Source organism: Acinetobacter sp. NEB149 (assembly GCF_012516415.1).
GTDB lineage: Bacteria > Pseudomonadota > Gammaproteobacteria > Pseudomonadales > Moraxellaceae > Acinetobacter > Acinetobacter lwoffii_V.
This window is the reverse complement of record NZ_CP051208.1, coordinates 922,740-1,038,082: the sequence shown is the minus strand read 5'-3', so window position 1 is coordinate 1,038,082 and position 115,343 is coordinate 922,740. Positions and strand designations below refer to the sequence as shown.

Annotated in this window: 100 protein-coding genes, 3 tRNA genes and 4 pseudogenes (1 of these 107 only partly in view); 49 read left to right on the top strand and 58 right to left on the bottom strand. The window is 42.9% G+C overall.

The features are described 5' to 3' along the window. Positions 1-24: 24 nt before the first annotated feature. The 4 genes from HGD77_RS04845 to HGD77_RS04830 all read right to left on the bottom strand — a co-directional run bounded on the left by HGD77_RS04845 (position 25) and on the right by HGD77_RS04830 (position 2,961). Positions 25-237 carry a hypothetical protein gene (locus HGD77_RS04845; RefSeq protein WP_138742672.1) on the bottom strand — a complete coding sequence of 71 codons (213 nt, stop codon included), beginning with the start codon at positions 235-237 and terminating at the stop codon, positions 25-27. Positions 238-325: 88 nt separating this feature from the next. Further along, positions 326-985, bottom strand: a complete 660-nt coding sequence (adk, locus tag HGD77_RS04840) for an adenylate kinase (protein WP_004279488.1) — start codon at positions 983-985, stop codon at positions 326-328. Positions 986-1,060: 75 nt separating this feature from the next. Beyond that, positions 1,061-2,377, bottom strand: a complete 1,317-nt coding sequence (locus HGD77_RS04835) for a membrane protein (RefSeq protein ID WP_004279487.1) — start codon at positions 2,375-2,377, stop codon at positions 1,061-1,063. Positions 2,378-2,442: 65 nt separating this feature from the next. Further along, positions 2,443-2,961 (bottom strand): hypothetical protein, encoded by a 519-nt coding sequence (locus tag HGD77_RS04830; protein WP_138742673.1) that lies wholly within the window; start codon positions 2,959-2,961, stop codon positions 2,443-2,445. A gap of 238 nt (positions 2,962-3,199) precedes the next feature. Here HGD77_RS04830 and mrdA point away from each other — a divergent pair, with 238 nt between their 5' ends. Continuing rightward, the gene (mrdA, locus tag HGD77_RS04825; RefSeq protein ID WP_138742674.1) at positions 3,200-5,251 is read left to right on the top strand and encodes a penicillin-binding protein 2; all 2,052 of its coding nucleotides are present in this window, start codon (positions 3,200-3,202) and stop codon (positions 5,249-5,251) included. A gap of 2 nt (positions 5,252-5,253) precedes the next feature. Then, positions 5,254-5,811, top strand: a complete 558-nt coding sequence (gene rsmD, locus HGD77_RS04820) for a 16S rRNA (guanine(966)-N(2))-methyltransferase RsmD (RefSeq protein ID WP_138742675.1) — start codon at positions 5,254-5,256, stop codon at positions 5,809-5,811. Positions 5,812-5,898: 87 nt separating this feature from the next. On the opposite strand, the gene HGD77_RS04815 is transcribed toward rsmD, so the two are convergent. Further along, complete coding sequence (locus tag HGD77_RS04815) at positions 5,899-6,111, bottom strand: hypothetical protein (protein ID WP_005104632.1); 213 nt, start codon at positions 6,109-6,111, stop codon at positions 5,899-5,901. 246 nt (positions 6,112-6,357) lie between these two features. Between HGD77_RS04815 and HGD77_RS04810 the strand changes: the two genes are divergently transcribed. The 3 genes from HGD77_RS04810 to HGD77_RS04800 all read left to right on the top strand — a co-directional run bounded on the left by HGD77_RS04810 (position 6,358) and on the right by HGD77_RS04800 (position 8,413). Then, a complete protein-coding gene (locus HGD77_RS04810) occupies positions 6,358-7,092 on the top strand; it encodes a sulfite exporter TauE/SafE family protein (protein WP_005262324.1) in 735 nt (244 codons plus the stop codon). Between the two features lie 98 nt (positions 7,093-7,190). Next, positions 7,191-7,952: a 3-oxoacyl-ACP reductase gene (locus HGD77_RS04805; RefSeq protein WP_005107495.1), complete on the top strand. Its 762-nt coding sequence runs from the start codon at positions 7,191-7,193 to the stop codon at positions 7,950-7,952. A gap of 134 nt (positions 7,953-8,086) precedes the next feature. Next, complete coding sequence (locus HGD77_RS04800; RefSeq protein WP_005262326.1) at positions 8,087-8,413, top strand: hypothetical protein; 327 nt, start codon at positions 8,087-8,089, stop codon at positions 8,411-8,413. 71 nt (positions 8,414-8,484) lie between these two features. Here the strand turns inward: HGD77_RS04800 and HGD77_RS04795 are convergent, their stop codons facing one another. Continuing rightward, positions 8,485-9,033, bottom strand: coding sequence for a 1-acyl-sn-glycerol-3-phosphate acyltransferase (locus tag HGD77_RS04795; RefSeq protein ID WP_171066337.1), 549 nt, complete (start codon positions 9,031-9,033; stop codon positions 8,485-8,487). A gap of 363 nt (positions 9,034-9,396) precedes the next feature. Between HGD77_RS04795 and HGD77_RS04790 the strand changes: the two genes are divergently transcribed. Beyond that, positions 9,397-10,563, top strand: a complete 1,167-nt coding sequence (locus HGD77_RS04790; RefSeq protein ID WP_168730722.1) for a hypothetical protein — start codon at positions 9,397-9,399, stop codon at positions 10,561-10,563. 38 nt (positions 10,564-10,601) lie between these two features. Here HGD77_RS04790 and HGD77_RS04785 read toward each other — a convergent pair whose 3' ends face one another. Then, entirely contained in the window at positions 10,602-11,756 is a 1,155-nt protein-coding gene (locus HGD77_RS04785; RefSeq protein WP_138743436.1) for a LuxR C-terminal-related transcriptional regulator, read from the bottom strand. A gap of 227 nt (positions 11,757-11,983) precedes the next feature. Between HGD77_RS04785 and HGD77_RS04780 the strand changes: the two genes are divergently transcribed. Next, positions 11,984-12,478: a copper resistance protein NlpE gene (locus HGD77_RS04780; RefSeq protein ID WP_005107501.1), complete on the top strand. Its 495-nt coding sequence runs from the start codon at positions 11,984-11,986 to the stop codon at positions 12,476-12,478. Between the two features lie 66 nt (positions 12,479-12,544). Here the strand turns inward: HGD77_RS04780 and groL are convergent, their stop codons facing one another. From groL to HGD77_RS04760, 4 genes are all read right to left on the bottom strand, one after another. Beyond that, positions 12,545-14,179, bottom strand: a complete 1,635-nt coding sequence (groL, locus tag HGD77_RS04775) for a chaperonin GroEL (RefSeq protein ID WP_004279474.1) — start codon at positions 14,177-14,179, stop codon at positions 12,545-12,547. 70 nt (positions 14,180-14,249) lie between these two features. After that, positions 14,250-14,540 carry a co-chaperone GroES gene (locus HGD77_RS04770; protein ID WP_004646315.1) on the bottom strand — a complete coding sequence of 97 codons (291 nt, stop codon included), beginning with the start codon at positions 14,538-14,540 and terminating at the stop codon, positions 14,250-14,252. Positions 14,541-14,708: 168 nt separating this feature from the next. Beyond that, entirely contained in the window at positions 14,709-15,485 is a 777-nt protein-coding gene (locus HGD77_RS04765) for a metallophosphoesterase family protein (RefSeq protein WP_005246941.1), read from the bottom strand. Continuing rightward, entirely contained in the window at positions 15,466-16,404 is a 939-nt protein-coding gene (locus tag HGD77_RS04760) for a diacylglycerol/lipid kinase family protein (protein WP_034438446.1), read from the bottom strand. Before HGD77_RS04760 ends, HGD77_RS04765 begins: the two co-directional genes overlap by 20 nt. Positions 16,405-16,821: 417 nt before the next feature. Here HGD77_RS04760 and HGD77_RS04755 point away from each other — a divergent pair, with 417 nt between their 5' ends. Continuing rightward, complete coding sequence (locus tag HGD77_RS04755) at positions 16,822-18,651, top strand: phosphoenolpyruvate carboxykinase (GTP) (protein ID WP_005246943.1); 1,830 nt, start codon at positions 16,822-16,824, stop codon at positions 18,649-18,651. A gap of 134 nt (positions 18,652-18,785) precedes the next feature. Beyond that, on the top strand, positions 18,786-19,208 hold the full coding sequence (locus HGD77_RS04750; protein WP_004646311.1) for a hypothetical protein: 423 nt from the start codon (positions 18,786-18,788) through the stop codon (positions 19,206-19,208). A 73-nt stretch (positions 19,209-19,281) separates the two neighbouring features. On the opposite strand, the gene HGD77_RS04745 is transcribed toward HGD77_RS04750, so the two are convergent. Next, positions 19,282-19,950 carry a class I SAM-dependent methyltransferase gene (locus tag HGD77_RS04745; protein ID WP_004279468.1) on the bottom strand — a complete coding sequence of 223 codons (669 nt, stop codon included), beginning with the start codon at positions 19,948-19,950 and terminating at the stop codon, positions 19,282-19,284. Between the two features lie 135 nt (positions 19,951-20,085). Next, positions 20,086-20,934 (bottom strand): bifunctional methylenetetrahydrofolate dehydrogenase/methenyltetrahydrofolate cyclohydrolase FolD, encoded by an 849-nt coding sequence (gene folD / locus HGD77_RS04740; protein WP_004646309.1) that lies wholly within the window; start codon positions 20,932-20,934, stop codon positions 20,086-20,088. A gap of 153 nt (positions 20,935-21,087) precedes the next feature. On the opposite strand from folD, the gene HGD77_RS04735 reads away from it, so the two are divergent. Both HGD77_RS04735 and HGD77_RS04730 read left to right on the top strand, forming a co-directional pair. After that, a tRNA-Cys gene (locus tag HGD77_RS04735) sits at positions 21,088-21,161 on the top strand. A 10-nt stretch (positions 21,162-21,171) separates the two neighbouring features. Then, a tRNA-Leu gene (locus HGD77_RS04730) sits at positions 21,172-21,257 on the top strand. A 151-nt stretch (positions 21,258-21,408) separates the two neighbouring features. On the opposite strand, the gene HGD77_RS04725 is transcribed toward HGD77_RS04730, so the two are convergent. From HGD77_RS04725 to HGD77_RS04715, 3 genes are all read right to left on the bottom strand, one after another. After that, positions 21,409-22,311 (bottom strand): helix-turn-helix transcriptional regulator, encoded by a 903-nt coding sequence (locus HGD77_RS04725; protein WP_138742902.1) that lies wholly within the window; start codon positions 22,309-22,311, stop codon positions 21,409-21,411. A gap of 152 nt (positions 22,312-22,463) precedes the next feature. Continuing rightward, the gene (locus HGD77_RS04720) at positions 22,464-22,667 is read right to left on the bottom strand and encodes a hypothetical protein (protein WP_004646307.1); all 204 of its coding nucleotides are present in this window, start codon (positions 22,665-22,667) and stop codon (positions 22,464-22,466) included. A gap of 213 nt (positions 22,668-22,880) precedes the next feature. Then, positions 22,881-23,873 carry an NAD(P)H-quinone oxidoreductase gene (locus HGD77_RS04715; RefSeq protein ID WP_138742903.1) on the bottom strand — a complete coding sequence of 331 codons (993 nt, stop codon included), beginning with the start codon at positions 23,871-23,873 and terminating at the stop codon, positions 22,881-22,883. 130 nt (positions 23,874-24,003) lie between these two features. On the opposite strand from HGD77_RS04715, the gene HGD77_RS04710 reads away from it, so the two are divergent. Then, the gene (locus HGD77_RS04710) at positions 24,004-24,348 is read left to right on the top strand and encodes a thioredoxin family protein (protein WP_138742904.1); all 345 of its coding nucleotides are present in this window, start codon (positions 24,004-24,006) and stop codon (positions 24,346-24,348) included. A 69-nt stretch (positions 24,349-24,417) separates the two neighbouring features. Here the strand turns inward: HGD77_RS04710 and HGD77_RS04705 are convergent, their stop codons facing one another. The 3 genes from HGD77_RS04705 to cysD form a co-directional block, all read right to left on the bottom strand. Beyond that, entirely contained in the window at positions 24,418-24,690 is a 273-nt protein-coding gene (locus HGD77_RS04705; RefSeq protein ID WP_138742905.1) for a hypothetical protein, read from the bottom strand. Between the two features lie 145 nt (positions 24,691-24,835). Next, the gene (gene cysN / locus HGD77_RS04700) at positions 24,836-26,452 is read right to left on the bottom strand and encodes a sulfate adenylyltransferase subunit CysN (protein WP_004279461.1); all 1,617 of its coding nucleotides are present in this window, start codon (positions 26,450-26,452) and stop codon (positions 24,836-24,838) included. A gap of 165 nt (positions 26,453-26,617) precedes the next feature. Beyond that, a complete protein-coding gene (gene cysD, locus HGD77_RS04695) occupies positions 26,618-27,532 on the bottom strand; it encodes a sulfate adenylyltransferase subunit CysD (protein ID WP_004730252.1) in 915 nt (304 codons plus the stop codon). Positions 27,533-27,854: 322 nt separating this feature from the next. On the opposite strand from cysD, the gene HGD77_RS04690 reads away from it, so the two are divergent. The 4 genes from HGD77_RS04690 (at position 27,855) to HGD77_RS04675 (ending at position 32,491) form a co-directional block, all read left to right on the top strand. Next, positions 27,855-28,397, top strand: coding sequence for a hypothetical protein (locus HGD77_RS04690; RefSeq protein ID WP_004279459.1), 543 nt, complete (start codon positions 27,855-27,857; stop codon positions 28,395-28,397). A gap of 303 nt (positions 28,398-28,700) precedes the next feature. Beyond that, a complete protein-coding gene (locus HGD77_RS04685) occupies positions 28,701-29,336 on the top strand; it encodes a YqiJ family protein (protein ID WP_005096292.1) in 636 nt (211 codons plus the stop codon). A gap of 37 nt (positions 29,337-29,373) precedes the next feature. After that, complete coding sequence (locus tag HGD77_RS04680; protein ID WP_005096291.1) at positions 29,374-31,080, top strand: flotillin family protein; 1,707 nt, start codon at positions 29,374-29,376, stop codon at positions 31,078-31,080. A 106-nt stretch (positions 31,081-31,186) separates the two neighbouring features. Continuing rightward, positions 31,187-32,491 carry an IS4 family transposase gene (locus HGD77_RS04675; protein ID WP_004282307.1) on the top strand — a complete coding sequence of 435 codons (1,305 nt, stop codon included), beginning with the start codon at positions 31,187-31,189 and terminating at the stop codon, positions 32,489-32,491. A 52-nt stretch (positions 32,492-32,543) separates the two neighbouring features. Here the strand turns inward: HGD77_RS04675 and sucD are convergent, their stop codons facing one another. The 9 genes from sucD to sdhC all read right to left on the bottom strand — a co-directional run bounded on the left by sucD (position 32,544) and on the right by sdhC (position 44,588). After that, on the bottom strand, positions 32,544-33,434 hold the full coding sequence (sucD, locus tag HGD77_RS04670; RefSeq protein WP_005096290.1) for a succinate--CoA ligase subunit alpha: 891 nt from the start codon (positions 33,432-33,434) through the stop codon (positions 32,544-32,546). 12 nt (positions 33,435-33,446) lie between these two features. After that, entirely contained in the window at positions 33,447-34,613 is a 1,167-nt protein-coding gene (sucC, locus tag HGD77_RS04665) for an ADP-forming succinate--CoA ligase subunit beta (RefSeq protein WP_138743058.1), read from the bottom strand. A 172-nt stretch (positions 34,614-34,785) separates the two neighbouring features. Then, positions 34,786-36,216 carry a dihydrolipoyl dehydrogenase gene (lpdA, locus tag HGD77_RS04660; protein ID WP_005096288.1) on the bottom strand — a complete coding sequence of 477 codons (1,431 nt, stop codon included), beginning with the start codon at positions 36,214-36,216 and terminating at the stop codon, positions 34,786-34,788. A 95-nt stretch (positions 36,217-36,311) separates the two neighbouring features. Next, a complete protein-coding gene (odhB, locus tag HGD77_RS04655; protein ID WP_005171964.1) occupies positions 36,312-37,526 on the bottom strand; it encodes a 2-oxoglutarate dehydrogenase complex dihydrolipoyllysine-residue succinyltransferase in 1,215 nt (404 codons plus the stop codon). A gap of 18 nt (positions 37,527-37,544) precedes the next feature. Further along, positions 37,545-40,367, bottom strand: coding sequence for a 2-oxoglutarate dehydrogenase E1 component (locus HGD77_RS04650; RefSeq protein ID WP_005096285.1), 2,823 nt, complete (start codon positions 40,365-40,367; stop codon positions 37,545-37,547). An 821-nt stretch (positions 40,368-41,188) separates the two neighbouring features. Further along, complete coding sequence (locus HGD77_RS04645) at positions 41,189-41,899, bottom strand: succinate dehydrogenase iron-sulfur subunit (RefSeq protein ID WP_004279433.1); 711 nt, start codon at positions 41,897-41,899, stop codon at positions 41,189-41,191. Positions 41,900-41,913: 14 nt separating this feature from the next. Continuing rightward, positions 41,914-43,812 carry an FAD-binding protein gene (locus HGD77_RS04640; protein ID WP_004279432.1) on the bottom strand — a complete coding sequence of 633 codons (1,899 nt, stop codon included), beginning with the start codon at positions 43,810-43,812 and terminating at the stop codon, positions 41,914-41,916. A gap of 12 nt (positions 43,813-43,824) precedes the next feature. Then, positions 43,825-44,190 carry a succinate dehydrogenase, hydrophobic membrane anchor protein gene (gene sdhD, locus HGD77_RS04635; protein WP_004279431.1) on the bottom strand — a complete coding sequence of 122 codons (366 nt, stop codon included), beginning with the start codon at positions 44,188-44,190 and terminating at the stop codon, positions 43,825-43,827. After that, positions 44,190-44,588, bottom strand: a complete 399-nt coding sequence (gene sdhC, locus HGD77_RS04630; protein ID WP_004279430.1) for a succinate dehydrogenase, cytochrome b556 subunit — start codon at positions 44,586-44,588, stop codon at positions 44,190-44,192. The genes sdhD and sdhC overlap by 1 nt, the downstream gene beginning before the upstream one ends. 1,005 nt (positions 44,589-45,593) lie before the next feature. On the opposite strand from sdhC, the gene gltA reads away from it, so the two are divergent. The 3 genes and pseudogenes from gltA (at position 45,594) to HGD77_RS04615 (ending at position 49,529) form a co-directional block, all read left to right on the top strand. After that, positions 45,594-46,868, top strand: a complete 1,275-nt coding sequence (gene gltA, locus HGD77_RS04625; protein ID WP_004279429.1) for a citrate synthase — start codon at positions 45,594-45,596, stop codon at positions 46,866-46,868. Between the two features lie 159 nt (positions 46,869-47,027). Then, a pseudogene (locus tag HGD77_RS04620) lies at positions 47,028-47,530 on the top strand (hypothetical protein). A 373-nt stretch (positions 47,531-47,903) separates the two neighbouring features. Continuing rightward, a complete protein-coding gene (locus HGD77_RS04615) occupies positions 47,904-49,529 on the top strand; it encodes an NAD+ synthase (RefSeq protein WP_005262357.1) in 1,626 nt (541 codons plus the stop codon). Between the two features lie 221 nt (positions 49,530-49,750). Here the strand turns inward: HGD77_RS04615 and HGD77_RS04610 are convergent. Next, positions 49,751-49,827: transfer RNA gene (locus tag HGD77_RS04610), tRNA-Met, on the bottom strand. Between the two features lie 175 nt (positions 49,828-50,002). Here HGD77_RS04610 and HGD77_RS04605 point away from each other — a divergent pair. Then, a complete protein-coding gene (locus HGD77_RS04605) occupies positions 50,003-50,407 on the top strand; it encodes a hypothetical protein (RefSeq protein ID WP_004279426.1) in 405 nt (134 codons plus the stop codon). Positions 50,408-50,647: 240 nt separating this feature from the next. Then, on the top strand, positions 50,648-51,088 hold the full coding sequence (locus HGD77_RS04600; protein ID WP_004279425.1) for a universal stress protein: 441 nt from the start codon (positions 50,648-50,650) through the stop codon (positions 51,086-51,088). Positions 51,089-51,128: 40 nt separating this feature from the next. Here HGD77_RS04600 and HGD77_RS04595 read toward each other — a convergent pair whose 3' ends face one another. Both HGD77_RS04595 and HGD77_RS04590 read right to left on the bottom strand, forming a co-directional pair. Next, a complete protein-coding gene (locus HGD77_RS04595) occupies positions 51,129-51,470 on the bottom strand; it encodes an MGMT family protein (RefSeq protein WP_004279424.1) in 342 nt (113 codons plus the stop codon). Positions 51,471-51,629: 159 nt separating this feature from the next. Then, the gene (locus tag HGD77_RS04590) at positions 51,630-53,129 is read right to left on the bottom strand and encodes a cation:proton antiporter (RefSeq protein WP_004279423.1); all 1,500 of its coding nucleotides are present in this window, start codon (positions 53,127-53,129) and stop codon (positions 51,630-51,632) included. A gap of 216 nt (positions 53,130-53,345) precedes the next feature. Here HGD77_RS04590 and HGD77_RS04585 point away from each other — a divergent pair, with 216 nt between their 5' ends. Beyond that, positions 53,346-53,900, top strand: coding sequence for a hypothetical protein (locus HGD77_RS04585; protein WP_004279422.1), 555 nt, complete (start codon positions 53,346-53,348; stop codon positions 53,898-53,900). Between the two features lie 38 nt (positions 53,901-53,938). Here the strand turns inward: HGD77_RS04585 and HGD77_RS04580 are convergent, their stop codons facing one another. From HGD77_RS04580 to HGD77_RS04570, 3 genes are all read right to left on the bottom strand, one after another. Further along, on the bottom strand, positions 53,939-55,090 hold the full coding sequence (locus HGD77_RS04580) for an IS4-like element ISAbe18 family transposase (RefSeq protein WP_168730720.1): 1,152 nt from the start codon (positions 55,088-55,090) through the stop codon (positions 53,939-53,941). 127 nt (positions 55,091-55,217) lie between these two features. Next, positions 55,218-56,123: a neutral zinc metallopeptidase gene (locus HGD77_RS04575; protein WP_004279421.1), complete on the bottom strand. Its 906-nt coding sequence runs from the start codon at positions 56,121-56,123 to the stop codon at positions 55,218-55,220. Between the two features lie 48 nt (positions 56,124-56,171). Then, on the bottom strand, positions 56,172-57,098 hold the full coding sequence (locus HGD77_RS04570; RefSeq protein ID WP_004279420.1) for a DUF808 domain-containing protein: 927 nt from the start codon (positions 57,096-57,098) through the stop codon (positions 56,172-56,174). Positions 57,099-57,287: 189 nt separating this feature from the next. Between HGD77_RS04570 and trpS the strand changes: the two genes are divergently transcribed. Continuing rightward, the gene (gene trpS, locus HGD77_RS04565; protein WP_004279419.1) at positions 57,288-58,301 is read left to right on the top strand and encodes a tryptophan--tRNA ligase; all 1,014 of its coding nucleotides are present in this window, start codon (positions 57,288-57,290) and stop codon (positions 58,299-58,301) included. Positions 58,302-58,654: 353 nt separating this feature from the next. Here the strand turns inward: trpS and lysS are convergent, their stop codons facing one another. Beyond that, positions 58,655-60,184, bottom strand: a complete 1,530-nt coding sequence (lysS, locus tag HGD77_RS04560; RefSeq protein WP_004279418.1) for a lysine--tRNA ligase — start codon at positions 60,182-60,184, stop codon at positions 58,655-58,657. A 388-nt stretch (positions 60,185-60,572) separates the two neighbouring features. Here lysS and HGD77_RS04555 point away from each other — a divergent pair, with 388 nt between their 5' ends. Next, entirely contained in the window at positions 60,573-61,067 is a 495-nt protein-coding gene (locus tag HGD77_RS04555) for a YqiA/YcfP family alpha/beta fold hydrolase (RefSeq protein WP_004279417.1), read from the top strand. A gap of 40 nt (positions 61,068-61,107) precedes the next feature. Here the strand turns inward: HGD77_RS04555 and HGD77_RS04550 are convergent, their stop codons facing one another. Further along, entirely contained in the window at positions 61,108-61,650 is a 543-nt protein-coding gene (locus tag HGD77_RS04550; RefSeq protein WP_004279416.1) for an adenine phosphoribosyltransferase, read from the bottom strand. Between the two features lie 487 nt (positions 61,651-62,137). Here HGD77_RS04550 and rubA point away from each other — a divergent pair, with 487 nt between their 5' ends. The 5 genes from rubA (at position 62,138) to HGD77_RS04525 (ending at position 66,284) form a co-directional block, all read left to right on the top strand. Continuing rightward, on the top strand, positions 62,138-62,302 hold the full coding sequence (gene rubA, locus HGD77_RS04545; protein ID WP_004279415.1) for a rubredoxin RubA: 165 nt from the start codon (positions 62,138-62,140) through the stop codon (positions 62,300-62,302). Positions 62,303-62,393: 91 nt separating this feature from the next. Then, positions 62,394-63,572 carry a rubredoxin reductase RubB gene (gene rubB / locus HGD77_RS04540; protein ID WP_138743263.1) on the top strand — a complete coding sequence of 393 codons (1,179 nt, stop codon included), beginning with the start codon at positions 62,394-62,396 and terminating at the stop codon, positions 63,570-63,572. A 57-nt stretch (positions 63,573-63,629) separates the two neighbouring features. After that, a complete protein-coding gene (estB, locus tag HGD77_RS04535) occupies positions 63,630-64,568 on the top strand; it encodes an esterase EstB (RefSeq protein WP_004279413.1) in 939 nt (312 codons plus the stop codon). A gap of 13 nt (positions 64,569-64,581) precedes the next feature. After that, positions 64,582-65,490: a LysR family transcriptional regulator OxyR gene (gene oxyR / locus HGD77_RS04530; RefSeq protein ID WP_004279412.1), complete on the top strand. Its 909-nt coding sequence runs from the start codon at positions 64,582-64,584 to the stop codon at positions 65,488-65,490. A 182-nt stretch (positions 65,491-65,672) separates the two neighbouring features. Further along, the gene (locus tag HGD77_RS04525; RefSeq protein WP_039902034.1) at positions 65,673-66,284 is read left to right on the top strand and encodes a response regulator transcription factor; all 612 of its coding nucleotides are present in this window, start codon (positions 65,673-65,675) and stop codon (positions 66,282-66,284) included. A 39-nt stretch (positions 66,285-66,323) separates the two neighbouring features. Here the strand turns inward: HGD77_RS04525 and ppk1 are convergent, their stop codons facing one another. Further along, positions 66,324-68,405: a polyphosphate kinase 1 gene (gene ppk1, locus HGD77_RS04520; protein ID WP_138743260.1), complete on the bottom strand. Its 2,082-nt coding sequence runs from the start codon at positions 68,403-68,405 to the stop codon at positions 66,324-66,326. A 111-nt stretch (positions 68,406-68,516) separates the two neighbouring features. Beyond that, positions 68,517-69,191 (bottom strand): monofunctional biosynthetic peptidoglycan transglycosylase, encoded by a 675-nt coding sequence (gene mtgA, locus HGD77_RS04515; RefSeq protein WP_004279409.1) that lies wholly within the window; start codon positions 69,189-69,191, stop codon positions 68,517-68,519. A gap of 77 nt (positions 69,192-69,268) precedes the next feature. Here mtgA and HGD77_RS04510 point away from each other — a divergent pair, with 77 nt between their 5' ends. Beyond that, positions 69,269-70,087 carry a rhomboid family intramembrane serine protease gene (locus tag HGD77_RS04510; RefSeq protein ID WP_138743259.1) on the top strand — a complete coding sequence of 273 codons (819 nt, stop codon included), beginning with the start codon at positions 69,269-69,271 and terminating at the stop codon, positions 70,085-70,087. A 34-nt stretch (positions 70,088-70,121) separates the two neighbouring features. Here the strand turns inward: HGD77_RS04510 and HGD77_RS04505 are convergent, their stop codons facing one another. Both HGD77_RS04505 and HGD77_RS04500 read right to left on the bottom strand, forming a co-directional pair. Further along, on the bottom strand, positions 70,122-72,614 hold the full coding sequence (locus tag HGD77_RS04505; RefSeq protein WP_138743258.1) for an ABC transporter permease: 2,493 nt from the start codon (positions 72,612-72,614) through the stop codon (positions 70,122-70,124). Between the two features lies 1 nt (position 72,615). Then, positions 72,616-73,341: an ABC transporter ATP-binding protein gene (locus tag HGD77_RS04500; RefSeq protein ID WP_138743257.1), complete on the bottom strand. Its 726-nt coding sequence runs from the start codon at positions 73,339-73,341 to the stop codon at positions 72,616-72,618. An 11-nt stretch (positions 73,342-73,352) separates the two neighbouring features. On the opposite strand from HGD77_RS04500, the gene HGD77_RS04495 reads away from it, so the two are divergent. Continuing rightward, positions 73,353-73,982, top strand: coding sequence for an arylesterase (locus tag HGD77_RS04495; protein ID WP_138743256.1), 630 nt, complete (start codon positions 73,353-73,355; stop codon positions 73,980-73,982). Between the two features lie 43 nt (positions 73,983-74,025). Here HGD77_RS04495 and HGD77_RS04490 read toward each other — a convergent pair whose 3' ends face one another. Continuing rightward, positions 74,026-74,640 carry a carbonic anhydrase gene (locus tag HGD77_RS04490; RefSeq protein ID WP_004646264.1) on the bottom strand — a complete coding sequence of 205 codons (615 nt, stop codon included), beginning with the start codon at positions 74,638-74,640 and terminating at the stop codon, positions 74,026-74,028. 315 nt (positions 74,641-74,955) lie between these two features. On the opposite strand from HGD77_RS04490, the gene HGD77_RS04485 reads away from it, so the two are divergent. Together HGD77_RS04485 and HGD77_RS04480 are read left to right on the top strand one after the other, a co-directional pair. Further along, complete coding sequence (locus HGD77_RS04485; protein WP_005262384.1) at positions 74,956-75,993, top strand: alpha/beta fold hydrolase; 1,038 nt, start codon at positions 74,956-74,958, stop codon at positions 75,991-75,993. A gap of 14 nt (positions 75,994-76,007) precedes the next feature. Beyond that, on the top strand, positions 76,008-77,009 hold the full coding sequence (locus HGD77_RS04480) for a hypothetical protein (protein ID WP_005104667.1): 1,002 nt from the start codon (positions 76,008-76,010) through the stop codon (positions 77,007-77,009). Between the two features lie 44 nt (positions 77,010-77,053). Here HGD77_RS04480 and HGD77_RS04475 read toward each other — a convergent pair whose 3' ends face one another. Together HGD77_RS04475 and nfuA are read right to left on the bottom strand one after the other, a co-directional pair. After that, positions 77,054-79,117: a TonB-dependent receptor domain-containing protein gene (locus tag HGD77_RS04475; RefSeq protein WP_138743255.1), complete on the bottom strand. Its 2,064-nt coding sequence runs from the start codon at positions 79,115-79,117 to the stop codon at positions 77,054-77,056. Between the two features lie 192 nt (positions 79,118-79,309). Continuing rightward, a complete protein-coding gene (gene nfuA, locus HGD77_RS04470) occupies positions 79,310-79,948 on the bottom strand; it encodes a Fe-S biogenesis protein NfuA (RefSeq protein ID WP_004279400.1) in 639 nt (212 codons plus the stop codon). A 158-nt stretch (positions 79,949-80,106) separates the two neighbouring features. Between nfuA and HGD77_RS04465 the strand changes: the two genes are divergently transcribed. The 3 genes from HGD77_RS04465 to HGD77_RS04455 all read left to right on the top strand — a co-directional run bounded on the left by HGD77_RS04465 (position 80,107) and on the right by HGD77_RS04455 (position 84,029). Next, entirely contained in the window at positions 80,107-80,724 is a 618-nt protein-coding gene (locus HGD77_RS04465; protein ID WP_138743254.1) for a rhomboid family intramembrane serine protease, read from the top strand. A 219-nt stretch (positions 80,725-80,943) separates the two neighbouring features. Then, entirely contained in the window at positions 80,944-82,485 is a 1,542-nt protein-coding gene (locus tag HGD77_RS04460; protein WP_085064782.1) for a hypothetical protein, read from the top strand. A gap of 311 nt (positions 82,486-82,796) precedes the next feature. Beyond that, complete coding sequence (locus HGD77_RS04455; RefSeq protein ID WP_168730719.1) at positions 82,797-84,029, top strand: transposase; 1,233 nt, start codon at positions 82,797-82,799, stop codon at positions 84,027-84,029. 267 nt (positions 84,030-84,296) lie between these two features. Here the strand turns inward: HGD77_RS04455 and HGD77_RS04450 are convergent, their stop codons facing one another. Then, positions 84,297-85,916 (bottom strand): inorganic phosphate transporter, encoded by a 1,620-nt coding sequence (locus tag HGD77_RS04450; protein ID WP_034439196.1) that lies wholly within the window; start codon positions 85,914-85,916, stop codon positions 84,297-84,299. A 536-nt stretch (positions 85,917-86,452) separates the two neighbouring features. Between HGD77_RS04450 and metH the strand changes: the two genes are divergently transcribed. The 3 genes and pseudogenes from metH to HGD77_RS04435 form a co-directional block, all read left to right on the top strand. Further along, a complete protein-coding gene (metH, locus tag HGD77_RS04445; protein WP_155861851.1) occupies positions 86,453-90,139 on the top strand; it encodes a methionine synthase in 3,687 nt (1,228 codons plus the stop codon). Between the two features lie 168 nt (positions 90,140-90,307). Continuing rightward, entirely contained in the window at positions 90,308-91,240 is a 933-nt protein-coding gene (locus tag HGD77_RS04440) for an IS5 family transposase (RefSeq protein WP_138742945.1), read from the top strand. 36 nt (positions 91,241-91,276) lie between these two features. Continuing rightward, positions 91,277-91,444: pseudogene (locus tag HGD77_RS04435) on the top strand (DAK2 domain-containing protein); the annotation flags it as partial. 114 nt (positions 91,445-91,558) lie between these two features. On the opposite strand, the gene HGD77_RS04430 reads toward HGD77_RS04435, so the two are convergent. Then, entirely contained in the window at positions 91,559-92,833 is a 1,275-nt protein-coding gene (locus tag HGD77_RS04430; protein ID WP_005104674.1) for a glutaminase, read from the bottom strand. 300 nt (positions 92,834-93,133) lie between these two features. Here HGD77_RS04430 and HGD77_RS04425 point away from each other — a divergent pair, with 300 nt between their 5' ends. Beyond that, entirely contained in the window at positions 93,134-94,285 is a 1,152-nt protein-coding gene (locus HGD77_RS04425) for an IS4-like element ISAbe18 family transposase (RefSeq protein ID WP_005261588.1), read from the top strand. A 49-nt stretch (positions 94,286-94,334) separates the two neighbouring features. On the opposite strand, the gene HGD77_RS04420 is transcribed toward HGD77_RS04425, so the two are convergent. Further along, positions 94,335-95,141, bottom strand: a complete 807-nt coding sequence (locus HGD77_RS04420) for an SDR family oxidoreductase (RefSeq protein ID WP_005104675.1) — start codon at positions 95,139-95,141, stop codon at positions 94,335-94,337. A 20-nt stretch (positions 95,142-95,161) separates the two neighbouring features. Continuing rightward, on the bottom strand, positions 95,162-95,833 hold the full coding sequence (locus tag HGD77_RS04415; protein WP_005104677.1) for a hypothetical protein: 672 nt from the start codon (positions 95,831-95,833) through the stop codon (positions 95,162-95,164). 175 nt (positions 95,834-96,008) lie between these two features. On the opposite strand from HGD77_RS04415, the gene HGD77_RS04410 reads away from it, so the two are divergent. Further along, positions 96,009-98,903 (top strand): valine--tRNA ligase, encoded by a 2,895-nt coding sequence (locus HGD77_RS04410; RefSeq protein WP_004279390.1) that lies wholly within the window; start codon positions 96,009-96,011, stop codon positions 98,901-98,903. A gap of 47 nt (positions 98,904-98,950) precedes the next feature. Here the strand turns inward: HGD77_RS04410 and HGD77_RS16945 are convergent, their stop codons facing one another. The 6 genes and pseudogenes from HGD77_RS16945 to HGD77_RS04380 form a co-directional block, all read right to left on the bottom strand. After that, positions 98,951-100,078 carry a hypothetical protein gene (locus HGD77_RS16945; protein WP_228747320.1) on the bottom strand — a complete coding sequence of 376 codons (1,128 nt, stop codon included), beginning with the start codon at positions 100,076-100,078 and terminating at the stop codon, positions 98,951-98,953. Between the two features lie 228 nt (positions 100,079-100,306). Then, positions 100,307-100,497 (bottom strand): annotated as a pseudogene (locus HGD77_RS04400) (endonuclease domain-containing protein); the annotation flags it as partial. Between the two features lie 55 nt (positions 100,498-100,552). Then, the gene (locus HGD77_RS04395) at positions 100,553-101,743 is read right to left on the bottom strand and encodes a molecular chaperone DnaJ (RefSeq protein ID WP_168730718.1); all 1,191 of its coding nucleotides are present in this window, start codon (positions 101,741-101,743) and stop codon (positions 100,553-100,555) included. A 95-nt stretch (positions 101,744-101,838) separates the two neighbouring features. Further along, a complete protein-coding gene (locus HGD77_RS04390; RefSeq protein WP_004279386.1) occupies positions 101,839-102,879 on the bottom strand; it encodes a hypothetical protein in 1,041 nt (346 codons plus the stop codon). Positions 102,880-102,922: 43 nt separating this feature from the next. Continuing rightward, positions 102,923-103,804 carry an IS982-like element ISAba9 family transposase gene (locus HGD77_RS04385; protein ID WP_004282326.1) on the bottom strand — a complete coding sequence of 294 codons (882 nt, stop codon included), beginning with the start codon at positions 103,802-103,804 and terminating at the stop codon, positions 102,923-102,925. 198 nt (positions 103,805-104,002) lie between these two features. Further along, positions 104,003-104,689: a carbonic anhydrase gene (locus tag HGD77_RS04380; protein WP_005104680.1), complete on the bottom strand. Its 687-nt coding sequence runs from the start codon at positions 104,687-104,689 to the stop codon at positions 104,003-104,005. A gap of 483 nt (positions 104,690-105,172) precedes the next feature. On the opposite strand from HGD77_RS04380, the gene HGD77_RS04375 reads away from it, so the two are divergent. Continuing rightward, positions 105,173-105,850 (top strand): DUF421 domain-containing protein, encoded by a 678-nt coding sequence (locus HGD77_RS04375; protein ID WP_005104681.1) that lies wholly within the window; start codon positions 105,173-105,175, stop codon positions 105,848-105,850. On the opposite strand, the gene HGD77_RS04370 is transcribed toward HGD77_RS04375, so the two are convergent. Then, positions 105,847-106,125 carry an HAD family hydrolase gene (locus HGD77_RS04370; protein ID WP_415877835.1) on the bottom strand — a complete coding sequence of 93 codons (279 nt, stop codon included), beginning with the start codon at positions 106,123-106,125 and terminating at the stop codon, positions 105,847-105,849. The two genes, HGD77_RS04375 and HGD77_RS04370, sit on opposite strands and share 4 nt — an antisense overlap. On the opposite strand from HGD77_RS04370, the gene HGD77_RS04365 reads away from it, so the two are divergent. Together HGD77_RS04365 and HGD77_RS04360 are read left to right on the top strand one after the other, a co-directional pair. Further along, positions 106,124-106,429 (top strand): IS630 transposase-related protein, encoded by a 306-nt coding sequence (locus HGD77_RS04365; RefSeq protein ID WP_000122230.1) that lies wholly within the window; start codon positions 106,124-106,126, stop codon positions 106,427-106,429. The genes HGD77_RS04370 and HGD77_RS04365 overlap by 2 nt on opposite strands. Positions 106,430-106,476: 47 nt before the next feature. Continuing rightward, positions 106,477-106,971 carry an IS630 family transposase gene (locus HGD77_RS04360; protein WP_004781677.1) on the top strand — a complete coding sequence of 165 codons (495 nt, stop codon included), beginning with the start codon at positions 106,477-106,479 and terminating at the stop codon, positions 106,969-106,971. 3 nt (positions 106,972-106,974) lie between these two features. Here the strand turns inward: HGD77_RS04360 and HGD77_RS04355 are convergent. From HGD77_RS04355 to HGD77_RS04345, 3 genes and pseudogenes are all read right to left on the bottom strand, one after another. Beyond that, a pseudogene (locus HGD77_RS04355) lies at positions 106,975-107,436 on the bottom strand (HAD family hydrolase); the annotation flags it as partial. A gap of 147 nt (positions 107,437-107,583) precedes the next feature. Then, on the bottom strand, positions 107,584-108,735 hold the full coding sequence (locus HGD77_RS04350; RefSeq protein WP_121980326.1) for a porin: 1,152 nt from the start codon (positions 108,733-108,735) through the stop codon (positions 107,584-107,586). A 136-nt stretch (positions 108,736-108,871) separates the two neighbouring features. After that, positions 108,872-110,110 carry an MFS transporter gene (locus tag HGD77_RS04345; RefSeq protein WP_005104684.1) on the bottom strand — a complete coding sequence of 413 codons (1,239 nt, stop codon included), beginning with the start codon at positions 110,108-110,110 and terminating at the stop codon, positions 108,872-108,874. A 136-nt stretch (positions 110,111-110,246) separates the two neighbouring features. Here HGD77_RS04345 and HGD77_RS04340 point away from each other — a divergent pair, with 136 nt between their 5' ends. The 5 genes from HGD77_RS04340 (at position 110,247) to putP (ending at position 115,004) form a co-directional block, all read left to right on the top strand. Further along, positions 110,247-110,876, top strand: a complete 630-nt coding sequence (locus HGD77_RS04340) for a 1-acyl-sn-glycerol-3-phosphate acyltransferase (RefSeq protein WP_005104685.1) — start codon at positions 110,247-110,249, stop codon at positions 110,874-110,876. A 63-nt stretch (positions 110,877-110,939) separates the two neighbouring features. After that, entirely contained in the window at positions 110,940-111,857 is a 918-nt protein-coding gene (locus HGD77_RS04335; RefSeq protein ID WP_005104687.1) for a patatin-like phospholipase family protein, read from the top strand. A gap of 102 nt (positions 111,858-111,959) precedes the next feature. Beyond that, complete coding sequence (locus HGD77_RS04330; RefSeq protein WP_005104688.1) at positions 111,960-112,433, top strand: NfeD family protein; 474 nt, start codon at positions 111,960-111,962, stop codon at positions 112,431-112,433. A gap of 12 nt (positions 112,434-112,445) precedes the next feature. Continuing rightward, positions 112,446-113,300, top strand: coding sequence for an SPFH domain-containing protein (locus tag HGD77_RS04325; RefSeq protein ID WP_004279377.1), 855 nt, complete (start codon positions 112,446-112,448; stop codon positions 113,298-113,300). A gap of 213 nt (positions 113,301-113,513) precedes the next feature. Beyond that, complete coding sequence (gene putP, locus HGD77_RS04320; protein WP_138742581.1) at positions 113,514-115,004, top strand: sodium/proline symporter PutP; 1,491 nt, start codon at positions 113,514-113,516, stop codon at positions 115,002-115,004. 82 nt (positions 115,005-115,086) lie between these two features. Here the strand turns inward: putP and HGD77_RS04315 are convergent, their stop codons facing one another. After that, positions 115,087-115,343, bottom strand: partial view of a polyprenyl synthetase family protein gene (locus tag HGD77_RS04315; protein ID WP_005104690.1) — the end only. Its footprint extends 652 nt past the window's final position; 257 of the gene's 909 nt are visible here — the last part of the coding sequence; the start codon falls outside the window, past its right edge — the gene reads right to left on this strand; the stop codon is at positions 115,087-115,089.

The following is a 115,343-nucleotide window of genomic DNA, read 5'->3' as shown; positions in this document are numbered from 1 at the left end:
TTAGTTGAGCTGAAGCATTATGGATTATTTATCCTGATCTTGTTCAGCCTGTTCCTGCTGCTTGCGCTGTTCAAGTTCAGCTTGTAATTTTGGATGGAGCTGGCGCTCAGGTCGCTTTGCTGCATTTTCCGCACGTTCTTCCTGACGTACTTTGTTGAGCATTTTAAAACTGAAATAGAACAGACCTACCAATACTGCCAGAAAGACTACCATCAACACCAATACGCCAAATTTCATAGCAACAAGTACCCTGTTCAAATACGCAATAAAAAAGAGCCCTAATATGACTTAGGGCTCTCCGATTGTCAAAATCATCGTCAGCCGATTATTTTGCCTGATCCAGAATCGCGAAAAGATCAGTTTGAACTTCATCGATTGGACGTAAACCATTTAGCTTGTCATAAGTTGGTGCATTTTCACCAGACGCTGCACGGCCTTGGTAGAAACCAACCAGTTGCTCGGTTTCAGTATGGTAAGAACCTAGACGCTTACGAATGGTTGCTTCCTGGTCATCAGGACGTTGAACCAGATCTTCACCCGTTTCGTCATCTTTACCTTCCACTTTTGGCGGGTTGTAAACGATGTGATAGACACGGCCAGATGCAGGATGCTGACGACGGCCAGAAAGACGTTGTACGATTTCTTCATCTGGTACATCAATTTCAATCACGTGATCAATTGCAATGCCTTCTTTTTCCAAGGCTTCTGCTTGAGGAATGGTACGCGGGAAACCATCAAAAATGCAGCCGTTTACACAGTCAGGTTGCGCAATGCGCTCTTTCACCAGACCAATGATCAACTCATCAGAAACCAAACCGCCATTGTCCATGACACTTTTAGCTTGTAGACCTAATTCAGTTCCTTCACGAATTGCAGCACGGAGCATATCACCGGTTGAAATTTGTGGGATATTGTAGCGCTTACAGATCAACTGAGCTTGTGTACCTTTACCTGCTCCAGGTGGTCCGAGTAAGATAATGCGCATATATAAACATCCTCATTTAAACAATATGTATGACGCCACGACCACAATCACCCGATTGTGTCCCCCGACATCTCATTATAAGAAAGCCACAAACAAATGGATTAAACCCGCGACAAAACCGGTTACCCCACCCAATAAAATCAGAATCCATTCATCTTCCTGAAATGCAGGACGTAAAAGATTCTGAAACTCCTTCGGAGTCAACTCACGTATGCGGTCTCTAAACATTTGATAGATTTTCTGTGCACGGCTCGCATTAAATGCTGGGTCGCATACAGGTACCATCGTAATTTCAATCGAGCGATCGATCAAGTCCGTCTTGAGTTTTGCATACTCTTTTGGTCCTAAAGACAGCTGTAAAGAGGTCCGAACCAGGGGTGTTTCCATAATTTCATTAATATGACGTTTGATAATGCGGCGGGTTTTGTCTTTTCTGCCGCCATACATCATCTCGGTCATGATCGATTTTAACGTAATCAGGTCTTCTGTGACTACACTTGCGAAGACGTCAGAGACTTCATCCTGACGTTTCATAAATGCGCCTTGTATGTTATAGGTGCCGATACGAGGAATCACCGGCTTAATCCACGGAAACTTGCGATTTGTGGTACGGGCAAAGAATTGCGGGTACTTTACTGGGTGTGGATAGAGTGGGTTGAATACCATCCAGATCGCGATCCAGTTGGTCAAAAAGCCCCAGATCGCAGCCCAGAACGGTACAGTCCAGTGCCACGGCACTACAAACCAGACAATCATCTGGAAAATCCCAAAGAACATCCCGATGAGGGCACTGATATGCCAGATAAAATTGATCTCTTTTTGACCCACCTTCAGGAACATACGCACCATCAAGCGACGGTCGCCTTCCATCTGGCTCACTACCATTTCACGCATATCTACAAGTGACTCGACGTTCATGGTCAGCTCAGTCACTAATTCACGCAAAATTGCCGGCATTTGTTTTTGTGCTTGTGCATAAATTCTGCGCTTAATAGCAAAAGGTAGGTTTTCCCAGAGCACCGCATTGCGATCCATCATCACTTCATCAATCAGGTGTTCCAGTTCGAAACCGACCTGCTCGCCAATGATGCGTGCCATATCATCCGGATCCATCGCCTGTAAAAATTCGCGGATAGAGCCTAATTTTGACAGTGTGTTATCGGTAATAATGCCTGAAATACGTCCAGCTTTGCGTGGCACAATCCCTTGCCAGCCCACAGGTAAAGGCCCGAGATGGAAACCCCAAAAATTAATCGGATAAAAGACCATTTTCAGCGCCATCCAGACGTGAGCCCAGGTTACAAATGCAGTCACTGGAATAATGCTGAGCACGGCCCAAAAATCCGGGCGGTTTACAAAGGTTTGCCACAACTCGTTGACGTACTCAAGCATGCATAACTTCCATATTTAATTTTTTGTTCACAGAATACACATATTAATAAGGTCGAATATTTTGTCTATAAACCGATACTTAAAGTATAGGAAAATTGTAGCCGGGGTTCTGTTTCAGCCACAGCACGACCATTTCGGTCTTCGAGTTTCTCTCCGGCACCGATCCCGATACTAAAACTGCTGATCCGTTCTGAACTAAGCAAAACATAGGCCAAATCAACACTAGCACCTAAACGGCCTTCATACTCGCCATCAACCTGTTTGCTGTCGATATGACCGGCATAAACCCCGACATAATAACCATTTTTATCTTTACCGGTGAGATGTGCAGGATAACGAAAGCCTGCCTGACCGCCAATCGTACGATCATCATCCAGAAAAACACCACCTTTCACATAAGCAATCCCATAAGGGTTCACCCATTCGGTATTTAAATGCAGTAATTTCTGGGTAAAACCAACACCCACATTAAAGGCTTTTGCCTGAGCAGGCTCTATTTTGGTTGCAGTATTATTAATCTGATCATGTGCATAAGCCCCGTTCGCCCACAATGCAAACGCTAACAAAGGGTAAACCTTGTTCATTCCTTCACCATCTTCCTTAATTATAGTTTTTGGTATAGTCCTATTTTTATTAGATTTTACTCTAGCAGAATTATCACAACTCTTATATACAGCACTTTACAATTTTAATGTCTGCAAAGTCAAAGCTTAAAGGAACTGATTGTAAGGGCAGTTTTTCATTATCAAATCAAGTGCAGTTGCGTTAGAATACTCCACTTTGATTCTTTTCTACCACTCTCAGGTCTTAAGTCGATCGCGTATGAAGCAGCACTTTCCTTTAAAAAATGCACAACAAGAAAAGCGCATCTATCGCAGTCGAGTCTTGATTTCCATGGGGATTGTCATTTTCTTTATGCTGCTGCTGGTCAGCCGCTATGCCTATTTGCAACTGTTCAACTTTGAAAGCTTTACTACAGCTTCTGATGAGAACCGGATTCGTCTACAACCTTTGCCGCCAGCGCGTGGTTATATTTATGACCGTAACGGCGTGTTGCTGGCCGATAACTATCCAGTATTTACTGCCACTTTAAGTCGTGCTGACGTACAGGATATCGACCAGACGCTCGAACGCCTCAAACCGATTCTGGAACTGACCGAAGAAGATCTTGAACGCTTTCAAACCCGGATTAAAACAGCGCGTAAAACCGAACGGGTTTCAATCAAGCTCAATCTGAACGAAAATGATATTGCCCGTTTTAGTGAAGTGAAATATCAGTTTCCGGGCGTGAATATTGAAACCCAGATGACCCGCTACTATCCGCATGGTGACCTGTTCGCACATGTGATTGGTTATGTCGGTCGGATTAATGACAAAGAACTGAAATCAATTGATAAGGATCTCTATGCTGGAACCAACCTGATCGGAAAAATCGGTGTGGAAAAATCCTATGAAGAGCTGCTGCATGGTGTGCCAGGAAATGAATCGGTAGAAGCAGATGCCTTTGGTAATGTGCTGCGTCATCTGGGTCGTAAAGACCCAGTGCGTGGTAATGATCTGTTCCTGTCACTGGATTACGGTTTGCAGGTGGTAGCTTCAGAACAACTGGCTGGGCGTCGTGGCGCGATTGTGGCGATGGATCCTAAAACTGGGGAAATTCTGGCGCTGGTATCTAGTCCAAGTTTTAACCCGAACCTGTTTGTGACCGGGATCAGCACCAAAGATTATTCATTCCTGCGTGATAACCTTGATCAACCTTTATATAACCGTGCGGTACAAGGAGTTTATCCACCTGGCTCTACTATCAAACCAATGTTTGCGCTCGGTGGTCTGCATCATGGGCTGGTAGACTGGGATACCACTATTTCTGATCCAGGCTATTTCAGTCTGCCGGGAGACAGTCACCGTTTCCGTGACCATAAAAAATCCGGGCATGGTGCAGTGAATATGCATAAGGCGCAGGTCGTCTCCTGTGATACCTATTTCTATGTCATGTCCTACCGCATGGGCATTGAAAAAATGAATACCTGGATGCGTCAGTTTGGCTTTGGCGAAAAAACCGGGGTGGATTTACCAAGTGAAAGCTCAGGACTGTATCCAAACCCGGAATGGAAAATGCGTACCCGCAAGGCCAAATGGTCACGTGGTGAAACCATTTCTGTCAGTATTGGTCAGGGTGCTTTTACTTCAACGCCATTACAGCTGGCTATGGCCACAGCCATTACTGCCAATCATGGCAATAAAGTCATTCCCCATGTTTTGCGTGAAAGTCGCGGTGCCAAACCGTTCAAGATGCATAATGGCACCCATGGCAAGATCGATTTTAATGGTCAGGAAGAAGACTGGATCAAGATGCGTGATGCAATGGTGGACGTAATTCAATCCGGTACAGGCCGAGGCATTAAAAGCGGCTTACAATATTCTATTGCCGGAAAAACCGGTACGGCACAGGTGAAAAGTATTGCTCAGGGCAAGCGCTATAATGAATCCTTATTGACCGATCGTCAGCTGGATCATGGTCTGTTTGTCGGTTTTGCGCCTGCTGAAAATCCTGAAATTGCGATTGCAGTTATTCTGGAAAATGGTCGCGGTGGTAGTGCCGCAACGGCTCTGGCCCGTCCAATTTTTGATTACTGGTTACTGCATAAAGATAAAAATCCGGTACGCCCACAAGGCCACCAATTAAGTGGTGGTCTGATGACGGCCGGAATCAAGCCAGCTGAATTGCCAAGTGGTGCAGGCATGTTGAGTCAGGATGCAGCATCTAGTGCCGTTCCAGCCAGTGACCAGCCCGACAATGCTGCTCCGACTTCTGCAAATACGGCTGCATCTCCCGCAGCAACACCTGCTCCGACACCGGTAGAGCGAGATTAAAGATGAAAAACCAGCTTCGAATTATTGGTGGTGACTGGAAACGCCGCCAACTGCCTTTTGCCAGCATTGAGGGTTTGCGCCCGACGCCTGACCGTGTTCGGGAAACACTGTTTAACTGGCTGATGTGGGATGTACAAAATGCACAGGTGTTGGATATTTGTGCCGGTTCTGGGGCATTAGCGTTTGAGGCATTATCGCGTGGTGCTGCATCAATGGTGATGATTGAGCCGGATCGTACTCAGGCACAATTTCTGACCCAAAATCTTGAACTGTTAAAAGTCACCAAAGCACGTGCACAATTAAAAGTGGCTACGGCGCAGCAAGCCTTGCCCGCTCTTCAGACACAGTTTGATCTGGTTTTTCTAGATCCGCCATATAGCTTAGATTTATGGGAAGAACTAGCGCTCAAGGCAGATCCTCTGATCAAGGACAATGCCTATATTTATGTAGAAGCAGATCGTGATTTACAATTGCTTAAATTGCCATCCTCATGGCGTTTAATTAAAAATACCAAAGCCGGTACAGTTCGTGCTGGGCTTTATCAAAAAAGTATTTCTTGATTTAAATTGTTTTGAAGAGACATTAAAAAAGGATTCCTCAGTGGAATCCTTTTTGTCATTGTAGTCAGTCAAATTTAAAGACTGTGATTAACGATCACGGCGCCAGTCGCGGTTATCTCGGTCACGTTTCCAATCCCGATGATCTTTATGGTCCTTATTTTTCCAGTCATGATCTCTGTGGTCTCGATCATAATGTCCATTACGATCTCTGTTGCCACGATAATCATCATCCCAAGGATCAACCACACAACCGGTTAATGACACGGCCAATACAGAAAGTAATATCACTTTTTTCATCATGTCCATCACCTCTTACTGCACTCTGTCAGTATCAGGCGAGTTCGTGGAGACTGAACGGAGCCATTGTTGCACTCTTGTAGAGATTTATGCATGTTTTATACATGACCATAAACGTCTTTTTTCCTATTTAGCTTTCATGCTTTTATAAAAATTCTAACTTTCATTTGCATAAATACAGCTAAATAGAAGCTTGGCTTTTGTTTAAATCTTGAGAATACTGCTGCCTTTGCTTATGACCTGATCTCTATGACTTGGCTGTTATTTATTCTTGGTGCAATGGTCGCAGGTTTCGTCCAGGGACTAACCGGTTTTGCCTTTGCCCTAATCGCCATGTCTTTCTGGGTTTGGGTACTACCTCCGCAACTGGCCGCGCCTTTGCTGGTATTTGCCTCGATCTGGAGTCATGTGATTTCACTCAGTCAGGAACAAAAGCAGCCGGTTTTATCCAGACAGTTGGTGCTGCCTTATCTGGTTGCTGGTCTAATTGGCGTGCCTCTTGGTACTTATCTGTTGCAGGTCATTCAAGCAGATACCTTTAAGATAATCTTGGGATTTTTTCTGGTGCTGTGGTGTCCGGTGATGCTATTCAATCCGCAATTCAAAACGATCCAGCATTCAGGAAAATTGATTGATAGCTGCATCGGTTTTATTGGTGGGATATTAGGAGGACTGGGCGGTTTTTGCGGTGCCATTCCTTCAGCCTGGGTGATGTTAAAACAATTATCCAAAGCCCAGCAGCGCTATATTTTGCGGCACTTTAATTTTGCAATTCAGCTTTTCACGATGGGTACGTATCTATGGCAAGGTCTGATCAATCAAAGTCATTTACCCTATCTGGCCTTGCTGATTGTTTTTGTGAGTATTCCGGCTATTTTAGGTGCAAAGCTATTTTATAAAATTTCAGAATTACTGTTTAAACGTGTGATCTTAAGTTTACTCTTTAGCGCAGGCTGTTTTCTATTAGCATCCCAATTCATTTAAACACAAGATCAAGCCGAGTCTGTCTTCCCTGCTAAAGCTTGAATCCGGTGAAATAACTGCTATGTTAAGGCCAATCTTTCGCAATATAGATCATCATTATGCAGATTCGTGATCAGATCGTTCTTGTTACTGGCGGTGCGCGTGGCCTGGGTTTAGCCATTACTCAGGCTTTACTGGCTGAGGGTGCGCGCGTGGTCGTGAACTATCATAGCAGTCAGCAGCAAGCCGAACAGCTTGCCCAGCAATATCCTGCGCAGGTATTTATTTATCAGGCAGATGTCACTCAAGCTGATCAGGTACGCGCTTTATTTGCCGCGGCAAAAAATCATTTCGGCGAAGCAATTCATGCTGTAGTCAATAATGCACTGATTGAATTTGAATTTAATGGCGATGCACGCCCTAAAGTAGAAACGCTGACTTGGGACATGTTGCAACGGCAATTCAGCGGTGCAGTACAGGCAGCTTTAAATACCACCCAAGCCGCACTGGATGACATGAAACAGGCAGGGTTCGGCCGGATCGTGAATATTGGTACAAACCTCGTGCAAAATCCGGTAGTTCCTTATCATGACTATACCGCCGCCAAAGCAGCATTATTGGCCTTTACCCGCACCACGGCGCAAGACTTGGGACAATATGGCATTAATGTAAATATGCTCTCTGGTGGCCTGTTACAAACTACGGATGCCAGTAAGGCCACACCTGACATTGTCTTTGACCTGATTGCTCAATCGACGCCTTTACGCCGCGTAATTACACCAGAAGAATTTGCTGCTGCAATCCTGATGTTTTTGTCACCTTATTCACGTGCTGTCACAGGACAAAACCTGATTGTAGATGGCGGCTTGGTCAAAGGTTAGTTGTTTAGAGAATGGACCTAGATTTTCAAACTCTGTTGTTCTATTTTTTAACCATTTGGTAGATTAAAAAGGTTTTGTGACCGGGTTTTACTTCTACAATAGTGCGCTCCCATAAAGCCTTTAGTCTACTTTCCATGAAATTTATCACGACATTGCTCAGTACCTTGCTGCTGGCAGGTTGTATGTCCAGCGATTTGAAAAAATCAGAACAATTACTGCAAAATTTCCATTGTGCCAAGGTAGATACCGCACAAATGCCACATAGCAGTATGACTGACTACTATCAGCAGATGTTGTATAGCAGCAAATCCAAAGTCGAGTCTTATATTAAGCAATATCGTCAGGGTGAAGAGCTGTTTGACCTGCCACTGCATGAAGTGGTGGAGCAACAATATGATCTTTATAAAGATGCCTGCCAAAATCTGGGTGGAATTTTACCCGCTTCTGAAAATGCATCTTAAGTCTGTCAATCTTCATGATGATTAGGCAATAAAAAAGCAGGAGAATTTTCCTGCTTTTTTTCAATTCAATTTTAACTCTGATAATAACGCTGATCTACGCTGAAGCATTCAGGGAATTTTGGCTGAATCTCTGCATAAAATGCCATGATTTCTGCCATGTCTTTTTCATAATCCCCTGTCGGATAAACAATTTTACCTACACCAGTTTTCTTCTTCTCATAATCCATATAGGCCAATGCAATCGGCACACCTGCATTAATCGCGACATGATAAAAACCTGTCTTCCACTGTTCCTGTTTAGCACGAGTCGCTTCTGGCGTGACCAGCATCACCAGTTTAGGATGGGTCTTGAATAATTCCGTCATCACCTGAACCATACTCGGACGAGGCTCCCCCGGCTGTTTAGGACGGCGATCAATCCCGATACCGCCCATAGCACGCACAAAAGGTCCAAATGGCAATTTCATATAACTGTCTTTAATGGTTAAGCGAACATTCACGCCTAATGCTTTTAAGGCCAGTCGCGCATACAGTGCATCCCAATTACTGGTATGAGGCGCAGCAATCATGACACATTGGTCTAAATCTAAGGGCCAATGGTTATCAATTTCCCAACCCATCAGCCTCAGGCTTTGTTCTGCTAACTTCTCAAACACGTCACGCACCAATTCTATTCAAAATTGCGCGAATTTTAGCAACCTCGGCAAATATAGATAGTGCTCTATGATCAATAAATAAACAGTTAATCTGTATTTGTATAATTAGAATTTTTAAATGAATAGTTGATTATTTTTGCCACCTTTCAACTTATCTCATACATCAATTTACGGATAGTTAAGATTGCTTCCCCATATAAATAGGAATTTCTTTCTAATTTAAAGGATTCATGCATTAAAAAGCTCTTAACCTCCTCATTTTGGGATATGGCAAATATAAGGGTCTTTTTATACTGAATCCACATTATAAATTTCAGGAAGATTCTAATGAAAAAGACTTTACTTTGTATTGCTTTAGCAGGGTTACTTAGTGCCTGTGGTGGTTCGGATGATAACTCAAGTACACCTCCAACAAACAATGTTGGCACTCAAACCGGCGTACTGACGGACGGAATCATTTCAGGGGTGACCTATATCACCAGTAGTGGTGCTACAGGTTTTACCAATGACGATGGTGAATTTAACTTCAATGAAGGAGAAACGGTTAAATTCTATATTGGTGATGTTCAACTCGGGGATGAAATTGAAGCCAAAGAACGTGTTACCCCTTTGGATTTAGCTGAGACTGAAAATGCTCGCCTTAACTTACTGGTATTTTTACAATCCTTAGATGGAAAAGGTGATCATAGCGATGGCATTCAGATTAGTGATGACACTAAAACAGCCTTCACTGCTGTAAAGCTTAATTTTAACCAAAGTACCATCGACTTCGTAAATGAAGTTGTCACCAAAACAGCCATCACACCAGATCAGTTGATAACACCAGAAAAAGCTTCAGAAAACTTCCAAGCGACCTTCTATAAAGATATTGCCGGTACTTGGGAGATTAACCGTACCGATAACACTGCTGTGTTGATTCACATTCTGGAAGATGGACGCTATGCATTAGGTGAAGCAGAAGCTAAAGATGAGAGTGGTCAAGCAGGCATTGAAATGGGCCGCTTAAAATGGAATGCAACAACAACCGTGATTGAACCGGAAATCCTGCATGACACCAATGGTGAATGGGGACTTTCACATCCTGCCGAGAATAAACCTTATTCTTTAAACTATACTGGAACTCAATTAATTCTTACTGAACCAGGCGTTAGTACTGAATACCGTTTAAATCGGGTTAAGCAGTCTAATAGTCTCGTCGGCACGTGGCGACTCAATGAAACGCACCTATTTGCTTTCTTTGATAACAACTATTATTTCTTCCTAGACACTGAAGGTGGAGATGACTGTGGTTGGCCAGGAATTGAATATGGCAAATATACATTGTCAGCAAATACTCTCACCACAACCGAGGTATTATTCGATACCAACGAGTGTGGTGGATTACAAGATAGTTCAAATGGCAGCAAGACAATTGCAAGCATCAATATATCTAACAACAATCTTATCTTACATCCGCAAGGTGAAGATCCTGTAACTTTACAACGTGTTAAATAACCCCTATAAACCGGCTTGAATATGAAATTCAGGCCGGTTTAATCAATATGTTCAAATTGAATGGTACAACCCATCAATAAATGCATCAGTTCGATTTGCGAACAACATTGGGTTTTTTCATAAATATTTTTAAAATACGTCCGTACCGAACTCAGCGTAATGCCACACTGTTCTGCAATATCTTCTATTTTATAACCATTAATTAACAACTCACATAAATCAAACTCTCGTTTGGAAAGCTGGTAACACTGTTGTAGGTAAGTTCTTGACAGGGAATAATGCTGGTTTTTATCCGTCATAAATAATGCAATCTGATGTTGAGCAGACTGTAAATGTTGCATATTTCTTAATTTTTTAAATGGCACCACCGTCAGCATGAATTGCGAGCCTGCCCCATCACTCAACGCCAGGACTCCACCCACTTCAGTCTGAATGGTCGTATCTTCCAGCAAAGCGCTTTCCAGAAGCTGATCAAAACGTATCTGCTGACTATAATTGGTTTTTAGACGGTTATGTATATCCAGATCCAGACATGAACTTTGATCAAGCATCTTTTGCGCAATGGGATTGGAATAACTTAAACACAGGTTTTGATCAAGCAGTACAATTCCGGTTTTTAAACTATCCAATACGGTATACAAGCTTAAATTATCTTGCTGAATCAAGTTGATTTGCCGGTGAATTTGCAAAGCCCGGCGTAAATGAATACTGATACTTCTTAGAAAATCCAGCTCAGGCTGTTCAAAAGGCTGTACTTCAGGTGCACGATGAATACCCAGTACCGCCCAACGATAATTCCCCCGATCCAGCAATACTCCCGCCAGATAAGATACACCGCCAGGCTTTAAACACTTCTCATAGAACACATAGTGATCCGTACCCGGCTGTTCTGCATAGTGCTGACAGTTATGACTTAAAGCATCGCCCATCTCGATCGCATTCCATAAGGGCATATGCAGTTTCATATCAATCACTCTGATACGCTCCTCTTGATAAGCGGCCAGACTTTCATTCGGGATATTGTGCGTATAGACAAAGTCATAGCCTGGATTAAGCTGATCCAGACCGGTAAAAATTGCACTCTTACTTTTAGTATAGCTCACGATATCTTTGATCACGTCCAGCCACAAAGATGGTAATACAGCAGCATCATAAATTTTTGCAATCAGATTATTTTCTTGTTCTAATTTCATTATCCCCTCCGCATTATCATTATTTTCTAATCATAGCGTTCAGAATTGGTTAACGAAACAGCATAAAGTGACTTTAAACTTGGCTAAAAATTCTTAAATCCTGCTCACTTATCAATAACTCTGGCCTCATTCACCTAATGAATCAAACTTTAACAAGATTGCCCTATTTATCTGTACTGACTACTTTTAATGTAATTCATAACAAATAATTTAATAGGGTTAAAACAATGAAAAAATTAACGCTTACTGCTGCGATAGCAGTCGTTCTTGCAGGAGCTTTAACCGCCTGTTCAAAGCCCAATGATAATGAGCCGATGAGTAATAATGCTCAATCCAGCCCAGCCATGATGGAGCAAAATAACGCGGATACTAGTGTGAACCGTGCTGATAGCGCAGAAACTTCGCTAGATTGGGCAGGTGAATACGAAGGTGTTTTTCCTTGTGCTGACTGTGAAGGGATTAAGGTCGAGTTAGATCTCAATCCGGATAAAACCTATGAGCTAAATGAGGAATATTTAGGTAAAGCTGGAAATAATGAGACGGAAACTAAAGGTAGTTTCAGTTTTGACCCTCAAGATCCTTCAATCATCACATTAGATAACAAAGCTGAAAACCGTAAATTCTTTGTTGGTGAAAATTTTGTTGAAGCACGCGAGATGAAATCAGGTAAAAAAATCGACAGTAATTTAAATTATAAATTAGTTAAAAAGTCCGCATCATAATTTTGTAAACGCATAAAAAAATCCCCGCTATTGCGGGGATTTTTTATGAAATGCTCGGATGATGAATTACATCATGCCGCCCATACCACCCATGCCACCCATATCAGGCATTGCAGGTTTGTCTTCTGGGATTTCAGTGATCATGCATTCAGTGGTCAGCATCAAGCCAGCAACAGAAGCGGCGTGCTCAAGTGCAGAACGCGTTACTTTAGCAGGGTCAAGAATACCCATTTCCAGCATATCGCCATATTCGCCAGTTGCAGCGTTATAACCGAAGTTACCTTCGCCATTCTTCACAGCGTTGATCACTACAGAAGGCTCATCACCTGCGTTAGATACGATTTGACGAAGCGGTGCTTCAATCGCACGACGAAGAATGTTGATACCTACGTTTTGGTCATCATTCGCGCCTGTTACGCCTTCAAGTGCAGATGCAGCACGTACTAGTGCAACACCACCACCCGCAACGACACCTTCTTCAACTGCAGCGCGAGTCGCATGAAGCGCGTCATCTACACGGTCTTTTTTCTCTTTCATTGCAACTTCAGTTGCAGCACCGATTTTGATGACAGCAACACCGCCAGCAAGTTTCGCTACACGCTCTTGAAGTTTTTCTTTGTCATATTCTGAAGTAGATTCTTCGATCTGTGCACGGATTTGCTGTACACGGTCAGCGATTTGGCCAGCATTACCAGCACCATCTACAATTACAGTATTTTCTTTAGATACAGTTACTTTATGTGCTGTACCCAAGTGATCAAGCGTCGTTTGATCCAGCTGCATGCCGATTTCTTCAGAAATCACAGTACCGCCAGTCAAGATCGCGATGTCTTGAAGCATAGCTTTACGACGATCACCAAAACCAGGTGCTTTTACCGCACATACTTTGATAATACCGCGCATGTTGTTGACAACAAGCGTCGCAAGCGCTTCGCCTTCAACATCTTCAGAAATGATTAAAAGCGGTTTGCCAGTTTTAGCAACAGCTTCAAGTACTGTAATCAATTCACGAATATTGCTGATTTTCTTATCAACAAGAAGAATGAATGGATTTTCAAGTTCAGCTGTTAAAGTATCTTGCTTGTTCGCGAAGTACGGAGAAATATAACCGCGGTCGAACTGCATGCCTTCAACTACGTCAAGCGAATCTTCGAAGCCTGAACCTTCTTCAACCGTGATCACGCCTTCTTTGCCCACTTTTTCCATTGCTTGCGCAATCAGCTGACCTACAGTCGTATCAGAGTTAGCAGAGATCGAACCTACTTGTTCAATCGCTTTAGAGTCTGATGCTGGTTTTGCAGTTGCCTTGATGTTTTCAACTACAGAACGTACCGCAATATCAATACCGCGTTTCAAGTCCATTGGGTTCATACCCGCTGTTACTGACTTGATGCCTTCATTCAAAATTGCTTGTGCCAATACAGTTGCAGTCGTTGTACCATCACCTGCGATGTCATTGGTTTTTGAAGAAACTTCACGAACCAGTTGAGCACCCATGTTCTCAAACTTGTCTTTCAGCGTAATTTCTTTGGCAACAGTGACACCATCTTTAGTGATGTGCGGTGCACCAAAAGAACGGTCGATAACAACGTTACGGCCCTTAGGACCCAAAGTAACCTTTACTGCATCTGCAAGGGTGTTTACACCAGCAATCATTTTTGAACGAGCTGAATCACCAAATTTTACGTCTTTAGCTGACATATTTGACTCCGAATATTGTTGTATCTTTACAAAATCTGATTTGGAATGAATAAAACTTTTTTAGCGCAGATTAAGCTTCTAATACCGCTAAAATGTCAGATTCTTTCATGATTAAAAGCTCTTCGCCGTTTACTTTTACAGTAGTGCCTGCATAAGTACCGAACAATACTTTGTCGCCAACTTTTACGTCTAACGCGCGTACGCCATTGTCAGTGATTTGACCATTACCAACTGCAATGATTTCACCTTGAGCAGGTTTTTCAGCAGCCGAACCTGGAAGTAAAATGCCCCCAGCTGTTTTAGTTTCTTCTTCAACACGACGAATAACAACGCGGTCATGTAATGGACGAATGTTGCTCATAAATAACTCCATCAGACTAAGTCTTTTTTAGGTCACTGATGACGACTTAATTATTCCATGGGTCATCATCAAAAATTTTTGATGTCACTTTTATGGAGATGGAATAAAACGCTTCAAGGGCAAAAATGAAAAAAAATTGGTTTTTTTTAACGAATCATAGGTTTTCGTCTATTTATTCGGCAGATCAGCCTTCAACATAAAGGCTTGTGCCACTTCATCGAATAAATATTGAGAAATTTTTCCTGTGGCATCAATCAGATTAAAGCTGTTCGGTTCATCTTTATGTAGACGATTTGACGCAGAAGTCCCTGCATGTACATCATATACAGGATGATCCATCCCCAATCCGAACATCTGATTCAAATCATAAATCGCCGGTTGATGCAGATGCCCATGTAACACCGCAAACAGACCATGCTCTGCCCAGGCCTCTAAAGCAATTTTGGCCATCAATGGGCTGTCCTTGAAACCGCGCTTATTTTGAAAAGGCACATAAAAAGGTTGATGGCTGACAATGATTTTTAATTTGGACGCAGGCGCCTGAGCCAGTTGCAAATCAATACGCTGAATCTGCTCAAGGGATAAATGCCCTTTGGTATGATATCGACGTCGGATCGAATTCACCCCAATCAGATAAAAATTTTCAGTTTCAAATATTGGCTCCAATTCACCAAAAAAAATCTGGTAACGGGTAAATGGATTGAAAAGCCGATTCCACAAATGATAGAGCGGAATATCATGATTCCCCGGGATCACCATATAAGGCGTATTGAGCTGATCTAAAAATTTTTTGCAGGCAAAGAATTGACCCAAACGTGCGCGCTGAGTCAGGTCACCACTGATGACGACGGCTTCAAGTGGATGGGTCTGACAGAAATGCCGAATCGCTTCTAAACACTCCGGCTTCTCTGTTCCAAAATGCAGATCAGACAGATGCAGGATCATGTGGCACCATTACGTTTAGGCTATCTTTTAATACAGAAATATTGAGTGGCGGGGCCATTTCCACAATTTCCCCATCAATCGCTACCATCAGTTTCTTGGCTCGGGATTCGATTCGAACTTGATCGGCTGCAAAACTATAAACATCCGATGCCTGGTCAATCTTGCCACGAATCAGCTGATACACTAGCTTAAATAAAGTAAGCTTATCACTTTTAGAAACTACAACTCCCGCCACTTTGCCTTTTTCAGCCGCTTCTGCAATGCGCATTTTCATATCCGCCAGTTGCAAGGGATTATTGCCAAAAAAAATCAGTGGTGTTTTTACCGGATATTTCTTTTGATCCACCCAGATTTTTAGTTTTAATTCTTTACGGTCGCGAATTAAAACATCCAGTGCAGAAGTATAGGCATGTAGCGGTAAGCGACCAAAAATACGATTATAGTCTTCACGTTTTTTAATAAATAAAGGATATAGACCTAAACTGGCATTATTCAGATAAATTTCCTGATTGATACGAGCAACATTCATACGTTGTGGCTGTCCTGTCGCAATCACTTTTGCCGCTTCAAGCAAATCCAGCGGAATCCCCAATAATCTCGCCACATAGTTAAAAGTCCCTAAAGGCAAAATACCGACAGGAATTTGCGTATTCAACACATGTTTGGCGACTGTATTTAAAGTGCCATCTCCGCCTGCCGCAACGATGATTCCTGACTCGCTAGATGCCAAATGCTGTTCAAGCACCTCAACCATAATTTTATCAAATTGCTGTGAATCATTGATTTCATAAGCTTTAGTTTGATAACCCTGCGCTGAAAATATATCGATCAGCTGTTCATAAATGCCTTCTGGCCCCTGTATGCGAAAACCAGCTTTATGATTAAAAATCAGCGATAAGGGTTTAGATTGATTAGACATTTTTCGCGCAATTTCATTGAAGCCTATTGGCATTTTGTCCAATTCATAGACAATTAACAGTGGCTTTATGTAAAATTCAAATGGCAACCATTTATTTAATCAATAATGAATATTAGAGGTCTTATAAAATTAAGATAATGATTTTAATATTAATTTTTAAAATAAATACTATCCATAATTTAAATAAATAATATTAACAATTCAAATATTTAGTTTTATCTTGTTGTTTTACTTATATTTATAAATAAAATAGCATTATATTCCAAAAAAAATCTAGCACTTCTTTGGTCTTATTTTTTTTATCATTTTATGCTTTAATACAGCCACTTTTTTTCATATTTCATCTGGGCGATATTTTTTATTGCTCGGATTGTACTTTGTACATCTAATTTGTACACATTTGAGATAGGCCTCACCATGACCCAAGTGAACGCACCAGAATTCGTTCGTCACCCTAAGCTTATTGCTTGGGTGGAAGAGATTGCTAAATTAACAAAACCAGCAAAAATTGAATGGTGTGACGGTAGCGCAGAAGAATATCAACGTTATATCGACTTGATGATCGCTAACGGCACAATGCAAGCGCTGAATCAAGAAACTCATCCTGGTTCTTATCTTGCAAATTCTGATCCTTCTGACGTAGCACGTGTTGAAGATCGTACTTACATCTGTTCTGAAAACAAAGACGATGCTGGCGCGACCAACAACTGGGAAGCACCTGCTGTCATGCGCGAAAAATTGAACGGTTTATTTGACGGTTCAATGGCAGGTCGTACACTTTATGTGGTTCCATTCTCAATGGGTCCATTGGGTTCTCATATCGCTCATATCGGTATCGAGTTAACTGACTCTCCTTACGTTGCAGTAAGCATGTCTAAAATGGCTCGTATGGGTAAAGCTGTTTATGACGTTCTTGGTACTGACGGTGAATACGTTCCTTGCGTACACACTGTAGGTGCTCCGCTTGCGAACGGCGAAAAAGATGTTGCATGGCCTTGCAACAAAGAAAAATACATCGTGCATTACCCAGAAACTCGTGAGATCTGGTCTTATGGTTCTGGTTATGGCGGTAACGCATTATTGGGTAAAAAATGCCTGGCATTACGTATTGCATCATTTATGGGTCGTCAACAAGGCTGGTTAGCTGAACACATGCTGATCCTTGGCGTGACCAATCCACAAGGCGAAAAACACTACATCGCAGCTGCATTCCCATCTGCATGTGGTAAAACAAACTTCGCTATGTTGATTCCACCAGCTGGCTATGAAGGCTGGAAGATTGAAACTGTAGGTGACGATATTGCCTGGATCAAACCAGGTGAAGACGGTCGCTTATATGCAATCAACCCTGAAGCTGGCTTCTTCGGTGTAGCGCCTGGTACCAATACTAAAACCAACCCGAACTGTATGGCAACCATGCACAAAGACGTGATTTATACCAACGTTGCTGTGACTGACAACGGTGAAGTTTGGTGGGAAGGTCTGACTAAAGAAGCGCCTGCTAACTTGACTAACTGGAAAGGTCAACCACACACTGGCGAAGAAAAAGCAGCGCATCCAAACGCACGTTTCACAGTATCTGCTGGCCAGTGCCCTTCTATTGATGCTGACTGGGAAAATCCAGCTGGCGTGCCAATTTCTGCGTTCATCTTCGGTGGTCGCCGTGCAGACACTGTGCCTCTAATTTCAGAAGCATTTGACTGGGTTGACGGTGTTTACAAAGCTGCAACGATGGGCTCTGAAACAACTGCTGCTGCTGTTGGTCAACAAGGTGTTGTTCGTCGTGACCCGTTCGCGATGCTGCCATTCGCTGGCTACAACATGGCAGATTACTTCACGCACTGGTTAGAAATGGGTGAGCAAGTAGGTGCGAAAGCTGCTGCTGCTGGCAACAAACTTCCAGGTATCTACAACGTGAACTGGTTCCGTCGTGATGCTGAAGGCAACTTCGTATGGCCTGGTTTCGGTCAAAACATGCGTGTTCTTGAGTGGATCATTGACCGTTGTGAAGGTCGTGCTGATGCTGTTGAAACACCAATCGGCCTAGTTCCTACTTACGAACAGCTGAACTGGACTGGTTCTGACTTCACTAAAGAACAGTTTGACCTAGTAACTTCTCAAGACAAAGATCAATGGATCAAAGAGCTTGAAAGCCATACTGAATTGTTCGATAAGCTAGGTGAGCGTTTACCGGAAGCGTTAAAAACTCGTCAAGCAGAACTTATTGCTGCGGTTAAATCTGCTTAATTGCTGATTTAATTAAAAAAGGTCGCGTAAGCGGCCTTTTTTATTGGCTGTTTAAACAATTGATCACAATTGACCAGAGCAGCAGTTTAAGCAAAATATGGCATACTTAAGCCAAGACTTCAGGAACTATAAATATGAAAAGAACAACAGTAATTTTGGCTATGGCTGCGAGCAGTTTCGTACTGAGTGCATGTCAGACCACACCCCATCAATTCAATGGACAAAGTGGCTATGAAATTCTGGAACGTTCAGGCAATACAGCAACCTTGAGCTACACCCTCTCAGGACGACCAAGCCAGGATGAAAATCGCTTGCAAGCCGCTTGCAGACACGTATTAGGAAATTCCAAAACTTACAACATCCAGATTTTAAGCACCAATGAAATTTCCAATCCAACTGCGGAACAGGAAAACTATGGCCGCCAACTGGGTAATAGCCGCACGCAAATCAGCTTGAGCAATACGCCTGATTTACATAATAGCGAGAACCCGGGTGCACGCGAAGCTTTAGAAGCCCGCCCTACGACCATGCGGGTTATTCGTTATACCTGTTCTTAATATCTGATACTTAGTTACTTAATCAGAGTAAGACAATCAAAAAGGGCCTAGTGCCCTTTTTAATTTTTTAAATTTAACGTGTTTTATAGAAACTGACATTACGAAATTCGGGCGATTCATCCAAATCCGGCCAGGTCGTCGCACTACGCTCATCCAGTTTTTCATATTGAGGATGACTAAAGTTTTTTACCCGACTGTCTGCAACCCACACCTCAGGTGCAAATTTTAAAAACTCATCCAGGAAGAAACGGTTACATTGATCATAGAGCACATCTGCGGCTAATAAAATATCCACCTTCTCTGCCTTATATAGGTCATCCAGATATTCAAGCTCGACATCATTTAGCTCTGCATTGGCACGACAGGCATCTAGACTAACTTGATCGATATCACAGCAGATCACACGTTTTGCACCTGCCATTTTCGCCGCAATGGCAACTACGCCCGATCCCGCCCCAAAATCCAAAACTACTTTGTCTTTAACATGATGCGGCTCTGCCAATAGCCACTGCGCCATCGCCAAGCCTGAGGCCCAGCAAAAGATCCAGTATGGTGTATCATTCCAAATGCGACGAATCACCTCATCATCCAGCTTATCTGTTGGGAATACTGGCGGAATCAGCCACAGGGAAATGGGTGTATCCGGCAATTGCTGTGCATGTAGCTCACAGTGTGGAATCACATCATGCAAGGCTTTTAGTAGATGTTCTGGGGCTTGAGGGAGTCGGAAGGTGCAGCTCATTAGATTTCTTTTAATTAGTATTAATGTCTTTGAAGAATCTCCCCTAGCCCCTCTTTAAAAAAGAGGGGGAAACTCCATCCAAAAATAGTGATCAGAGTCCCCTCCTTTGAAAAAGGAGGGTTAGGGAGGATTTGATTAACCTAAAGCTTTTTCAGCAGCTTCAACCGTTTGACGGATTAAAGTGGTAATCGTCATTGGACCTACACCACCCGGAACTGGTGTGTAAGCAGAAGCAATTTCTTCAATGCCAACAAGTTGGATATCACCAACACCACCGCCATCACGTGGATGGAAACCAGCATCAACAACCACTGCACCTTGTTTGATCCAGTCTTTTTGAATTAATTCTGCTTTACCTACCGCACCAACAATGATATCTGCTTGCTTAACGAAGCTAGCAAGATCTTGAGTACGTGAGTGGCAAATGGTTACGGTTGCATTCGCTTCTAGCAGCATCGCAGCCATTGGTTTACCCAAAATTGCAGAACGACCTACAACTACCGCATGTTTACCAGCGATTTCAATGTTGTTCTCTTTCAGGATAGTCATAATACCCGCAGGCGTCGCTGAACCATAGGCTGCCTCACCCATTGCCATACGACCATAGCCCAGGCAAGTGACACCATCTACGTCTTTTTCAAGCGAGATTGCATCGAAACAGGCACGCTCATCAATTTGCGCAGGAACCGGGTGCTGAAGCAGAATACCGTGCACATCAGGATTTGCATTTAATTTTTCAATTTCAGCCAATAATTCTTCAGTTGTGGTTTCTTTAGGAAGTTCCACTTTGAGTGAGTCCATACCAACACGGCGGCAGGCATTGCCTTTCATGCGAACATAAGTTGCAGATGCACCATCGTCACCTACCAAAATCGTCGCAAGAATTGGAGTACGACCTGATTTTGCTTTCAGCGCTTCTACGCGAGTAAACAAGTCAGCTTCAATTTGCTTCGCCAATGCACGACCGTCTAGAACTAATGCCACGGCACTTCTCCCAAGTGTTGATATGAATCAATTTTGCACATTCTACATGAATAATTTAAATATTTTCCGCCAGATGATGTTTTTATGCGCATACAGATGAATACACTATTGTTTTTTTTTCTGAGCTTGCTAATATACGCATCAACAAGACGCGGCGGGGTGGCAGAGTGGTCATGCAGCGGACTGCAACTCCGTGGACGCCGGTTCGATTCCGACCTCCGCCTCCATCTTGTTAAAGCCCGAGTGGTGAAATCGGTAGACACAGGGGATTTAAAATCCCCCGCCCACAAAGCGTGCCAGTTCGAGTCTGGCCTCGGGCACCATTCTTCTACTATAGAAAGATGGTGCAAATAAAGAACCCAGCGAAAGCTGGTTTTTTTATGTCTGTAATTTAGTTAGTCAAAAAATAAGTAAATTAAATTCCCATTTAAAGTGTCATCATTAATCAGGCCCTCCTGCTCTGCTTTCTCAATATCATCCAGCAGAACGTAAATATCCTTGCAAATCCTGTTCCAGTTTCTGCTGAAAATGAATCGGCTCAATAATTTTCACATAGGGCAACCAGTAACGCACCAAAGGCAACAACTGCATTTCGTGACGAATCTGGCAACTGATCACTAACTCTCCAGTCTCGGCTTCCTGCTCGATCCGCTGTTCTGGAAATAAACGGCGCTCTTCAAAAAAGACCGTGACTTCAGGTTGTACCCTGATTAAGACTTGCTGCTTTTGCTGCCCAAACCAGATGCTGTCTTCATCTGCCAGCATTTTCAATATTTCAGGATCATGCGCAAAGCTCTCCGCCTTAGAAACCAGCTTGAGCTGTTGCACCTGACTTAAGCGATAAGTGCGCAACTTGTCCTGATCTACGCCCACCAGATACCAGATACCATGATGGTGAATCAAGCGATAAGGCTTAATGATTCGCAATTGATCTGAATATTGCAACTCAACCTGCTGACGTTTATAGATTGCGCTTGCAAGCAACTTGAAATGTTTGGCAAACTGTTTGGCATCTTCAAAATAATAGCCTTTTGCCGAAAATACCTGATTTGCCCGCTCATCCAGCAGTTCACGCATAAAAGACATATCCAACGCCGGATACAACTCACTGATCCCCGAAAGCTGGGCAAAAGTCTGGATATCCTGCAATTTAAACCGCCCTAAATAAGAGGGTTCCAGATAATATCGTTTCTGTTCATCTTGAAGTAAGGGTAAATAAGAGCCCAGACGATCAAAATCACGCTCAATGGTGCGGATGCTGACCTGAAATTCTGCAACTAGCTCTGCAGCCCGGAGTTGATATCCGACGTTTAATTTGGTCAAAATTCTGGCTAAACGCTCTGCAAGACGCTCATGTGTTGAAGCTGGGCGCTTCATAAATCCCCACTTAATACATTCTCATGTACTTATTTATCGCTAGATGTTGAATGATTATACTGAATGCCGATCAATGAATAATATTAGGACAAAGTCTAAGATATTTTTTGCATCAGATCTTGACCCTTTATTCACCCTAAAAATACAAGATCTTATTTGGATTTTCTGGATGCTTTCTTGCTTGAATGACGATTTTGTATTGTTAATCTTTCTATATAACGCTCCAGATGCAGCATCGCCCGATACATTTTATGTAACTCTACCCAGCTGATGGTTCCGCGAATAATCATTTTATGAATACGTCGTAATGCTCTTAAACTATGTTTTGAACTATATGCTGTTGAAATAATTTTCATCTTATTTTCCCTCTCACATTCATGTGAATGTTTAACCATTTGGTCGGAATTATCTATACATGCAATTTACGTGTCATAATTGACAGGTTGTGTCGAACAGTTAACATTTTTTAATTTTTATTCAAAATTTTATATATTTATTTGTAATAAGATTTTACTCAAAATTAAAAAAGCCAGTAAAATTACTGGCTTTTTTAAACCACTTATCTCGTATTAAATAATTTCAACCACAACTTTACCCACATGTTCTCCCGTATCCATTGCAGCATGGGCATCCTGAATTTGATCAAATTTAAACGTTTTATAGATCATCGGCAGACATTCGCCTTTTGCCCATAACGGTGCAATCTGCTCTTTCAGGCCTTGTGCAATTTCCGCTTTTTCAGCCGTGCTACGTGCACGCATGGTCGAACCGGTAATGGTTAGACGTTTCATCATGATTTGTCCGAGTTTAACTTCTTTAGCTTTGGCCCCGCCCAAGAAAGCGATATAGACCAGACGTCCATCACGGCGCAACAAATTTAAATTACGCTCTAAATAAGGTGCACCAACCATATCTAAAATGACATCAACACCGCCATTGTCAGTGGCTTCATTAATCACTTGCTCAAAGTCCTGAGTTTTATAGTTAATAGCCGTGGTTAAATCAGAAATCGCTGCAACTTTTTCATCTGAACCGACGGTTGCAAAGGTTTTGATTCCAAGTGATTTACACAACATCAAAGCAGTCGTACCAATCCCGCTCGTTCCACCATGCACCAGTACAGTTTCCCCTACTTTGGCCTTACCCATCTGGAACACGTTCGCCCACACGGTAAAGAAGGTTTCAGGAATGGCGGCTGCCTGTACAAAACTTACGCCTTCAGGGATATTCAAAGTCTGGCTTTCTGGCACCACGCAATATTCTGCATAACCGCCGCCATTGGTTAGACCGCAGACTTGATCACCCACTTTAAATTTGGTGACATCGCTACCCACAGCTTCAACAATACCGGCAACTTCCAGACCAGGAACTGGGGTTACCCCTTTCGGCATCGGATATAAGCCTTGACGCTGCAAGATATCTGGACGGTTAATACCAAAGGCATGGACTTTCACCAGAACTTCATCTGCTTTAGGTTCAGGTACAGTCACCGTTTCATAAGCGAGTTTATCGTCACCACCCGGTTCTGTAATAATGACTTGCTGCATGGTTTGTTGCGACATGATTTCTTTCCCTAATCTATGCATTTTATATATCTTGGACTTATTTGAACATAGTTAGCATGAGGAATGAAGCTACATCGGACTTATGTATAATCGGGGGACTATTCAGGAAATTGATAATAGGCCAACCATGACCCAAGTGATCGAATATAACGAAAACAATTACAGTGATTTTGAGTGGTTTGAAGGTTTTGCCGTGATTCGCTTTTATGCAGAGTGGTGCAAGCCCTGTGTTCAGAATTTTCCGATCTTTGCCGAACTGGCGACATACTATGCTGAGGTAAATCCTGAAGTTAAATTTGGCAAGATCAATGTGGATCAGTCTCCGATTTTAACCTTGCGCTATAATGCCTATGGTTTGCCTTCTACGCTTATTTTTAGAAATGGAGAAATTATTAAAAGGATTGCAGGCGTGAAAAGTTTAACCGAAATGAAAGCAATTCTGGCCTTAGTCCTCAATGATTCTTATGAATAATTACCCATGTGAGGCCAAATCTAACAAAAATATTTCTTTTAGCTCACTATCTAAATACGGAGCCTTTAATTAACTACGCCCTTTATATTCCTTTACCATTCGATCACTCACATCTTCCGGATAACACAGCGGCGCATATCCGCCTGCACGATTATAAGCATTACGCTTACCACAACGACTACCATTACGTGCAGTATTGTAAGGACACGGACAATTTCCCGGATAATTCTCAATCGACTGCTGGATTATTTTTTGCTTGATTGCTTCAACGCTTTGGCTGCTCTGTTTGGCTTCAGCTCCAAAAGCCACACACAAGCCAGCCAGCAATATTAATTTTTTCATATATTCCCCAAATCTAGGGAGTATTGTATTAATTGACTAGTAAATTGAAAGATCACATTTTGACTAATCGAATGATTTTCATGCAATCAAAATTTAGGCAATAAAAAACCCGCTTTTCAGCGGGTTTCTTCAAATCAGTCCAGTCTTAAAGACGAACCAATTCCACAATCTTCTCAGCAAGTTCTTCAACTGTATCTACGGTTAAAGTCGTGTCTGTACCTTCAGCAGCATCGGTAATCACAACCACACCAGTTTCACGAACCAGTGCAACCTGCTCCGCATTCAAACCTGCTTTAGCAATAGCAACGATCCCTTGCTGAATCAGCAAGCTTTCTAGCGCCTGAGCATTTTCCAAAGCTTTACCAGATACAGTCACCGCAGCAGGTTTTTGACCCAAACGTGCCGCACGTGCTTCTGCAGTGACAGGCTCATCGTGTGCAGACCATTCAACTGATTCTTCCACCATACCAGCACCAATCGTCACGTTATTCAAACGATCGATGAAGATAAACGAACCGGTGAAACGGCTGTCTTGATAACGGTCAAAGACCACTGGTGCATCAAATTCAACAGTCACATTGGCGATTGCATTTAGCTCAAGTTTATCCACCTGAACTTTTTCCAATGTGTTAACGTTGGTACGGTAATGAATTGCCGTTACTTTTGCCGGAACGGTTTGCGTACCAATCTTGATGTTGTACAGCTTACCCAGTACAAGTGGTTGATCTGCCATCCACACAACAGTCGCTTGAACTGAACGGGAAATATTTGGAACAGCTTGATCCGCACGAATTAACACGTTACCACGTGAAATATCAATTTCATCGTTAAGCGTTAAAGTCACTGCCTGACCTGCAACTGCATGCTCAAGATTGCCATCAAAAGTGACAATTTCTTTGACAGTCGATGATTTACCAGAAGGTAATGCTGTTACGGTATCGCCAACATTGATATCGCCAAGTGCGATCGTACCGCAGAAACCACGGAAGTCGAGGTTTGGACGGTTCACGTATTGCACAGGGAAACGGAAATCCTGCTTCGCTGAACTACGGTTAATTTCCACCGATTCAAGTGTACCCATCAGCGTTTCACCAGTGTACCATGGCGTATTGGCTGACTTGTTCACCACGTTATCGCCATTCAATGCAGAAATAGGCGTAAAGATGATATTGCTTGGTTTACGGTCGCCCAATTGTGCAACGAATGCCGCATATTCAGCCTGGATTTCATTGAAACGCGTTTCAGAGAATTCCACCAAGTCCATCTTATTGATTGCAACAATGATGTTCTTGATCCCGAGCAAACTCGCAATAAAGGTATGACGACGCGTCTGGGTTTGCACGCCATAACGCGCATCAATCAAAATGATCGCAAGGTCACAAGTCGACGCACCGGTTGCCATGTTACGGGTGTACTGTTCGTGTCCCGGCGTGTCCGCGATGATGAATTTACGTTTTTCTGTCGAGAAATAACGATATGCCACATCAATGGTAATGCCTTGCTCACGCTCTGCTTGTAAACCATCGACCAGAAGTGCCAAGTCAGGTGCATCACCTGTCGTACCGACTTTTTTCGAGTCACGGGTCACAGCCTGTAATTGATCTTCATAAATCAATTTTGAATCGTACAGCAGACGACCAATTAACGTTGATTTACCATCGTCCACGTTACCGCAAGTCAGGAAACGCAACAGGTCTTTATTTTCATGTTGTTTTAAATAGCCCAAGATATCTTGGCTGATTAAATCAGATTGATGAGACATCGCTCAAAGCTCCACATATTCTTTAGAAATCGGTTGTTTTGAATCTCTTTTTAATCTCCCTAAATCCCTCTTTAATAAAGAGGGACTTTATCTCCGTTCTGATTTAGGAGTTCCCCCTCTTTTTAAAGAGGTGAGCAGCATTGCTGCGCAAGGGGGGAGATTAAATTAGAAGTAGCCTTCCTGCTTCTTCTTCTCCATCGAGCCTGCTTCATCATGGTCAATCATACGACCTTGACGCTCAGAACTGGTTGCCAGCAACATTTCCTGAATAATTTCCGGCAAGGTATTGGCTGTAGATTCCACAGCACCTGTTAATGGATAACAACCCAAAGTACGGAAACGTACCGATTTCATTTGTGGAACTTCACCTTCTTTTAAAGGCATACGTTCATCATCAACCATAATAAGTGTGCCACTACGTTCAACCACAGGACGTTCTGCAGCCAAATAAAGTGGTACTAATGGAATACTCTCTAAATAGATGTATTGCCAGATATCCAGCTCAGTCCAGTTAGATAATGGGAATACACGAATACTTTCGCCCTTGTTCACTTTACCGTTATAAAGATTCCAAAGTTCTGGACGTTGGTTTTTCGGATCCCAACGATGTTTCGAATCACGGAATGAATAAACACGTTCCTTGGCACGTGATTTTTCTTCATCACGGCGCGCGCCACCAAAAGCAGCATCAAAACCGTATTTATCCAGGGCCTGTTTTAAGCCCTGAGTTTTCATGATGTCGGTATATTTAGAACTACCGTGGTCGAACGGGTTAATACCTGCCTCAACCCCTTCTTTATTCTGATGCACGATCAAATCGAAACCATGGGTTTTCGCCATATTGTCCCGGAAAGTGATCATGTCTTTAAACTTCCAGCCTGTATCGACATGTAATAATGGAAATGGAAGTTTTGCTGGGTAAAACGCTTTTAGCGCAAGATGCAGCATGACCGCTGAATCTTTACCAATCGAATACAGCATGACCGGATTTTCAAACTCGGCAGCAACTTCGCGGATGATATGAATACTCTCAGCTTCAAGCTGTTTGAGATGAGTAAGTCTTTCCTCATTTAACGACATGGACAACACCAGCTTAGAAAAACGTGTACTTATGACACTTTTGAAAATTTATATTCATTATAATGATTTACTTATCCTATCCATTGCTTGTTTTATGATATTGATATATCAAAAGCTCATATAAAAATTCATCAATAATGAATATCAGTTTTTATGAATCAATGATTTGCACAATTCAAGCGAGGATATTGTATGGTAGAGGTATATATTAACCTGTCGCTAAGCCAATAAAATCCTAGAAAAATAATCTAAAGTAGTGGTTCTCAAATAGTTGAAAAATTACTAGAGTAAGTTCAATTCTCCCTTTATATATACTTTGCTTATGCCCTATAGTGCTTTTGATCTTGCCACTGTAAAAACCCGTCTGGAACAGGCCCAGCTTGCTGGTTATATTTATCAGCACCAGCAAAATATTTTGGTCTTGCAAGAACCTTTCAGTGACGATGGCAAGCCTTTAAATATCTATCTGCAACACGAGCTGACCGCGGATCAAATCGGATTACAGTTTGGTCTACGTTTGCAAGAAGGTCATTGGGAATTTCTAATCGGCGTTACTTATAGCAACCAGAACGCAGCTTACGAAATTGGTGCTGGCAACCTAAAAGGTGATCAAAAAGCCTTTAACTTATTATATGCCTTTTATAATTATCCTAAAGCGTTCTATCTAGTGGCATTACCTTTGACAACCAACAGTCAGATTTTGGAGCAAACCTTGCAACAACAGCTTTTCAAGCAGCCTGATCTCGACTTCCTGAATACTGCAGTCAAGGTCAATCCTATGGGCGAACAGGTCAAATGGATGCAACACTATATTCTGCAACAGACTCTAGATATGAAAGTCCGGATTCAGACTGCCCTACTTTAAACTTGAACAGAAAAATTTAGAGATACTCAGTTCGATGTATCTCTATCAAACTCTCAGACAAGCTTAGACAGAATGCCAAATTCCTATTGCCGTTATGACATTACTTGCTCAAACATCCAGTTAACTTATAGTTTATTATTAATTTTAATAGTTCAATAATTATTAAATAATCAATATATTCAATCCTTGTTTATAAGGTTTTTTGTTATTTTTTTGCATACAAAATCAGCAATTACTGTTATCGTTATATCAATAAAAACTTTCAGACACTTTTCCTAAAAACATAATTATAGAGATAAAAAAATGTGGGAACTGTTTACTCATCCGTCAAATATCGTATTTAGTATCAGCCTGAGTCTGATGCTGATGTTTGCTGCACTGGAATGCATATTACTGCTGCTCGGTGGCGGCTCGCAGAATATGTTAGAACAGTTTTTGCCTGAAGACCCCCTGCAACCAGAAATTAATCCAGATCAACATCCCGGCTTTTTCACCAAAGTATTTGACTGGTTATATCTGGGACGTCTGCCTTTATTTATCTGGCTCATCATTTTTCTGACCAGTTATGGCCTGAGTGGCTTATTGATTCAGGGAATATTTGAACGCCTGACCAGCCAGCTCTTCAATGTATGGCTAATTTCCCCAGCCTGTCTGTTTCTGTGTATGCCGATAGTGCGCTGGCTTGCCATGGCTGCCAGCAAGCTTATGCCTCAAGATGAAACTTCTGCCATTTATAGTGACGAGCTTATTGGGCGTACCGCAATCATTATTCTGGGTGATGCCAAAGTCAACTCTCCTGCACAAGCCAAAGTCCGGGATCAGCATGGCCAGACCCATTATGTTTTAGTCGAACCAGAAACCAATCAAATTTTAAATCAAGGTCAGAATGTCGTACTGACCCATAAAACCAAAAATGGCTTTCAAGCCACTGCACTCTAATTTTATTCAGCCAGAACCAAACTGAGACTTTATAACAATGTTAACTTTTGATTTATATAATATTTTAATTATTTCTGGAATTATTTTTGCAGCACTGGTGACCTTCGGTCTCATCATTGCGCGTCTATACCGCCGGTCCAGTAAAGAAATCTCCTTTGTGCGTACCGGTTGGGGTGGTGAAAAAGTGATTTTGGGCGGAGGCGCAATCGTGCTCCCAGTCTTGCATGAAATTATTCAAGTCAATATGAACACTCTGCGTCTTGAAGTGCGCCGTGCAGATGATCAGGCACTGATTACCCGTGACCGTATGCGCGTGGACGTCATGGCCGAATTCTATGTGCGGGTCAAACCTACTGCTGATTCAATTGCAACAGCCGCACAAACGCTCGGGCAAAAGACCATGTCACCGAATGAATTAAAAAATCTGGTCGAAGGCAAATTTGTCGATTCACTGCGTGCAGTAGCAGCAGAAATGGCCATGGAAGAACTGCATGAAAAACGGGTCGACTTTGTACAAAAAGTACAGCAAGTGGTTTCAGAAGATTTGCATAAAAATGGTCTGGAACTGGAAACCGTTTCCCTGACTGGCCTGGATCAAACTGGATTTAAATATTTCAATCCACAAAATGCCTTTGATGCTGAAGGCCTGACCAAGCTCACTGAAACCATTGAAGATCGTCGTCGCAAGCGAAATCATATCGAGCAGGATACCGACCTGGCGATCAAAACTAAAAATCTGGAAGCAGAACAGGCGCGCCTGCAAATCATTCGTGAAGAAGAATATGCCAAGCTGCAACAGGAACGCGAAATTGCCATTCGCCGTGCCGAGCAACTGGCTGAAATTTCTGCTCAGGAAGCCGGTAAAAAACGTGAAGCAGAAGAAGCACAAATTGCTGCTGAACGAGAAGTCGACCTCAAGCGTATTTTAGCGGCCCGTGATGTAGAAAATGAGAATATCCAAAAAGCGCAGCTGATTCAAAAAGCCCAAGTCGAACAAAAGAAAACTATTGAGCTGGCCGAACAGGATCGTGCCATTGCCATTGCAGAAAAATCTCGCGCCGAATCTGAAGCCAAAGCGCAAGCCGATCAGGCACGTGCTCAAGCGGTAAAAGCGGAAGAAGAAGTCATCACTGTACGCCAAATCCAGCAGGCAGAGCGTCAAAAAGCGGTTGAGCTGGTCGCAGCCAAAGAACACGCAGAAAAAGATGCAATTGCGATTACGGTTGCCGCTGAAGCCGGAAAACAAGCCGCAGCAGATGATGCCGAAGCAGTACGTATTGCTGCTGAAGCTGAAGCCGAAAAGGTTCGTCTTAAGGCCAAAGGTGAAGCGGACGCAAAAATTCTACTGGCTCAGGCGATGGAAAAACAGTATCAGGTCGATGCAGAAGGTACCCGTGCAGTCAACGAAGCCAATAATGTGCTGTCACCTGAACAGGTCGAAATGCAGATTCGCCTAGCCATGTTGAAATACTTGCCTGAAATTATCCGGGAAAGTGTTAAACCGATGGAAAATATTGATGACATCAAGATTCTTCAGGTCAATGGCCTGCATGGCAGTCATGCCGGTTCCTGTCAGACAGATGCACATCATGAAAATGGCAATGTTGCCCTGTCAGATCAGGTGGTAAATAGCGCCCTGCGTTATCGCAGCCAAGCACCCTTAATTGACAGCCTAATGAATGAACTTGGTATTCAGGGTGGTGATATTAATGGCATGACCCAGAGTCTGAAAGCTAAAACTTAAAAATAGAATGAGATATAAAAAAGCTCCCAACTGGGTAATGCCAGTCAGTTAAGCAAAAAAAGCTAAAATGCTGTAAAAAGAGCGTATGTAAATACGCTCTTTTTTTATGAATTTATCTCAGAATCTAGATTTAACATTAAAACAAACCCTACCTTCACTTTCACAATTCAGTGAATTGATTGATTTAAACTGGATTGAAGATTGCTTAGACCAAACAGGTAAAGCATCAATTCGAAAAAGAAAACTGCCTGCTGAACATGTTGTTTGGCTGGTAATCGGACTTGCTCTATTTCGAAATCAGCCGATTTGGTATGTGGTTCAACAATTGCAACTTGTTTTCGGTACGGCAGAATACTGTGTACCGAGTGCATCCGTACAAGCAAGACAGCGCTTAGGCTTAGAACCCATGAGTGCTTTATTTTCGACATTAAGTCAGGCATGGTTTAAAGACTCACAACAACAATATAGCAACTTTCACGGTCTATGCGTTTGTGCTGTAGATGGTGTGGTTTGGTCTATGCCTCATACAGAAGAAAACTTTAAGCACTTCGGTTCATCCAAAGGCAAAACAGCAGCTGCACCTTACCCACAAGTTAGAGCGACTTGCCTGGTGAATACCAATACCCATGAAATGATTGATGCCCAAATGGGCAGTATGGATCAAGGTGAATTAACCTTAGCCAGTCAATTAAAAGCACCAGTTCGCAGTATTACCCTATTTGATCGTGCTTACTTCTCTGCTGATTTTTTAGTGAGCTGGCAATCTCAGGCAGAAGAGAGTCATTGGTTGATGCGAGCAAAGGACAACCTGCGTTATGAAGTGATTCATCATAATGCGGCCCATGACTTTCAGATCAAAATGCCTGTTTCAGCAAGAGCAAAAAAGATAAATCCGTCATTGGGTGACTATTGGGAAGCACGTTTAATTGAAGTTGAATATGCAGGAAAAATAAGACGTTACATTACATCATTAACAGATTCTAAAGTTTATCCATTCAAAGACCTTGCAATGCTTTATATCCAGCGTTGGGAAATAGAAATGTGTTATCGGGAAATTAAAAGTGATTTACAGGATGCAAGGATTTTAAGAAGCAAACAACCTGATTTGGTCTATCAAGAATTGTGGGGGGTATTTATTGCATATAATATCTTAAGAAGACAGATGAGGTTTATCGCTGAACATGCAAAGGTGAGTCCTTTAAGGATCAGTTTCCATATTGCATCTATGAGTATTATCAATATCTTAAGGCACACACCTTTAGAATCAGCAGGAAACCTACCCAAACATTTAGCGCAATTATTTGAACAATCTAAAATATTTGTATTACCTGAAAAAAGGCAAAGGCAATGTCCGCGAGTAGTGAAAATTAAAGCACAAAAATATCCAAGAAAATGCCAGTCAATTTCTTAACTGACTGGCATTACCCAACTGGGAGCTTTTTAGTGCATGTTTAATCTATAAATCAAACCAAACCTTTATCTTTCAATACTTGCAACATGGTTGAACCAAGTTCCGCAGGACTGCGGGTATATGCCATACCCGCACGCTCAAAGGCAGCAAATTTTTCTTCAGCAGTTCCTTTACCACCTGAAATAATTGCACCCGCATGCCCCATACGCTTGCCTTTAGGTGCGGTAACACCTGCAATATAACCGACCACAGGCTTGGTGACATGAGCCTGAATATATTCCGCTGCCTCTTCTTCTGCGGTACCACCAATTTCACCAATCATAATAATGGCTTCAGTCTGAGGATCGTCCTGGAACAGTTTCAAGCAGTCAATCTGGTTCATGCCCGGAATCGGATCTCCCCCGATCCCGATACAAGTAGACTGACCCAGTCCAAGCTTGGTGGTCTGCGCTACGGCTTCATAGGTCAAAGTCCCTGAGCGCGAGATAATTCCAATTTTACCCGGCTGATGAATATGACCCGGCATGATCCCGATCTTACATTCACCCGGCGTAATAATGCCCGGACAGTTTGGCCCGATTAAACGCGTGCCATTACCATTGGTTTCCAGATAACGCTTGGCTTTAAGCATGTCGATGGTCGGTACACCTTCAGTGATCACCACAATTAACTCAATGCCCGAATCAACCGCTTCAACAATAGAATCCAGCACAAATGGTGCAGGAACATAAATCACCGAAGCATCTGCGCCAGTTTCTTTCACCGCTTCGCGCATGGTATTGAATACTGGTAATTCCAGATGGGTTTGACCACCCTTACCCGGTGTTACACCACCGACAACTTTGGTGCCGTAAGCCAAAGCCTGCTCAGAATGAAATGTACCGTTTTTTCCTGTAAAGCCCTGTACCAATACTTTGGTGTCTTTATTCACTAATACGCTCATGATTGATACTCCTTAAGCTTTTACAGCAGCAACGATTTTTTCTGCAGCGTCAGCAAGACCATTTGCAGAAATCAATTTCAAACCTGATTCATCCAGTAATTTTGCACCCAGTTCCGCATTGTTGCCTTCGAGGCGAACAACCACAGGAACGGTCACATTTACTTCCTGAACCGCCGCAATAATTGCTTCTGCAATCATGTCACAACGTACAATTCCACCAAAAATATTAATCAACACACCCTGCACAGAATGATCTGCCAGAATAATTTTAAAAGCTTCAATCACGCGCTCTTTGGTCGCACCACCACCGACATCAAGGAAGTTAGCAGGTTGACCACCATAAAGCTTGATAATATCCATGGTTGCCATCGCAAGACCGGCACCATTCACCATACAGCCAATGTTCCCTTCCAATGCCACATAGTTCAGATCGAATTCAGATGCTTTGAGTTCACGTTCATTTTCCTGAGACTTATCACGTAGCGCAGCCACTTCAGGCAAACGGTACAGTGCATTCGAATCAATCCCGATTTTGGCATCCACACACAGAATATCGCCATTTTCACGTACCGACAGCGGATTGATTTCAAAAAGTGCAAAATCATTGTCTACAAATGCCTGATAAGCAGCAGTCATGACTTTAACAAATTGATTAATTTGGCCATCTTTGAGTTTTAGGGCAAAAGCCACTTCGCGAGCCTGAAATGGCATGAGCCCCACTAAAGGATCAACTTCAACTTTAATAATTTTTTCAGGGGTTTCTTCGGCCACTTTCTCAATTTCAACACCGCCTTCAGTCGATGCCATAAAAGTAATGCGGCGGGTTGAACGATCGACCACCGCACCCAAATAAAGTTCGCGCTCAACAGGATAAACATCCTCAGAGACTAAAATGCTATTTACCGGCTGACCATTGGCATCGGTCTGATAAGTTACCAGGTTTGAACCGATGATCTGGTTGGCATATTCAGCAGCCTCGGTAGTCGATTTAACGACTTTTACACCACCGGCCTTCCCACGACCACCCGCATGCACCTGAGCTTTCAGTACTGCGAACTTTCCACCTAACTGCTCGAAAGCATGTACCGTTTCATCGGCATTGGTGGCAAGTATCCCTTCCTGTACCGGCATACCATATTTTTTTAATAGCGCTTTTGCTTGATACTCATGTAAATTCATTCAATAACCTTTTATTACTTCTTTGCCTTGTTATAAACCCACCAGTACCCAGACGTCCGTCAAAGCAGTACCAGCATTTCTTAAAATCGTTATCTTTATTTTTAGATGATTGTTCCCATAAAAACAACCATGAAATGTAAAAAGAGCGACCTAAGCCGCTCTTTTTTTAATTTTATTTACGTTTGCGTTGAATCGCATGAATCGCACGACCATCGACCGCAAGTGCAGCTTCGTGTACCACTTCAGAGAAAGTTGGATGACCAAAAGTCATCAACTGTAGATCTTCAACTGAAGATACAAACTCAAGTGCAATCATACCTTGGTGTACGATGTCAGACGCAGCAGGTCCAATCACGTGCATACCCAATAGACGATCTGTTTTCGCATCAGCAACAAACTTCACAAAACCAGCATTTTCGCCAGCAGCCATTGCACGGCCGTTTGCAGCAAAACCGAATTGACCGGTTTTCACTTCGTGACCTTTGTCTTTGGCTTGCTGTTCTGTTAAACCAACCCACGCCGCTTCCGGATGGGTATAGATGACAGAAATAATCGTGTCGTAGTTGACTTGAGCGGCATGACCGTGAATACGTTCAACGGCCATTACGCCTTCTTCCATGGCTTTATGCGCAAGCATAGGACCACGAACCAAGTCACCAATTGCGTATACGCCGTCCACAGACGTTGCACACCAATCGTTCACTTCAACCAGACCACGCTCAGTCAGTTTAATGCCGCAATCATCCGCCAATAAACCTTCAGCATAAGCACGACGGCCTACACATACGATTAACTTGTCGAAAGTTTGAGTCTTGTCTTCACCGCCCTGAGTGTACTTCACAGTCACTTCAGAACCGTTCACTTCAGTACCAGAAACTTTCGCACCAACGCGAATATCAAGACCTTGCTTAGTCAACAGTTTTTGGTAGTCTTTTGCCAAGGCTTTATCAGCCATTGGTAAGAATGCATCCATTGCTTCAAATACAACAACCTCAGCACCCAGACGACGCCAAACTGAACCTAATTCAAGACCGATAACGCCCGCACCAATTACGCCTAATCGTTTAGGTACTTCTTGGAATTCAAGTGCGCCAGTTGAGTCAACAATAATGTTTTGATCAACAGGTGCAGATGGGATATTGATTGGCACAGAACCAGTCGCAAGAATCACGTATTTTGGTTCTAAAATTTGAGTTTCGCCTTCATGAGAAACGAACTCAACTTTTTTACCGGCAAGTAATTTACCTGTACCTTTTAACCATTCGATGCCGTTGCCTTTCAGCAAGCCATCAATACCCATGGTCAATTGGTCAACGATTTTGTCTTTACGCGCTAAAAGTTTAGCAAGATCAAATTTCACTTCACCCGTGGTAATACCGTGATCATCTAGATGCTGCACTGTATCTTCGTAACGGTGAGAAGAATCAAGCAAAGCTTTAGACGGGATACAACCCACGTTTAAGCAGGTGCCACCTAAAGATGGCTTGCCTTTATGAATACGTTTTTCGATACACGCAACTTTGAAACCAAGTTGAGCTGCACGAATTGCTGCTTCGTAGCCGCCCGGGCCACCACCAATTACGACTAAATCGAATTGAGACATGTTTATCTCCAAATAATCCCCTTTAATCTCCCTTCAAAAGGGAGACCTAAGCCCTCTTTTTAAAAAGGGATTAGGGAAGATTCTTAATAAATAAATTACAGATCAAGGATAAGACGCGCTGGCTCTTCTAACAATTCTTTGATTGTTACAAGGAAACCGACTGCTTCTTTACCATCGATTAGACGGTGGTCATAAGACAATGCAAGGTACATCATAGGCAAGATTTCTACTTGACCATTCACTGCCATCGGACGTTCCTGGATTTTATGCATACCCAGAATCGCAGTTTGTGGCGTGTTCAAGATCGGAGTAGATAACAATGAACCGAAAGTACCACCATTGGTAATCGTGAATGTACCGCCAGTCATGTCTTCGATGCCTAATTTGCCATCACGCGCTTTCGCAGCGTATGCACGAATACCGTTTTCAACTTCGGCATAGTTCATGCGGTCTGTATCACGAAGTACAGGAACCACCAGACCACGCTCAGATGAAACTGCAACACCAATGTCATAGTAACCGTGATAAACAATGTCATCGCCATCGATTGATGCGTTCACTGCCGGATAGCGTTTTAGCGCTTCAGTTGCTGCTTTAACAAAGAATGACATGAAGCCAAGACGTGCACCATGACGTTTTTCAAACGCATCTTTGTATTGAGCACGCATTTCCATGATTGGTTTCATGTTCACTTCGTTGAACGTGGTCAACATTGCAGTTTCTTGAGTCGCTGCAAGTAAACGTTCAGCAACACGCTTACGAAGACGTGTCATTGGAACACGTTTTTCGATACGTTCGCCCACAGCAACGCTTAATGGCGCAGCAGCAGGAGCAGCTGGTTTCGCTTGGTGGTTTGCCACATCTTCTTTGGTGATGCGACCGCCACGACCTGTACCCGCAACATCAGCTGCTGCAACACCAGATTCAGTCAATGCTTTACGCACTGCTGGCGCTTGGTCTTGTACTTGCTGACGTTCAACGATTGGTGAATTACCTGCTTCAGTATTCGCCGCAGCTTGTTCAACTTTCTCTTCAGACTGAACTGCTTGAGTTTGAGCAGCGCCAGAAACAGCACCTTCTTCAAACTGTGCAATGACTTCAGCTGAAAGTACAGTGTCGCCTTCATTTTTAATGATAGAGGCAATTGTACCGTCTGCAGGAGCAACAACTTCTAAAACAACTTTATCAGTCTCAATATCACAGATCACTTCATCACGTGATACTGCTTCACCTGGTTGTTTGTGCCAAGTTGCGATCGTACCGTCCGCAACTGACTCTGGGAATACCGGTGCTTTAATTTCGGTTGCCATTACTTAGAATCTCCTGGATTATTCAGCGTCGATCGCAAGCGCGTCGTTGATGAGCTGAGCTTGTTGTTTTGCATGCAAATATGGTGAACCACAAGCCGGTGCAGCAGATGCTTCACGGCCAGCGTAGCTAATACGGACTTGTTTACCCGCTTTCATCACATCGTCATATAGACGCGGAGCGATGAACAACCAAGCACCTTGGTTTTTAGGCTCTTCTTGTGCCCAAACCAGTTCTTTCACATTTGGATATTGTGCAAGGACTTCTGTCAGGCGTTTTTCTGGGTATGGATATAATTGTTCAATACGCACAATCGCAGTATTGTTCAATTCTTTTTCACGACGTTTTTCAATCAGGTCGTAATACACCTTACCACCACACAGAACCAGACGGGTTACATCTGACTTGTTGATGTTGTCCACTTCATCAATCACGGTCTGGAAGCTGCCGTTTGCAAGTTCTTCTAGCGTAGACGTTGCAAGTTTGTGACGAAGAAGAGACTTCGGTGAAGTCACGATCAATGGCTTACGGATTGGACGAATCGCTTGACGACGTAAAGCATGGTAAATCTGTGCAGGTGTGGTCGGTGTGATCACTTGCATGTTGTCTTCAGCACATAGCTGTAAGAAACGCTCTAAACGTGCAGATGAATGTTCCGGACCCTGACCTTCAAAACCGTGTGGAAGAAGCATGGTCAAACCACAGACACGTTCCCATTTGGTTTCACCAGACGAGATGAACTGGTCAATCACAACCTGTGCACAGTTCGCGAAGTCACCGAATTGCGCTTCCCAAATGATCAAGCTCTTAGGAAGAGTCGTCGCATAACCATATTCAAATGCCAATACCGCCATTTCTGACAACAATGAGTCATAGATTGCAGTACGCGGCTGGTTTTCTTTCAGGTTACACAGCGGAAGATAAGTTGAACCATCGACCTGGTTATGCAGTTTTGCATGACGGTGCGAGAAGGTACCACGACCTACGTCTTCACCGGTTAAACGAAGCAAGTAACCATCATCTAGTACAGTTGCATACGCCAGAGTTTCAGCAGCACCCCAGTTCAGTGGCATTTCACCCGTTTGCATTTTCAGACGGTCATCGATCACTTTCGCAACCTGACGCTGCATCACGAAGCCTTCAGGAAGTTCGCGCATTTTCGCGCCAAGTTCTTTTAGACGCTCGATCGGGAAAGTCGTATCCCATTCGTCTGTGTAGTCATGACCCAAGTAAGGCGTCCAGTCCACAAACATTTTCTTGTTCGGTTCAAGTACCAGCGCATTGGCAACGTGATTACCCGCTTCCAGATCTGCACGGTAATTTTCAACCATTTGATCTGCATTTGCACGATCAAGAACACCCTGTTGTACCAGTTGATCCGCATAAAGCGTACGCGTGGTCGCTTTCTTGCTAATCACTTGATACATCATTGGTTGAGTTGCAGCCGGCTCATCCGCTTCGTTATGACCACGACGACGGTAGCAGAACATGTCAATCACAACGTCTTTACGGAAAGTATGACGGAAGTCATGAGCCAATTGTGAAATGAATACCACAGCCTCAGGATCATCACCATTGACATGGAAGATCGGTGCCTGGATCATTTTCGCGATATCAGTACAGTATTCTGTAGAACGCGCATCACGTGGATCAGAAGTGGTGAAACCCACCTGGTTATTAATCACAATGTGCACTGTACCACCCACGGTATAACCGCGAGTTTGTGACATCTGGAAAGTTTCCTGGTTGACGCCCTGACCTGCAAATGCAGCATCACCATGTACGATTAATGGCAATACGTCATCGCCGCCAATGTCTTTACGACGTACTTGACGTGCACGTACCGAACCCTCAACCACAGGGCCAACGATTTCCAAATGTGACGGGTTAAACGCCAATGCCAAGTGAACTTCGCCACCTTGGGTCATCACGTTTGAAGAGAAGCCTTGATGGTACTTAACGTCACCAGAACCTTTCTTGTGAATCGATTTACCTTCAAACTCACCAAACAGGTCAGCCGGGTTTTTACCCATGATGTTAACCAGAAGGTTTAAACGGCCACGGTGAGGCATACCGATTACAACTTCTTTACAGCCAACAGAACCTGCACGCTGAATAATTTCGTTAACCATCGGGATGAATGATTCACCCCCTTCAACGCCAAAACGTTTTGCACCAACAAACTTATTACCTAGATATTTTTCCAGGCCTTCAGCTGCGGTTAAACGTTCAAGGACATGTTTCTTTTGTTCAGCATTAAAACCATATTGACCGCGTGCACTTTCCAGACGTTGTTGAATCCAACGTTTCTCTTTGGTGTCCACGATGTGCATGTATTCAGCACCGATTGAACCACAGTAAGTGGCTTCCATTGCCTGAACCATCTCAGCCAAAGTCGCTTCTTCTTTACCGATCGCCAGGTTGCCAGTATTGAATACCGTATCTAGGTCCGACTGAGTTAAACCATGCGCAGCAAGATCTAGATCAGGCACAACTTCACGTTTCGCCAAACCTAATGGATCCAGTTTTGCTTTCTGGTGACCACGATTACGGTATGCAGCAATCAGCTGTAACACGCCAATTTGGCGACGTTCATGCTCTGAGCTGACAGTTGATTGAACAACAGGCTGAATACGGCTTGAATTACGACCTAAAAGTAGGAATTGCTCACGTACATTACTGTGTGGTTGATCACCTTTTGGGAATTTACCGAAGTATTCTTGCCAGTCAGCACCTACTGAATCCGGAGCCGTCAAATACTGCTCATAAAGTTCTTCAATATACGCTGCACTATCAGCGCTAAGTTCAGTGTCAAGACGCAGAGCGTCAGCAACTTCTTGCATTTGTGGACCCATTTCCTATTGCAAAAACATTTTCAGGATGCTTTTTAAGCAAAACCCAGGATTATTAGCGTCAGATTGGTAATATGACACTAGTCCCCCATAAGGCATAAGCCATGAGGCGTTATCACCACACCAAGAAAATCTTGATATGTTTAATGAACAATAACACCCCTCAGCGGTATCATTACTCATTGAATACCCGATCGAAACCGGGCAATTTTTTGCAAATCGACTTAGAAAAAAACAAGTAGGAACAAAGATTTTTTCTAAAGCGACTCAAGCCTACCTTTATATACCAGTCCCTGGTTATGCAATGTTTAAAAAATGTACCTGAAATGGCATTTTCTAAAGATAGTCATAGGCTAAATGCTAACATGTTCTCAAGTTTTCAATTGATTTTTTTGACACATACCTTTCATAAATTGGCTAAATACAGTTCAGATATTTTACTCTAACCTATGGTGCTTTATCTCAAAAATAGATTCAATGTAGACTTAAGTCCTAAGCATTTCCGATAAATAAAAAGAGAGCAAACCTTTCAATCCACTCCCTCCTTAAATTTCCGTTATATAATAACATCGTTCTTGCTATTTTTCAGGTCAGTTTTACATCTAAAAATCATAAATACCCAAAATAATCACATGTTCTTCTTATATGGCGCTCAAAGCCATTACCCTTTTCCTGACTGTTTCACTCAACTTTATATATTTTAAGTATAGTATCTTTATTTTTATCCTATGATTTTTTAATTTTTCCAATAGTTTGCATAAAAAAAGCACACCTGAAGGTGTGCTTTTTTCTAAACTGCGAAGAGCAGCCTATTAGCCTGCCATATCTAAAAGCATATTACGGATGTGACCGATTGCTTTAGTGGGGTTCAAGCCTTTAGGACATACAGATACACAGTTCATAATGCCTTTACAACGGAACAATGAGAACGGGTCGTCTAGACGAGCCAAACGCTCTTGTGTTCCCGTATCACGCGAGTCAATAATGAAGCGGTAAGCGTTCAACAATGCTGAAGGACCCAAGAACTTGTCCGGGTTCCACCAGAATGACGGGCATGAAGTTGAACAGCATGCACATAGAATACATTCATATAGACCATCAAGATGCTCACGCTCTTCAGGAGACTGTAAACGTTCCTTAGGAGGCGCAGGCTGGTTGTTGATTAAGAATGGATGGATCTTGTTGTACTGATCATAGAACTGGTTCATGTCAACCACCAGATCTTTCACTACAGGAAGACCAGGCAATGGACGAACAGTAATTTCATTTGGTAAATCGTTCAGGTTCCAAAGACACGCCAAACCGTTTTTACCATTGATGTTCACGCCATCAGAACCACAAATACCTTCACGACATGAACGACGGAACGTTAAAGTTTCGTCCTGTACTTTTAATGCGAGAAGTGCGTCAAGCAACATACGGTGCTTGTCAGTCAGTTCCAGCTTAAAAGTTTGCATGTACGGTGCTTTATCCTTGTCAGGATCGTAGCGGTAGATATGAAATGTACGAGTACCTCTACTCATCTGAATTCTCCTGATTAGAATGTACGTGGTTTAGGTGGAATCGCGTCAACCGACAATGGACGGTAACGAACTGGCTTATACTCTAGACGGTTGTCTGCAGAGAACCATAAAGTGTGCTTCATCCACTCATCATCACGACGACCATATGGGTATTCAGCATGGTCTGGAGACTCTTCAAAGTCTACAACCGTATGTGCACCACGGCATTCTTTACGAGCAGCAGCTGAAATAAGCGTTGCTTTCGCAACTTCATACAAGTTCTCAACTTCAAGTGCTTCAATACGTGCAGTGTTAAATACTTTAGATTTGTCTTTCAAGTGAATGTTGCGTACGCGCGGTTCAATTGCAAGAATCTGCTTCACACCTTCGTCCAGAAGCGCAGATGTACGGAATACACCAGCGTGATCTTGAACGATATCACGGATTGCATCAGCAACGTCTTGAGCATTCTCACCTGTAGTCGATTCGTCAAGTTTACGAATACGTTCAACAGTTTCTTGAAGCACAGTTGTTGGAAGTGGCTCATATTCACCATCGTGCTGTTTAGTAACATATTCAATGATATGTTGACCAGCCGCCTTACCAAATACAACCAAGTCAAGCAATGAGTTCGTACCTAGACGGTTTGCACCGTGTACAGATACACATGAACATTCACCGATTGCATAGAAACCTTTTACTGGCTTAGCAAAGTCACGACCTTCAGCATTGGTAGAGTAAACGTCGGTGTCTTTGTTGTAGTTAGCAACAAGCGCTTCTGTTTCAGGAGACTCAGGAACAACCACCTGACCATGAATATTCGTTGGAATACCACCCATTTGGTAATGGATTGTTGGTACTACAGGAATTGGCTCTTTAGTGATGTCAACGTTCGCGAATTTCTTGCCAATCTCGAATACAGATGGAAGACGTTTCATGATCGTATCCGCACCTAGGTGCGTCATATCAAGCAGGATGTAATCGCCTTTAGGACCACAACCACGACCTTCTTTGATCTCTTGATCCATAGAACGTGATACGAAGTCACGTGGCGCCAAGTCTTTCAAAGTTGGTGCATAACGTTCCATGAACGGTTCGCCGTCTTTGTTACGAAGGATTGCACCTTCACCACGACAACCTTCAGTCAACAATACGCCTGCGCCCGCAACACCCGTTGGGTGGAATTGCCAGAATTCCATATCTTGTAATGGAATACCTGCACGAGCAGCCATACCAAGACCGTCACCAGTGTTGATATAAGCGTTTGTAGATGCACGGTAAACACGACCAGCACCACCAGTAGCAAACAATGTAGCTTTTGCTTGGAATACTGCAATTTTACCAGTTTCCTGATCAATTGCTGTAACACCTAAAACGTCGCCTTTTTCGTTACGGATCAGGTCAAGCGCAATCCATTCTACGAAGAACTGAGTGCCCATTTTCACGTTGCTTTGATAAAGTGTGTGAAGAAGTGCGTGACCGGTACGGTCGGCAGCAGCACATGCACGTGGCACAGCTTTTTCACCGTAGTTTGCTGAGTGACCACCGAATGGACGTTGGTAAATTGTACCATCAGCATTACGGTCGAATGGCATACCCAGGTGTTCAAGTTCATAAACCACTTGAGGCGCTTCACGAGTCATGAACTCGATTGCATCTTGGTCACCTAACCAGTCCGAACCTTTTACAGTGTCGTAGAAGTGGTAGTGCCAGTTATCTTCTTGCATGTTACCAAGAGATGCACCAATACCACCCTGCGCTGCAACAGTGTGCGAACGAGTTGGGAATACTTTAGTCAGAACCGCAACTTTCAAACCAGCTTGAGCAAGTTGGTAAGACGCACGCATACCTGAACCACCACCACCAACGATGACAGCATCGAAAGTTTCGTGCGGAATATTTGTGTAATCTTCTTTAGGGTTTATAGCGCCCATGATTGTTTCCTATCAATTCGCCCAAAAAATCTGGATCGCCCAGATTGCATATGCAAGTACAGCAATGATTACTGCTGAAGTCAGTACAAGGCGTAAACCTGAAGCTGAAGGACCCATTTGACGAGTAGTCACATAATCCGTGAATACCTGCCACATGCCGATCCATGCGTGTGCAACAAGAGATAAGACCGCCAACAAAGACATGATCTTCATTGGAACTGTCATCATAAAGCCGTACCACTGTTCAAAGTTGAAACCACCATTCAGTAGAATCCAACCCAGTACAACAACGGTATAAACAGCTAGAACTACAGCACTGACACGTTGGAGAAACCAATCGCGAGAACCTGAACCTGTTAAACCAGTAGCGCTTTTCATTAGAGTACGATCCATACAAATGCTGCAACAATACCGATTGCAGACAAGATTAATGCGATAGTAGATGCAACACGGCCACTTTCTAGTTCTTCAGCAACGCCAATGTCAGCAAGTAAATGCTTAACACCCGCAATAAAGTGAAAAATCATGCCGGCGACAAATACCCATACAATAAAGCGAACAATGAAACCATTAAAGATTTCTTGAACTTGCGCAAAACCTTCAGGCGAAGACAATGACTTGTCTAAAATCCATAGAAGGACCGGTACGAGTAAGAATACGATAACACCTGAAAGACGGTGTAGAATTGATGCAATAGCCACGGGTGATTTTAAGTTTACTTCTAAAACTTGACCCATGGACAAATTGACAGGTCTGTTGCTTTTCACAGCGGGCATCCTGTAAGTAAAAACTCCATCCGGAGTTTGTTGGAATTAATTCGAAGGAAAGCTGGCATTCTCAGGCAAATACATGCCTAAAATCAAAACGACACTGAATTATAAAACGTGAACTATTAAAATACAAACGGCTGAATTTGGCTTTTTGGATAAAAAACCATTAAATAAGAATCATTAACAACAATAAGTCAGACTTTATATATTATTCCACCCTTTCAATTCCTATCTATATGATTGTTTTTAAATAATTAAGATGATTAATTTACTCGGTTTTCAGCCTACAGGATCATGTTTGAGTTTTAGACTAAAGATGCACAGTTCCATCACAAATATTATTTAAATCTCTTTTTAATTCAGATTTAAATCAAGTGTCTAGATTTAACAGACCAATTGCCCCAATTCATCAGCAGCGCAGTGATTCAGATAACCTGATGTTAAATAGCGACTTAGTACACCACACGATGGGTTTTTCAATCGATTTGAAGCATTTAGATTCAAAAAATCATTCATTTATTTTTATACTGCTTACCTTTGCTGCAAAACTGGCCATTTATTAAGCTACTTTTTAATCAATTGAACCATATTCAAAATTCAATTAATTGCTTTTATTTATAATTCTACCTGTTAAATTCAGCTTGGCAAAAACGATGTAAGTTATGAGATTTATATAGTTTTAAGCATGCTCACCTTAATCTTTCACTATTTTCGCCCGCATTTCTTGCTAGGAAAAAACGCTTACAAATGCCCCAAGCAGTCTATTTTTTTCTGCACCTCTGCATCAATTTGACTTATTATAGAGGTTTGATGCTGTGATTTTACTGAACTTTTTATACTGAGCGAATGTGACTAAACTGCTGTGCGGCCGTCATTTTTCATCCATAAGTATAATTGACAAAATTTCAGTACTCACTAATCTTATAGCAAATTTTTGATCCGTCCGTTTTGTGCATTAAAAGATTGATAGACAAAGCGGATATACATTCACCAGGACAGGAGATCTATTGAATGTCTGAAGCAACTGGCAAGAAAGCCGTTTTACAGCTTGATGGCAAAGAAATTGAACTACCAATTTACAGCGGCACATTGGGCCCAGATGTAATCGACGTTAAAGATGTGTTGGCTGCAGGTCACTTTACTTTTGATCCTGGTTTTATGGCGACAGCTGCGTGCGAGTCTAAAATCACGTTCATCGATGGCAACAAAGGTGTACTTTTACACCGTGGCTACCCAATCGATCAATTGGCGACTAAAGCTGATTACTTGGAAACTTGCTATTTATTGTTAAATGGCGAACTTCCAACTGCTGAGCAAAAAGAAGAATTTGACGCTAAAGTACGTAACCATACAATGGTTCACGATCAAGTTAGCCGTTTCTACAATGGTTTCCGTCGTGATGCGCATCCTATGGCGATCATGGTAGGTGTGGTTGGTGCGTTGTCTGCGTTCTATCACAACAACCTTGACATCGAAGATGTGAACCACCGTGAAATCACTGCAATTCGTTTAATCGCGAAGATTCCTACGCTGGCGGCTTGGAGCTACAAGTACACCATCGGTCAACCATTCGTTTACCCACGTAACGACCTTGGTTATGCAGAAAACTTCCTGCACATGATGTTTGCTACTCCTGCAGACCGTGATTATAAAGTTGATCCAATTCTTGCAAAAGCAATGGACCGTATCTTCACGCTTCATGCTGACCACGAACAAAATGCGTCTACGTCTACAGTACGTTTAGCTGGTTCTACCGGTGCGAATCCGTATGCATGTATCGCTGCTGGTATCTCTGCACTTTGGGGCCCTGCTCACGGCGGCGCGAACGAAGCTGTTCTTAAGATGCTTGACGAAATCGGCACTGTAGAAAACGTTGCTGGCTTCATGGAAAAAGTAAAAACTAAAGAAGTTAAACTAATGGGCTTCGGTCACCGAGTTTACAAAAACTTCGATCCACGTGCGAAAGTAATGAAAGAAACTTGTGACGAAGTTCTTGGTGCACTTGGCATCAATGATCCACAGCTTGCATTGGCTATGGAACTTGAACGTATCGCGCTTTCTGACGAATACTTCATCAAGCGTAACCTTTACCCGAACGTAGACTTCTACTCAGGTATCATCCTTAAAGCGATTGGTATCCCGACTGAAATGTTTACTGTAATCTTCGCGCTTGCACGTACTGTTGGCTGGATCAGCCACTGGTTAGAAATGCACAGCGGTCCTTACAAGATCGGTCGTCCTCGTCAGCTTTACACTGGCGAAGTTCAACGCGATATCGTTCGTTAATTCGAACCGCGTCGAAAGACTTAAAAAAAAACCATCCTCCCGGGTGGTTTTTTTTAGTGCTGACAAAAGCCTACAAAAAATTGACCTGAAACGTTTTAAAATTAGCATATCAAAATCATATTCACGAACTAAGTCACCTAAAAACAGGATGCATATTGAATGCTGTTGTATTTTCTGCCCTTTATTTTAAGACTGGTTCGTTTTGAACAGTTTAAGTGCCGCAGTCTAACGCCTGGTGAAATCAAAATTTCCCAACAGGTATTTGGCAACCTGATCGATTATTCTCGCGTTAAAATCATGAATCACCCCTACCTGCCCTGGCAATCCAAACATGTCATTATGGCCCCAGTGGCTACATCCATGTACGCAATTTAAATTATCGAGAAGATTATTCGCGCGAGAGTTTATCTTATCAAGCGCTCTTTATTCATGAGATGGCGCATATTTATCAACACCAATGTCAGATCAATGTGCTTTTAAAAGGGGCATTTTTACAAAGTGCTTATTTTCTCAGCTTGGGAAAATATAATCCGTACAAATATCAATTTAATCCCAACAAATCATTTTCAACCTACAATATTGAACAACAAGGCGATATTGCCCGGGATATTTTTCTAAAAAAAATTCCGAATATTATTTTAAATCCAAAAATAAACAGATGATATTTAATCAGTTTAATTCCAAACAATATAGCTAAGGCATATTTTAAAAGCCAAAATTTAGATTTCAGTCTTTAAATCTACATAAGCCTAGATGCATAAAAAATCAGCATATTTTCTAATTTTATATAATAACTTTTTTCACTCAATGCCTGTTCTGCTAAATCAACTCTAGCTTATCGATAGAATTTCGATAAAATAGGCCGGTATGATTATTTTGCATCGCAGATTAAGATTCAATGATCATGCGATAAAAAGTTTTTTTATTTAAGCCATTTGGCATTTTATGAATATCGAAGTGCACTCAACTGAATAATTAGAATTATAAAAATCAGTAATTTAGTGTATCAACCTATAGGAATAGGATTTACTTGGAATGAAAAGTTTTAAAATTGCGATTGCTCAATTCTCTCCACATGTGGGCAATCTGGATGCAAATACGCAAAAAATGATTGATCTGGCCAATCAGGCTAAAAAAGATAAAGCGGATCTGATTATCTTTCCTGAACTTTCAACGCTGGGCTACCCTGCAGAAGACTTATTAATTCGCCCGAGCCTGGTGAAACGCACCAAAGCGGCTTTTGAAAAACTGACTGAAGTAAAAGATATTGTCATGGTCTTTGGTTTTGTTAATCAAACTGAAGATGGTCAGCGTTATAACTCGGCTGCTGTCATGAAAGATGGCGAAGTACTGGGTGTTTATAACAAGCAAGTGTTGCCAAACTATGGCGTATTTGATGAAAAGCGTTATTTTGGCGAAGGTCATCAGCATCTGGTTTTTGAGTATCTTGGACATAAATTTGGCGTACTGATCTGTGAAGATGTCTGGTCTTTAGCCACTGTTCAGCAACTGGCAAAATTGAATATCGACACAGCTTTGGTACTGAATGCATCGCCATATGAAGTGGGTAAACCACAACATCGCATTGAAACCATGGCGGCCTTGGTCAAACAGCTAAATATCAATCTGGTGTACTGTAACCAGGTCGGTGGCCAGGATGATCTGATCTTTGACGGCACCAGCTTTGTGCTCAACAAATCTGGCGAGGTGGCTTTACAGGCACCAACTTTCCAGGAAAATCTGGCAATTGCAGAGTTTAATGCTGAACAGCTGCAATTCAGCAAAGGCGCAATTGCACCTGCTTTAGACACCATGGCTGAGATTTATCAAAGCCTGGTCATGGCCACACGTGATTATGTACAACGCTCTGGCTTCCCAGGTGTGATTCTGGGCCTGTCTGGCGGGATTGACTCTGCCCTGACCTTGGCGATTGCTGTAGATGCGCTTGGTGCAGATAAAGTTCAAGCCGTGATGATGCCGTATACTTATACTGCACAAATCAGTGTCGAAGATGCAGCGGCTCAAGCCAAAAATATGGGCGTGACTTTCGGTATTGCCGAAATCAATCCAGTAGTAAGCGGCTTTATGCAGGTGCTGTTCCCATTCTTTGGTAATGCTCCAGTCGATGCCACCGAGGAAAACCTGCAAGCACGTTCACGTGGCACCTTATTGATGGCCTTATCTAATAAATTCGGTAATCTGGTGCTGGCAACCGGTAATAAATCTGAACTAGCTGTTGGTTATTGCACCCTGTATGGCGACATGGTTGGTGGTTATGCGGTTCTGAAAGATGTGTATAAAACCATTGTGTTTGAACTGGCGAAATATCGTAACAGCATTTCAGAAACTCCGGTGATTCCGGAACGTGTAATTACCCGTCCGCCTTCAGCAGAACTGCGTCCAGATCAGGTCGATCAAGACTCTTTGCCGGCCTATGACATTCTGGATGCGATCTTGTACTCTTATATTGAAGAAGACATGAGCCAAGACGATATCATTACCAAAGGCTTTGATGCTGAAGTCGTGAAGAAAGTGATTCGTCTGGTTGATATCAATGAGTACAAGCGCCGCCAAGGTGCCATTGGGCCACGTATCAGTTCACGTTCTTATGGCCGTGAGCGTCGTTATCCAATCGTCAATGGCTGGAAAGCAGGTAGCTAAATTCTGTTTTCAGTGATGTAAATCAGAATCGTCCAAGTGAATGCTTGGGCGATTTTTTTTTATGCGGCAGTAAAATGAAGAATAGCCCCAACATTAAGAAGGAAAAATGATGTTTTGCTGAAACTGCAAAAATTAGTGGATGCTTCAAATATTTTTTATGGTTTTCAGTACTTTTTAAAAGACAAAAAAAGAGACCAAGCTGAGAGCTTGGTCTTTTAAAATGGTGGCTATGACGAGACTTGAACTTGTGACCCCCGCATTATGAGTGCGGTGCTCTAACCAACTGAGCTACATAGCCGTAAACTGTGTGCGCATTATCGTAATTTCAGCCTCTATCGTCAAGCATTTTAAAACACAAATGTTCAGTCTTTATGCAAATACAGAATAAACTTTTAAAGTTTAAACAAAAAAGCTTTTTTTAGTATGTAATTCACGCATTCCTAGCACCCTTTAATTCTTCGAGGATTCACCAAATGTATAAAATCAAAATACTTATTTTACTCATTAGCCTTTCAAGCCTGAGTGCCTGCCAGATCATCTCGCCTATTTTCGTAGATTATAATGGTGTCAGACGTGATGTGGCACAGTGGATTAATCAGCAACAACTGATGAGCATGCAGCAAAAACGGTCCTTGGCACAACTCAGCAGAGCACAGCAGAAAATCGAGCGCTATCCGGAATATGATCAGACCCAACGACTGGCGGTAACCCGGGAAAATCAGATTGCATTACATTGTGTGCGTTTACATGTGACAGAACATAAAATCCAGCAGCTACAGCAAAAAATTTATGCAGGTGAAACTCAAACAATTTTAAATCGCTATGAACAGCTGTCACCGCAAATAAAATTAGACCCGACCTCTATTCGATGTGATTAATCACTGTCTTAGGCTATCACATTAATTACATATAAATTATTAACTTAGGCTAAATAAATCACCCAGTTCAATAGCTCTAAACAGGTGCTTGATTCTTTAATCTATTAGACATTATACCTATGTATTTACTTGGTTTTATTTTTATACAATACAGGCTATGATCAAAGTATAAACAACTATTCGTACCCGGTTTAACGCGTCATAATTTTATAACTCTAAATTCCCCTTAGGAGAATTCTAATGCCTTTTGAACATATTTTAGTACCTGTTGACGGTTCAGAAACATCGTATGCTGCAGTGGATAAAGCTGTAGAAATTGCCAAAGCATTTAACAGTAAAGTCACAGTGGTTCAGGTGCTGGCGCTGGACCCTTATATCGCTGCGGAATATATCTCTGCGGCACAAACCAATGACCTGATTGAACGTGCCCGCACTTCCATCCTAAAAACGCTGGATGAAGCCAAAGCAAAATTCTCTGGTGCCGGTGTTGAAGTGGATACACAGCTCCTTGAGGGTCAGGTAATTTATAGCGAGATTGTCAAAGCAGCTAAAGATTTAAATTCTGACCTGATCGTGATTGGTTCTCATGGCCGTACTGGCTTCAAAAAACTGTTCCTTGGCAGCGTAGCGCAAAGCATTCTCGGCCAAGCGGATATTCCAGTAATGGTGATTCGCAACTAAATCATCTTTAAAATCCCCACTTTTCACCAAGTGGGGATTTTTATATCTCTACTCGACCATCCCATTGATAGCGTTTTAAATCCACTCGATCACCTCTAAAACAAATTCCTTCCTGCATGAGTTTTTGCTGCTGAATATTCTGGCCATGTTCGTCCAGTTGCTTCAGACTGATTTTCGCTTGGGCATTGATCACCCGATACCAGGGAATATTAGTGTCCGATTCTAGATGACTTAATACTCGCCCGACCAATCGCGCATGTTTGGGTAAACCTGCCAGTCTGGCAATCTGTCCGTAGGTGGCGACTTTGGCATATGGAATCTGATTGACCACAACCAAAATCATTTCTGTCATTTCCTGATTGGCTGAACTTGTCTGGGTCATTTTCATCTCATTAATAGCTCATTTAAATAAAAGATCACACCTCAACCTATCCACAAAAAGCTAGATGAAAATAATCAAGCCTGATGAAATACGCTAACCCAAGCGATCTCAGCTCACTAACAACAAATCCATAGCATATTGAGATTCTAAGTTTTAACTTTAGAAATTATCCGGATTTTCTAAGCGTTTTACTTCCTGAACCTTATCTGGATGATGCACCGTGGCGACGCCATCTGCATCTTTCTGATCAATCAGAATCTCTGGCTGAAAGATAGTGATGGTCTCATTTCCTTTGGCATCTTCCCCGACAATATAGCGAAAGCCCTTACGGTTCAACTTGTGGCACATACGTTGATACCAGCCTTTAAAGCCCTGCGTTTCTTCATTGGGATTATAATAAAATGCATTCATCACCGCAGGCAGACCCAAGCCACATACCACACCGGATAATAGCACCACAATAAAGGTATAGCCCACCAGAATACTGCTATAGGCTTCCAGCTGAGGAATATTGGCGACCGCCAGAATTAAGGCCAAAGAAATCCCGCCACGTACTCCGCCCCAAGACAGGATGGTCAAACTACCGTTATAGCTTTTCTTGCTGACTTTTGGGAACATGGCAAAGGCCAGATAGTTGGCTGCAAAACGAGCCAAATGCAGAATCACAAAGGCCACCATCCCGCCCAGAACCAGACTGGTGCTCAAGTCGAGAATAAACAATTCCAGACCGATTAGGGTAAACAGGAATGAATTGATAATTCCCTCAACCGTATGCCAGAAATGATTAACGTCACCAATTTCGGCATCTGCCAGAATTTCTTTCCATTTATTGCCAACAATCAAGCCACCAATCACACAGGCAATTGGCGCGGAAGCATGTGCCAGCAAAGCCACCAGATAGGAACCACAAGCCAGCAAGGCCGTGGTCAGAATCAGAGATTCCATTTCATGTTTGCCGCGCAAAATCCGCAAGATCGCAAAACCGAATCCGAGACCAATCAGCACCGCCACGACAATTTCATAAAGCAAGGTTTGCAGCACTGCCAGTACCGTAAAGTTTTCACCTTGCAGGACATTGAGCAAGGTCATAAATAAGGCAATACACATTGCATCATTAAACAGTGATTCGCCTTCAAGCTTGACGATCAAATGATGCGGTGCGCGAACCGAACTCAATACACCTTTGATGCCGATCGGATCTGTGGCGCCCAAGGCCGCCCCAAGTAACAGCAAAACCAGCAAGTCAACATGCTTACCAATCAGGAACTGATAACCATATAACACCACGCCAAAGAACACGGCACAGAATACTAAAGCCAGACCGGCCAGAATACTGATCGGCCGCCAGTGGTTACGCAAATCTGAGACCTTAAACTTCAGCGCAGATGAAGTCAGGATAAAACAGATCACACCATTGATCAGAAAATCATAGAAATCGACGTGACGAACAGCCTGCTCGATATTGTCAATATTGATGCTAAAGAATGGATTACCATGCAGTAAACTGGCGCCCCACTGCAAAATGAAAACAAAGATTGCAGAGACAATAGGGACACCGATCGCTTGCGGAAAGCCTAAAACGCGCTTATTAAACATGGTCGTGGCAATAGACAGAGCAAAGACCACCGTGAGTAGCTGAAGAAAAAAGAAATTTCCCATTCGGTTTCCTAAAATCGGGCGATATGGAGCACTATGCGCCGAGAGGCGTTGTTAAAATAGAGATTTGAATAGCAAGGTATTCTGGCAAAACAAGTTTAGTCCGCTTTTTTATCGAATTGAGTTAAGTTTCTTTTCAGTATTTTCGAATGATGATTTAACATACAGATCAGCACTCGGCTTTTGCTTTCCCATCATTCTATTTTGAATTTTTCTCCCATGCATCAAACTGTCAAAACCATTTTTCGTCTCTGTTTTGCCAGCGTGATTTTTCTGATCACGTTGTCCTTATGTTTTACCTGCTTTGCTAAAATTCAGGAAATTCTGCAAGCAGAACAGCATTATCAGCAAGCCACCAGCATTCCCTTAAAAAGTACAGCCGGCGAGCAGTATGTATTGGTGTCCAATAACCAGCGACCAGATAATGCCATTTTTATTCTGATTGCAGGAAATGGTTATGTGGCCAAAATCAATTGTGAGCATTACAGCGCTTTATGTAGCGATGAAGACAATCAATCGCATACCCGACAAATCCAGAGCGTTGACTTAATCAAAGCGGGAAATCTGTTCTATATTGAAAAAATCCAGTTCAGAGATAGCCGGACCGGCAAAGCAACTGCTTTAGAATATAACAAACAAGATATTCAGCAGTTTTATCAAAATGACATGAGCAACCTCAAATATACAGTCTTTGCAATTGCCCTGTTTGCTTTGGCTGCCTTATTTGTCAGTATAAAAATATTAAGAAACTTCCAGCGTTTTCTGAATAAATAAAAAAAGGAGCATCTGCTCCATTGCTGTCCCACAATTTTTCACAAGAGGAAGCTCATTTGAGCTTCCTCTTGTTTTATGGGTATTTTATCGGGTGAAAATAAAGCTTTTAAAGTTCTTCTTTCAAACAAATTCACTTGAATTATTCTGAGTAAACGTTGAACTGTCCAACCTGTTTTCCCTAAATGTTGAGCGAAACTCACCAATAAATAGGCGATCATCGCAATCCAGATTTGTGTCTGAATTGCGTTCCTGCTGCGGCCTAGAAACGCTTTTAATTTGAGATTCTGCTTAATCGCCTTAAAGAACAGCTCAACTTTCCAACGATCTTTATAAATCGCCGCAATGGTGGAGGCGGCTAAATGAAAGTTATTGCTGAGAAAGCTAAAGTGCTTGCCACTTTGCTGATCTCTATATTCAATTCTTCTTAACACTGGGGCTTTTCTTTTTAGGGCATGTGCGCTATTCAGCTGAATGGTTTCATCTTTTAGAATACCTTTGGATTCAAGCACTGGATGTTGCTGGATCACCTGATACACAGATTTAGGCCTAAAACGTGTGACAAATCCAATGTTTTGAGCAGTCAGATTTGCATACCATTGGTAATCGACATAGCCTTTATCAAAAACTACAATGCTGCCAGCAGGAAACTGGAATTTACGGCCTTGTACCATGTCATTTTCTTTGCCATTTTCAACTGCAACAAACTCAGGAATATCATTGCTGTGATTCAATCCTATGCTGAGTTTCATGCTGGCTTTTGAGTTGTGAACTTTGGCCCATTCACATAAGGAAAGCGACAGGTCAATATGACTGGCATCCAAGGAATACAAGGGATTCTTAAAGCGAAATTTATGAGCTACTTTTGAGTGTTCATAGTATTTAAGCAACTTGTGAAATAGCTGTTGATACAAGGCAGCAGGCTGCTGCTCATTGATTCGTGCCAGCGTGCTTCGGGGAATAGACTTTGCTCCGAGATGACTTAGCTTTTCCTGTTGGCACTCCAAATTGGATTGAATATCTCTCAGACTTTGTCTACAAGAGAATTGAGACATCAATATGGCAATAAACTGATCCCACCGGGAAGCCGCTCTAAATTTCTGTCCAACATGGTGTACTTTAGCAAGTTGTTCAAAATCCTGTCGCACCACAGGTTTAATTAGCTCATGAAATACGGTATTCTGATGTGACAAAACCTGAATCCTGGTCGTTAAAGTGTTTGTTTGCACTCATATTTTAACTGTTAGGACTCAGGTTTTTTTATTTAAAGCAAACTATGGGACAGCAGTGGCATCTGCTCCTTTTTTTTATCGAAGTCATTTAAATATTTTGATTGAAGGTATCACAATTCGCAACCTGACCGGATTTCAAGCCGGTATTAAACCATTGTACCCGCTGCGCGCTGCTGCCATGAGTAAAGCTGTCCGGCACCACCTGTCCGCGAGCACGTTTCTGTAAATAGTCATCGCCAATTTTATGGGCGGCATCCATCGCTTCCTGCACATCACCCTGTTCCAAAAATTGGGTACGTTCATGATTATGGTAAGCCCAGACACCGGCCAGACAGTCTGCCTGCAATTCCTGACGCACTGAAAGCTGATTACTTTGCACTTCGCTTGCTTGCTGACGTGCTTGCTGTACTTGAGAAGAAATACCTAAAATCGTCTGGATATGATGCCCCACTTCATGGGCCACGACATAGGCCAGCGCAAAATCCCCCGCCTGATCATTACGGGAAAGTTCGGTGGCATTCTGTTCTCCAGTAATGCCCATTTGAGTGCGCATATCTTTAAAGAATGCCGTATCGATATACACTTTCTGGTCTGTCGGGCAGTAGAAAGGCCCCATCGCCGCCTGAGCCGTACCACAACCAGAATTCACGATGCCGTTAAACAACACCAGTTTCGGTGGGACATACTGCTGATTTAACTGCTGCTGAAACACCTGATTCCAGGTATCTTCAGTATCTGCCAATACAGTTCCAACAAAATCAATCGACTCCTGCTGTTCTGGCGTGGGATTTTCCAGGCCACGTGTTTCTGCCGCACCCGATACCCCCTGAGTGACCTGCTTGGTGGTTTGATAAGCCTGTTGTGGATCGACACCGAAAAACTTCCAGGCCACAAAGGCCACAATCAATCCAACAATACTGATTCCGCCAGCTTTGGCACCACCACCGCGACGGTCTTCTACATTGCTACTGACACGACGACCTTTCCAACGCATAGTCTTTTCCTTTTCTTAATCTACTTAATATCCAGATATTTCCACACCTTAAGCTTTTGATGATTTAGGCCAGATTTTCTTAATCAGGCTGATGACCAGCATGACCAGCAGACCCGCTAAAATTCCTACAGCGAAATTAATCAAGGTCGGCGTAACAGCACCCACAATGTTGCCAATGCTGGGAATATCCTGCACATAAGCCACACTGTCTTCAGTAAAGTGATGAATAAAAGGAATAGCATGGTTAATAATTCCACCGCCCACCAGAAACATTGCAGCGGTTCCAACAATGGAGAGAATTTTCATCAGGACCGGAGCAAATGCCAACAAGCCACGTCCTATTTTTTGTTTAAAATCGGACTGCTGTTCAGTCAGATGCAGACCGATATCATCCAGTTTGACAATCAGCGCAACAAAACCATAAACACCAATGGTCATGACCACCGCGATCAGGCTTAAAACGGTCACTTTGGTCAGCATCGAAGCTGCGGCGACTGTTCCCAAGGTAATCACAATAATTTCAGCAGACAGGATAAAGTCAGTGCGGATGGCGCCTTTGACTTTTTCATTCTCAAACTGGTGCAAATCCATTTCCGTATGGATCAATTGCTCACGCGCCTGTTCAGCATCCTTGGCCTTCGGTGTATGCAAGGTATGAATAATTTTTTCCACGCCTTCATAACACAAAAACAAACCACCCAGTACCAACAAGGGATTAATCAGCCAGCCTGCAATAAAGCTGATTAATAATGCCAGCGGTACCAAAATCAGTTTATTGACAAAAGAACCTTTGGCAACTTTCCAGACCACCGGCAATTCACGATCAGCCCGCACACCTGTCACTTGCTGCGCATTTAAAGCCAGATCATCACCGAGAACGCCTGCCGTTTTTTTTGCTGCCATTTTGCTCATGACAGCGACATCATCCAGGACTGTAGCAATATCATCTAATAATAGTAATAAACTGCTCGCCATACTTATTATCCTTAGCTTCTTTCCATCTAGTTTAATCAAAATTGTTAAAAATATTGTATTCACTTGTTTAATTTATAAGATTTTTTTACGACAGCTTTTTTTCTGGCTGACAATCAAAAACAGAATGCCGTACAATGTTGCCATTCGCTAAAATACAGCTGTAGTACTGACTACCCTTTGGAATAGATAATGAGTAATCAAGATAATCGTCCAGTGATCTTGACGGGCGACCGTCCTACCGGACAACTCCACCTCGGCCACTTTGTGGGTTCATTACGCTCTCGTGTAGGTCTGCAAGATTCTCACCATCAACACCTGTTACTCGCTGATGCGCAAGCCTTAACTGACAATGCCGATAACTTTGAAAAAGTACGTCGTAACATTATTGAAGTGGCGACGGATTATCTGGCTGTCGGTATTGATCCAACTAAAACCACGATTTGTGTTCAGTCATGTTTACCTGCCTTAAACGAACTGACCATGCTATATCTCAATTTCGTGACTGTTTCACGTCTTGAGCGTAACCCGACCATTAAATCTGAAATCCAGATGCGTGGTTTTGAGCGTGATATTCCAGCCGGTTTCTTGTGCTACCCGGTGGCTCAAGCTGCTGACATTACAGCATTCAAGGCAACGGTTGTTCCTGTGGGTGAAGATCAGATTCCAATGATCGAACAGACCAACGAAATCGTGCGTCGTTTAAACCGTCAAATTGGTCATGACCTGCTACCAGAATGTAAGGCACTTCTTTCCAATGTTGGTCGCCTACCTGGTTTTGATGGTAAAGCAAAAATGTCGAAATCTTTGGGCAATACCATTGTGCTGGATGCGACAGATAAAGATATTAAGAAAGCCGTCAATGCAATGTATACCGATCCGAATCATCTGCGTATTGAAGATCCAGGTCAGGTCGAAGGCAATGTGGTATTTACTTATCTAGATGCCTTTGACCCAAATAAAGAAGAGCTGGAAGAGCTCAAAGCCCATTATCGTCGTGGTGGTTTAGGCGATGGTACAGTGAAAAAACGTCTGGAAAGTATTTTAAAAGAATTGATCGGCCCAATTCGTGAGCGTCGTATTGAACTGGCTAAAGATCCCGATTACATCATGGATATCCTGAAAACCGGTACGGATAAATGTCGCGATATTACCCAAGCGACACTGGATGAAGTTAAATCTGGCCTCGGTGTATTCCATTTTTAATTAGAAAAAATTGCTCTTAAAAGCTCTTCTGATGAAGAGCTTTTTTGTTTAAGCTAAAATTGCGCAAAAATGATGCAAATATCCCCACATAATCTTCATAGTTTTAACCTTATTTAACATGTATTAACATGAATACTGATGAGTCATATGAGAATGCATCCTATTATGATTGTATTCAGTAAGGAATCAGATTTAACTCTCTCCACAGTTAATTTTGAAGTAGTTTGAAAAAACGTTCCTTTTTCTACGCAATGACAACCCCAATCATTGCGTTTTTTTTGTCTTTAATTTTTGAATATATTTTATTTCAAGCATAAAAAAACCCGCCAGAGCGGGTTTTTCAAATTCAGCATTTAAGCATTTTTATGACGCATATGCGGGAACAAAATCACATCGCGGATACTTGCTGCATTTGCAAAGATCATCACCAGACGATCAATACCAATACCCTCACCTGCAGTTGGAGGAAGACCGTATTCCAATGCTTCTACAAAGTCTGCATCGTAGTGCATGGCTTCATCATCACCAGCATCTTTTTCAGCAACCTGTGCCTGGAAACGCTCAGCCTGATCGATTGGATCATTTAACTCCGAGAAGCCATTGGCCAACTCACGACCACCAATGAAGAATTCAAAACGGTCGGTAATGTGTGGATTATGATCATTACGGCGTGCCAATGGAGAGGTTTCCGCTGGATATTCTGTAATGAACGTCGGCTGACGCAATTTGGTTTCTACGGTTTCTTCAAATACCATGGTTTGCAGTTTGCCCAGACCAAAACCTGGCTTCACCTGCTCTTTCAATTCTTCCTGAAGGAATTTTGCCAGGAACTCACGGTCATTGACATTTTCAGGAGTAAATTGCGGGTTATTTTCCAGAATTGCATCAAACATTGAAATTTTCTTGAATGGACCTTTGAAGCTATACACTTCATCACCATAAGGCACATCAGTCGTACCCAAGATATCAATCGCCAGACGCTCCAGCATTTGCTCGGTCAATTCCATCAGATCTTTGTAATCTGCATACGCCTGGTAGAATTCAATCATGGTGAATTCAGGGTTATGACGCGTAGAAACACCTTCATTACGGAAGTTACGGTTAATTTCAAACACACGTTCAAAACCGCCGACCACCAAACGCTTTAAGTAAAGCTCTGGCGCAATACGCAAGAACAATGACATATCCAGTGCATTGTGATGTGTTTCGAAAGGACGTGCCGATGCACCACCTGGAATCACATGCATCATTGGCGTTTCAACTTCCATATAGCGCTTTTCAGTCAGGAAGGCACGGATACCCGCCACAACTTTGGCACGAATCTCAAAAGTTTTACGCGTTTCTTCGTTAACAATCAGATCAAGATAACGTTTACGATACTTCACTTCAGTATCGTTCAGACCATGGAACTTGTCTGGCAGTGGACGTAATGATTTGGTCAGTAATTCAAAATGTTCGATGTGTACATACAAATCGCCTTTACCCGAACGGCCGATATAACCTTCAACTGCGATGATATCGCCAAGGTCCAGACCTTTAATAGTGGCCAGTACATCTGCAGCGAGTTCTTTACGCGCCACATAAAGCTGGATACGACCTGTCATGTCCTGGATCACGATAAATGAACCGCGGTTCAACATCACACGACCGGCAACTTTGACGTAGACCTTTTCGCCTGCTTCAATTTCTTCTTTAGATTTATCAGCGAACTGGTCTTGTAAATCCTGGGCATAATGCTCACGCTTAAAGGTATTCGGCCATGGGCTCTTACCTGTTTCTTTTGCCTGAGCTTCGATTTGCTTTAACTTGGCATGACGCTGTGCAATTAAATCGTTTTCGGAAATGATTTGTTCAGAAGTCGATTGAGCGTTAGTTTGCGTCATCTCTGCCTCGAATAAGATTAGTTAAAAAATAGAAGTTGCATAGAATAGCAGAAATCCTTCTCAAATCGTAGCGTAAAGACTCTCAGGAACCGGCTTTTCTTTGGAAAAATCCACTATCCTGCTATTTACACCATTCGGTTGAGCCCTTCTGTCACTCTTTTAAATTCCCTTTCTTCAACCTTTTGCAGCACCCCGCTGCTCTCAGTTGGGATTAAAGTTTAAATCAGACAGGGGTTATACAAAATCATTGCACTGCAAAATTGTGGCTTAGACCAATAGCTAACTGCCTTGTACACCCAGACGTTCTACAATGACGCTCAGATTGAAGATGATGTGCCAATCAACAAATAACCAATATGGCATGTCCCATAAAAATGAGTAATGAACTATGTCTAAGATTTTGTTTTTACATGGCTTAGATTCCTCCAGAGAATCCACCAAGTTCCATGCCATTGATGTGGTACATAAATACTGTATCGATGTCGATTATCGAAATCTGAGTTATAGTTCGGTCACCGAGTTTTATCATGAGATGATTGAAACCATCAAACCGGATATTCTGGTCGGCCACAGTCTTGGCGGTTATTGGGCACTGAAAATGTCACAAGCGTATCAAATTCCATGTGTAGTGGCCAATCCCATTTTGCAGCCTAACTTCCGCGATGATTATCCGCCGATTGGGCATCACGATTTACAGCATGATATTCCTCAGTTTGCCTATCTGGAGCTGGGCGATGAAATTCTGGATATGCATGCGGTTCAGACACAACTTGAAGACTATATGCAAATTCAGGCAGTTGATGGCGGCCATCATCGTCTGGAACATCCTGAGCAAATTAATACACTGATTCAGGAAATTGAAGATCATTTTATCAGGCAATAAAAAAGCCCCACAATTTTGGGGCTTTTTTTAAATGTATAACTTAAGCAACTGCCGCTTCAGGCTGAGATTTGTCATCCAGCACTGACCAGATATCCAGGCCTAATTCAGCATGCAGGTCAGGAAGATCAAGGAAGATACTTGCACCAAGTACTTCATGTTGACATTTTTGAGCCAGTTCATTCACTGCTTTTAAGGTTCCGCCACTTGCCAGAACATCATCCACAATAATTACTTTCTGGGACTGAACTTCCGCAGACATTTCTAAACGATCCAGACCATATTCCAGGCTATAACCCACACCGACCACTGGAGGTGGCAATTTACCTGCTTTACGCACCAACAATAAGCCTTTGCCTGTACGTTGTGCCAACAAGCTTGCCAACACAAAACCACGCGCTTCAACCGCAATAAAGCTTTCTACTTCTGCCAGTTTGTCAGCAGGAATGCTGGCAATCAAAGCGTCAGTCAATGGACCAATATTGCTCATGAAAAGTGGGGTCAAATCAAAGAAGCAAATTCCTGGTTTTGGAAAATCTTGGACCGTACGAATGTGAGACCACAAAGAAGTAGACAAATTGCTCATGGGAGATCTTAAAAAAAGAAAAGGAATATGGGAATTTTAAACCTATTTGAGTAGAGCGGACAAGCCAAGCTGCCTAATAAAAACCCGACGTTTAATTACAAGATATTGATTTTATTATATTGATTTATTTTAAAAATATTTAATCCGGACTTTACTGATTTTAAATTACCTAAAAACTCAAGTTTTTACTGCACGACTTTGGTCTATCCCACAAGATAAACACTCATTTTTGCCATCGTCAGCTTTTTATCCTTTAACCGCCTACACCAGAAAAGCTGATTGGCGTGATTTTTAGATAAATGAGGAATGTGTCGTCTATTCTGCTGCTAATTTCGCTGATTAAGCTTTTATTCACTTTACTTTATGAATAGAACTGCGTAAAAATTTAGCCAAATATGTTCACTGTTAAAAAGTCATATTCTTTTAGAGTCTTGCCTTTTATGGATTTTAAGCTGACGCCTACAGTTGCTCAGTTTTGGAGAGTTACATGAGAAAGTTTCAATGCATCGTATGTGGATGGATTTATGACGAGGCAGAAGGTTGGCCTCAAGACGGGATCGTGGCAGGCACCAAATGGGAAGATATCCCGGATGACTGGACCTGTCCGGATTGCGGCGTATCTAAAGTCGATTTCGAAATGATCGAAGTCTAATCACGTCCAGTTAAAGGCCATATCCATATGGTCTTTTTTTATGCCCTTCTACCATTTATACAGCATGGAGCTCTACCATATGGAAACAACTATGCATCCTATCGTCATTATTGGTTCAGGTATGGCGGGTTATGCCGTAGCACGTGAATTTCGTAAACTTAATCCAGAACATGAATTGCTGATGATCTGTGCGGATGATGCGGTCAATTATGCCAAACCGACGCTTTCCAATGCTCTGGCCGGCAATAAAGCACCTGAACAAATTCCACTAGGCGATGCAGCTAAAATGTCGGCACAGCTGAATATGCGCATTGAACAGCATACCTGGGTTAAGGCGATTCATCCGGAAGATCATCAACTGGTTTTGGAAAAAGATGGTCAGGAAAGTACGCAACATTATAGCAAACTAGTATTAGCCATCGGTGCCAATCCAGTACGTCTGGCGATTGCCGGTGATGCCAGCGATGACATTCATGTCGTCAACAATTTGAGTGACTATAAAGCTTTCCGTAACAATCTGGCAGCACGTGAAGACAAACGTGTAGTAATTTTAGGTGCAGGCCTGATTGGCTGTGAATTTGCCAACGACCTACAAAATACCGATCATCAGGTTACAGTCATTGATTTAGCCCCTCAGCCACTTGGCCGCTTATTGCCAGAACATGTTGCTACTGCATTCCAGAAGAATCTTGAAGAAACCGGCATTCACTTTGTCTTGGGCACAACAGTCGAAAAAGTCTCTTGTGCGGACAATGGTGATTATCTGGTCACGCTGGCCAACGGTCAGTCTTTGGTCGCTGATGTGGTGTTGTCTGCGGTGGGCTTACAGCCAAATATTTCTTTGGCGAAACAGGCAGACGTACATACCAGTCGCGGAGTGTTAACCACTGCACAACTGGAAACCAACCAGGCTGATATCTATGCGGTGGGCGACTGTGCCGAGGTCAATGGCACCTTATTGCCTTATGTCATGCCGATCATGCAACAAGCCCGCGCTTTGGCAAAAACCTTAAATGGCGAACATACTGCTGTACATTATCCGGCTATGCCAGTGGCAGTTAAAACGCCTGCTGCACCTTTAACGGTATTGCCTGCTCCGGTTGATGTGGATGTCATCTGGGAAACTGAAGAATTTGATGATGGCATGCTGGCTAAAGCATTCGATGCTAACGGCACCTTACGCGGTTTCGTGCTTTTGGGCGCCACTGCAGCCAAACAGCGTCTGACCTTGACCAAGCAGGTTCCTGACTTGATTCCTGCTGCGGTTTAGAGGTTTAATAGCACGGATATTTTTTAAACGAAATATCCTTTAATTAGGACAGCGACTATGTACAGCGCAGCACAGTTTAATCTTTCCCCTTATACCTCGTTCATGCATGAAACCAAGGTTGATCTTGGCAATGGGATCCAGCTACATGTCGAGGTTGGTGGAAATCCGGAACATCCCACCATTTTGCTAATTATGGGTCTGGGTGGGCAAATGCTGTACTGGCCTGACTTTTTCTGCAAGTCACTGATTGACAATGACTATCACATCATCCGTTTTGATAACCGTGATATTGGCCTGTCTTCAAAAGTTCATCACAAAGGTCCGCGCCTGAATACCCTGAAAATGATGAGCCGGTTTGTGCTGGGTCTGGGTAATCAGGGTGCACCTTATGATCTGTATGATATGGCTGAAGATGTCAGTCTGCTGATTGAAAAAATGCAGCTGGAACAAGTCTATGTGCTGGGTGCTTCGATGGGCGGTATGATTGCCCAGATTCTGGCAGCGCGTTATCCGGACAAAGTCAAAAAACTGGGCTTACTGTTTACCAGTAATAACCAGCCGATGTTGCCACCGCCCTTTCCAAAGCAACTCTTTAGTTTGATTGACAAACCGGCTTCAACAGATGAAGATGGCATTGTTGATCATAGTTTGAAACTGTTCAAGATCATCGGCTCGCCAGGTTATGTGAATCATCTGGAAGCGGTGCAGACCGCCCGTAAATTATATAAGCGAAGTTACTATCCTGCTGGTGTACTTCAACAGTTTTTAGCAATATTATGTACAGGCTCATTGCTGCAACTGGACAAGCAAATCAAACAAGAAACCCTGGTGGTCCATGGTTCTCGAGATCGATTGCTGCCTCCTAGCCATGGCAAGGCCGTTGCGAAAGCAATTTCAGGGGCTAAATTTGAATTAATTGATGGAATGGGGCATGATATCCCACCGCATTTTATTCCATATCTTAGCGAATTATTTGCTGATCATTTTAAATCATAAACATTAGGACACTATGGCTGCATTACCATCCCTAAGACAGCTGTCATACCTCGTAACACTGTCAGAGACGCTACATTTTACAGAAGCTGCTCGCCGCTCCTTTGTCACCCAGTCTACCTTGTCTGGCGGCATCATGGAGCTGGAGCGTTTACTCGGTGGCGTACTTGTTGAACGCGACCGCCAGAATGTTCGTTTAACGCCTCTTGGTGAACAAGTGGTTGCACGCGCACGTGTTCTACTGGCCGATGCTCAGGACCTAATGCGTTTAAGTCGTGAGATGAGTGAACCCCTAACCGGTGATCTACATCTCGGCGTCATTCCAACAATTGCACCTTTCCTATTGTCCCAGCTTCTGGATGAAGTACATAAGCAATTACCAAAAATCCAGTTGCATCTGCATGAAGCGCAAAGTGAAAAGATTGTAGAAAAGCTGGAACATGGCAACCTGGATATGGTGGCTTTGGCATTGCCTTTCGATACCCGCGGTCTGAAAGTTGCTGAAATTGCCAAAGAAAATCTGTATCTGGTTTACCAAAAATCTGATCAGCATGCTGCACAAGCAAACTCTTTAGAAGATCTGGATCTGTCTCGCCTGATGTTACTTGAAGAAGGTCATTGCCTGCGTGATCATGCCTTGAGTGCCTGCCCGATTGGTGAGCGTAAAAATGATCACCGTTTAAAAGCCAGCTCACTGCCGACTTTAATCGAAATGGTGTCTGCAAATCTGGGCTTTACCCTGCTGCCTGAAATTGCGATCCATACCAATATGATTAAAGGCAATCCTGAGATTCAGGTAAAAGCGATCGATTCAGCCCCAAGTCGTACCCTGGCATTGGTAACCCGTAAAAGCACACCGCTGCAAAGCGAGTTTGATGTGCTATTACAGATTTTCCAGAAAATCACTCAGCACGATGCTGCCTGATCTATAGATAATAAAAAGGAGCACATGTTGCTCCTTTTTTATATCTTGAATTGAATGCATCCAGTCCGCCTAGAAACTTAGAATCTCTACATTTCAGCTAAATCACTATTCTTTGGGATAGGCATTTGCATCTGCCTGATTCACAGTATAGCTCTCTATCGCATCTACAGGATCGCGTTTTATTGGCTAGCCTTTTGCCTGCACCGGTTTTAGTGATTCGTTCACCGACTGGACTCGACCTGTCAAAAATCCAGACCGTGCTACAGCAACTCGGCTATCAGCCAGATATGCTGCTGTATGCGGACAATATGCTGTCCGCACAATCCATGATTACTGAACATCTGCCTAATCTGATTCTTTATCATGCAGCAACAACTTCAGAGATCAGTGTGATCCGTCCGCTGAAACAGCAAAGCCTAGATACGCCCGTTATTGCCATACTCAATACTCATTCCACAGCACTGATCTATTCAGCCTTGCTGTCCGGCGCAGATAGCTATATGCAGCATCATGATTCATTACCCCAGTTCGCTGATAGTCTAAAAACTGTCTTGCGCGGTGGAGCCTACATTCATACTGAATTGGCAGACTATCTCCTGCACCAGCCCAGCGTTAAAGCCTGTCTCAACTTCGCTGAATTACAGTTATTACAAGTAATGAGTCAGCATAAATCGCAAACCGAACGACAAAACCAGCTTCAGATGAAAGATTATCAGATGTATAGTCAGGTCAAACACATCTATCGAAAACTGATCAGACTCAGCTTAAACAGTTCAATTGTATGTTCGAAATAAAAAAGAGGCTGAATATTCAGCCTCTTTAAATACTTAAACTTATTTAAACAGCTCTAACAGAATACGTTGTGCATTATGTGGTTTTTCACCTTCTTTTGGCTGTGCCCGCAGCCAGGTACCATCACCTTGCAATAACCAGGATTGCTGGTTGTCTTTCAGGTAATTCAACAGACCTTGTTGATAGATGCGTTTTTTCAAGGCTTCATCTTCGACCGGGAAACAGGCCTCGACCCGATTAAACAGGTTACGATCCATCCAGTCTGCACTTGAACAATAAATACGTGAATTTCCATTATTGCTGAAATAATACACGCGGGTATGTTCCAGGAAACGTCCGACAATTGAACGCACCCGGATATTTTCCGACAGACCCGGCAAACCCGGACGCAAACTGCAAATCGACCGAATAATCAGGTCAATCTGTACTCCGGCCTGAGAGGCTTCATAGAGTTTGTTAATCAATTGCATTTCGGTCAGGGCATTGACTTTGACGATGATCTGCGCCGGCTTACCTGCCTGGGCAAAGGCAATTTCATTATCGATATAGTTCAGTAACTGGGCATGTAAGGTAAACGGCGCATGCAGCAACTTTTTCAGCTTGGCCATTTTCCCCATACCGGTCAGTTCCTGGAAAATACGATGCACATCTTCACACAGATCTTTATCCGTCGTTAACAGACCATAATCGGTATAGATTCGCGCATTGCCGGCATGATAATTACCGGTGCCCAGATGCACATAGCGCACCAATTTGTTATTTTCCCGGCGCACCACCAGAATCATCTTGGCGTGAGTCTTGTAACCGACAATGCCGTAGACCACGACCGCACCCGCTTCTTGCAGTACATTGGCGACTTCAATATTGGATTCCTCATCGAAACGCGCACGCAATTCAATCACTGCCGTGACTTCCTTACCATTACGGGCAGCTTCAGCCAGCACCTGCACAATTTCAGAATCTGGTCCACTACGGTACAAGGTTTGCTTGATCGCCAGCACTTGCGGATCGCGTGCCGCTTCACGTAATAATGAAATCACCGGCGCAAAAGATTCAAATGGATGATGCAGCAAAATATCCTGTTTCTGCATCGCACTAAAAATATTTTCAGATTTTTTCAGTACTTTGGGAATGATCGGCGTATGCGAGTCATAACGTAAATGTGGACGCTTAAAGTTAGATAGCAAACGTGCCAGATTGACCGGGCCGGCGACTTTATAAAGCTGCTCATCGTCCAGATCAAATTCATTCAGCAGATATTCATAAATATGCTGCGGACAATTTTCTGTCACTTCCAGACGTACCGCACGACCAAATCGGCGTGAGCTGAGTTCACCTTTGAGTGCCTTGGCCAGATCTTCCACATCTTCATTCAAGGCCAAATCGGCATTTCGGGTAACACGGAACTGATAACAGCCGGTTGCTGTCATCCCCGGGAACAGATCAGACACATGTTCATGAATAATCGCCGACAGCATCACATGATGTTCTTTGCCATCGGTCAGTTCATCCGGTAAACGTACCACGCGTGGCAGAGAACGCGGTGCAGGCACCACAGCCAGATCAATCTGACGACCAAAGGCATCTTTTCCTTCCAGCGTGACAATAAAGTTCAGTGATTTATTCACCAGCCGCGGGAATGGATGCGCTGGGTCTAGGCTGATCGGCGTGAGAACCGGCGCAACCTGCTCCTGAAAATATTTTTTCACCCAGGCAGATTGTGCCGGAGTCAGCTCACCACGGCGCAAGAAGCAAATATCTTCCTCACGCAGTTTTGGCAAAATTTCTTCATTTAAAATACGGTACTGGCGTTCAATGGCGGCATGTGCCGTTTTAGAAATCTGTTCTAAAACCTGCTTTGGGGTTAAGCCATCCGGACTCCGGCTTTCATTATCCAGATCCAGTTGCTCCATCATTCCTGCGACCCGGATTTCAAAAAACTCGTCCAGATTACGCGAGAAAATCAACAGGAAATTCATACGTTCAAGCAATGGATGTAAAGGATCGACAGCCTGTTCCAAGACGCGTAAATGGAAGTCAAGGATAGACAGTTCACGATTAATATAACGATCATTATATGTATATTCGGGCTGTGCTGAAGTTGTGCTGGCTGCCGTATTCATATCAAACCTATGCGGATTTAAAATTGTGCTTATCGCTCCAAGTATGCTTCAAATTGATGACAATTTCATAAAAAAAGCCCAAATAATTGGGCTTTCTCTTCAAATCATCAATTAAGGTAATTCTGCATAACGCATATAGCGCTGAATCATCCGCTTACGAGCATTTAATGCAGAGGAATTGCGATGATCCTGGAAATATTTCGGATTAGTTAAAATGGCAGCCAGAAAGATGGCTTGATCGCGGGTCAGGCTTTGTGCGGTTTTACCGAAATAATGTTTGGCCGCTGCTTCAACGCCGTAGATATTATCCCCGAACTCGATCGAGTTTAAATAGACTTCCAGAATTCGTTCTTTCGACCACATGCGTTCCATCATCCAGGTCGCGACTGCTTCCTGACCTTTACGTACAAAGGAACGCTTGTTGACGAGGAACAGGTTTTTCGCCAATTGCTGGGAGATTGTCGAACCACCGGCCACTACACGGCCCTGATTTCTGTTTTTATTCAGCGCAGTTTGAATTCCGTCCCAGTCAAAACCATGGTGATGAATAAATTTTCCATCTTCCGCAGTGACGATGGCACGTTTCAGATTCAGGCTGATTTCGTCATAGGGACGCCACTGATGCTGAATCGCTTTGGAAGGTTCTGTCCAGTAATCAATCCGCATCATCATGGTGGTGTTCACCGGATTGGTTCGCCACCAGGCCAAACTGGCAAAGATCCACAATTGAACCAGCAGAATCACACTGACGATGACGAGCATCGTGCGGATCAGAAAGGCTTTCATGTCAGTGCGTTACTCCTGAAAATTTAATTTTTCGTGTTAAGCTTATTCGAAATATACAATCACAGCAAAAAAATAGCATGTCTGAATACTCTCCCCCTGTCGAACATCGCAAACTTGAAATGCATCTCTGGTGGATCACCGCCATTTTAATCGGGATCAATGTTGGATTATTTGGCTGGCAAGCCATGCATGGCATGGATGTTAGCCAGCCGAGTACCCGAGACGCTATTCTCTGGGGTGCCGATTATGCACCTTTAACTTATATAGCGGAACCCATGCGCTTGTTTAGCAGCATGTTTTTTCATTTTGGCCTGATTCACCTGATGTTGAATATGTGGGCCTTGTATATTTTTGGTAGTGTTGCCGAACAGCTGTTTGGCCGGATGTATTTTATTGGCCTGTATGTGTGTGCCGGATTAATGGGCAGCCTGCTCAGTGGCTATATGAACATTCAGGACAGCTATCGCCTGATCGAAGGCGGTGTGGCCAATCCCGATTTATTGCCTGCGGTCAGTGCCGGCGCATCTGGTGCCGTGATGGGACTCGGGGCTTCACTCACGGTGCTGGCTTTATTGCCAATGCTGCCACAGCAACGTTTTATTCTGGATAAAAAAACCCTGGTGATGGTGATGGGTCTAAACCTCGCGCTGGGCTTTATGATCAGTGGAATCAACAATGCCGCACATATTGGCGGCATGCTGATGGGGGCTTTTCTCACCTTGCTCTGGTACATCGGGCAAAAAATGCAGCGTAGCCACCTGTTCAATCTGATTGCCTTGATTGTCGGGTTCGGCCTTTGTGTGCTGCTTTATCAACATAACTTGGCCTTACTCGAACCCATTCGCCCACTGTGGCAAGAGATTCTGGAAATGATGCAACAGCAACTAAAACTTTAACTCTCAGCCAGTTTAAAAATCACGGAGATGAATCTTATTGATTCATCTCACGCAAGCTTTGTAAGGGTGGAATCTCTGACAGATAACTCAGGCGATAACGGCCAATCAGCGCACATAAAGAGGTCATAAAGATCGGCAGGATAATCCAGATTTCCCAATGCGGCTGAATCATCAAATCCATTTTATAACTGGCAATCGCACTGATCACTTCGGCAAACAGGCAGGAAACTATTCCGGCAAACAGCCCAATAAAACCAATTTCCAGACTCATCATGGTTTTCAGTTTCTGCTTGGAACTACCGAATGATCGTAACAAAGCCACTTCACGTTTGCGTTCATCCATCAACAGGTTCAGACAGGCCATCAGCACCAGAAAACCGGAAATGCTGACCAGTACCGCCAGAATCGTCACGATTTGCACCAGCACATTCACAATGCGTTTGATCTCTTCCAGAATCAGGCTGACATCAATAAAGACCGTGTTGGAAAATTGCTGGATCACAGACACCAGCTTGCCTTTATCTGCCTCCGGGACATAAAAACTGCCCAGATAACTGCCGGCATTGGCATCCATGGTATTGGGGGCAAAGATAAAGAAGAAGTTGGGACTAAAACTTTCCCATTCGACTGTTCTCAAATTCAGCACTTTAGCTTCCAGTATGCCTTCAGGCAGACTGAAACTGAGTTTATCTCCGATCTTGATCCCTAGCTCTTCCGCAGTATTGGCTTCGACCGATACGGTGCCGACTTGTTTTAATACCGCGTCACCACTGACAATCACATTATCTTGTGGATAGCTGTTTGACTGAGTCAAATTCAGTTCACGTCTTAAGGTATTGCTGCTTTTCACCAGTTCCTCGGCAAAAGGCTGATCATTTTTGGCGACCAGACGCCCGCGAATATTCGGATACAGTGGTGTGCTTTTCCAGCCATTCTGCTCAAGTTGGGCTTTCAGGGCTGGCATCTCAAAAGGCGGTAAACCATAAACAAACTGGTTCGGCGTACCTTCCGGTAACTGTTGCTGCCAACGATCTAGCAGATCGGTACGCAATACTGCCAGTACCGTAATCAGGCTTAAGCCCAAGGCTAAAGCCGTAATCTGCAAGGCGGTCTGAGAAGGTGTACGTACATAGGCTGACAGATTCAGCTTCATATTACGCAGTAGTTTCAACACCCCCCATACTGTCAGATACAGCAATGCACATAACACGATAATCGCGCCAATCACCCAGGCGGTCAGCAGCAAGTTTTCAGTCAAAATCACACTAAAAATAATCAGGCTTAGCGTTCCGGTCAGCAGCATCCACAGCATGGATTGCATTGATTTTTCCTGCTGGCGAATGACCCGAATTGGCGGCGTATTTAGCAGTTGCAATAAGCTTGGCATGACAAAACCGAGTAGCACTACGGCACTGGTCAGCATCGCGACCGGCAATGGTCCAAGCAACATTGCGATAGCGGAAAATTCAATTTGTAAATTTGGAATCAGCTGCAACATCAATTGCAACAGTCCATAACCCAGACTGATCCCGACCACGGTACCAATTAGCATGGCAATCAACAGCACCATCCCGAGTAAAGCCAGATAAGCCGACAGAATCTGCTGCTTGGTGGCACCGATACAACGCATCAAGGCAATATGATCCTGATTCTGCTGCACATAACGCTGCGCGGTTAAAGCAATGGCAATCCCACATAATAGAATGGTCAGAATATTGGCCAGTTGCAGGAAAGTGTCCAGATTAGCAATCGGCTTCATCAAGCGGGTATTGCCTTCACTGGCATTGCGTAACCTGAGACTGCTTTGCTCCTCAAACTCCTGTCCTTGTACTTCCGCTGGCGTTTCAGCCGAGCCGTTTGCTGACTTGACCTGCTGCTTGAACAGGGCTTCATATTGTTGGGTGTCGTCTGGACGGCCAGCCATGAGTAGGCGATATTCAATCCGGCTACCCACCTGAATCGCATTGGTTCGTGCCACATCTGCCTGGGAGATAATCACCGTTGGTGAAAATCCGGAAAATCCAAGTTCCTGATTGGAGTCCTGTTCAATCTTGGCGGTGACTTTAAACGCCGCATCGGCGATATTGAGCTGATCCCCCAATTTGACTTTGAGCAGATCCATGGCTCGTGGACTGAGCCAGATTTCACCAGACTGAATCGACTTTTTTGCCGGTTGCACCCGCAGTTCGCCACGCAAAGGAAAAGCCTGATCAATGGCTTTGACATTGACCATGACAAACTGCGCATCGGTATAGGCCATACTGCTAAAAAAAGTGACTTCTGACTGCTTTAAATCCAGCTGCTTGGCCTGATCACGCCACTGCTCCGGCAAAGGCTCATTATCTGAAAGCACCAGATCACCGGCCAGCATTTCTGCTGCCTGCAAGGCGACTGCATTTTGGATCTGCTCATTACTAAACTTAAGTGCAGTGGTCGCGCTAATTGCCAGCGTTAAGGCAATAATCAGCAGATAAATCCCGGTCGTTTTAAAGCTTTGCGTCAGTAAAGGGCGAAATAACGGATTCATTTCATCCTCCACTCGGATATTCAATCAGCTCGCCATTCAGCAGTTCAAAATGCCGCTGACACTGCTGCGCCAGTTTGCGATCATGCGTGACCAGCACCAACGTCGTCCCCAGTTCCCGGTTCAGTTGAAACAGCAGTTGTTCAATTTCTCTGGCCGTTTCACCATCGAGATTGCCCGTAGGTTCATCGGCAAAAATGATTTTGGGTTCACTGACCAGTGCACGAGCGATGGCTACACGTTGCTGTTCTCCCCCGGACAAGACTTTTGGCGTTTGCTGCGCCTGTCGATCCAGACCGACCTTATGTAGTAATGCCAAGGCTTTTTGCTCAGCGTCTGCATATTTAAAGCCGGGCTGCAGGCGCAGTGGTAGCATCACATTTTCAAGTGCAGTCAGATGTGGCAAGAGCTGAAAAGACTGAAAGACAAACCCGATATTTCTTAAACGTACCAGTGCACGTTGTTCTTCATCCAAGCTAGAGACCGATTCGCCACAGACCATAAGCTGACCTGAACTCGCCTGATCCAGTGTCGCCAGAATACCCAGTAATGTGGATTTTCCGGAACCGGAACGACCGGTAATTGCCACTTGTTCTCCGGCCTGAATATCCAGATCAAGATCCTCAAAAATGGTGAGCTGTTTTTGTGAAAGTTGTATCTTTTGTGTCAATTTCTGGGCAGAAATAATAGCCTGTGGCATGATGGTCGAATCGTTGCTGCTTTGAATCATACGTGTCCTATATGAAAGATCTTAATCAGAAAACTCGGCTATTGCCTTACTTTTTTTTGGTCAGTCTGTGCCTGATACCACTCGGGGTCTCAGCAAAGACAATTATGATTTTAGGTGATAGTTTAAGTGCACGTTATGGTATCCAGCCCCAGCAGGGTTGGGTACATTTATTACAAAAGCGTTTAGAGCAACAGTATCCGAAACAGCATAAAGTGGTCAATGCAAGTGTCAGTGGCGAAACCACCAGCGGAGCACTGGCCAGACTACCTAAACTGTTACAGACGCATCGTCCAGACCTTGTGGTGATTGAGTTAGGTGGCAATGATGGCTTGCGTGGACAACCACCACAAATGATTCAAAAAAATTTAGCCAGTCTGATTCAGCAGAGCCAGAAAGCCAAGGCTAAGGTCATTGTATTTGGCATGAAAATGCCGCCTAATTACGGGCAGGCCTATAGCAAGGCTTTTGAAAATAATTATAAAGTGGTGAGTCAGCAATATAAGGTGAAGTTATTGCCTTTCTTTATGCAAGGTGTCGCCGGTAATAAAACCCTGATGCAAAAGGATCTGATTCACCCAAATGCCAAAGCACAGACGATCCTGTTAAATAATGCTTATCCATACATTAAAGGCGCTTTATAAAGCGCCTTTAACTTATTTTAGAATGTATTTAGATGAATCGTGATTAGAAATCAAAGAAGGTCACTTCACCAGTTTCCAGTGAATATTCAGCACCCACGACTTTTAATTTTCCTTGTCCAATCAGGTTTTCCAGAACGGCCGAACCATGACGCAACTGATTCACCGAAGCAAATACGTTGGAACGTACTGCATGCTTGGATAATTTTGCCAAGTCATTTTTCAGTTCAGTCTGCATTAAGGTTTCAACAGAAGGACGTACGCGGTTCACAATCGACATCAGGTTTGCCGATGGCGGGCAATCAGGGCACATTAAGGTATCAATGGTGGCTTTAATCGCACCACAATGACTGTGACCTAACACCACCACAATCGCGCAATCATAACGTGCCGCGGCAAACTCAACACTGCCGACCTGTGAGGGTGCAACAATATTACCTGCAACACGAATCACAAAAAGATCGCCGAGACCCTGATCAAAAACCATTTCGGCTGGAACGCGCGAATCTGAACATCCCAAAACAATCGCAAACGGATTCTGATCCTCTGCCATTTCTGCGCGCTGTTGGTGGCTAAGTTGTTTTGGATGCGTGGTATCGCCACTGACAAAACGTTGGTTACCCTGTCTAAGACGTTCTAAAGCTTCTTGAGCTGTGAGCATTCTTTTCTATCACCGATGGTTTTAGTTGCAATATCTTACTGCCAGTTTTTTTGAATGTCACTTGCAAAAAATCTTAGCTGATTAAATTTTTAGCATTTATCTAATTTCATTTCTGTAGGGAATTTATGCGTAATACATCACATTTTCCAGTCATTTAATGCAATCTAGCAAAAAACTAATGGGTGACAAGCGCAAAGATTGATTTAAAATAGAATGAAGAATAATGTTTTTATTTGAATGAAAATTGCAAATTTATAACATGGAAGTATTTTGATTGAGCAATTTGCTCACTGGGTTTGTTTTGGGGAATGGCCAATGAAGAAAATAATAAAATTGCGCTCGAAAATGATTTGTTCAGCCGTAGTTGCCTTAAGCATGGCATTACCGGGCCTGACACATGCTCAAATACTGTTTAGCCAGAAAAATGAAACATCTGCCAAAGTCTTGCAGCAGCATCTGTTGCAAGAACGCAGCCTTGCCGGTCTCAAATCCAAGACCCTCAAAATTGGCGAGGTCACCTGGAGCTATAGCGAAGGCGGTGCCAAGAACAAACCATCTATTCTACTGATTCATGGTCTGGCAGGCACGCGCGACAACTGGAACCGGGTTGCCCAGTTTCTGACGCCCTATTATCATGTCATTATTCCAGATCTGCCGAGCAACGGCGACACCAAAGTTCCGGACAATTTTGATGTTTCTGTGCCCAATGTGACCTCGCAGCTGCGTCTATTTATTGAAACCTTAAATGTGGATGAGAATTTACATATTGCCGGACATTCCTTGGGTGGCTCGATTGCCACAGTCTATGCCTCGCAATACCCTTTCGATACGCAAAGCCTGTTTTTAATTAATACCGCTGGCCTGTACAAAATGGGCAATACGCCCTATACCAAAGACCCACAGGCCTTAAAAGACCTGATCGTCAGCAAGCCCGGTGATCTTCAAGATGTTTCCAAACAGCTGATGCAGAACCCGCCGGTGATTCCTTATCAGTTGCGGCATGCACAGGAAAAACTGCTGATTTCACGCGCTGAACAAACCAGTAAGTCGATTGATCAGGTGGTGATGCTAAACCGGATTTATACACCGGAAACCTTCGCCCGCCTGACCCGCACGGTTGAAGCACCCACCTTGATTTTATGGGGCAGACAGGATCGGATCATTAATGTCGAAGTGGTCAAAGAACTACATGCCCTGCTGAAACGTGCAGAAAAACCGGTAATTTTGAATAACGTCGGGCATATGCCGATTCTAGAAGCAGAAAAACAGGTCGCACAACATTATTTGCCTTTTCTAGCCAAGACGCAGACCCTAAAAAACCCGCTTGCTGATAAACTCATTCCTTTAAATTAAGTTTCAGAGATGCTATGCAGAAACACCCGATGATTGAGCAGTTGATCGATGCTCAACTTGATTTTCTCGATCAGGCATTTTCTCAATCTGAAACGATTCAAAGCGAGTTTCATGCGTTTTATTTGTGGCTGCGTAAACAGACTCTAAAAGAGCTGTGGAGCTGTGAACTGATCAATCAGCTGTTGCAAAAACAGATTCTGGGTACTGCTGCCAGCAGCTTTCTGATTGAACAGATTGCCGAACATATCCGTTTTGCCCTGGTGCATCCGGCCAATGATTCCACCACAATTGCCGATCTGATCCCAGTCCTGACCGTAGACAAGATCGCCCAGTATGTGGCCAGCAAAAGTGGCCATCGGCAACGTCTGATTAAAACCGTAGTCAATAATCCGGCATTTTCAGCCATGATTACGCAATTGATCCAGCATTCTATTCAGGATTATCTGGATAACTCCATGATTGCCAAAAGCGTGCCCGGGGTTTCCCGCTTTATGAAAATGGGAAAATCCGTTCTGGAAAATGTCACCGATACCAACCTCGATAGCACCATTGCACGTTATCTGCAAAAGAACATTCTGAAGCTCAGCCAGATGAGTGAGCATGTGCTAAACCAGCATTTTGACGACGAGAAACTCTATCATTTTCAGGCCAATCTCTGGCATAAAATCAAGGATATGCCTGTATCGGTCTTGAAGAATTATATTGAGCTGCAGGACCTGAATCAGACGGTCGGCTTAGGTCATGACATCTGGGATCACATACGCCAGACGGACTATCTGCAGCAGCAAGTGCATGACGGAATTCATACCTGGTATGTACGCAATCAGGAACATACCTTTGATCAGTTATTACGTGATCTGAATATTGATGAATCTCTCATTCAGAATGAATTGCAGCATCTGCTCAGCCCGGTAATCCAGCAGATGGTTTCCCAGGGTCATTTACGTGAACGTGCACGAAAATATCTGGAACAATTTTATTATCATGAAGATACTTTAAAAATCCTTGAAATTTAAATAAAAAAGCCGCTATAAAGCGGCTTTTTTATATTGTCATTTGCTTAGAATTTTGCATTCAAACTGATACCGTAACGACGACCATCCAATAGTTGATCACCATCAATATCTTCAGCTTTTTCATCCAGTAGGTTATAGACACCAAATTTACCTGTTAGATTCGGACTGAACTTATAGTTAAAGCCGACATCTACAAATTGGTAACCTGGATTTGGCTGAGCTATAGAGGTACGGCTCAAGTAAGCAGAGGTTTCAGAACGATGGTGCAAGCGGCTCCATACATTGAGTGCATCATTTAGCTCATAATCCACACCAATATTAAACATGTGTTCCGGCATCTGGTTCAGTGGCTGGCCTTTAAAAGCACCCGATTTAAACTCTGAATCGGTATAAGTATAGTTTGCAGTCAATATCGTATAATCATTCAGACTGGCTTCTACCGTTGCTTCTACACCACGAATTTCTGCTTCATCCACGTTGATCCGTTCACTAATAAAGTAGAATGGAATATCTCCTTCGAAACATTTCCAATTCTGCCAGTTATTACGGTTTGTTGTGGTGCCATCAGTATCGGTTTCACAGGCACGAACTTCCGTAATACGATCTTCATATTTAGTGATAAAGCCAGTCAGCGATGTATTGATATAATCATTTTTCCAGTTGAAACCTAATTCAGTCGATACGCTTGATTCTGGTTCTAAGTCCGGATTGGCACGGATGATGCCACGGCCTGTTGCTAAGGGTGAACCACCGCCACCCGTGACGCTATAGAACCCTTCTGTGGCTGCACGAATATCAGGCTGTTTATAACCTGTGGCCACACCACCTTTTACTACAAAGTTATCATTTACCGCGTATACCCCATACAGTCGTGGTGATAAATGGCCACTATAGTTTTCATCATGGTCATAACGCAGGCCAGCTGTTAAATCGAAGCGATCCGTAATACTCCAGGTGTCTTCAAGGAAAGCGGCAGCAGACCAACGTGTTAATTCACTAAATTCAGGTGCATTGGGATTCCGGTTAGTCGCTTTATCGACCAGTTTTTCATCTTTAAGATATCCCCCGAATGATAGCGTATGATCACCTAAGGCTAAGTTCCATTGACTGTTCGCTGTCCATGTATCCAGGGTAATCCCTTTGGTGCCGAGTTCCGTATTTCCACGATCCGGATTTTTTGAATTTTCATACTGGATATAAGATGAACTGTCCAAGTTATCGCTATAACGGCCATTATGGGTTACTGAATAAACGTTACGGTAATTACGCGAGAATGAATCTGCAGCGCCTTGAACGGCTGCTACCGTCTTACCGACTGAAGTCGTGGATTCCTGCTGCACAAAATTGGCTTCAACCTGCACATCATGATCATCATTAATGGCATAGCTCAGACGTGAATTTAAGCTTTCACGTTCTGTGCCACGAAAACCGCCCACATAATGGTCTTCATTACGTTCCTGCTTATTGACTGCCAGCTGCAAGCCCAGCTTGTCTGCAATTAAAGGCCCGGCAAGATATGCAGAAGCATTTTTAATATCACCTGAACGGCTACTGTCCTGAAGCGTGGTTCCTAATTCGACATGACCAGACCATTCATCAGACACTTTTTTGGTAATGATATTGACTACCCCGCCCATGGCATCCGTACCATAGAGTGTAGAAGCTGGACCACGAATAATTTCAATACGTTCAATGGCGGCAAGCGATGGCAAAATATTTTTCTCAAAACCTCCATCGTCTCCATTCGGATTGACATCCTTGCCATATTGACGCTTACCATCTACAAGAAACAAGGTGTAGTTTGAACTCATACCACGAATACTGATGGTCTGTGCAGAACCTGCACCTGAAACCACTACCCCGGGCGTATTACGCAGTACATCAGTAATGTCGTTATATTCACGTTTATCTAATTCTTCACGATCAATCACGGTAATGGAAGCTGGTGCTTTAGCCAAATCTTGCTCATAACCTGTTGCGGTCACCACAATTGTTTGCAATTTAGTCGCTTCCGCCTGTGGAACAACAACTTCTACTGCAGATGTATTTCCCACCATGGCTGTGAGTACAGCAAATGCCAAAGTTGTTTTTAAGAATGGCTTATTCATACCTTGCGCGCCCCAATATTTATGAAGAGATCATGTTTATTCGGTTGCAAAGTGTAACAACTTTTCACTCAAATGCAATTAATATTGATAATTATTATCATTTATATTCACTATATTATAAGCCAGATATAAAAAAACCTCGAAAGTTCGAGGTTTTTAAAATGCGATAAATAAACTGTTATATAGAACAGCTTATTTCATATACGCACCTTCAGACTGACTATGATCCGTTTCATCAACGACATGCATTAACTCTGGTACATGTTGTTTTAATGTGGTTTCAACACCTTGCTTCAACGTGATATCAATCGCTGAACAGCCCTGGCAACCACCACCAAATTTAAGTACAGCGGTTAAACCTTTTTCAGGGTCTTCTTTAACTTCAACCAGTGCACAGTTACCACCATGACCTGCCAGGCCTGGGTTAATTTCAGACTGTAATACATAGGTAATACGCTCTTCTACCGATGCATCTGGACCCACGCGTGGCACTTTGGAGTTCGGTGCACGGAAAGTCAACTGACCACCAAAACGGTCTTTGTTGTAATCAATCACGGCATCGAGTAAATACGGAATAGATGGCGAGTCGATAAAAGCAGGGAAATCAGGATATTCCTGCTTATAATCTGTCGGTACAACTTCATCAGGTGCACTATAGGCCATGCAACATTCAGCGCGAGGAGTACCCGGATGCTCTACAAAAACACGCACACCAATACCCGGGGTGTTCTGTTTATCCAGTAGATCCTTTAAATACTCTTGTGCTGTTGGTGTAATCAATAAGTTGGGAATTTCACCAACAACTGGAGTGCTGCTGTTCTCAGTCGACATAACAATAATTTCCTCAAGCTCAAGCGGCCATTTTAACTGAAGATGCGGGGTAATTTTTAAAAATCAACTAAAATTGTCGGATTTATTATAAAAGTACAACTTTAGCTCAATTTTAATGGCATGATAATTGGCAAATAGGCACCATTAGAATCATTTATATGCTTGATTTACCTTTTAATCATACCGTGACCATTATTCTGATCACCTGTATTGTGTCATTTATTGCTTTTTCCAAAGAGACGGTGATGAATCGCCTGATTTTCTGGCCACCGGCACTGCAACGTGGACAATATGATCGCTTTATTACCCATGGCTTTATCCATGCGGATGGGGCACATCTGCTGTTCAACATGATTACCCTGTTCTTTTTTGGCAGCGTGATTGAAAGCTTTTATCGTCAATATCTGTACGACCTGGGTTTTATCCTGTTCTATCTGGGTGCTCTGGTTGCTGCGATTCTGCCAAGTTATCTGAAGCATAAAAATGATGCGCGCTGGGCCAGTTTAGGCGCTTCCGGTGCAGTGTCGGCTGTACTGTTTGCCTATATTCTGTTTGAACCTTGGAAGTTGATCTTTGTGTTCTTCATTCCGGTTCCTGCCATTATTTTTGCTGTGCTGTATGTAGCTTATAGCATCTGGTCAGGCAAAAAAGGCAATAGCAACATTAATCACAGCGCGCATTTATGGGGAGCGGCTTACGGGGTGGTCATGACGATTATTCTGGAGCCACGCCTGATTCCGCATTTCCTGAATAAACTGATGCAAGTTCCATTTTAATTAGGGTTATTTAATGATAAGAGAATGAGGCTATATATGAATTGAACCTCATATTTCTGCTAAAAATTGATAAGAGAGCTTCTGCTCTCTTATTTGTTTGAAACATCTCGTAATATATTAGAAAGTGATGATGTCACTTAATGCCAATCTTGGACTGAATTTTGCAGCGATAATGTATACACCTGTATATTAATTACTGTCATTCTCGAGATATTTTGCATGTCCACTACACCAGACGGTCTTCAATTTCCTCTTCAGTCTCAGCAACAAAAACCAAGTAGCTCTAAAGCAGGGCGCGCAATCATCGCGGCAGCGCTAGCCAATGTCGATTCACGCAGTTCTCAACAGGCACAATCAGAAAAAAACTGGCGCAAACAATATACTGTGCATTTTAAGCAGCTGGTCGAACAGGGACTGAGTTCTCCTGAAGCCAGCTTGAAAATTGCCGAAGATGGATTGACACAGGCCCATCAGACTTTTGAATTTTACCGTGATGGTCAAAAGTATGTATTGCAAGATGCTTTAACTCTGCCAGCTGAACAACTACATACGTTCAAACTCACAGGTCGCAGTAAAGCGGCACCAGAATGGTATGTGCCTTACCACGGTCAAAAGCTGCAAGGTGATGCCTTATTGGAGCAGATTGAGCGCTGGGAAAGCCAAGGCATTGTGGAAACCAGCCATGCCAATGCCCTGCGTGAATGTGTGGTGCATCCTGAATGGTTTGATCTTTCCGATCGGACCACGGTGCTGTTTGGTGCAGCATCTGAAGCCGGTCCTCTGACCTGGCTGGCGAAATGGAAAGCCAATATTGTAGCGATTGATCTGCCGAATACCCGTGTATGGGGCAAGATTGTTGATACCATCAACCAAGGCAATGCCACGCTGTATGCGCCATGTACTGAAGACCTGCCTGCTGATACTTCACTTGATATTTTAAAAGAAAAACTGGGGGCGAATTTGCTGACCCAGATTCCTGAAATTGCCAAATGGTTATTACAGTTCGAGCAGGATCTGGATCTGGCTGCAATTGCCTATCTGGATGGTGAAAAGCATGTTCGGGTCTCCATGGCGATGGATGCCATCATGCAGCATGTCAGCCAGCAAAAAGCTAATACCAGCCTGATGTACATGTGTACGCCGACCGATGTTTATGCGGTTCCGAGTGAAGTGATTGAAGCGTCAAAAGTAAAATATACTGAACGCTCCAAGACACAAGCAATCATCTCCAAAGGTGTTTCCACTTTAAGCCGCAAACACTTTTTCCAGAAAAATGCGCATGAACTGATTCAGTCTGGTGATCAGGCTTATGGTATCTGTGACTGCCTGGTGGTTGAACAAGGCCCGAACTATGCGCTGGCAAAACGTATCCAGCAATGGCGTGCCACCTTGGCTCGCGCTCAAGGGCAGCGGGTCAGTATCAATATTGCCCCTTCGACGACCACCTATTCTGTGACCAAGAATCCGCTGCTTAAAGCCGCGTTCAATGGCGCCAGCCTGTTTGATGTTGAAGCTTTCGCGCCTGAAACCACCAATGCGATTATGGCGGCACTATGGATTCATGACCTGCGTAATCCAGAATCAGTGGCCAATCCTGAAGTAAAACTCAACCATCCGCTTGAATTGATGATGCATGGCGCGAATCATGGTGGTTTGTGGCGAGTCGCTTATCTGGCGCGTACCGCACTGCCTTTTGCTGCGCTGTACGGTTTTGCAACAGAGAAGTTGCCGAAGGGATTGTTGAGTAAGTTGAAGAAGTAATTTATTTTCTTCTTTCGAGACTTCTTCTACGTTAGATAAACTTTTATTTAATAGACCTCTTGCGAAAGTATCGTTTTACCTAATTTTTGAATTGGCTAAAACCTTATAAAATGTAGCTTTGGGCTGTTTAAATTTTGACTAACGCAAGAAGTCTAATGTTTATCCCCTCACCCCAGCCCTCTCCCAAAGGGCATAGGTATCTACACAATTCCTGAACTTTGCGTTAAATTGAAGAGCATGCTCTTCAATTTAACATCTCTGGCCTGGATCAGCGTCTTGTCAAGCGCTATAACAGCCTTGTAAAGCTCAATATGAACCCTCTTGCTTCACTTGCTCCGGCAATCAAAGACCTGGCTTCTGCCCAAAAGTCGAGTTTCGCAACCACACAAGCGGTCTGGCGATTCCTGAATAATGACAAAATCTCTTTTAGTCAGTTAAACCAGCCAATTGAACATCTTGCATGTGAACAGATCAAGGCATCACCGCATCAATATGCATTGATTGTTCATGACTGGTCTCAGCTACAGTATGTGAAACACCATCATAAAATTCAGCGCCTGCAAAGAACCCATCAATATGATTCAGGCTATGAATTGCAAAGCAGTCTGCTGGTTGATGCAGCCTCGGGACTACCTATTGCGCCACTGGCGCAGACACTATCAGATGCCTCAGGCTGCTATTCCACATTCAGTCAACACTCTGCTGGGCGCAAATCTCATCTAGATTCACTTACCGAACAAATCAAAGTGATTGAACAATATCCCATTGAGAAAACATGTGTTCATATCATTGATCGTGAAGGTGACTCCATTGCCCACCTAAGGGAAATGAGCAGCCAGGGTTTTAAATGGCTGATTCGGGCGAAAGAAGGCCATCGAATTGAGCATCAGGGCAAAACATGCAAAGTTGCAGAAGCCGCAGAACGAGTAGAAACGCAGCAGGTCCAGCCGATTGCCTATAAAGGAAACCGGCATATGTTGCATGTGGGAGAAACTGCTATCCGGATAACACGTGCAGCAAAACCGAAGAGAAATGACGATTCAGGCCAACGGGTTGCTCCCCAGCCAGGGAGTGCGATTGAAGCCAGATTAATTGTTGCCGTAGTGAAAGATGATCAGGATAAGACCGTCGCAAGATGGTCAATAATCAGCAATGTTCCATCAGAGATTACTACGGTAGAGATGACGACCTGGTATTACTGGCGCTGGACAATTGAATGCTATTTCAAGCTGCTCAAGCAGGCAGGTCATGATATTGAAGCATGGCTTCAGACCAGACCTGAAGCCATTTTAAGGCGGTTACTGATTAGCTGTATGGCTTGTGTTTTAACTTGGCGAATCCAGCGTTCTGAAGATGAACACCATCAGAAAATTCGTGTATTTCTCACCCGTCTTTCAGGTCGGCAGCAGAAAAGAGGTAGGTTGGAAAGTGCACCTGCCTTATTGGCAGGGCTTTCGATTTTACTGAACACTCTTCAACTGCTCTCGGAATATTCAATAGATGAACTCAATGAGATAGCCACAATGGCATTAGGTATCTCATAGATGTGTAGATACCTATGCCCAAAGGGAGAGGGAGCTTTCCCAATGGATTCAAATTAGTAGTAGCAAACATCTAAAAATATCGTTTTCTAATAAAATGAATACTATTTAATTTAAATTTTCTTTATTTGAATAATTAATGTAGTCCCCTCTCCTGAGCAAGTTTTAAAGCACCACTTTTAAAACGAAGCGCAAGTGAGGGTTAGGGAGAAGTAAAAATCACCCATAAAAAAAGCTGCTCTAGAGCAGCTTTTTTTATGTCTAAATAACTTAGAACACTTTTAAAAGTACCCAATACAAACCGCCTGACAGACAGATCGTTGCTGGCAAGGTAAAGACCCAGGCAGACAGAATGGTTTTCACCATCTGGAAGTTCAGACCTGACTTGTTCGCCACCATGGTACCTGCTACTGCAGAGTTCAATACATGGGTAGTGGATACCGGCATACCAAAGCCATCTGCTGCCGCAATGGTTGACATCGCAACAAGTTCGGCAGACATACCCTGACCATAAGTCATATGCTGTTTACCAATACGCTCCCCGACAGTCACGACAATACGCTTCCAGCCGACCATCGTACCCAGACCAAGTGCCAAGGCTGTCGCCACTTTCACCCAGGTCGGGATGTATTGCAGGAATGAATCCAGATTGTCACGGTATTCATCTACTGTTTTTTCCTGTGCAGCACTCATTGTTGGTAAAGCTTCTGCTTTATCCAGACGTTTAAATGCTGTGGTGCTCAGGTACATGTCGTTGCGAAATTCAGACACTTGAGCTTCAGGAACATCCTTAATACTGGTATAGCTACCAACTTTTTCACCCAGATGATCCGTCAAACTTGCCAAGGCAGGCACGACTTCAGGGGTAATTTCCTTGGTCTGAATGTACTTGGTGATGACATCACGGGCTTGTTCATCCGGAATATCCTGATGATTTGGATAGATCACATCCGCAGTTTGTGCAGATAACTGGCCAAAAGACTGAATATGTTGTGCATCCAGATTTTTGTTCAGCGAGTACGCCAAAGGCACACAGCCGATCAGAATCAGCATGATCAGGCCCATACCTTTTTGACCGTCATTTGAACCGTGGGCAAAGCTTACCCCAGTACAGGTAAAGATCAGCATGGCACGAATCAATGGTGGCGGTGGCTTGTTACCTTCAGGTGGCTGGAACAGTTCCAGTTGACGCTTGAAGATTTTTTTCACCAGCAAGAACACAATCGCAGCAAATGCAAAACCGATTAAAGGCGAGAATAACAGCGCCTTACCGACTTTCATCACCTGCTCCATGTCTATACCTGAAGCGCCAGTACCGGCATTCAGAATATAGTTCATGATGCCAACACCCAGAATCGAACCGATCAGGGTATGTGAACTGGATGCCGGAATACCGAGAAACCAGGTTCCCAGATTCCAGAGAATTGCTGCGATCAGCATGGCAAAGACCATGGCAAAGCCTGCTCCGGAGCCGACATTCATGATCAGCTCGACCGGCAATAACGCAATAATGCCGTAAGCGACCGCACCACTGGCCACCATAACTCCAAGGAAGTTACAGAAGCCGGCCCACATCACTGCGACGGGAGCAGAAAGTGCGTTGGTATAAATGACCGTGGCAACTGCATTGGCGGTATCGTGGAAGCCATTGACGAACTCAAAACTCAACGCAATAAAAAGTGCCGTCGCTAACAAAATAACTGAATACAAGCCTAAGGCCGGTACATGCGCTAAATCTGCAGACAACTGGAAGCCGATATAAATCAGCGTAGTGATAATAAGAGTCAGGAACACCGGCATAAAAAATTTCGGTGTTGGCACATGAACATTGGTCGACTTTTGGGAAGCCGACCCGTGTGCTGAATCTACGGGAGTTTGATTAGGATTCATGCAAGCAGGAATAGAGGATTCAAGAATCCCCATATTGTTCAGTTAAATTGTGACAATTATATGACAAACTGCTGTCATATGAAGCAATTATTTGGATTTTCTTGCTGCTATTCGTCCTGTTTAATTCCGACTAAAACACTAGATTTTGATTTTATAAATCATTTACTTAAGATAAGATTCCAGCTTCTTCAAGCTTAAAAACTCAACATATTTTGCTACCAAAACGATTTACGCCCTGCCTGTCATCAAGCTGAGCAAAAGTTTCATTTGCACAGCATAAGCCATCAATATGACAATTTCATGAATGAAAGCATCAGCTTAATTTTTTGATTTTGTTTACTGTCTCAAAGACATCGAATCAGATTAGAGATTGCAATATTTTCTGATCCGGATGTTAAAACTTGTTGTTTTTCTAGATGACTTATCAAATTTTCATATCATGCTTATCCATCATTCTGAGCAATCTCAGCAGAAATCAGCCAACTAATCTGCTAAGATTAGCGTCGTTTTTTTTGATTTCTGCTGAGAAAGTTTGAATGTCTACACTTACCACTTTAAAAGAACTTCTTGCCAAAAGAATTTTAATTATCGATGGTGCGATGGGTACTATGATCCAGCGCCATAAACTGGAAGAAGCCGATTATCGTGGTGAGCGTTTTGCTGACTGGGCCTATGATCTCAAAGGTAATAATGATTTGCTGGCGCTGACTCAGCCACAAATCATTCAAGGCATTCATGAAGCTTACTTGGAAGCTGGCGCCGACATTATTGAAACCAACACCTTTAACGGTACCCGCGTTTCAATGTCGGATTACCACATGGAAGATCTGGTTCCCGAGATTAACCGTGAAGCAGCGCGTCTGGCCAAAGAAGCCTGTGCCAAATATTCAACGCCTGAAAAACCACGCTTTGTGGCAGGTGTGATTGGTCCGACATCGCGTACCACCTCTATTTCTCCAAACGTGAATGACCCGGCGTTCCGTAACATCACTTTTGATGCGCTCAAAGTTGACTATATTGAATCAACCAAAGCCTTGATCGAAGGTGGTGCAGACATCATCCTGATCGAAACCGTGTTCGATACCTTGAATGCCAAGGCCGCAATTTTTGCAGTGAAAGAAGTCTTTAAAGAATTGGGCTATGAATTGCCAATCATGATTTCAGGTACGATCACGGATGCATCAGGTCGTACATTGACTGGTCAAACCGCTGAAGCCTTCTGGAACTCGATGCGCCATGCAGAGCCACTTTCTATCGGCTTTAACTGTGCCCTAGGTGCAGATGCGATGCGTCCACACGTTAAAACCGTGTCTGACGTTGCCAATACCTTTGTTTCAGCACATCCAAACGCTGGCTTGCCGAATGCCTTCGGTGGATATGATGAAACGCCGGAAGAAACTGCAGCCTTTATTAAAGAATTTGCAGAAAGTGGCTTAATTAATATTACCGGTGGTTGCTGTGGTACTACGCCGGATCATATCCGCGCGATTGCAAATGCTGTTGCAGGCATTACCCCTCGTCAAATTCCTGAAATTGAACCTGCCTGTCGTTTAAGCGGTTTAGAGCCATTTAACATCACCAAAGATTCACTGTTTGTGAACGTCGGTGAACGTACCAACGTCACCGGTTCGAAAAAATTCCTGCGTCTGATTCGTGAAGAAAACTTCGCCGAAGCACTTGATGTTGCCCGTCAACAGGTTGAAGCCGGTGCGCAGATCATCGACATCAACATGGATGAAGGCATGCTCGATTCACAAGGTGCGATGGTGCATTTCCTGAATCTGATTGCTTCTGAGCCGGATATTTCACGTGTGCCAATCATGCTGGATTCTTCTAAATGGGAGATTATCGAAGCGGGCCTGAAATGTGTGCAAGGCAAAGCCGTGGTGAACTCGATTTCCCTGAAAGAAGGTCATGACGAGTTTGTCGAACGTGCCCGCCTCTGCCGTCAATATGGTGCCGCGGTCATCGTGATGGCATTTGATGAAGATGGTCAGGCCGATACAGCTACGCGCAAAAAAGAAATCTGCAAACGTTCATATGATGTTCTGGTGAATGAAGTGGGTTTCCCGTCTGAAGATATTATCTTTGACCCGAACGTCTTTGCGATTGCAACCGGTATTGAAGAACACAACAACTATGGTGTGGACTTTATTGAAGCGACTGGCTGGATTAAACAGAACCTGCCAAATGCGATGATTTCTGGTGGTGTATCCAACGTATCGTTCTCGTTCCGTGGTAACGAACCGGTGCGTGAAGCGATTCACTCGGTGTTCCTGTACCATGCTATTCAGCAAGGCATGACTATGGGTATTGTAAATGCCGGTCAGATGGCGATTTACGATGACATCGATAAAGAATTGAAAGAAGCGGTTGAAGATGTTGTATTAAACCAGAACCAGGGTGAAAGTGGTCAGGAAGCAACCGAAAAACTGCTTGCTGTTGCTGAAAAATACCGTGGTCAAAGTGGTACGCAAAAAGCCGAAGAAAATCTGGAATGGCGTAATGAGTCTGTTGAAAAACGTCTTGAATATGCGTTGGTAAAAGGCATCACGACTTATATCGACCAAGATACCGAAGAAGCACGTTTAAACTCTACACGCCCACTCGATGTGATCGAAGGTCCATTGATGGCGGGTATGAACGTAGTCGGCGACCTGTTCGGTGCCGGTAAAATGTTCTTGCCGCAAGTGGTGAAATCTGCGCGTGTGATGAAACAGGCTGTGGCGTGGTTGAACCCGTTCATTGAGGCCGAGAAAACCCAAGCTGAGGCCAAAGGTAAAATCCTGCTGGCTACGGTGAAAGGCGATGTACACGATATCGGCAAAAATATCGTGGGTGTGGTATTAGGCTGTAACGGTTATGACATCGTTGACCTTGGCGTGATGGTGCCATGCGAAAAGATTCTACAAACTGCGATTGATGAAAAAGTTGATATCATCGGTTTGTCTGGTCTGATCACGCCGTCATTGGATGAAATGGTGTTTGTTGCCAAAGAAATGCAACGTAAAGGCTTTAACATTCCACTGATGATTGGTGGTGCAACCACATCTAAAGCGCATACCGCAGTAAAAATCTCACCGCAATATCATAATGATGGCGTGCTTTACACCGCAGATGCTTCACGTGCCGTGGGTGTAGCAACGCAGTTGCTCTCTCCTGAAATGAAACCTAAGCTTTTGGCTGACTATGCCGCGGATTATGAAAAAATTCGTACCCGCCTTGCCAATAAGCAACCGAAAGCAGCGAAATTATCTTATCAAGAATCAGTTGAAAACGGCTTCAAGATCGACTTCGACAAGAATGCACCGGTTAAACCAAACTTCATTGGATCTGAAACTTTCACAAATTATCCGCTTGAAACCTTGGTGGAATATTTTGACTGGACGCCATTCTTTATTTCATGGAGCTTGGCGGGTAAATTCCCGAAAATCCTTGAAGATGAAGTGGTGGGTGAAGCTGCACGTGATTTGTTTGAACAAGCGCAAGCAATGCTGAAAGACATCATCGAGAATAAACGTTTTGATGCACGTGCGACGTTTAGCATTTATCCTGCAAACCGTGTAGCAGCAGATACCGTTGCGGTTGTAGATGAAGCGGGCAATGTAACGCATAGCTTCGAGCACTTACGTCAGCAGTCTGACAAAGTGACAGGTAAAGCGAACTACTCTCTGGCTGATTTTGTTGCGCCAAAAGATGTAGCTCAGGATTACTTGGGTGGTTTCACTGTATCAATCTTTGGTGCGGAAGAACTTTCGCAAGAATACAAAGCCAAAGGTGATGACTATAACGCGATTATGGTTCAAGCCTTGGGTGACCGTTTTGCAGAAGCATTTGCAGAGCACTTACATGAGCGTATTCGTAAAGAGTTCTGGGGCTACCAAGCAGACGAACAGCTTTCAAATGATGATTTGATCAAAGAGAAATATGTCGGCATTCGTCCTGCACCGGGCTACCCTGCTTGTCCGGAGCATTCTGAAAAAGCGCCATTGTTTGACTGGTTAGGTACAACCGACAAGATTGGTACGTACTTAACAACAAGTTTTGCGATGTGGCCACCTTCATCAGTCAGTGGTTTCTATTATGCAAACCCTGAAACTGAATATTTTAACGTGGGTAAAATCTCTGGCGACCAGTTGGAAGATTATGCGAAGCGTAAAGGCTGGACCTTGGATGAAGCGAAACGTTGGTTAGCGCCGAATTTGGATGATTCTGTGGTTTAAGAATTCTCTAGTTTCGATATAAAAAAACCCCTCGATTGAGGGGATTTTTTTGTTTTTAGATTTTTAATCTCCCTAAATCCCTATTTAAGAAAGAGGGACTTTCGCGTATCAAATGGCTTTGTTGCACAAACCTATCTGTAAAGGGTTTTTCAGCGATATAATTTTCAAATGAAGAAGCCTACACACAAAATCTACCGCACAACCAATTGGCCCGCATATAACCGAGCACTCATGAGTCGCGGAAATATTGCCATTTGGTTTGATCCTGCTACGCAATGGTATGCGCCATCAAAAGGCAAACAAGGGCGAAATCAAACCTACTCCGACGCAGCCATCCAATGCTGCTTAATGATTAAATCCTTATTCCGTCTGTCTTTACGTATGGTTACTGGCTTTGTGCAAAGTCTGATTAAACTTTGCGGATTAAATTGGATAGCTCCAGATTACACCACGCTTTGTAGAAGACAAAAGCATATTGATATTGTAATCAGCTACCAAAAAAGTAGCGATGGGCTGCATCTACTCATGGACTCTACAGGCATGAAGTTTCTAGGTGAGGGCGAATGGAAACGCAAGAAACATGGACCTGAATATCGTCGCCAATGGCGTAAACTTCATATTGATATAGATGCTAAAACCCTACAAATACGAGCAGTTCAGCTTACAACCAATAATGTCAGTGATTCACAGGTGCTTGGTGATTTACTTGATCAGATTCCACAAGATGAGCAGATTGACTCTGTTTATACCGATGGAGCTTATGACACCAAGCAATGCCGTCAGGTCATTGCAGATCGGCAAGCGCATGCGGTGATTCCACCTAGAAAAAATGCGAAACCATGGAAAGATACAAAGATTAGCTCGCTAGAGCGAAATGAATTACTTCGAACAGTTAAGCGTTTAGGCAGGACACTATGGAAAAAATGGTCAGGCTATCATCGGCGAAGTTTGGTTGAAACTAAGATGCATTGCATCAAATTATTAGGAGATAAACTCAGTGCAAGGAGTTTTGATAGCCAAGTGAATGAGATCCATGCACGTGTAGCAGTCCTTAACAGATTTACGGAATTAGGTCGACCACTTACCCAAGTTACGCCTTAAATTTGGCTCAATTAGGGGCGCTTTGCATTTCAAATCTTTGTGCAACAAAGCCCGGCTGCGGTAAAAGGTGCGGAATCGACCAAAGATATCGTGGCACGTATGGGACGTGCCGGAACTGTCGGTGACCGTAGCTTGGGCTATCCGGATGCAGGTGCACATGGCTTAAGTGTAATCTTTACAGATATTGCAGAACATATTAAATAAATCGTTCATTAAAAAAGCCTCGAATCATCGGGGCTTTTTTATATTTCATTTCCTCTACTGAGCAAGTTTTAAAGCGCAAGTAATGAAAGGCATACTCATTCCTATGGATGTGGCTTAATGAAACTTGTCCAAATAGCGCTCTAGTTCTTCTGTCACTACTACCCGCTTATTGCCTTTCACCTGTTCCTCACTCAATACACCTTCTGAATCAATGACCACCACTTTGTGTCCAGCTGCTTGTAAACGTTTGACCCCTTCAAATAACATACGTGCACCCACATCATGAATCAGAGTCAAATTGGTCAGGTCTATGACTATACGTGTTTTAGCGTCTGGCTCATCCTGCAAGATCCGCAGCAACATTTCCGACTCGGTAAATTGCAACACGCCGCGCAGCTCATACACGACAATGTCATTGTTCTTACCTGCCATATAACGACTTTGCAAAATGGTCTGTGCCGATGGCGTCCCTTCCATCAGATGCAAGCCCATGTCCCGCGACAAACGCTCGAAGATATCCACACCACGCACACTATGCCCATGCTCATCAATTTTAGGAGAAAAAACTACAATTCCCACTTGCCCAGGCAATACCCCGATAATTCCGCCAGATACACCACTTTTGGCAGGAATTCCGACCGTCGTCAGCCAGTCACCCGCCGCATCATACATGCCACAGGTCATCATCACGCTGAGCACTTGACGTACTACATCACGTTCTAACAACTGTTTGCCAGTTTTGGCCTGAACACCGCCATTGGCGAGCACACTGCAGATATTTGCCAGATCTTTGACCGTCACTTTAATCGCACATTGCTTGATATATCCATTTACGATTTCCACAGGATCCGAATCCAGCACACCTACAGTTCGCAGCATGTAACCAATCGACAGGTTCCGGAATGCAGTTTTGACTTCAGACTTATACACCTGCTTGTCGAATTCCAGTTGACGGCCTGCCAGCTCACTTAAAAAACGGCGCAAGCATTCCGCACGTGAAATGCCTTTTTGTACCGGAATCAAAGAATGCGTGGTGATCGCACCCGAGTTAATCATTGGATTTTTCGGAAGATTGGTTTCTTTATCCAGTGAAATCTGATTAAAAGCCTCCCCTGAAGGTTCAACGCCGACCTTTTCCAGTACTGCTGAAATTCCCAAATGCTGCAATGCCAAGGCATAGGCAAAAGGCTTGGACATCGACTGCATGGTAAATTCGGTTTCATCATCCCCCGTGGAATAAATCGTGCCATCCACCGTGGTCAGCGCTAAGGCGAACTTGTTTGGATCTACCGCTGCCAGTTCAGGGATATAGTCAGCCAAAGCGCCCTGATCATTATCATGACAGACCGTTAATACATGCTGGAGATAATCGGGCACCGGGGTTTTCATCGAATGAGCTTATTCCAGTTGGCTGTTATTTTTAATTAACATACCGGCTTTTGGCTTAAGTACCAGAGTGAAAAGGTAATTTTCTGCATATCCATGTTATCGGCTGCATTCCCTTTATGGGCAATTCTCCAGAAATGAATTGCATTTTTAAGTATTGTTATTTTTATTGATGTTTTAAGAGACATAAAAAAGGGCGCTCCTGCCACTGCTGTCCCATAGTTTGCTTTAAATAAAAAAACCTGAGTCCTAACAGTTAAAATATGAGTGCAAACAAACACTTTAACGACCAGGATTCAGGTTTTGTCACATCAGAATACCGTATTTCATGAGCTAATTAAACCTGTGGTGCGACAGGATTTTGAACAACTTGCTAAAGTACACCATGTTGGACAGAAATTTAGAGCGGCTTCCCGGTGGGATCAGTTTATTGCCATATTGATGTCTCAATTCTCTTGTAGACAAAGTCTGAGAGATATTCAATCCAATTTGGAGTGCCAACAGGAAAAGCTAAGTCATCTCGGAGCAAAGTCTATTCCCCGAAGCACGCTGGCACGAATCAATGAGCAGCAGCCTGCTGCCTTGTATCAACAGCTATTTTACAAGTTGCTTAAATACTATGAACACTCAAAAGTAGCTCATAAATTTCGCTTTAAGAATCCCTTGTATTCCTTGGATGCCAGTCATATTGACCTGTCGCTTTCCTTATGTGAATGGGCCAAAGTTCACAACTCAAAAGCCAGCATGAAACTCAGCATAGGATTGAATCACAGCAATGATATTCCTGAGTTTGTTGCAGTTGAAAATGGCAAAGAAAATGACATGGTACAAGGCCGTAAATTCCAGTTTCCTGCTGGCAGCATTGTAGTTTTTGATAAAGGCTATGTCGATTACCAATGGTATGCAAATCTGACTGCTCAAAACATTGGATTTGTCACACGTTTTAGGCCTAAATCTGTGTATCAGGTGATCCAGCAACATCCAGTGCTTGAATCCAAAGGTATTCTAAAAGATGAAACCATTCAGCTGAATAGCGCACATGCCCTAAAAAGAAAAGCCCCAGTGTTAAGAAGAATTGAATATAGAGATCAGCAAAGTGGCAAGCACTTTAGCTTTCTCAGCAATAACTTTCATTTAGCCGCCTCCACCATTGCGGCGATTTATAAAGATCGTTGGAAAGTTGAGCTGTTCTTTAAGGCGATTAAGCAGAATCTCAAATTAAAAGCGTTTCTAGGCCGCAGCAGGAACGCAATTCAGACACAAATCTGGATTGCGATGATCGCCTATTTATTGGTGAGTTTCGCTCAACATTTAGGAAAAACAGGTTGGACAGTTCAACGTTTACTCAGAATAATTCAAGTGAATTTGTTTGAAAGAAGAACTTTAAAAGCTTTATTTTCACCCGATAAAATACCCATAAAACAAGAGGAAGCTCAAATGAGCTTCCTCTTGTGAAAAATTGTGGGACAGCAATGGCGCTACTGCCCTTTTTACTCTGGATGATTTATTTTACTTTGGTTTTACGGATCATCTTGTACAGAACTTTTGGTGAAATACGCGAAACCAGCACACCAAGTTTTTCTTTCTTGCCACCAATCACAATATATTCTTCGCCGTTCTGCAAAGCCTGTACAGTCTGAACCGCAAAATCTTCTGCGGACAGCCCATTTTCAATCGCTTCATCCGGATGTCCTTGCGGTTTTCCTTCACCGTTTAAGGCGTTCAGGGACACATTGGTTTGAACAAAACCGGGGAAAATCACCGATACGCCAATCCCCTGATCTGCCACTTCAGCACGCAGGCTGTTGGCCCACATATGAATTGCTGCTTTGGCTGCGGAATAAGACGCGCGATATTGTGTACCGAGCAAACCTGCAACACTGGAAATAAACACAATACGGCCGGATTTTTGTGCCAGAAAAGTTGGCAGTACGGTTTTGGTCAAAAATACCTGCGAGAAATAATCGACTTCCATAATGGCGCGTTCAGTCTGCATGGTGGTGTCCTGAATCAGGGCACGTTGACTGAGTCCTGCATTATTAATCAGCCAGTCAATCCGGCCTTTTTGTTGCAAAACCTGTTCATAGGCATGACGAACCTGGCTTTCATCCGTGATATCGGCAATGACTGAAATATGCTGATCTGGATTAGTGAGACTTTGGCGAACATTTTCCAGTTCTTCATGCCGACGTGCAGTCAGTACCACCTGTGCCCCAAGTGCAGCACATTGCTGGGCAATCGCCTTGCCAATCCCTGAAGATGCGCCGGTAATCCAGACCACTTTTCCATTTAAGTCTTCAACTTTCGCCATGAAATCCTCTTTCCCTTGTTTTAATGAATATGGTACGGCATTTCATCTTCCAGAAATGCCAGCAAATGCTCAAAATAATAACTCATCGTATCGGCATCATAGATGCTACCGAGCTTGTCAAAACGTTTATAGCCTAACTGGGTGGTTAAATGAATCACCCCATTCAAGGTTTTATCGACCACGACATTAAATTTCAACATTTTTTTCGGTTCACGGATTAAATGCGTCACCCCTTGATCGACCACCTGAGTAAAGGCTTTTAAAGCGGGTGATACATATTGGTGATTACCATTTTTCATCTGGTCAATACAGCCGAGCAGTTCCATCACCAGCAATTTTTCTACCGGATAACGGACAAAAGCATCACCTTGATACTCATAGGTCATGCGATGCAAATAGTTCACCATAGGCATCAGCCGCTCATTGCCAAACAACGAAACCGACCACGGCATATATTTACGGGTGTTATGCATAATCTGCTGAATCACTTTTTCGGAATCACTGTCCGGTGAATTGGCCAGCTGCACCACCTGACCAAAAATCTGGTCAATAATTTCACAGGCCATATCGGCCAGATTTTCACCTAAGGGTCTGGCAAGACTGTCTCGCTCGCCGGCATTTAATCTGGAATGAAGGTCTTTAAAGCGCTGATGGGTTTCGGGTTGAAGCTTCAGGGAAATGCTATAGCTCATCTTATTATCCTTTTTGATATGCTGCGATGAGTCGCGTTTTTTTATCGTTCTATCATACGATGAGTTGCTATACATGCCAATTGGCTAAAGTTTGCATTTGGTTAAGCTGCCGCACGCACTATTTTTTTTGCTACAATAGATGCAATTTTTCATTCACTTTTGATCTGTTTAGACTATGACTGACTCAGCGCAAAATATCGCGACAACCTACGATCCGACCGAGATCGAGAAAAAATGGTACCAAACTTGGGAAGAGCGTGGTTACTTTAAGCCGTCTGAAAAAGGCGAATCTTTCTGTATCATGATTCCGCCACCAAACGTCACGGGTAGCCTGCATATGGGTCATGGTTTTAACAATGCCATCATGGATGCCTTAACCCGTTTTAACCGTATGTCAGGTAAAAATACTTTATGGCAACCGGGTACTGACCACGCAGGTATTGCAACGCAAATGGTGGTAGAGCGTCAGTTGGGTGCGCAAGGGGTTAGCCGTCATGACCTGGGTCGTGAAAAGTTCATCGAAAAAGTCTGGGAATGGAAAGAACAGTCTGGCGGTAACATTACCCGTCAAATTCGTCGCCTAGGTTCTTCGGTTGACTGGTCACGTGAACGCTTCACCATGGATGATGGTTTATCAAACGCGGTAAAAGAAGTGTTTGTAAAACTGCACGAAGAAGGTCTGATCTACCGCGGCAAACGTTTGGTGAACTGGGATCCAAAATTACAAACTGCGCTGTCTGACTTAGAAGTTGAGTCTGATAAAGAAGAAGCAGGTTCATTGTGGCACTTTAAATACTTCTTTGAAGATAAATCACTACGCACGCACGATGGTAAAGATCACATCGTTGTGGCAACCACTCGTCCTGAAACACTACTTGGTGATACAGCTGTTGCCGTTGCGCTTGATGATGAACGCTATGCAGATTTGGTGGGTAAAAATATTATCCTGCCAATTACCGGTCGTGCGGTTCCTATCGTTAAAGACGAATATGTCGATAAAGAATTCGGTACAGGCTGTGTAAAAATCACCCCTGCACACGACTTCAATGACTATGAAGTGGGTAAACGTTGCGAATTGCCAATCATCAATATCTTCAACAAAAATGCTGAAGTGTTGGCTGAGTTTGAATACATCGCGAAAGCCGGCGAGCAAATTTCTAAAACCATTCCTGCGCCTAGTGAATATGTTGGTTTAGAGCGTTTTGAAGCACGTAAGAAGATTGTTGAACAAGCGGAAGCTGAAGGCTGGTTAGACCAGATCCAACCATATACGCTGAAACCACCTCGCGGTGACCGTTCAGGCGTGATTGTTGAACCTCTACTCACAGACCAATGGTATGTGAAGATTGCGCCGCTAGCGAAACCTGCCATTGAAGCGGTTAAAGACGGTCGTATCAAGTTCGTTCCTGAGCAGTACAGCAACATGTATATGGCTTGGATGAACAACATCCAAGACTGGTGTATCTCGCGTCAATTGTGGTGGGGTCACCGTATCCCTGCTTGGTACGATGCGGAAGGTAATGTTTATGTAGGTCGTGATGAAGCGGAAGTTCGCGCGAAAAACAACATCCCTGCCGATGTTCAATTGAACCAAGATGAAGACGTACTGGATACATGGTTCTCTTCAGGTCTCTGGACATTCTCAACCTTAGGTTGGACTGGCGACGAAGCAAAAGACAAAGCCAACTACTTCTTGAATACATTCCACCCAACAGATGTACTGGTGACAGGTTTTGACATCATCTTCTTCTGGGTTGCCCGCATGATCATGCTGACCATGCACTTCATGAAGAATGAAGATGGTACGCCACAAGTGCCATTTAAAACTGTGTACGTTCACGGTTTGGTACGTGATGGCGAAGGTCAGAAGATGTCTAAATCTAAAGGTAACGTGCTTGACCCATTAGACTTGATTGACGGTGTGGATCTTGAAACACTGGTACAAAAACGTACCACGGGTTTGATGAACCCGAAACAGGCAGCGAAGATTGAAAAATCAACGCGTAAAGAATTCCCTGAAGGTATTCAATCTTACGGTACGGATGCAGTTCGTTTCACATTCTGCGCGCTTGCAAACACCGGTCGTGACATTAAGTTCGATATGAAACGTGTTGAAGGTTACCGTAACTTTGCCAACAAAATCTGGAACGCAACGCGTTTCGTGATGATGAATGTCGAAGGTCAAACGGTTGGTCAAACGGCTCGTCCTGATCTTTGGGAATTGCCTGAACAGTGGATCGTCAGCCGTCTACAAAAAGCGACTGCTGCGGTACAAACTGCATTTGCAACCTATCGTTTAGACCTGGCTGCGCAAGCGATTTACGAATTCATCTGGAATGAATACTGTGACTGGTATGTCGAACTGACTAAGCCTGTTCTGAATGATGAAAACGTATCTGAAGAGCGTAAAGCTGAAGTACGTCGTGTATTGCTTGCGGTGATGGAAGCGTCTTTACGTTTGGCTCATCCGTTGATGCCTTATCTGACTGAAGAAATCTGGCAAACGCTTGCGCCTAAACTTGGTATCGCTGGCGAAACCATCATGCTTGCGCAGTACCCAACTGCTGACGAAGCATTGATTAATGACCAGGCTGAAGCAGATATGCAATGGCTGCAAGGTTTGATTGGTGCGGTACGTAACATCCGTGGTGAGATGGGCTTAGGTAATGCACGCTTGTTGCCTGTTCTACTTCAAAACACAACGGATGCTGAAAAAGCGCAGATTGCACGTATTGAACCGTTGTTCAAAGCATTGGCAAAAGTTGAAAGCATTACCTTCTTGGCTGATGCTGAACAACCACCATTGTCTTCTTCATCTGTTGTGGGTCACGTGTCTGTATTCGTTCCAATGAAGGGCTTAATTGATCCTAAAGCGGAATTGGGTCGTCTGCAAAAAGACTTGGACAAGGTTCAAAAACAGCATGACCAAATTGCGACTAAACTTTCGAATGAAGGTTTTGTGGCAAAAGCACCTGCGGCTGTAGTTGAAGGCGAGAAAGTGAAACTTGCTGAGTTTGCTGATCAGTTAGCGAAGATTAAAGCGAATATGGAGCAGATTGCAGCGCTTTAATGCTGTAATTTGATTCAAAAAATCCCCTCAAATGAGGGGATTTTTATTTACTCTTCTTCCCAATCAAAATCCTCATCCTCCCAATTGATATAAGAAGAATCATCTAAATAACGAGTAAAAGTGAATTCATTTAAATTTTCATAAAAATGAATTAATTTATTTACTTCTCGATCGACTATATTTTCTTGCTCTAATGTTAATTTTGGCAAATGTATATCATGACGACCACTTTCGGCTGCAAAAATATTACCCTGATCATATATTGCTTCTGTCTTGTAATTACCTTGAGCTAAATCATGACCAAAATAATGAGCAAATTTTTGCCATTTCCATGCTTCAATCAAATCATTCTCTTTTAATTTTTTGATTTCATCGAATCCATCACAGACGATTCGATCAAATATATCTCTTAGGCATTCTTCATTACCACGCTTTGCTAATTCCAATTCTATATCTGATGGATAATTTGAATGACTATAGTCATACATATCTTCATCAAAATCGTCGTCATCAACGTAATGATCATTATCTCCAAATTGATAAAGTTCTAGCTGAGCAGGAAAACTTCCTAAATGAGCAGCAATTTTTAAATACTTTATATAGTTATCTTTATATTCATTATTACGTTCTTTTTCTTTAATAAAATTATCTAAGCCTGCTTTCCAAGTTGGACTAATTTCTTTACCTTGCAAATATCTATGATAAAGATAATTCATATCTTTATTCTGCTCATCAAAATCACTTTCACAATCACTATAAAATTGTGCAATCAAATATGGATAAATAGAAACCTGAGGGAACTCTATAAAGGTTTTTTTCAGCCGTTCTAAAACATTGTCATGCAGTGAATCATCATCCAAAGCATGTCTAACAAGCTGACTCATTTCCTCATTTGTTAAATATAAAAAATGATAATTTGAAAGATGCTTTTGAAAAAAAGGTGCTAGCGCAATTGAGACGTTTAATTCCTCACAGCGATTTTCAAATAACTCTCCATCCAACTGGTCATCGATTGAATCTGTAAAAATTGGGTAAGAACTTAGTTTTAAACTATTAAAAGTTTTAAATCCAAAAAGTGCTGCAACTATTTCATTTATATAAGAACGTTTAATCTCAATATCATGAAATTTAGTAGTTTGCTGTATTTCAAAAGCTAATGCGCTGATCGTAGACATGTTTATCCTTAAAGTTGTTTCTTAGAATCAAATTTGGACACACGTTTAAACTTTTGAATCTAATAGTGAAACAAAATAAAGAAAACATTAAGAAGAATAGACTATTCAATATAAAAATAGATTTTTGTCTTTTTTTACTCGTGTGTAAGTAAGGTGGACACCTATATTTGATAATAGCAATCAAAATTTAAAAATCAAGTTTTTTATGATTTCTCAATTTTACTTACTCTCAAACTCAATCACCAAACCAATTTCATGGCAGTAAAATCCACAATATAAGGTTTGATCACATGCTGACGGCGAAATTTAAGATTCATAAATCGCTTGGCACGTAGAATTTGCCATATCAGATGTTCTGCATCGGTGGCGGTGTGGCGCATGGATTTGGCGAATTCTAATAATTGAGGATCTATTTTCATTGTTATTTTAAAAGAGCATCATAGCTTTATGATGCTTTGGTTAAAAAAATTAAGTTTAGAATGAGTCAAATGACCAGCTAAATGCCCTATTTTTAAGTAAAATTTTAAAATAATCAAAATCCTTATAATCATTTAAACACTGTTCATCTCGTAATATTTTTTTTTGAATTTCGTTCAAATCACGTTGGTATTTTTTAGCCAAATCCACAGGTTTAAAGGTCTGTTTATAGAAACCTGAACTCTCCCAATCAAATGAGTAAATAATATTATCTACCTCAAACTGCAATTGCTCAATTTGCTCTTCTAACAATAGATTATAAGATTTTAAATGTTCATTTGCGATTTTAACTGCTTGTTTTTGATCACCTTGCTCTGTATAAGCACGTAACTTTAATAGAGCTAGTAAATCTTTTTCCTCTAGCGCCGTATTGGCTTGCTGTAATAATTCAGTTTTTTCAATGCGTTTTTGCTCATCTCGCTCACGGTCAGGATGGATCACTGAGGCAATTTTTAAATAGATACTTTTTAATGACTGCCCTACCATTTTTTTTGCATCTTCAAGTTGCATTTGCTTCTTTAAAATTTTCTTTTTCTCTTTTTCGGCAAACTTTTGATATTCTTCACGCTCACGATCATTCAGTTGATTTTGAATAAAATCGGCTTCTTCTCGATCAAATTTGGCTTTTACTTTTTGCATAAATTCTTCAAGATTTTCGAGATCAAAATCAAAGTCAATCCAGTCTTCAGACACACCTAATTGATCTGCAAGAATTCCCTTCATCACTTGTTTCTGCATCATTTCATCAGCATCATGCTCTGGATGAGAATAATTCTCTGCTTGCGATGTAACCGTCTGAAAATTAGAGCTCTCTTCTAAAAGGTTATAATATTTAGCAATGACTATCGCCAATTCATGTTGCTGTTCAGACAGATTAGGATTATCTAAGAGCAGACTCGCTAAAATCGAAATTTTTTCATCTAAACGCTGTAAATGGGTTTTAGCAAATTTATGCGATTGTTTATATTGCCAAAGTACTTCTAATTGACTAAATAAAACTTGATGCCATTTGCTATATAATGGCAATAGTTCTGCACTTGCATCCTGCTGTACTTTTTGTTGTGCTTGTTGCCACTCTAACAAAGATGCTTGAAGTTTCTCAATTTTTAAAATCAGACGATTAAACTTCTTTTGTTGTGGGGATAAATTTCCAGTTTCTTGATATAAGCTTAAATCTAAAATGCTCATTACTTTGTTTCAATACAAATGCTATTCAACTCATTATTTTAACATAACGAATACCTAAGACCGTTGGTTTAGAGAGTAAAAAACTTTTTACTTCATTAAATCCCATGCCTTAAAAACATCTCCAAGCCGCTCACCTTTTTGATATACATCAAGCGTTCTTTTTCGACTTTAATCTGCTGTTTAATGGCTGAAGTATCTTCATCAATCTGCTTATACAGGTCAGCAATTTGAACTTTCCCTTTCGCCTTTTTCACGGCAATTCTGGTTTTCGATGACCAGACCAATCTATGGATCAAGGTATCGATCTGTTCTTGTAATTTCCGGCTTTGTGCATCCAAAGCCAATTGATAGAATCTTAGTTGCTCCGCACTTAAACCTTTTTGTGAAATATCCTGATCTTGCTCGATCTGCAGTTGCATTTTCAGTAACGTAAACAGGTCTTGTTCTGCATAAGCCTCATTGGCACGTTGCAATAATTCAGTTTTCTTGATTTTTTTGACATCATTCACTTCACGGTCAGGGTGAATGATGGCAGCAATTTTTAAATAAACGGTTTTCAATGACTGCTCTGCCATCGCTGCTGCCTGCTCCTGTTTTTCCTGCTGGCGTTTTAATCTGGCTTGCTCACGTGCCTGCTGAAAATGATCTGATTCCCATTCTTCAAATACTTCTGCATCTGCAAGATCTGAGGGATTCTCATTCTTAAAGAATATTTCCAGTTCATTTATTTTCTTTTGGCTTTTTCTGAACTGGGCATGCTCGGCACGTTGCTGATAGTAAGTGAAAATTTCATTCACTTTATGGGCTTGTTGCACCGACATTGCCTGAGAGTCTTTTAGATAATTTGCAAGGTATTGAATCTTTTCATCCAGCACCACCAGTTCTGCCTTGGAAAATGTAGTTTCCTGCAGGTGCTTCCAGAGCTGTTCCAGCTGCTTGAACAGTACACCATGCAATTCATGGTAGACCGGCATAAATGTTTTATGGGTATATTGTTGCAGCTCTTCTTCAGCCTGTTGCCATTGGTGTAATTCCTGTTTCTGTTGCTCGATTTTATCAATCAGATGATCCAGCTTCTTCTGCTGTGGCGAAAGCGCTGTAAATGGCTGAATCATGGTTTTCAAGTCAAAGAGCATGGCAGCGGAAAGACCAATAGGAAATACTATCTATACGCCAATCTCAACTTAAAATAAGATTTTCGAATTGAATTGGTGAATGACCAAGCTTTTTATTTAGCACCACACAAATTGTATGCGACAGAATTTTACGAGTTATGCGGTGGGTTAAATGCCATAGATCTTTTGCCCTCACTTTCTGAATGTGAAAGCGATCTGTTAATTGACCAATCACTGTTTCAATCTTTCTTCTGGCTTTCATCAGTATTTGCAGTGTCTCTTTAGGTCTGAAATCTATCATGTTTTTTCTAAAGGGTGTTTGTAAATCAATACCCTGATATTCATAATATCGTTTCAATTCTGGTCTTAAATAGCCCTTATCTGCTCCCAGTAAACCGTAAATATCATTCGTAATTTCAGGTGCAACATCTCGCTCATCACAATGAGCAGGTGCAAAGGTATAACCCGAAATCATGCCTGAAAGATTAATGACGATATGAGCTTTGAAACCATAATATTTTTCTTGTTTTGCAGCACAATAACTAAAACCTGCGTATTCTTTAAAGTTTTTATGCTTTCTAGCTCTGGTATAACTACAGACAGGGAGTGGGAAGCCATCAATAAAGTGAATGTTATCTGAACCATAACGCTGAATGAGCTGTGCCATAATGGATTGACTGACATGCCACAGGTTTGCACAATGTTTACAGAAATTGGGATAAGATCCTAATTTTGGAAACCATTCTAACCAATTGTTTTTGAAATACATCCAAATATTTTTGTCTGTATCTAAACCAAGAAATTCACCTACTATTTGCATAGTGATGATTTCTGCATCAGTAACAGCAGGCGGAAAACCACGAGTTCTCAGGGGCTGAGTAACAACAATGGGATAAAGTTCTTCTATGATTACATAGACAAAAATGATAAATTCTTCAATGGACATAACTTTGCTTTAATTTCTTGGTGGAAACTAAAATAGGGTTATGTCCTTTTTATTTCAATCACTTAAAAAGTTGAGATTGGGGTATCTATAGTAATTCTTTCAGCTTTCGCCACATAGTTCTTTTCAACCGGCCCTTTCGAAATTTGTATCAGAATTAAAAAAAGCAGACCAAAGTCTGCTTTTTCGCTCTCATATTGATTATTCCAGCACTACACGGCCATTCAAGGACTGCACCGGACGGTTATTTGGGTGTCCCATCAGTTTGGCAAATTCCGAAATCTGCTTGGCAGAAGCCTGCTGAATATCCTTCAGGATCAGCCAGCGTACGCCTTCAGAACAAGGCGGTGTGGTCAGCGAGCCGCTAAAGCGATAATAATCCAGATTCTTAGGCAACATCTGATTCACCGCTTGTGGCGTTTTCAAAACCACTTTTTCACCCTGTTTTTTTGGTAGGCGACTCCACATGCGTTTGAGCATCTGACTTTCCTGTCCCTGTTCAAACATCATCCCCACCACAGCCAGCTCACCTTTGGCATTGGAATGGACAAAATGGATTTCCAGTGGATAGCTTTTACCCTTGATCAGGTTTTCACTCGGGCTGTGCAAATGAAACTGCTTCAGTACAAAGGTATCGCCATCCAGTTGCAATTCACCACCTTGCGCAAAATCCACCTGAACAGTATGACCTTTATTTTCGATCGCATGAATCATGGTGTTATAGCTGAACTTGAGCGGTTCCAGTTCTGCTTTCACTGTTCGCTCAATATTGATTGGCGACTGGTTCAGACCGTTACAGGCCGAATATTTCTGGCTCAAAGTCGACCATTGCTCAGGCTGAGTATAATCCCACTCCGTATCTGCCCAGACCGCTGTACTTAAACCCATAACCGTTAAAAGCGTGAATATTTTTTTCACAATACATCCCTTATTGGAAGTCAAAATCACAATTTCTAATTTAAAAACAGTTTATTAACCTGGTGTAATCACTCTATTTTTCAGGCCACAAACTACAGATGTTTATAGAAATGAAGTGATTTGCTTACAAATTTCTAAACACTCCCAGGTATTCAAAACACATTATTCAGAATTTATATTGATAGATTTCAAATGGATAATAATTTTATAGATTTAAAAATAGACAGCAAAGAATGTGATCTTCTTCAAATTTAATCTGCTGATTTTTTATGCGTTATTTACATGAAATCTCTATCTTATTTTGAATAAATTAAATAGCTGTATTTTTAAGCTCAAGCTTCTTTTTTAAATAGAATCTATCTTTATTCATAAACTTACATAAACACAGCAGCAAATAAAATACTGATATTGCTAGACTCGAGCCAAAGAGCAAAGTAAGGATAAAGAATTTAAATGGACTGGGCGACCATATTTATAAATGACACCACTTGGGAGTTTACCGCAGAAATTTTGCTGCGTTGTGCCCTGATGTACACGATGATTATCCTGTTTCTGCGTCTGACCGGAAAACGCGGGGTACGTCAGCTTTCCATCTTCGAAGTCGCTATCATTTTGAGCTTGGGTTCGATTGCCGGTGACCCGATGTTTACCGAAGATATTCCCCTGATTCAGGCAGTTCTGGTGATGTCGGTGATTATTATCATGTACCGCCTGACCACCTGGCTCATGATGAAATATCAATGGTTTGAAGACCTACTGGAAGGTAAACCGATTTATATCGTAGAAGATGGCGTGCTAGTCGTTGAAGAAATTAAAAAAGGTAAAATGTCACATGATGAATTCTTTGCCGAAATGCGCCAGCAAGGTGTAGAACATCTCGGTCAGGTACGCACCGGTTTACTGGAAACTGACGGTAAGTTCAGTATCCTGTTTTTCAAATCGGATGAGGTTCGGCCTGGGCTGCCACTTTTTCCTAAAAGCTGTTCTATAGTGCAACAGGTTAAGGCGGGGCAATTATATGCCTGTATTTACTGTGGGCAGGTGCAAACCCTTACGCACGCCGATCAGCAATGTCCGCGCTGTGATTCTGCGCAATGGGCCGAAACGATTGACTGTTTAAGAATAACTTAAGCCTGATTCAGTAACTGCAAATGCGCAAAAATTTCCGGCAGTTGCTGAATTTTATATTGGATATGTTCAGCATCTGCATGAAAGCCTTGCATCCATAATGCATGCATTCCGGCCTCTGTAGCTCCTTGTACATCATTAATTGGATGGTCGCCAATATATAGGCACTGTGTAGGTTGCACGCCTAGACGCTCTGCTGTGATCTGGAATATTTCCGGCTGTGGTTTGTTAAAACCCACTATAGTCAAATCATTATAAAACCAATACAATGGTGCAATGAGTTATTCAGAACATTTTAGACGTAAAATTTTAGCTAAGCTTGAGGAAGGTTATTCTATTCGAGCGGTAGCTGCACAATTTGAAATTAATAAAAATACCATTGTTGAATGGAAGAAACGTATAGAGATTAAAAAAACTCGTGTACGTAAACCTTCTAAAATTAACGATGATGCTTTACGTGAAGATGTTGAAAAGTATCCTGATGCTTATCAATATGAACGTGCTGCACGTTTTAATTGTGGTGTTTCATCTATTGGTGCTGCATTAAAGCGCTTAAATATTACAGTTAAAAAAAGACGTTAAGCCATCCTAAAGCAGATACAAAGCTTAGGGATAAATTTATTCTGCAAGTGAATGAATTAGAAAAAAACCATCCGATTATTTATCTGGATGAAAGTGGTTTTAAGTCACATGATTATAGACCTCATGGCTACTCACGAAAAGGAGTACCCTGTTTAGGGCAATATAATTGGCAATTAAAGAATCAGACCAATGCCATTGGAGCAATCCATGAGGGTAAGTTATTTTCAGTCGGTTTATTTGACTGCAAAATCAATTCAGATGTTTTTCATTTTTGGATTGAGCAATTCCTCATACCAGCATTACCAGAAAATAGTGTAGTGGTTATGGATAATGCAGCATTTCATAAAAGAGCAGATATTCAGGAGTTATTGGAACAACAAGGGCATAAAATTCTTTGGCTTCCTGCATACAGCCCTGATTTAAATCCTATAGAACACATGTGGGCATGGGTTAAACGTAAGCGTAAAGAATGGTTGATCGACTCAGTCGATGAGTTATTTCGAGTTTTTTTCGAATCTTGTATGAATAATAAAGTAGTTTGACTATAGTCCCGAACTGATGATCTCATCAAAATAAGGTTCAATACCCAAACCCCGAATCGTATTCAAACGGGTGTCATGTCCGCCATTGGAAACAATGGCTAGCTGATAACCCTCATCTTTCAGCTGCGTTAATACTTGCTCTGCTGCCGGCATTTCTACGGCGAAACGGCCAAACTGGCTAAACCAGAACTGGGCTAGTTCTTCTATGCTAGGAGGATTTAACCAGTGTAGTTCCTGCAATAATGCATAAGCAGCCGAAGCCCCGATACCACCATGGGTCAGCAATTCTTTTTTAGGATAACCACCATTATCGATGCGCCTTACAATCTCGATAATTTTGTCAGGCTCGACCTGTGCCAATGCTGGCGCATAATATTCTGCCAGATAACGGCTATAGGCCTGTGCAGTCAGATCACGATGGGTCAAGGTATTGTCGAGGTCAAATAAAACAGCTTGAATAGGCATAATTTTCAAAACGAAATGCTGAAACTTTCAATCATGTTAACAGCCCGAAACTTGTTAGATCAGACATAAAATTGCTAAGTTTTGTTGTTTTAAGCATAAAAAAAGCGATGCCAAAGCATCGCCTTTTCTTAGCTTACAAAGTCTAAATTAGAATTTGTATTCGAAACCTGTGCCGACAAGAATCTGTTTGTCTTCGTCAGAGCCTTGTTCAACCGTCAGATAACCTGCTGTACCATACACTTTCACCTGTTTAGAGAATGCATAGTCAACACCAGCAAGGATTTGGTTTACTTCAAAATCTGGACTTGCATTATTGAAAGTTACATCGCTATAGCTATATTGACCTTTTACTGTCCAGTTTTTTGCATTTGGCAAGTTATATTCCGCACCAATCAACCATGCTTGCGCATCATCAATAGTTGCTGCTGCAGCTTGGTTCGCTGTCGGGCTAGCAGAGGCATTTTCAATATCAGAATTTTGATATAGCGCACGTAGTGATAAACCATTATCTAAATTGATACGTCCAATTGCACGAATTGTATTTGCTTCTGCTATAACATTACGACTTGCTGTAACATCTTGACCTAAAAGTGGAGCTGTATTGTCTGCATTTAAGAAGCCACGACCTAAAAAGCGTGATGGAATCGCTTTGTCATAACCTAAGCCAGCAACGAACGTTTTGTCGCTATAAACAACTGAAGAAGACCAAGAATCACCTAAACCACGGCCAGCAACTGTATAACCACCTTTCGTCGAGTTAATAGTGTCGTTACCTTCACCTGTAGCAAGCTGTAATTTAGCTTCAAGCTTACCTTCACCCACATTGAATGCAGGAGTTTCATAAACAAGTACATTATCGATACGGTTTTCACCAGCCATGATACCTGCGACATCAGCATTATTAGCTACATAGTTATTAAATGTATCTACTACAGATGATAGTTGTTTTACTGGAGTATCAATTTTACCGGCTTTCAGCGTACCCAACTTCTCATCTTTAAGGCCAATTAAAAGATTACGCGGTACAAATGTATCTGTACTTCCACCATTGTCTACATAGAAGGTAAATTCAGCTTGATAAAGCGCACTTAAACGGTCTGTTAATTTTTCATCCCCTTTTAAACCCAAGAATGAGTTATTAGAGTTCAGGTCAGTAATATGACGATCTTCTACGCCATTTTTATTATCTGCTTGTACATGATCCAGAGAAAGATCAATCTCACCATAGAAAGTTGGTGCTGCAAAAGTTGTCCCCGCCAAAAGGCTGAATGCAATTGCTGTTGCTAACTTAGTTTTCATCAAAAAAATCCTTAATTTATTTTGTAACAAATAATACACACGGCGCTTATATTACAAAATTATTAAATTAATATTTATATATTCTATTTAGTACTTTAGGCTAATATTTAACCAAACAATTGATTATTTAGAAATTTTATACTTTTTCTTCAATTTTCATCCATCGGAAAATTGGAATTAAACAGATAATTGCCACAATTACGATCAGGTTTAGATAATTTTGATAGCCTAAAGCATCTCCAAAAATGCCACTCAGGCTATAAAGTCCTCCACTCACCGTAGCCATCAGTGCCACCTGAAAGGTAAAATCTGTCCCAGCCAGATGCTTGCGACTATATTGCATGACCAAGGTCAACATGACCACCAAGAGCATGGCAGAAATCATGTCTTCAGCTGCATTGACCAGATATATCATCCAGTTTTGTACTTTACTTTGCCCTTCATAGTGGGCAGCCAGCCAGGCGTAAGCCATTAAGCTTAATATTTTTAAAATTGAGAAAACAATCAAACTCGAGCTGCGCGACCAGTATTTCAGACACCAGCCCGCCAGTCCGGCCCCAATCAAGGCAGCCAACGCTCCCAGCATGGTGACATAAAGACCAATCTGGCTAAAGCTCAGTCCGAGATCTACCATTAATGGTTTTAATAAAGGCCCGGATAAACCATCGGCGATTTTAAAGGTCAGTAAAACCAGAAGCCACCTCGCCAAGGTTATATTTGACCAGAAGTATTGAAAATAGGTTTTAATATTACTGAGCACAGGTCCTTTATTAGATGGCGTGATAATTATTGAATGCTGAGGTTCTCTAAAAAGTAAAATGGGTAAAGTATTAAGAAAGACCAAAGCCGCCAATAATAGAAAGGTGGCTTGCCATTGCAGCAGATCTAACAACCATAATATGGCCCCGCCTCCGACAATGAATCCCAGACGCGAACCGATAACCTGAAAGGTATTGCCCCAGTGTTGCTGTTCATTTTTCAGAATATTGACTGCCAGTGCATCGGTGGCAATATCCTGCGTCGCGCCAATGCCATTCATCAGTAAAAGCGTGATAAAAAACAGCGCTAAATACAGCGGCTGATTCAAGGCCTGAATCGGTAGAAATGAAAGTCCAATCAATACGGCAACCGACAGCCATTGCAAGGGAATAATCCAGCTACGGTAATGACCTTTTGCTCTCGATCCATAACGATCAACCCAAGGTGCCCAAAATATTTTGATCGACCAGGGCAGCATCAACAGACCAAAACCACCAATATGCGCCAGTGATACCCCTTCAGCCCGAAGAATCACCGGTAAGGCATGCGTCATAAACCCGACCGGAAGCCCCTGTGCCCAATACAGCGAAAACAGTAAAATATAGGTATTCCGCATAATCAAGCCAAGTCCTTCAGGTAAAAATGCTCAACAGCATTCAAGATGCTATACATTTTGCCAATGATCCGGATTTTACAACAGTCTAATATGATCAAAAATAAAGAAAAATAAGTTTCAGGAAGAGACAGCAGCAATGACTCAGACACGTTTTCCCCAACTCCCGCCACATGTGCCAGCCCGTGGCAGCAAGCTGAGCAGGGCTTTCTTCAGGCGGCTTTTCCTGGCCCAAGGCTGGCGTCTTGAAGGCGAATTTCCGGATTTGCCCAAAGCGGTGGGAATTATTTCTCCGCACACCTCCAATATTGATGCATGGCTGGGTTTTAATGCACTGCTCGGTCTCGGCATCCAGATTAAAATTTTTGGTAAAGACAGCCTGTTTCGTACACCGCTGAAGCCGGTTCTGGAATGGATTGGTGTGGTTCCGGTGGTACGTGATAGTCCACAAGGACATACCCGACAGATTGTAGACATCATTGAAAAATCGCAGCAGATCTGGGTCGGTATGGCACCGGAAGGTTCACGTAAGGCACCGGATAAAATTCGCAGCGGTTTTTATCATATTGCCAAGGCAGCCCATTTGCCGATTGTGATGTTTTCCTTTGATTATGATATCAAGACCATTCATATCCTGGGCGTATACCATCTGACCGGTGATTATGAATACGACCTGGAACAGATTTATCAGCATTATCAAGGTAAATTCTCGGCCAAAAATCCGGACTGGGTGGCCAAGCCGTTACAAAAGCCTTTGAAAAAAGACTAGGCAAATACGCCTTTTTTTGATGTGATAGCCTGAATCTTGTTGATTTAATCACCAGTTTTTATAATGAAATTAGCCCGTTATGCCTTAATTGGCTGCCTTGGATTCAGTCTTGCAGCCTGTGACAAAGCCACTAAAACACCTACGCCTGCCACGCCATTAAAAGCCCGTGAACCTGTCGTCGCCATTGCCCTCGGTGGCGGCGGTGCCAAAGGTTTTGCCCATATTGGCGTCATTAAAGTGCTCGAATCACACGGCATCAAACCGAAAATCGTCACCGGTACCAGTGCCGGTAGTTTTGTCGGTAGCCTGTATGCCAGTGGCAAATCGCCTTATCAGTTACAGCAGATTGCCCTGAATTTTAAAGAATCTGATATCCGCGATTTAACCTTGAACCGGCAAGGGATTATTGCCGGACAAAAATTGCAGGATTTCGTCAATAAGAATGTGGCGAACAAACCAATTGAACAATTCCCGATTCGCTTTGCTGCTGTTGCCACTCGTCTGGACAATGGCCGTAAAGCTGACTTTATTAAAGGCAATGCCGGACAGGCGGTCCGAGCGTCCTGCAGTATTCCGAATGTGTTTGTGCCTGCAGTGATTGGTGGAAGCAAATATGTCGATGGCGGTCTGGTCAGTCCGATTCCGGTCAAGACCGCCAAAGATATGGGAGCAGACATTGTGATTGCCGTGGATATTTCTGCCCGTCCGGATGGTAATAAGGCTCTAAATATGTGGGGCGTACTAGATCAGACCCTGAATATTATGGGACAGCAAAGCATTCATGAGGAACTGAGTCAGGCCAATGTGGTGATCCAGCCCAAAGTCGGCCATATTGGTACTTTAGACCTGAAAGCCAGTAATGCGACCATTCTGGAAGGTGAAAAGGCTGCTCAGCTGAAAATCCGTACTATTGAAAAAGCCATTAGCAACTTCAAGCAGTCTCCCGCGGCATTTAAACCGCCACGTCCGGCAAAATTTTGATGCATGAATTTTTTATATTCATCTGCGGCCGCATCTGCTACATTGAAGATCAATCATATAAAGATGATGATTAATTAAATACTTAGCGATATAGGTCACGATATGGAATTAGTTCTTGAACCTTGGCACTGGTTTGTATTAGGCATCCTTCTGATTCTGTCGGAATTACTGCTGCCCGCATTTGCTGCCCTGTGGTTCGGGATCGGTGCCATCATGGTTGGCGTCCTGTACTGGATGTTCCCGATGATGGGACTGACGACCCAGCTCCTGACCTGGATCGTACTTTCTGTTCTGTGTACGCTGCTCTGGTTTAAGTTTATCAAGCCACTTTCCATTGATAAGACCAAAGCCGGTCTATCGCGTGAAGCGACCATTGGTCAGGTGGGCATGGTGATTCAGACTAATCTGGATCATGGGCAAATCCGGGTGCGCTTTCCGATGCCAGTTTTAGGTTCGGATGAATGGGAATGCCGAACTCTGGACCCAGTTCAGGTCGGAGACCGCGTTCGCGTCGTGGATATTCTGGGTAATGACCTGGTCGTACAACCTCACAGCACGAATTATCAAAATCAATAAGGTGAATAAGCTATGTCTGGTGGTTCTATCATTGTTATCGCGTTTCTGGCCTTTGTTGCGATTACCATTTTTAAAGGTGTGCGGATTGTGCCGCAAGGCTACAAATGGATCGTACAGCGTCTGGGTAAATACCACACCACCCTAAATCCGGGCCTGAATTTTGTCATTCCTTATGTCGATGAAGTCGCCTATAAAGTCACAACCAAAGATATCGTTCTGGATATTCCCTCACAGGAAGTGATTACCCGTGATAACGCGGTTCTGCTGATGAATGCAGTGGCCTATATCAACCTGACCACACCAGAAAAAGCCGTGTACGGGATTGAAAACTATTCCTGGGCGATTCAGAACCTGGTACAGACTTCACTGCGTTCGATAGTCGGTGAAATGGATCTGGATGATGCACTATCTTCACGTGATCATATTAAGGCACGCTTGAAATCCAGTATTTCCGATGATATCTCGGACTGGGGTATTACCTTAAAAACTGTAGAAATTCAGGATATTAAACCTTCTATTACCATGCAAACCGCGATGGAAGAACAGGCTGCTGCTGAACGTCAGCGTCGTGCAACCGTCACCAAAGCTGACGGTGAAAAACAAGCCGCAATTCTAGAAGCGGATGGCCGTCTGGAAGCCTCACGCCGTGATGCCGAAGCACAAGTGGTACTGGCTGAGTCTTCACAACGTGCAATTGACATGGTGACTTCCGCCATTGGTGATAATGAAATTCCGGTCGCCTATTTACTCGGTGAACAGTATATTAAAGCCATGCAGGATATGGCCAAGTCACCAAATGCCAAGACTGTGGTCCTTCCTGCCGATGTATTAAATACGATCCGCGGTGTTATGGGTCGCCCTAACTAATTGATCTTTTCACTTTATATATAGGCAGCCTGAGGGTTGCCTATTTTTATTCGCACAAGAAAATCTCAGCAAAAATTGTGAATTTATGGTTAAATTTCGCGTTTATTTTTGAAATCTACTGGATTTGATGTTGCCTGGCTTTCGGATTAAAGCTTTTCGCAGCTGTCTTATTCCTTGTTTCGATCTACTGTCCAACTTAAAAATGGATACCGTATGAGCTCCCTAAATCCAACCTTAATTACTTTTCTTTTCTATATTGTCGCAATGGTGGTGATCGGCCTGATGGCTTATCGCGCGACAAGCAACTTTTCCGATTACATCTTAGGGGGCCGACGTTTAGGGAGTTTTGTCACTGCACTTTCTGCAGGGGCTTCCGACATGAGTGGCTGGCTCCTCATGGGCCTGCCCGGTGCGATTTATCTTTCCGGCCTGTCTGAGATGTGGATTGCCATCGGTCTGATTATTGGTGCCTGGCTCAACTGGCTACTGGTTGCTGGCCGTCTGAGGGTGCATACCGAAGTTCAGCACAATGCCCTGACCCTGCCGGATTATTTCTCGAATCGTTTTAACGACCAGAAAAAAATCCTGCGTATTGTTTCGGCTTTCGTGATTCTGATTTTCTTTGCGATTTACTGTGCTTCCGGCATGGTTGCAGGTGCGCGTCTGTTCGAAAGCATGTTTGACATGTCTTACAGCACTGCGCTCTGGATCAGTGCGATTGCCACCATCAGCTATGTGTTTATTGGTGGCTTCCTGGCTGTGAGCTGGACCGATACCATTCAGGCGGGTCTGATGATCTTCGCCCTGTTGCTAACGCCAATCGTGACATTGATGGCATTTTCAGATATGTCCCAGGTGACTTTGGCACTGGAAGCTGCTCGTCCTCAAGCAATGAATATTCTGGGTGATCTGAGCTTTGTTGCGATTATTTCCCTACTCGCCTGGGGTCTGGGTTACTTTGGCCAGCCGCATATTCTGGTGCGCTTCATGGCTGCAGATTCAGTCAAATCCATTCCAAATGCACGTCGTATTGGCATGACCTGGATGATTCTGTGTCTGGGCGGTGCAGTCGCAGCCGGCTTCTTCGGTATTGCTTATTTCGAGCAGCATACAGAACTGGCAAGCGTGGTGAATGCCAATCCTGAAACCGTATTTATGGAACTGACCAAAATCCTGTTTAACCCATGGATTGCCGGTGTAGTTCTGGCTGCGATTCTTGCCGCAGTAATGAGTACTTTAAGCTGTCAGCTACTGGTCTGCTCAAGTACCCTGACGGAAGACTTCTATAAATCTTTCCTGCGTAAAAATGCCTCACAAAAAGAACTGGTCTGGGTTGGCCGTTTGATGGTGCTACTGATTGCCTTACTGGCGATCTGGATAGCGGGTAATCCTGAATCTAAAGTGCTGGGGCTGGTGGCTTATGCGTGGGCAGGTTTTGGTGCCGCTTTTGGTCCGCTGATTATCCTGTCATTGCTCTGGAAACGCATGACCTTGAATGGTGCTTTAGCCGGTATGATCGTGGGTGCAGTCGTGGTTATTTTCTGGAAGAACCTGTTTGCAGACACTGGCCTGTATGAAATCGTTCCTGGCTTTATCTGTTCAATGCTGGCAATTGTGGTGGTGAGTCTGATGGGTAAAGCACCAACAGCAGAAGTGACTGACCGTTTTGAAGAAGCTGAACGTCTGTACAACGAAAGCAAATAATTCTGTAGCAACTAAAAAAGAGGACTTGAAGTCCTCTTTTTTATGGAATGCTCTTATACCTGAGAAGAAAAAAATGTTCCTATCAGCTTTTTCGCGTGAGCAGGAACCGGGTAATTTGCATCAACTCTTCCGCCTGACCTTCAAAATGGTTCAAGGCATTGATCGCCTGATCATGTAATTGCTCGGTATAGGCTTTGGCCTGCTCTAGCCCCATCAATGCCGGATAAGTCGATTTTTCGACCTGTTCATCTTTACCTGCGGTTTTACCCAAGACTTCGGTATCGGAAATAATATCCAGAATATCGTCCTGTACCTGGAAGGCCAGACCAATCGCCTGTC

Excerpts from the sequence above, each read along its gene's own strand:
- HGD77_RS04845 (WP_138742672.1), bottom strand. The coding sequence starts at position 237 with ATGAAATTTGGCGTATTGGTGTTGATGGTAGTCTTTCTGGCAGTATTG.
- adk (WP_004279488.1), bottom strand. The coding sequence starts at position 985 with ATGCGCATTATCTTACTCGGACCACCTGGAGCAGGTAAAGGTACACAA.
- HGD77_RS04835 (WP_004279487.1), bottom strand. The coding sequence starts at position 2,377 with ATGCTTGAGTACGTCAACGAGTTGTGGCAAACCTTTGTAAACCGCCCG.
- HGD77_RS04830 (WP_138742673.1), bottom strand. The coding sequence starts at position 2,961 with ATGAACAAGGTTTACCCTTTGTTAGCGTTTGCATTGTGGGCGAACGGG.
- mrdA (WP_138742674.1), top strand. The coding sequence starts at position 3,200 with ATGAAGCAGCACTTTCCTTTAAAAAATGCACAACAAGAAAAGCGCATC.
- rsmD (WP_138742675.1), top strand. The coding sequence starts at position 5,254 with ATGAAAAACCAGCTTCGAATTATTGGTGGTGACTGGAAACGCCGCCAA.
- HGD77_RS04815 (WP_005104632.1), bottom strand. The coding sequence starts at position 6,111 with ATGATGAAAAAAGTGATATTACTTTCTGTATTGGCCGTGTCATTAACC.
- HGD77_RS04810 (WP_005262324.1), top strand. The coding sequence starts at position 6,358 with ATGACTTGGCTGTTATTTATTCTTGGTGCAATGGTCGCAGGTTTCGTC.
- HGD77_RS04805 (WP_005107495.1), top strand. The coding sequence starts at position 7,191 with ATGCAGATTCGTGATCAGATCGTTCTTGTTACTGGCGGTGCGCGTGGC.
- HGD77_RS04800 (WP_005262326.1), top strand. The coding sequence starts at position 8,087 with ATGAAATTTATCACGACATTGCTCAGTACCTTGCTGCTGGCAGGTTGT.
- HGD77_RS04795 (WP_171066337.1), bottom strand. The coding sequence starts at position 9,033 with ATGGGTTGGGAAATTGATAACCATTGGCCCTTAGATTTAGACCAATGT.
- HGD77_RS04790 (WP_168730722.1), top strand. The coding sequence starts at position 9,397 with ATGAAAAAGACTTTACTTTGTATTGCTTTAGCAGGGTTACTTAGTGCC.
- HGD77_RS04785 (WP_138743436.1), bottom strand. The coding sequence starts at position 11,756 with ATGAAATTAGAACAAGAAAATAATCTGATTGCAAAAATTTATGATGCT.
- HGD77_RS04780 (WP_005107501.1), top strand. The coding sequence starts at position 11,984 with ATGAAAAAATTAACGCTTACTGCTGCGATAGCAGTCGTTCTTGCAGGA.
- groL (WP_004279474.1), bottom strand. The coding sequence starts at position 14,179 with ATGTCAGCTAAAGACGTAAAATTTGGTGATTCAGCTCGTTCAAAAATG.
- HGD77_RS04770 (WP_004646315.1), bottom strand. The coding sequence starts at position 14,540 with ATGAGCAACATTCGTCCATTACATGACCGCGTTGTTATTCGTCGTGTT.
- HGD77_RS04765 (WP_005246941.1), bottom strand. The coding sequence starts at position 15,485 with ATGATCCTGCATCTGTCTGATCTGCATTTTGGAACAGAGAAGCCGGAG.
- HGD77_RS04760 (WP_034438446.1), bottom strand. The coding sequence starts at position 16,404 with ATGTCTAATCAATCTAAACCCTTATCGCTGATTTTTAATCATAAAGCT.
- HGD77_RS04755 (WP_005246943.1), top strand. The coding sequence starts at position 16,822 with ATGACCCAAGTGAACGCACCAGAATTCGTTCGTCACCCTAAGCTTATT.
- HGD77_RS04750 (WP_004646311.1), top strand. The coding sequence starts at position 18,786 with ATGAAAAGAACAACAGTAATTTTGGCTATGGCTGCGAGCAGTTTCGTA.
- HGD77_RS04745 (WP_004279468.1), bottom strand. The coding sequence starts at position 19,950 with ATGAGCTGCACCTTCCGACTCCCTCAAGCCCCAGAACATCTACTAAAA.
- HGD77_RS04725 (WP_138742902.1), bottom strand. The coding sequence starts at position 22,311 with ATGAAGCGCCCAGCTTCAACACATGAGCGTCTTGCAGAGCGTTTAGCC.
- HGD77_RS04720 (WP_004646307.1), bottom strand. The coding sequence starts at position 22,667 with ATGAAAATTATTTCAACAGCATATAGTTCAAAACATAGTTTAAGAGCA.
- HGD77_RS04715 (WP_138742903.1), bottom strand. The coding sequence starts at position 23,873 with ATGTCGCAACAAACCATGCAGCAAGTCATTATTACAGAACCGGGTGGT.
- HGD77_RS04710 (WP_138742904.1), top strand. The coding sequence starts at position 24,004 with ATGACCCAAGTGATCGAATATAACGAAAACAATTACAGTGATTTTGAG.
- HGD77_RS04705 (WP_138742905.1), bottom strand. The coding sequence starts at position 24,690 with ATGAAAAAATTAATATTGCTGGCTGGCTTGTGTGTGGCTTTTGGAGCT.
- cysN (WP_004279461.1), bottom strand. The coding sequence starts at position 26,452 with ATGTCTCATCAATCTGATTTAATCAGCCAAGATATCTTGGGCTATTTA.
- cysD (WP_004730252.1), bottom strand. The coding sequence starts at position 27,532 with ATGTCGTTAAATGAGGAAAGACTTACTCATCTCAAACAGCTTGAAGCT.
- HGD77_RS04690 (WP_004279459.1), top strand. The coding sequence starts at position 27,855 with ATGCCCTATAGTGCTTTTGATCTTGCCACTGTAAAAACCCGTCTGGAA.
- HGD77_RS04685 (WP_005096292.1), top strand. The coding sequence starts at position 28,701 with ATGTGGGAACTGTTTACTCATCCGTCAAATATCGTATTTAGTATCAGC.
- HGD77_RS04680 (WP_005096291.1), top strand. The coding sequence starts at position 29,374 with ATGTTAACTTTTGATTTATATAATATTTTAATTATTTCTGGAATTATT.
- HGD77_RS04675 (WP_004282307.1), top strand. The coding sequence starts at position 31,187 with ATGAATTTATCTCAGAATCTAGATTTAACATTAAAACAAACCCTACCT.
- sucD (WP_005096290.1), bottom strand. The coding sequence starts at position 33,434 with ATGAGCGTATTAGTGAATAAAGACACCAAAGTATTGGTACAGGGCTTT.
- sucC (WP_138743058.1), bottom strand. The coding sequence starts at position 34,613 with ATGAATTTACATGAGTATCAAGCAAAAGCGCTATTAAAAAAATATGGT.
- lpdA (WP_005096288.1), bottom strand. The coding sequence starts at position 36,216 with ATGTCTCAATTCGATTTAGTCGTAATTGGTGGTGGCCCGGGCGGCTAC.
- odhB (WP_005171964.1), bottom strand. The coding sequence starts at position 37,526 with ATGGCAACCGAAATTAAAGCACCGGTATTCCCAGAGTCAGTTGCGGAC.
- HGD77_RS04650 (WP_005096285.1), bottom strand. The coding sequence starts at position 40,367 with ATGCAAGAAGTTGCTGACGCTCTGCGTCTTGACACTGAACTTAGCGCT.
- HGD77_RS04645 (WP_004279433.1), bottom strand. The coding sequence starts at position 41,899 with ATGAGTAGAGGTACTCGTACATTTCATATCTACCGCTACGATCCTGAC.
- HGD77_RS04640 (WP_004279432.1), bottom strand. The coding sequence starts at position 43,812 with ATGGGCGCTATAAACCCTAAAGAAGATTACACAAATATTCCGCACGAA.
- sdhD (WP_004279431.1), bottom strand. The coding sequence starts at position 44,190 with ATGAAAAGCGCTACTGGTTTAACAGGTTCAGGTTCTCGCGATTGGTTT.
- sdhC (WP_004279430.1), bottom strand. The coding sequence starts at position 44,588 with ATGCCCGCTGTGAAAAGCAACAGACCTGTCAATTTGTCCATGGGTCAA.
- gltA (WP_004279429.1), top strand. The coding sequence starts at position 45,594 with ATGTCTGAAGCAACTGGCAAGAAAGCCGTTTTACAGCTTGATGGCAAA.
- HGD77_RS04615 (WP_005262357.1), top strand. The coding sequence starts at position 47,904 with ATGAAAAGTTTTAAAATTGCGATTGCTCAATTCTCTCCACATGTGGGC.
- HGD77_RS04605 (WP_004279426.1), top strand. The coding sequence starts at position 50,003 with ATGTATAAAATCAAAATACTTATTTTACTCATTAGCCTTTCAAGCCTG.
- HGD77_RS04600 (WP_004279425.1), top strand. The coding sequence starts at position 50,648 with ATGCCTTTTGAACATATTTTAGTACCTGTTGACGGTTCAGAAACATCG.
- HGD77_RS04595 (WP_004279424.1), bottom strand. The coding sequence starts at position 51,470 with ATGACCCAGACAAGTTCAGCCAATCAGGAAATGACAGAAATGATTTTG.
- HGD77_RS04590 (WP_004279423.1), bottom strand. The coding sequence starts at position 53,129 with ATGGGAAATTTCTTTTTTCTTCAGCTACTCACGGTGGTCTTTGCTCTG.
- HGD77_RS04585 (WP_004279422.1), top strand. The coding sequence starts at position 53,346 with ATGCATCAAACTGTCAAAACCATTTTTCGTCTCTGTTTTGCCAGCGTG.
- HGD77_RS04575 (WP_004279421.1), bottom strand. The coding sequence starts at position 56,123 with ATGCGTTGGAAAGGTCGTCGTGTCAGTAGCAATGTAGAAGACCGTCGC.
- HGD77_RS04570 (WP_004279420.1), bottom strand. The coding sequence starts at position 57,098 with ATGGCGAGCAGTTTATTACTATTATTAGATGATATTGCTACAGTCCTG.
- trpS (WP_004279419.1), top strand. The coding sequence starts at position 57,288 with ATGAGTAATCAAGATAATCGTCCAGTGATCTTGACGGGCGACCGTCCT.
- lysS (WP_004279418.1), bottom strand. The coding sequence starts at position 60,184 with ATGACGCAAACTAACGCTCAATCGACTTCTGAACAAATCATTTCCGAA.
- HGD77_RS04555 (WP_004279417.1), top strand. The coding sequence starts at position 60,573 with ATGTCTAAGATTTTGTTTTTACATGGCTTAGATTCCTCCAGAGAATCC.
- HGD77_RS04550 (WP_004279416.1), bottom strand. The coding sequence starts at position 61,650 with ATGAGCAATTTGTCTACTTCTTTGTGGTCTCACATTCGTACGGTCCAA.
- rubA (WP_004279415.1), top strand. The coding sequence starts at position 62,138 with ATGAGAAAGTTTCAATGCATCGTATGTGGATGGATTTATGACGAGGCA.
- rubB (WP_138743263.1), top strand. The coding sequence starts at position 62,394 with ATGCATCCTATCGTCATTATTGGTTCAGGTATGGCGGGTTATGCCGTA.
- estB (WP_004279413.1), top strand. The coding sequence starts at position 63,630 with ATGTACAGCGCAGCACAGTTTAATCTTTCCCCTTATACCTCGTTCATG.
- oxyR (WP_004279412.1), top strand. The coding sequence starts at position 64,582 with ATGGCTGCATTACCATCCCTAAGACAGCTGTCATACCTCGTAACACTG.
- ppk1 (WP_138743260.1), bottom strand. The coding sequence starts at position 68,405 with ATGAATACGGCAGCCAGCACAACTTCAGCACAGCCCGAATATACATAT.
- mtgA (WP_004279409.1), bottom strand. The coding sequence starts at position 69,191 with ATGAAAGCCTTTCTGATCCGCACGATGCTCGTCATCGTCAGTGTGATT.
- HGD77_RS04510 (WP_138743259.1), top strand. The coding sequence starts at position 69,269 with ATGTCTGAATACTCTCCCCCTGTCGAACATCGCAAACTTGAAATGCAT.
- HGD77_RS04505 (WP_138743258.1), bottom strand. The coding sequence starts at position 72,614 with ATGAATCCGTTATTTCGCCCTTTACTGACGCAAAGCTTTAAAACGACC.
- HGD77_RS04500 (WP_138743257.1), bottom strand. The coding sequence starts at position 73,341 with ATGATTCAAAGCAGCAACGATTCGACCATCATGCCACAGGCTATTATT.
- HGD77_RS04495 (WP_138743256.1), top strand. The coding sequence starts at position 73,353 with ATGAAAGATCTTAATCAGAAAACTCGGCTATTGCCTTACTTTTTTTTG.
- HGD77_RS04490 (WP_004646264.1), bottom strand. The coding sequence starts at position 74,640 with ATGCTCACAGCTCAAGAAGCTTTAGAACGTCTTAGACAGGGTAACCAA.
- HGD77_RS04485 (WP_005262384.1), top strand. The coding sequence starts at position 74,956 with ATGAAGAAAATAATAAAATTGCGCTCGAAAATGATTTGTTCAGCCGTA.
- HGD77_RS04480 (WP_005104667.1), top strand. The coding sequence starts at position 76,008 with ATGCAGAAACACCCGATGATTGAGCAGTTGATCGATGCTCAACTTGAT.
- HGD77_RS04475 (WP_138743255.1), bottom strand. The coding sequence starts at position 79,117 with ATGAATAAGCCATTCTTAAAAACAACTTTGGCATTTGCTGTACTCACA.
- nfuA (WP_004279400.1), bottom strand. The coding sequence starts at position 79,948 with ATGTCGACTGAGAACAGCAGCACTCCAGTTGTTGGTGAAATTCCCAAC.
- HGD77_RS04465 (WP_138743254.1), top strand. The coding sequence starts at position 80,107 with ATGCTTGATTTACCTTTTAATCATACCGTGACCATTATTCTGATCACC.
- HGD77_RS04460 (WP_085064782.1), top strand. The coding sequence starts at position 80,944 with ATGTCCACTACACCAGACGGTCTTCAATTTCCTCTTCAGTCTCAGCAA.
- HGD77_RS04455 (WP_168730719.1), top strand. The coding sequence starts at position 82,797 with ATGAACCCTCTTGCTTCACTTGCTCCGGCAATCAAAGACCTGGCTTCT.
- HGD77_RS04450 (WP_034439196.1), bottom strand. The coding sequence starts at position 85,916 with ATGAATCCTAATCAAACTCCCGTAGATTCAGCACACGGGTCGGCTTCC.
- metH (WP_155861851.1), top strand. The coding sequence starts at position 86,453 with ATGTCTACACTTACCACTTTAAAAGAACTTCTTGCCAAAAGAATTTTA.
- HGD77_RS04440 (WP_138742945.1), top strand. The coding sequence starts at position 90,308 with ATGAAGAAGCCTACACACAAAATCTACCGCACAACCAATTGGCCCGCA.
- HGD77_RS04430 (WP_005104674.1), bottom strand. The coding sequence starts at position 92,833 with ATGAAAACCCCGGTGCCCGATTATCTCCAGCATGTATTAACGGTCTGT.
- HGD77_RS04420 (WP_005104675.1), bottom strand. The coding sequence starts at position 95,141 with ATGGCGAAAGTTGAAGACTTAAATGGAAAAGTGGTCTGGATTACCGGC.
- HGD77_RS04415 (WP_005104677.1), bottom strand. The coding sequence starts at position 95,833 with ATGAGCTATAGCATTTCCCTGAAGCTTCAACCCGAAACCCATCAGCGC.
- HGD77_RS04410 (WP_004279390.1), top strand. The coding sequence starts at position 96,009 with ATGACTGACTCAGCGCAAAATATCGCGACAACCTACGATCCGACCGAG.
- HGD77_RS16945 (WP_228747320.1), bottom strand. The coding sequence starts at position 100,078 with ATGTCTACGATCAGCGCATTAGCTTTTGAAATACAGCAAACTACTAAA.
- HGD77_RS04395 (WP_168730718.1), bottom strand. The coding sequence starts at position 101,743 with ATGAGCATTTTAGATTTAAGCTTATATCAAGAAACTGGAAATTTATCC.
- HGD77_RS04390 (WP_004279386.1), bottom strand. The coding sequence starts at position 102,879 with ATGCTCTTTGACTTGAAAACCATGATTCAGCCATTTACAGCGCTTTCG.
- HGD77_RS04385 (WP_004282326.1), bottom strand. The coding sequence starts at position 103,804 with ATGTCCATTGAAGAATTTATCATTTTTGTCTATGTAATCATAGAAGAA.
- HGD77_RS04380 (WP_005104680.1), bottom strand. The coding sequence starts at position 104,689 with ATGGGTTTAAGTACAGCGGTCTGGGCAGATACGGAGTGGGATTATACT.
- HGD77_RS04375 (WP_005104681.1), top strand. The coding sequence starts at position 105,173 with ATGGACTGGGCGACCATATTTATAAATGACACCACTTGGGAGTTTACC.
- HGD77_RS04365 (WP_000122230.1), top strand. The coding sequence starts at position 106,124 with ATGAGTTATTCAGAACATTTTAGACGTAAAATTTTAGCTAAGCTTGAG.
- HGD77_RS04350 (WP_121980326.1), bottom strand. The coding sequence starts at position 108,735 with ATGAAAACTAAGTTAGCAACAGCAATTGCATTCAGCCTTTTGGCGGGG.
- HGD77_RS04345 (WP_005104684.1), bottom strand. The coding sequence starts at position 110,110 with ATGCGGAATACCTATATTTTACTGTTTTCGCTGTATTGGGCACAGGGG.
- HGD77_RS04340 (WP_005104685.1), top strand. The coding sequence starts at position 110,247 with ATGACTCAGACACGTTTTCCCCAACTCCCGCCACATGTGCCAGCCCGT.
- HGD77_RS04335 (WP_005104687.1), top strand. The coding sequence starts at position 110,940 with ATGAAATTAGCCCGTTATGCCTTAATTGGCTGCCTTGGATTCAGTCTT.
- HGD77_RS04330 (WP_005104688.1), top strand. The coding sequence starts at position 111,960 with ATGGAATTAGTTCTTGAACCTTGGCACTGGTTTGTATTAGGCATCCTT.
- HGD77_RS04325 (WP_004279377.1), top strand. The coding sequence starts at position 112,446 with ATGTCTGGTGGTTCTATCATTGTTATCGCGTTTCTGGCCTTTGTTGCG.
- putP (WP_138742581.1), top strand. The coding sequence starts at position 113,514 with ATGAGCTCCCTAAATCCAACCTTAATTACTTTTCTTTTCTATATTGTC.